Here is a 115,343-nt window from a genome sequence, read left to right as displayed (position 1 = left end):
GTCCACGGACAGATCGAGGTCGAGAACGAACTGAGTGATGTAGGGGTCGACCGAGTTCTCCGCGAGCAGCGCGTGGAACAGCATGCCCGATTGCAGCGGCGTCACCGGCCACACGTCGCTGAGCAGCGGATAGCGGCGGACCAGACGCGTCAGCTCGGTTTGACCGAGCCGCACCAGCGGGAAGTCGGACGGCGTGAATCCGCCCGCGCCGGGCTGCAATCCGTGTTCGGCGAGTCCGCCGAGCGCGCGGATCCAGTGTTCGGCGAAGGTCTTGACCGCGTCCGCGGTGAGTACGGCGGTGGCGTAGTCGAATCGGGCGACCAAGCCGTCATCGGTCGCGTCGACCGTGAGAACCAGGGCGAGGTCGTCGGCGGCCACATCGGTGTGCACGCGCGCGGGGCGCAGGTCGCGCAGACGGACGGCGAATCGGCCGCGATCCAGTGTGCGCACGCTGTCGGCGGTCTCGGTGTCGAGGTAGCGGAGCAGGCCGAAACCGGCGCCGTGGGCGGGAACCGCGCGGCGCAGTTCCTTGATCTGGGCCAGGGCCGTTCCCGCGGCGGGTCCGCCGACGAGCGCGTCGGCGACGTCGATGCCGTCCAGGCGCAGCGCGAGCGGGTAGTCGGTGGTGAACCCGCCGACGACGTTCTCCGCATCGGGCCGGCCGAGCAGGCGCTGGTCGGCGCGCAGCCGCACCACCGTGCCGATCGCCCGTGCCGCGGCGGTGTCGGCGGCCGTGTGCAGGGCCAGCGCGACGGCGGTGAGCAGCACCTCGTCGACGGTGGCGCGGTAGGCGTCGGCGACGGTGCGCACCGCGGTGGTGCCCTCGCCGGTGATGCTCAGCGAGACCCGGTTACGCAGGTGCAGATCGGCGGATTCGCCTGCCCTGGACCGGATCGCGCGATGCCAGTAGGCGCGTTCGGCCCGCGCGGCGGCGGTGGACGGGTATTCCGCGAGATGGCGTACCAGGTCGCCGAGTCCGGCATCGGGTGCGGCGGGTGCGGCGTGGCGGCCGCGGCTCCAGGCGGTGGTCAGCTGGTCGACCACCGCGCGCCACGAATTCTCGTCCAGGACGAGGGCATTGGCGACAACGACCAGGGTGGCCGAGCTACCGGCGTCGCCGGTGAGGACGAAGTGGATATTGCGACCCTCGTCCGGATCGAGCGCTGCCGAGGCCGCGGCCACGATGTCGTCGACGGGCAGCGAGGACTCACCGTCTTCGTTGTCGAGCCTGCGGAAGGCGCCGCCGATGCGTTCGTCGGGCGGCGGGATGCGCAGCACCGGGGTGTCGCCGGTGCGGTCGAGCAGCGCCCACAGCATCGGGTGCTGGTTCATCACCGCGGCCGCGGCGGCCGCGACGGCCTCGTCCGGGCAGTCCGCCGGCACTTCGAGCAGTACCGCGCGGGGTTCGACCGCGGCCTCGCCCGCTTCGGTGAGCTGGGCGGCGGTAGCGGTGAGCGGGAGCGTCGCCGACGGCGCACTCGGTGCGACGGCGACGTCGGCGCGTCCGGCGAGCGCGGCGACGGTGCGCGCGTCGAACAGGTCGCGCGGGCGCAGGACCACTCCGGCGGCCGAGGCCCGCGACACGACCTGGATGGCGGTGATGCTGTCGCCGCCGAGAGCGAAGAAGTCGTCGTCGAGACCGACCCGGTCGTGGCCGAGGACATCGGCGACGACCCGGGCGATGGTCTTCTCGGCGGCGGTACGGGGCGGGCGGTATTCGCCGCGAGCGGCGAGCGGGTCCGGCAGCGCGCGCCGATCCAGCTTGCCCACGGGGGTCAGCGGAATCTCGTCGAGGACGATGATCGCGGCGGGCACCATGTAGTCGGGCAGCACCTGCGCGGCGAGCGCGGTGAGTTCAGCGGTATCGAGCGCTCGGCCCTCGTCGGCCAGGACGTAGGACACCAGCATCGTCGAGCCGGCGCCGTTGTCGCGGCCGAGCGTGGCGACCCAGGAGACTCCGGGTGCGGCGGCCAGCACGGCGTCGATCTCGCCGAGCTCGATGCGCAATCCACGGATCTTGACCTGGAAGTCGTTGCGGCCCTGGAACTCCAGGACATCGCCACGCCGACGAACGAGATCGCCGGTGCGGTAGAGGCGGGCGCCCTCGGGGCCGAACGGGTCGGCGATGAAGCGCGCTGCCGTGAGAGCGGGGCGCTGGTGGTAGCCGCGGGCGAGTTGGATGCCGCCGAGATAGAGCTCGCCGGCGACGCCTTCGGGGACCGGACGAAGGCGTTCGTCGAGGACCAGGGCGCGGATGCCGCGGATCGGGCCGCCCATGTGAACGGGTTCGCCCGGCTGCAGCGGGTCGCTGATGGCGGTCATGACGGTGGTCTCGGTGGGACCGTACCCGTTGTGGAAGTGCCGCTGGGGCAGCGTGTTCCAGCGAGCGGCCAGGTCGGCGGGTACGTGCTCGCCACCGACGATCAGGACGCGCAGACCGGGAACGCCGTCGGGGTCGAGGGTGGCCAGCACCGAGGGGGTCAGGAAGGTGTGGGTGACGCCCTCCGTGCGGATCAGCTCGGCGAGCTCGGTGCCGCCGACAGATCCGGCCGGCGCGACCACCAGGGTGCCCGCGCCACCGATGGCGAGCAGCAGCTCCAGCACCGACGCGTCGAACGACGGGGAGGCGAAGGCCAGTGCGCGCGTAGCGGAGTCGAGGCGGTAGCGCTGTTTCTGCTCGGCGCAGAAGTTGGCGAGCCCGGCATGGGTGACAACGACGCCCTTGGGCAGTCCGGTCGAACCGGAGGTGTAGATCATGTACGCGGCGTTGCCGGTGCTCGGCGGGGTGAGCAGTTCGATCTCGCGCAAGCCCACGGTGGCACAGCCGGCGATCTCGGCGGTGAACGCCCGATCGTCGAGCGCCACCCAGCCGCCGTCGCCGGGCAGCGTGGGCAACCCGGCGAGTTCGGCGGCGAGGGTGATGCCGAAGACCGCGCCCGAGTCGGTGACCATGTGGCTGATCCGCTCGGCCGGATAGCCGGGGTCGATCGGCACGATCACCGCGCCGGTGCGCGCGATCGCCCAGACCGCGAGCACCGATTCAACCGAGCGCCGAATCGCTACGGCGACAGCGACTTCCGGTCCGGCGCCACGGGCGATCAGACCGCGGGCCAGCTGGTTGGCGGCGGCATCGAGCTCGGTGTAGGTGAATCCGCGCCCGTCGCCGCGCAGGGCGATGCCGGTCGGATCGGCGCGCACCGCCTCGTCCATCAGCTGGGCGAGGGTGCGTTCCGGCTCGGCCGCCGGGCCGGCGAAGGTGATGTTCGCGAGGAATTCGGCGGGGTCGAGCAGGTCGATATCACCGACGGCGAGATCGGGGTCGGCGGCCACGGCGGCGAGCAGACGGACGAAGCGCGCACCGAAACTCCGCACGGTCTCGGCATCGAACAGGTCTGTCGCGTAGGCGAATTCGGCGTGCATGCCGCCGTTGTCCTGCTGCTCACGCACGGTGAGCAACAGGTCGAACTTGGCCTCGGCGGTGCGGGCGTCGAGCGCGCCCACCGTGATTCCCGGCAGTTCGAAGGCGACCGGGGCGAGGTTCTCGAACGACAGCGCCACCTGGAACAGCGGGTGTCTGCCCGCCGACCGCGCGGGTTGGAGCGCATCGACCACCCGCTCGAACGGGACGTCGGCGTGGGCGAAGGCGCGCAGGTCGGTGTCGCGAGTCTGCGCGAGCAGCGCGGTGAACGGATCGCTCTCGGTGATCCGGCTGCGCAGCACCAGGGTGTTGACGAACATGCCGACCAGATCGTCGAGCTCACGGGCGCCACGGCCCGCGATCGGGGTCCCGATGGCGACGTCGCCGGTGCCGCTGAGCCGGGCGAGCAGCACCGCGAGCGCGGCCTGCACGACCATGAACACCGTGACGCCCTGCGCGCGGGCCAGTCCGGCGAGCTCGGCGTGCAGTGCGGCGTCGATCTCGAAGGTGCTGGTGGCGCCCGCGAAGGACTGCACCGCCGGGCGCGGACGGTCGGCGGGGAGCGCGATCTCCTCGGGCAGGCCGGCGAGCTCGTCGTGCCAGTAGGCCAGCTGGGCGGCGGCCGTGGAGGTGGGGTCGGCTTCGTCGCCGAGTGAGTCGCGTTGCCACACCGCGTAATCGGCGTATTGCAGGGGCAGCGGCGACCACGCGGGCGGCGCGCCTGCCGTGCGCGCGGTGTAGGCGAGGACCAGGTCGCGGGTCAGCGGCCCCATCGAGAAACCGTCGGCGCTGATGTGGTGGGCGACGAACACCAGGACGTGATCGTCGGCGCCGAGGCGCAGCAGCCGCACGCGGACCGGCGGCTCGGCGGTGACGTCGAACCCGGTGGCGACGATCCGGCGCACCTCGTCGGTGAGGTGATCGGGGGCGACCTCGACCGGGGTCAGGTCGACGCGCACCGCGTCGGGCGCGAGCACTTCCTGGACCGCCGCGTCCCCGCGCGCCGGGTAGCGGGTGCGCAGCACCTCGTGCCGGGCGAACAGATCGGCGACGGCAAGGCCGAGGGCTGCCAGGTCGAGGGCGCCGGTGAGGCGGATCGCGGCCGGGATGTTGTAGACGGTCGCGTCGGGGTCGAGCCGGTTGAGCAGCCACATCCGCTGCTGTGCCAGCGACAGCGGCACCCGCTGCGGGCGCGGTCCGGCGAGCAGCCGTGGTGCGGTGGCCTCGTCCGACCGGTGCACGCGCAGGGCGAGATCGGCCACCGTCGGCGCTTCGAACAGCAATCGGACGCCGACCGCGCGATCGAGCGCCGTCCCGATCCGGGCCGCCGCCCTGGTGGCGAGCAGCGAGTTGCCGCCGAGGGCGAAGAAGTCGTCGTCGGCGCCGACGGAGGCGACGCCGAGGATCTCGCCGTAGACCTCCGCGACCACCTGTTCGGTCGGGGTCGCCGGGGCGCGGAAGGTGGCGGCTTCGAAGACCGGCGCGGGCAACGCCTTTCGATCCAGCTTGCCGTTGACGGTGTACGGCAGTTCCCCGAGGACGACGAAAGCGTCGGGCACCAGATAGGTAGGCAGCTTGTCCCCCAGCGCGGACTTCAGCTGTGCGACATCGATATCCGTGCCGACCACATAGGCGACCAGTCGATCACCGAAATGGGCGTCGGTCCGGGCGAGCACCGCGGCCTGGGTCACCGCGGGCAGCCCGAGCAGCACAGCTTCCACCTCGCCGGGCTCCACCCGGAATCCGCGGATCTTCACCTGGAAGTCGCTGCGGCCCAGGTAGATCAGCCCACCGCCCGCACCGCGTCCCGCAGTGGCGCGACCGGCTGGGATCAGGCTGTCCGGTACCTCGGTCAGCGGGGTGCGCGCGACCAGGTCACCGGTGCGGTACATGCGAGCACCGGGCTCGAAAGGATCGGCGACGAAGCGGTCGGCGGTCTGGGCCGCTTTGCGCAGGTAACCGCGAGCCAGCTGGACGCCGCCGAGATACAGCTCGCCTCTGATGCCGGGGGCTACGGGTCGCAAGCGCTCGTCGAGGACGTAGACACGGCTGTTCCATTCGGGCGCGCCGATCGGCACGGTCAGCACGTCGGCGGGGCCGACACGGTGGTCGGTGATCGACACGGCGGCCTCGGTGGGGCCGTACAGGTTGTCGATCCTGGTGTCGGGCAGCGTCTTCAGCAGACGCTGGGCCAGCGCGGCGGGCAGGGACTCGCCGATCGCGAGGATGCGGGTCAACGACACGACCCGGCTCGGCCCGTCGTTCTCGTCGTGCGCGGACGACTCCCAGTACCCGGACAGCGCGTCGAGCAGCGACGGCACCGCCGTCAGGGTGGTGACGCCCGCGTCGGTGATCAGGGCGTCCAGGTAGGCGGGGTCGCGGTGCCCGTCGGGGGCGGCGATCACCAAGCGGCCACCGCAGACGGCGGCGGACCAGAATTCCCAGACGGACAGGTCGAACGTGGCGGGAGTCTTCAGCAGGAACACATCGGCGGCGTCCGTGCCGAATTCACCGCGTAGCCACTGCAACTGGTTGATCACCGCCGCGTGTGGCACCGCCACGCCCTTGGGGCGGCCGGTGGAGCCGGAGGTGAAGATGACGTAGGCGGTGTTGTCCGGCCGCAGCGGCGCGCGGCGGTCGGCGTCGGTGACCGGGCTGGGATCGGCGGAGGCGATCACCGGGTGGTCTACCCGCACCACCGGCGCGGCGTCGGTACGGAAACCGTTGGTGAGCACGCAGATCGGCGCGGCGGTGTGCAGGATGTAGTCGGTGCGGTCGGCGGGCTGATCGGGGTCGATCGGCACGTAGGCGCCGCCCGACCTGGTGACCGCGTACATGGCGACGACGAGATCGATCGACCGTGGCAGCGCGAGCGCGACCAGCGACTCCGGGCCGACCCCGATCGAGATCAGATGCCGCGCGAGCCTGTTCACCCGTGATTCGAACTCGGCGTAGGTGAGTTCGAGTCGACCCTCGGGCAGATCGGCCACGAGTGCGACAGCTTCGGGCCTGGCGACCGACGGCAGATCGGCGAGCGTGCCGCCGGGCACAGCGAGATCGGCGGCACCACTGACGATTTCGGTCGCGCGTTCCTCGGCGGTACGCAGATCGACATCACCGACCACCACGGCGGGCTCGCGCACCACCGCGTCGAGCAGCAACATCAGCCGGTCGGCGAAGGCCGCCACCGTCGCGGCGTCGAAGAGATCGGTGGCGTAGGTGAAGAAACCCTCGATGCCGGCGGGCGCCCCGTTCGCGTCGTAACCGTCGCCGACGATCAGATGCAGATCGAATTGCGACACAGCGAGTTCCGCCGACACCGGCGCGATCCGCAGGCCGGGCAGTTCCAATGCGGCACGGTCGATGTTCTGGAAGGACAGACCGACCTGGAACAGCGGATGACGTGCGGTGGAACGCGGCGGATCGAGCACCTCGACCAGTCGCTCGAACGGAACATCAGCCGCGGCGAAGGCGGCCAGATCGCTCGTGCGCTGGGCGGCGAGCAGCTCGGTGAACGTGGCGCCACCGTCGTAGCGGGTGCGCAGAACGACCGTGTTGACGAACATGCCGATCAGCTCGTCGAGTTCGCGCTCTCCGCGTCCGGCGACGGGAGTGCCCACCGCCACGTCCGCGGCACCGGACAGCCGGGCCAGCAGGACGGCGAAAGCGGTGTGCAACACCATGAACACCGTGGCGCCGCTGTCGCGCGCCAGCGCCGCGAGGGCGGCGTGCGTCTCGGCGTCGATGCGCACCGGCACCCGTCCACCCGCGAGGGAGGCGACGGCGGGACGCGGGTAGTCGGCGGGCAGTTCGAGCAGATCCGGCAGGTCGGCGAGTTCGGAGCGCCAGAACGAGAGCTGCCGGGCAGCCGCCGAATCCGTCTCGTCCTCGGCACCCAGCCGATCCAGCTGCCACAGCGCGTAGTCGGCGTACTGCACCGGCAGCGCTGCCCACTCCGGGGCATGCCCGGCGGCCCGTGCGAGGTAGGCGGTGGTCACATCGCGCACCAGCGGCGCCATCGAGGAGGCGTCGGCGGCGATGTGGTGCACCACCACAGCCAGCACGTACTCCGTGGGCGCGTCGGGTTCGCTCCCCGTGATGTCGAGCAGCCGGACCCGCAACGGAACCTCGGTGGTCACATCGAACGCGGTCGACGCGAGCGCGGTCACCTCGGCGATCAGCGCGCTCGCGGAGTCAGGGGATCCGGCCGCACCTGCCGTCGGCTGCCCGGCGCCGATCCGGTGCACAGTGACGTCGAGGTCGACCTGGTCAGCGGGGAGAACCAGCTGAATCGGGCCGTCGGCGGTGTCGGGGTAGACCGTGCGCAGGACCTCGTGGCGGGCAAGTACGTCGCGCAGCGCGGTGGTGAGCGCCGCGACGTCGAGGGCGCCGGTCAGCCGTAGTGCGAAGGGCAGGTTGTAGGCGGCGGCCCCGTCGTCGACGCCCTGGTCGAAGCGGTTGAGGAACCACATCCGGCGCTGGGCGGGCGACAGCGGCAGCTCGGCGGGGCGGGGCAGGGTGCCGAGGCCACTGGTCGGCTCCGCCGCCGCGCCGGGGTCGAGCACCGCCGCGAGCCCGGCGACGGTCGGGGTTTCGAAGAGGGTGCGCACCGCGATGCGGCCACCGGTGGCGGCGCCGAGGCGGGCGACCAGCCGGGTGGCGATCAGCGAGTTGCCACCGAGTGCGAAGAAGTCGTCGTCGGCGCCGATGTCGGCGCGGCCGAGCACTTCCCCGAACAGATCGGCGACGAGCCGCTCCTGCGTGGTGCTCGGCGCGCGGAACGCCCGCGCGGTGAAGCTCGGCGCGGGCAGCGCCTTGCGGTCGAGCTTGCCGCTGGGGTTGAGCGGCAGTTCGTCGAGCACGGTGATCGACGCCGGAACCATGTAGACCGGCAAGGTCTTCGAGACAGCGGCTTGGAGCCGGTCGGGCTCGGCGGCGTGGCCGGGCGCGGGCACCACGTAGGCGACCAACTGGTCACCGAGCTCGGTCGCCGCGACCAATGCCACCGCCTGGCTGACGGAGTCGTGCGCCAGCAGCGCGGTCTCGATCTCGCCGAGTTCGATCCGCTGTCCGCGGAATTTCACCTGGAAGTCGATGCGCCCCCGGTAGTCCAGCCGGTGCGGGGCATTCGCCGTGGGCCGACGCCACACCACCAGGTCACCGGTGCGGTACATGCGAGCGCCCGAAGATGCCGAGGCGAAGGGGTCTGCGACGAATCGATCCGCGGTGAGACCGGGTCGCGCGACATAACCGCGGGCGAGCTGATCGCCCGCGAGATAGAGCTCGCCCGCGATACCGGGTGGCACCGGTCGCAACCGATCGTCGAGGACGTACACGCGAGAGTTCCACTGCGGCAAACCGATCGGCACCGAGCGCTCACCCGGGCGGGCCGGCCAGTACGTCACCGAAACAGCGGCTTCGGTCGGCCCGTACAGATTGTGCAACCTGGCCGAGCTGACCGCGGCCATGGCGTCGACGGTCTCCGCGGGCAGCGCCTCACCGATGACGAAGATCTCGCGCAGCGACTCCAGGTCGGCATTGCCTTCGGACGCGGAGTCCGTACCGACAGCTGCCGCCTGGGTGGCGAACATCGTGAGCATCGACGGGACGAAGTCGGTGACGGTGACCTTGTGCTTGCCGATCAGGTCGATCAGATAGGCGGGGTCGCGGTGGCCGTCCGGGGTGGCCAGCACCAGTTTCGCGCCGACCCGCAGCGGCATGAAGTAGCCCCACAGCGACACGTCGAAGGTGGTCGCGGTCTTCTGCAGGTACACATCGCCCAGTGCGAGTGGGTATTTCGCCAGCATCCAGACGAGCTGGTTGTGGATGGCGGCGTGCGAGATCGCGACACCCTTGGGCTTGCCCGTGGAACCCGAGGTGAAGATGACGTAGGCCGGGTGGTCGGGGTGCAGCGGTGCGCGCAACTCCGGTGGAAGGACGGGATCACCCGGTACGCCGGCGACATCGAGCTCGTCGAGCAACAGCAGCGAGGTGCCGGGCGGGACTTCGACGGCGTCGGCACGGGTGCTCAGCACGCAGGCCGGGCGGGCGGTGTCGAGGATGTAGGCGATGCGATCGGCCGGATGGCCGGGATCCAGCGGCACGTAGGCGCCACCCGCGGTGAGCACCGCGTACATCCCGATCACCAGGTCGGGCGATCGCCGGATGGCCAGGCCGACCAGGCTTTCGGGACCGACGCCCTGGTCGATCAGCAGCCGGGCGAGGGCATTCACGCGCTCGTCGAACTGCCGGTAGGTCAGCTCGGTGTCCTCGTAGACCAGCGCGGTGGCGTCCGGATGCGTCTGCACCGCACGGCGATACGCGTCGAGCATCGGCTCCGGCGGCACCGGATGCCGGGTTTCGTTCCAGCTCACCAGGCTCTGCTCCCGCTCGACCTCGGTGAGCAGGTCGATCTCGGCGATCGCGAGATCGGCGTCGGTGGCGACCGCGTCGAGCAGGCGGGTGAACCGGGCCGCCAGGATTTCGATGGTGGCCGCATCGAACAGATCGGTGGCGTAGTTGAACGACGCGGCCATCGGCTCGGTCGGATCCGCACCCGGCACGATCGTGAGCTGTAGGTCGAAACGCGCTACCGCACCGCCGAATTCGACGGGAGTGGCGTCGAGGCCGGGCAGGCGCAGGTTCGGCAGGTCCAGATTCTGGAAGAACAGGGCAACCTGGAACAGCGGGTGATGGGCTTGCGAGCGAACTGGATCGAGCAGTTCTACCAGGCGCTCGAACGGCAGGTCGGCATGGGCGAAAGCGGCGAGGTCGGCGCGCTTGGTCGCGCGCAGCAGCTCCGCGAAGCTCGCGCGCGGGTCGAGGTGCGTGCGCAGGACGAGCGTGTTGACGAACATGCCGATCAGGTCGTCGAGTTCCCTGGCGCCGCGACCGGCCACCGGGGTACCGATGGCGATGTCGTCGGTGTGCGCGAGCCGGCCCAGCAGCACCGCGAAGGCCGCGTGAACGACCATGAATTCGGAGGCACCGCTGCGCTGGGCGAGCGCGGCGAGTGCCGTGTGCACCGACGCCGGGATCTGGAACCCGAATTCGGCGCCGCGACCGGTGAAGACGGGCGGGCGTGGGCGATCGGTCGGCAGGTCGAGTCGGTCGGGCAGTCCCGCCAGCGCCGTGCGCCAGTGCGAGATCTGGGCGGCGGCAACCGAATCCGGGTCGTCCTCGGCGCCGAGGAGCTCGCGGTGCCACAGTGTGTAATCGACGTACTGCACCGGCAGCGGCTGCCATCGGGGTCGCGATCGGTTGCGGCGGGCGAGGTAGGCGCCGAGCAGGTCACGCAGCAGCGGTGCGACCGAGGCGCCGTCGGCGGTGATGTGGTGCAAGGCCACGGCGAGCACGTGATCGTGCGGCCCGAGTTCGGCCAGCGCCACCCGGAACGGCACACCGGCGGCAACATCGAATCCGGTGGCGGCGAATTCGCCCAGCCACAGCGGCAATTCGTCCTCGGTGAGCGAGTCGACCAGCACATCGGGTACGGCTTCTGCCATCGGCAACACCACCTGGTGGCCCACGCCGTCCACCACCGCACCGTCGGCACCTCCCTCGTACCCCTCGGCGGTGTGGACCGGGTACAGGGTGCGCAGGGATTCGTGCCGGGCGACCAGGTCCGACAGCGCCGCGTGCAGGGCGCGCGCGTCGAACGGTCCCGACAGGCGCAGCGCGAACGGGATCGTCTCGGCGGTCGAACCCGGATCGAACTGGTTGAGGAACCACATCCGCTGTTGCGCGGGCGAGAGCGGGATCAGCTCGGGGCGTTCGCGCGGTGCCAGGGGCGCGTGGCCGCCCGCACCCTTCAGCGGTTCGAGCAGCGCGGCGAGACCGGCGACAGTAGGACTGTCGAAGACGTGACCGGCGGGCACCCGAGCCGAGAGCTCCGCGCCGAGGCGCGCGGCTGCTCGCGTGGCGAGCAGCGAATTGCCGCCGAGGGCGAAGAAGTCGTCATCGGCGCCCACCGGGTTCTCGGGTGCGAGCAATTCGGTGAAGACATTCGCCACCAGCTCTTCCATCGCACCCGACGGCGCCCGGAACTCCTCGGCACGCAGGGTGGGCGCGGGCAGGGCGGTGCGATCGAGTTTGCCGACCGGAGTCAGGGGAATGGTGTCGAGCACGGTCAGCGCGGTCGGCACCATGTGCGCGGGCAGCCCGGCCTTGGCGTGCTCGAACAGCTGCTCGGTCTCGATGCGCGCGCCGGGCGCGGCGTGGACGTACGCGGCGAGAATCGTGGTGCCGTTGTCGAGTTCATGACCCACGGTCACCGCGAAGTCGACGGTGTCGTGCGCGGTGAGCACAGTGTCGATCTCACCCAGTTCGATCCGGAACCCACGCACCTTCACCTGGAAGTCGTTGCGTCCCACGAACTCGATCGCACCGTCCACCCGGCGGCGCACCAGGTCGCCGGTGCGGTACATCCGATCCTCGGCCCCGGCGAAGGGATCGGCGACGAAGCGCGACGCCGTGAGACCCGGCTGACGGTGATAGCCACGCGCCAACCCGTGACCGGCGATGTAGAGCTCGCCGATCATCCCGTCGGGCACCCGGACCAGGCGCTCGTCGAGCACGTACTCGGTCACCCCACGCAGCGGCGCCCCGAAGTTCATCGTGTCGCCGACCACCAGCGGCGCGCTGATATTGGTCACGATGGTGGTCTCGGTCGGCCCGTAACAGTCGTGGAACCGGCGGGTATCGGTGGCCCAGCGCCGGATCAGGTCCGGCGGACACGCCTCGCCACCGGTGGTGACCACGGCCAGCGCGTCGAGCCCGGCGGGGTCCAGCGATGCCAGCGCGGCGGTGGTGATGAACATGTGCGTGACGGCTTCGCGACGCAGCACGTCGGCCAGCTCGGCGCCGCCGAGAATGCCCGCGGGCACGAGCACCATGGCGGCTCCGGCGCCCACCGCCATCAGCAGTTCGAGCACGGCCGCGTCGAACGAGGGCGACGCGAAGTGCAGCGTGCGCGAGGTCGGCTCGATCGCGTAGTGCGCGCGCTGTTCGGCGCAGTACCCGGCCAGCCCGGCGTGCGTCACCACCACGCCCTTGGGCAGACCCGTGGAACCGGAGGTATACACGATGTAGGCGGGGTGCTGGAGCCGCAGCGGACGGACCCGGTCAGCGAAGGTCACCGGATCACCCGGCTGGTCGTCGGTAGCGCGCCGGACGGCCTGGTCATCGAGGCACAACCACTCGAGCGCACCGGGCAGCCGGTCCATCGCCGCGCCGACCGCGACCCCGAGCACCGCACCGGAATCGCCCAGCATGTGACTCACCCGAGCAGGTGGATAGTTCGGGTCGACGGGCAGGAACGCCGCGCCCGTCTTGGTCACCGCCCACATCGCCAGCACCGATTCCGGTGAACGCGGAATGCCGACGGCCACCACGTCCTCGGGGCCGACACCCCGGGCGATCAGCAGCCGGGCCAGCCGGTTGGACCGTTCGTCGAGCTCGGCGTAGGTCCAGCGCACCGGCGCGGACACGCCGTCGTCCCACGACAGCGCGAGCCCACCGGGGTTGGATTCCACCGCCACGGACAGCAGTTGCGGCAGCGACTTCCCGCGCTGCCGGGCGCGGGCGCCGGACGCCCGGTTCGCCCGGGTCACGACAGTTCCGTCCGATCGACGGAGTCGACTTGCCGTTGCCCGGTCATGCACACCTCGTACCGATACAGACGCGCACTGCCACTCATCCGCACCGCGCGCGGACCAGCCAGTGTTCGTTCCACCTATCCATCCATCCCGACCACCGCGCGCCGCTCGTGCGGCTGCCCGGTGTTGCCGATCATCTCACTGAGCGCGACAATCCTCGCACCTGTCCCGTCGCCGGGTTCGGCAACGGCCACCGCGGACTCGGTGAACACATGGCTCACCTCGTCCGCACCCCCCTGGTCTGCCCCCATCACCAGCGTCGCGCCCGCGATCGCGGCCGCGACGATCTCGAGCACGCCCGCCACCGAATCAGGTCGGCCCGCCGCTCGCGTGCGTGATTCGAAGTTGAGCCCGGTGCGCTCGGCCACCTGCTCGGCCGCGGTCGCCAGCTCGTCGTAGCTCAGCGTGCGACCGCCGCCGACGAAGGCCACGTCGTCGCCGCGCAGGGCGCGGGTGCGGTGCGCGTAGCCGATCGGGCGAGGTGATTCCGCGGCCAGTTCGGCGCGCAGCGCGGGGTCGGCCAGGTCGTACCAGTCCAGCCCGTCGGGGGCGTCGAGGATGTCGATGGTCAGGCCGAGTTTCACCTCGAGGTTGCTGCCCGGCGGGCGGGCGTCCATCGTCATCAGCGGCACCACCGCCGCACCTGCCTTGAGCACCGCCCAGGTCGCGATCGCCGCGTCCACCCCGCGGTCGAGCCGCACCGCGACTCCCGTACCAGGACCGGCGCCGCGGGCGATCAGCGAACGCGCCAATTGGGATGAGCGGGCATCGAATTCGGCGTAGGCGATCGCCGCTTCGCCCAGCTCGAGCGCAGGCGCGTCCGGGTCTTCCTCCACGGCCGAGGCCAGTTCCTGCGCCAGCGCGGCACCGTTGGCCGACGGCACGGGAGCATAGGCCGCGGCCGTCAGTTCGCGTTCGCGTTCGCCGGCGTCACGCAGGTCGATATCGCCGACACGCACTGTGGGATCGGCGGCGACCGCGGTGACGATCTCGGTGAGCCCGCGCGCGAAGGCGGCGACGGTGCGTTCGTCGAAAAGGTCAGTGGCGTAGGTGAAGACGACGCCGATCTCATCGGGTTCGCCGGTCGCCGACAGGCGCGGTTCGATGTTGACCTGCAGGTCGAACTTGGCGGGCCGGGCCGCGAGGTCCATCGCCTCGATGGTGAGGCCGGGCAGGCGCAGCACGGGGGTCTCGTTGTTGTGGAAGGAGAGCACCACCTGGAACAGCGGGTTGTGCGACACGGTGCCGGTCGGGGCCACCTCCTCGACCACGCGCTCGAACGGCAGGTCGGCGTTGGCGAAGGCGGCGAGGCCGACTTCGCGTGCGGTGCTGACCAATTCGTCGAAGCCGCGGCTCGGGTCGACCTCGGTGCGCAGGGTGAGGGTGTTGACGAACATACCGACCAGGTCGTCGAGCTCGGGTTCACCCCGGCCGGCGATCGGGGTGCCGATCGCGATATCGGTGCTGCCGGAGATCCGGGCGAGCAGCACGGCCAGTGCCGCGTGCACGACCATGAACAGCGACGCGTTGTGCCTGCGGGCGATCTCGGCGAGGCGGACATGAACGTCGGCGGTCAGGGTGGTGCTCACATCGGCGCCGCGCAGCGAGGCGTGCGAGGGGCGCGGATGGTCGTGCGGCAGCTCGACCGTGCCCGCCTGCCCCGACAGTGTGCGCCGCCAGAACTCCAGCTGCCGCGCGGCGGTGGAATTCTCGTCGGATTCCGAGCCGAGCACCTCGCGCTGCCACAGCGCGTAGTCGGCGTACTGCACGGGCAGTGGCGACCAGGCGGGTGAGCGTCCCTCGACACGGGCCCGATAGGCGATCACGAGGTCACGGGCCAGCGGCGCCAGCGAGGCACCGTCGGCGATGATGTGCTGCACCACCACGGCGAGCACGTACTCTTCCTCCGCGAGCGGGTCGTCGGCGGGCGAGGTGAACAGCCCGGCGCGCAGGGGAACTCGCTCGGCGACATCGAAACCGCTCGCGAGCAAACGCATCACCCGGTCACGGGGATCGTCGCATTCCTCCAGCGCGAGGCCAGTCGGCAGAACCGCGCTGACGGGCAGGATCTCCTGATACGGAACAGCGTCGGCGTCATCGGCCGGGAACCGGGTGCGCAACGCCTCGTGCCGTTCGAGCACATCGGCGACGGCGTAGCGCAGCGCGGAGGTGTCGAGCGCCCCGCGCAACCGCAGGACCAGCGGGATGTTGTACGCCGGAGAGTCGGGGTCGATGCGGTTGAGCAACCACATCCGCTGCTGCGCGGGCGAGAGCGGAACGACGCCACGGTCCTGCGCCGGAATCAGCGGTGGTCGTGGCGCGGCCACCGAACCGGGACGCACGCGGGCCGCGAGCGAGCCGACGGTCGGCGCCTCGAACAGGTCACGGACCACCAGGTCGGTGCTCAGTGCCTGGTCGATGCGGGCGATGGCCCTGGTGGCCAGCAGCGAGTTGCCACCGCGGTCGAAGAAGTTGTCGTCCAGGCCGATCTCGGGCACGCCGAGCAGGGTCGCGAATACCTCGGCGACGCTGAGCTCGATGGGCGTGGTCGGCGCGCGGAAGGTAGTGGCGGCGGTGAACTCCGGCGCGGGCAGTGCCGCCCGGTCGAGTTTGCCGTTGGTGGTCATCGGCAGTTCCGCGACCACCACGACAGCGTCGGGCACCATGTATCCGGTGAGGAAGTCGGCTACGGCGGCCCGCACTTCCACCGGGTCGAGACCCGCGACCACGCGGGGATCGGCGGGCTCGGCGTAGTCGTCGGACCCCGCGCCGGTGTCGCCACGTCCGAAGCGCGCGCCCACCGGCGGCTTCGGAAGTACGGTCGTGGGCGCGTCGTTCGGATCGAGGACATCTGTCGCCGGGACGACGTAGGCGATCAGCCGGTCTCCGGCGTGCTCGTCGGCGCGCACGATGACCGCGGACTGCCCGACACCGGGCACCCGCAGCAGGGCTGCCTCGATCTCGCCCGGTTCGATACGGAAACCACGCAACTGCACCTGCTGGTCGCCGCGGCCGCCGTATTCGAGGGTGGGGGTGCCACGGAACCCGATCCAGCGGCCGAGGTCACCGGAGCGGTAGCGCCGGGCGCCCGGTTCACCGAACGGGTCGGCGACGAAGCGGGTGGCGGTGAGACCCGGCTTGCCGAGGTAGCCGCGCGAGAGCTGGTGGCCCGCGATGTAGAGCTCGCCCGCCACACCGAACGGCACCGGGCGCAGACGGTCGTCGAGGACGACCACCGACAGTCCGGGCAGCGCACGGCCGATGAGGCTGCCGGGCAGGTCGACGGCGGATCCGCCGATGTGGTCGGCGTCGGCCGGCGCCCGGTCGGCAACGATGTCCGCGGTCCGCGCGGTCAGGACCTGGTGCGAGACATGGACGGTGGTCTCGGTGATGCCGTACATGTTGACGAGTTCCGGTGCGCCCGGCCCGTTTCCGTAGCGGTCGTACCAGCGGCTGAGCTTGCGGGGGTCCAACGCCTCACCACCGAAGACCACGTACCGCAGCGGCAGCGCGATGGCGCCCGCGGCCTGCGCGGCCCGGTCGGCTTCGTCGAGCTGGGCGAAGGCGGTGGGCGTCTGGCTCAGCACCGTCACGTGTTCACGGGCCAGCAGTTCGCGGAATTCGATCGGCGACCGGGAGGTCAGGTGGTCGACGACGACCACCGACGAGCCGCCTGCCAGCGCGCACCACAGTTCCCACACGGAGAAGTCGAAGGCGAAGGAGTGGAACACCGTCCACACGTCGTCCTCGTCGAAGGCGAACAGCAGCTGGGTGTTGGCGAACAGCTCGAGCACATTGCGGTGGGTGACACCGACGCCCTTGGGCAGGCCGGTGGAACCCGAGGTGTAGATGACGTACGCGAGATGATCCGGGCGCAGCGGGGCACGGCGTTCATCGGGATGCAGGGGAGCGTCGCTGTAGACGGGCGGCTCGTCGAGCAACACGACGGGCAGATCCGCGAGCGCCGTCAGCAGTTCGCGCTCGGCCGAGGTGGTCAGCAGGACAGCGGGTTTCGCGTCGCCGACGATGTAGGACAGCCGCTGCGCGGGGTATCCGGAGTCGATCGGCAGGTAACCCGCACCCGACAGCAGCACCGCGAGCAGCGCGACCGGCAGCTCCTCGGTGCGCGGAACGGCCACGGCCACCAGGGTTTCCGGGCCCGCGCCCTGCACGATGAGCGCGCGCGCCAGCGCCGATGCCCTACCGAGGAGGCCGTCGAAGGTGAGGGACCGCTCCCCCGCCCTGATCGCGATCGCCTCGGGACGCTGTTGCGCCTGGGCGGTGATCAGGTCGGTGAGAGTGACCTCGGGAACCGTGATGCCGGGCGAATAGCCTTCGCGCAGGACGAGTTCACGCTCACCTGGGGCGAGCACGTCGATATCGCCGACCGGCTTGGCCGGGTCGGCCACCACCGCGGCGAGCACCCGCGTCCAGCGGTCGGCGAAGTCGGCGACCGTGGCGCGGTCGAAGAGGTCGGTGGCATAGACGAAGGTGGCCGCCATGCCCTGCGGCGCGCCGTCGACGCCGATGTGTTCGGCGAGCTCCACCTGCAGATCGAACTTCGCCAGTGGCACCGTGAAGTCGGCGGCGGAAACGGCGAGGCCGGGCAGCGCGAGGTCGGTGCGGGCCAGGTTCTGGAAGGTCAGCATCACCTGGAACAGCGGGTGCCGCGCGGTCGAACGCACCGGCTCCAGCAGTTCGACGAGCCGCTCGAACGGCACGTCGGCATGCCCGAAGGCGGCCAGATCGCGTGCTCTGACCTCGGCGAGCAGCCCGCCGAAGTCCGTCGCCGGATTCACCTCGGTGCGCAGGACCAGGGTGTTGACGAACATGCCGATCAGCTCGTCGAGCGCCTGCTCGCCACGACCGGCCACCGGGGTGCCGATCGCGATGTCGCGGGTGCCGGAGAGCCGGGCCAGCAGCATGGCCAGCGCGGTGTGCACCACCATGAACAGCGTGGCGTTGTGCTCGCGGGCCAGCGCGGACAGACCGGCGTGCACCGAGGCGGGGACCTGGACGCTCAGCGACCCGCCCGCCCGGCTCGACACGGCGGGACGCGGCCGGTCGGTGGGCAGTTCGAGCTGTTCGGGCAAGCCGGACAGTGTCTTTCGCCAGAAGGCCAGTTGCGCGGCGAGCAGCGAATCCGGGTCGTGCTCGGCGCCGAGCAGTTCGCGCTGCCACAGCGTGTAGTCGACGTACTGCACCGGCAGCGGCGGCCATTGCGGCGCGCCGCCACCGCGCCGTTCGGCGTAGGCGGTGAGCAGATCCCTGGTCAGCGGCGCGAACGAGAAGCCGTCGGCGGCGATGTGGTGCACCACGCAGACGACGACGTGCTCGTTGTCCGAGATCGCGAGCACCCGCACCCGCACCGGCGGCCCGGCGGTGACGTCGAAGCCGGTCAGCGCGGCAGCGCCGATCGCCTCGGTCAGGTCTTCCTCCGCCACCTCGACGATCTCGAACTCGGGCACCGCGGCAGGGTCGCCCGCCGCCAGCACCAGCTGGTGACCTTCGCCGTCGAGGACCGCGCCGTGGCCCTCGGCGCCGATACCGTCGGACACCGGGTAGACCGTGCGCAGAACTTCGTGGCGCGCGATCAGGTCGGCGATGGCGGCGCGCAGGGCGGGCAGGTCGAGGCGGCCGGAAAGGCGGACCGCGACCGGGATGTTGTCCACGGCCGACGCGGGGTCGAAGCGGTTGAGGAACCACATCCGCTGCTGGGCGTAGGACAGCGGGACCCGCTCGGGGCGCGGACGCGGCGTGAGCGGGAGCGCGTGTGCCGTAACACGGTGCTGCTCGGCTCGATTGGCGAGGGCGGCGACGGTCGGGGCCTCGAACACCGCCTGCACCGGCACCCGCACGTCCAGCGCGGCGCCGATGCGGGCCACCGCCTGCGCGGCGAGCAGCGAGTCGCCACCCAGTTCGAAGAAGTCGTCGTCGGCGCCGACCCGGCCCGCGCCGTCTCGCAGCAACAGCGCGGCGAACACGTCGGCCACCACCTGTTCGGCCGGGGTGGCGGGCGCGCGGAAGCCGCGCGCGGTGAACACCGGCGTCGGCAGCGCGGCGCGGTCGAGCTTGCCGACCGAGGTCAGCGGCAGCTCGTCGAGGACCATGATGACCGACGGAATCATGTACGCGGGCAACGATTCCGCGAGGAATTCCGCCAGCGCCCCGGTGTCGACGGTGCAGCCCACGCGCGGCAGCACGTAGGCGACCAGCGCGGTCGCGCCCGAGGGCATCGTCTTACCCAGCGTCACGGCGTAGTCGAGGTCGGGGTGCGCGGTGAGCGCGTTGTCGATCTCGCCGAGTTCGATCCGGAAGCCGCGCACCTTCACCTGGAAGTCGGTGCGGCCCAAATATTCCAGCGTGCCGTCGTGTTCGAACCGGCGCACCAGATCACCGGTGCGGTACAGCCTGCCCGGCCCGAACGGCGAGGCGACGAAGCGTTCCGCGGTGAGCCCCGGCCTGCCCAGATACCCCTGCGCGAGCGCGGGGCCGGAGAGGTACAGCTCGCCGACGACTCCGGCGGGCACCGGCCGCAGCCGCGCGTCGAGCACGTACAAGCCCATGCCGGGCACCGCGTGGCCGATGGTGATCGGCGCGTGCGCCCGCAGTGGCGAGGTGCTGGTGGCGAGGATGGTCGCCTCGGTGGGGCCGTACCCGTTGTAGAACGCGCGCCCACCGGTTGCCCAGCGGCCGACCAGTTCCGGGCCGAACCGGTCGCCCGCGACGATCACGGTCGACAGGTCAGGCAGCCCGGCCGGGTCGACGGACTCGAGCGCGCCGGGGGTGATCAGCAGGTGGGTGATGCGTTCGCGGCGCAGCAGATCCGACAGTTCGAAACCGCCGAACACCCGCGGCGGCGAAACCACCAGGGTCGCACCGGTGCTGAAGGCGAGCAGCAACTCGAGTACCGACACGTCGAAGTTCGGCGAGCAAACATGCAGCACCCGCGAATCGGGTTGTACGCCGAAGTGTTCGCGCTCGGCGGCGACCAGGGTGGCGAGCCCCGTGTGCGTCACCACGACGCCCTTCGGCTTACCGGTGGAGCCGGAGGTGTAGATGACGTAGGCCGGGTGGCCTTCGTCGATCGGGCGGACCCGGTCGGCGTAACTCACCGCGTGGCCCGGCCGCACGGCGATGCGCTCGGCGACCACCGGGTCGTCGAGTTCGATCCAGTACGCGGTGGTGCCGAGGCAGGCGCGATGGGCCGCGGTGGTCAGGCCGATGGTCGCGCCGGAGTCGGCGACGATGTGGGCGATCCGATCGGCCGGGTAGGCCGGGTCGACCGGCACGTACGCGGCACCGGTCTTGGCGATGGCCCACACCGCGAGCACGGACTCGATCGAGCGGGCGATCGCGATGGCGACGACATCGCCCGCGCCCATCCCCCGGTCGATGAGTTCGCGCGCCAGGCGCGAGGATCGCTCGTCCAGCTCACGATATGTGAGGTGCTGTTCCGCGCCGGGCATCCCGGTGGGGTTGTAACGCAGCGCGATCGAATCGGCCGCGGATTCAACGGCGGCCGTGAGTAGCTGACCGAACAACGGTGCGCCGGTAGCACGTCGGCGACCGGCACGGCCCGTGCGGCGGGGGGTTTCCACAGACCAATACACCTCTCGCGTCCGGCGGCCGAGTCGGACACAGCATAGCCACACCTACATAGCCGCTGCCGACCGTCGCCGAGGTGTGCGCCACGACACACCAACTCTATCGCAACGGAATCGTAATGCCCATGTAGTCCGTTACGGACGTGTATCGCCGGATCCGTCCGCACCCGCGACGACCTGCGCAATTGCCGGTCCGGACGTGGCTACCGCCACAGCGGAGAGCATCTCCTGGTGGGTGGCCTCGACCGGGTGGTCAGCAATGATCCCGCTGACGTACGGGCGCCATCGCGAGGCCCCGTCCCCCAGCTTTTGGGGGGTCCGCAGGGCGGTGAAATAGGTCAGATCCCCGTCGAATCGTGCGGGTTCGAGCTCGGTGAGAAGCGCCACCGAGCGCAGTGCGCCGCGGTACATGCCCACGAACTGCGCGCGCGAGATCGGCGTGTCCGCAGCGAGTGTTGTGTGCAGTGATTCCAGTGCCTCGTCGCCGAGTTCGGTGAGTTGGCTGGGCAGTTGCCGCTCGGGTATGCCGAGTTCGGTGAGCACGTGCCGCAATTCGGTGGCGAAGTCGGCGAGTGCGGCGCCGGGGAGGCTGTCGAGCATCGTCAACGACGCCACCGTCTCGCCCTCGGCTTGCAGGCGGGTCGCCACGGCCTGCGCCAGGACGCCGCCGAGGGACCAGCCGAGCAGCTGATAGGGGCCATGGGGCTGGACGCCGCGGATTTCGGCCAGGTAGCGGTCGACCAGCTCCTCGGCTGAGGCGGGCCGGAATTCCGGATCGCTCAGTGCCGGCGACTGGATGCCGACCACGGGCTGATCCTCGGGCAGGTGCGGCACCAGGCTCGCGTAGGCCCAGGCCAGACCCGAGACGGGGTGCACACAGATCAGCGGCGGGCGGGTGCCGCGGCGGGCGATCGGCAGCACGACCGCGAGTGCTGCTTCGAGGTCGGCCGCGTCCGCGGGGCCGTCGCTGATTCTGGTAGCGAGGCCGGCGACGGTCGGGTCGGCGAAGAACGCGGCGACGGTGAGCTCCACGCCGGTGTGTTCGCGCAGGTGGTGCACGACGCGGGTGGCCAGCAGTGAGTTGCCGCCCAGCGCGAAGAAGTCGTCGTCGAGGCCGGGGTTCCGCGCGCCGAGGACCTCGGTGAAGACGGCGGCTACGGCGATCTCGTGCTCGGTCTCGGGGGCGCGGTAGCGGCGGGGTTCGAGCACCGGCGCCGGAAGGGCGGCCCGGTCGAGCTTGCCGTTCGCGTTCAGCGGGAGGCGGTCGAGCACGACGAAAGCCGAGGGGACCATGTAGGACGGGAGTACCTGCGCCACCGCGGCTTTGGCCTGCGCGGTGGTGAGCTCCCCGCCGGGCGCGGGGACGACATAGGCAACCAGCCGGTCACCGAGTTGCGGGTCGGTCGTGGCGACGACCGCTGCCTGGGCGATCCGCGGCGCGGCGAGCAGGGCTGCTTCGATCTCGCCGAGTTCGATGCGGAATCCGCGGATCTTGACCTGGAAGTCGGTGCGACCGCGGTAGTCGAGTTCGCCGTCAGCGGTCCAGGCGACGAGATCACCGGTGCGGTACATGCGGGCGCCGAGCTCGGAGAACGGGTCGGCGACGAAGCGGTCCGCGGTGAGGTCGGGTCGGCCGAAATACCCGCGGGCGAGCTGCGCGCCCGCCAGATACAACTCTCCCGCGACACCTACCGGGACCGGACGCAGACGGGCGTCGAGGACGTAGACCCGGCTGTTTCGTTCGGGCCGGCCGATCGGGACCGTGGTGCGATCGGCGGTGGTGACGCGGTGGTCGGTGATGGAGACCGCGGCCTCGGTCGGGCCGTACAGGTTGTGCAGCGCCGCCGGGTTCGTCGCCAGGAAACGCTGGGCGGTGGCGGCGGGCAGCGCCTCGCCGATGGCGAGCACGCGCCGCAGCGACTTCGGCAGGGCACCGGCGGATTCGGTGAGCAGCGCATCGAGCATCGACGGCACCGCGTGCAGGGTGGTCACCGAGTGCGCGGCGAGCACGCGGAGCAGGTAGGCGGGGTCGCGATGGCCTTCCGGAGCGGTGATCACCAGGCGCCCACCGCAGATCGCGGCCGACCAGAATTCCCAGACCGACAGGTCGAAGGTGGCGGCGGTCTTCAACAGGACCGAATCGTCGCGGTCGAGGCCGAATGCTTCTGTCTTCCACCGCAGCTGGTTGACGATGGCGGCGTGCGAGACGGCGACGCCCTTCGGCTTGCCGGTCGAGCCGGAGGTGAAGATGACGTAGGCGGTGTTCCCGGACCGCAACACCCCGATGCGCTCGCTCGCCGCAATCGGGTCGGCTGATACCGCCGACAGGTCCAGGGTGTCGACGGCGATCACCGGCGCACCCCGTGTCGCGTCGACGCCGGCGGTGAAACCGTCACGCGTGGTGCTCAGTACGCAGGTCGGGGCAGCGGTCGCGAGCACATGCGATACCCGCTCGGCGGGCTGGCCGGGATCGACGGGAACGTAGGCGGCGCCCGCCTGCGTCACCGCGTACATGGCGACGACCAGCTCGGTCGAGCGTCGCATCGCCAAGGCGACCCGGTCCTCGACGCCGACGCCCTGCGCGATGAGGTGTCGCGCCAGCTGATTCACGCGCCCCGCGAACCCACGATAGGTGAGCGTGGCGCCGTCGGCGTCGACGAGCGCCACACCGTCCGGGTTCGCGGCCGCGGTGTCGGCGAACAGGGCGGCGAGCGTCGTGGCCGGGGTGGTGTGGCCGGTCGCGTTCCAGTCGTGCAGGATTCGCGCACGCTCGGCATCGGAGAGCAGGTCGATCTCGTCGACGGGGCGGCCCGGCGCGGCGGCGATCGCGGTGAGCACTCGCGCGAAGCGATCCGCGTAGGACTGTGCGGTCGACTCGTCGAAAAGGTCCGTGGCATAGGTGAACACGCCGCTGATCCCCTGCGCCACGCCATCACTGTCGTAGCCGTCGGCGACGATGGCGTGCAGATCGAACTGGGACACCGCGAGATCCACGTCGACACCCTCGACCGCGGTCTCGCCGAGTTCGAGGCCGGAGCGGCTGAGGTTCTGGAAGGACAGGCCGACCTGGAACAGCGGGTGGCGGGCAGTGGAGCGGGCGGGGTTGATCGCCTCGACCAGCCGCTCGAACGGCAGGTCCGCGTTCGCGAAGACCTGGAGGTCGGTATCGCGCTGGCGGGCGAGCAGTTCGGTGAACGACTCACCGGTTCGCAGCGTGGTGCGAAAGACCAGGGTGTTGACGAACATGCCGATCAGGTCGTCGAGCGCGGCCTCGCCACGACCCGCGACGGGGGTACCGACCGCCAGATCGTCGGTGCCCGCGAGCCTGGCCAGCGTCACCGCGAGGGCGGTGTGCACGACCATGAACAGCGTCGCGCCCTGATCGCGCGCCACAGCCAGCAGGGCACGATGGGTTTCGGCGTCGACCTCGATCGGGACGCGACCACCGGCGAAGGACTGCACGGCGGGACGCGGCCGGTCGGCGGGCAGGTCGAGCTGGTCGGGCAGCCCGGCCAGCGCGTCACGCCAGTAGGCGAGCTGGGCCGAGGCCAGCGACCGCGGGTCGTCCTCGCTGCCGAGCAAGGCCCGCTGCCACAAGGCGTAGTCGGCGTACTGCACGGCCAGCGGCGCCCACTCCGGCGCGTCACCCGCCGAGCGGGCCGCGTAGGCGAGCATGAGATCCCTGGTGAGCGGGGCGAGTGAGGACCCGTCACCGGCGATGTGGTGCACGACCACCGCGAGCACCGCTTCGTCGCCACCGAGTTCGAACAACGCGACCCGCAACGGCACCTGGCCGCGCACATCGAACCCCGACGAACCGAACTCGTGTATGGCGGCGGTGAGCTGCTCGGGCGCGATCGAGCGCACCTCGAGCCGCGGCGTCGCCTCGGTCCCGGTCAGGATCTGCTGGATCGGCCCGCCGTCGGTCTCGGGGTAGATCGTGCGCAAGGTTTCGTGCCGGGCGACGAGGTCGGCGACGGCGGCGCGCAGGGCTTCGACATCGATGGCCCCGTGCAGCCGCACCGCCATCGGAATGTTGTAGGCGACCGATCCCGGGTCGAACTGATTGAGGAACCACATCCGCTGCTGGGCCAGCGACAGCGGAATCCGTGCCGGCCGCTCCCCCGCGGTCAGCGCGGGACGTGCACCCGCACCGGCGGATTCGGCGAGTCGCCGGGCCAGCGTTTCCACCGTCGACGCCTCGAACAGCAGCCGGACCGGAAACGCGGTGTCCAGCGCGGCACCGAGGCGGGCGGCGACCTGGGTGGCCATCAGTGAGTTGCCGCCGAGGGCGAAGAAGTCGTCGTCGAGGCCGAGCTGCGTGTCGCCGAGGTCGAGCACCTGAACGAAGGTGCCTGCCACGATCTCCTCGACCGCCGTGGTGGGAGCACGGAATTCGGCGTGTTCGAGGATCGGTGCGGGCAGCGCCCTTCGGTCGAGCTTGCCGACCGGGGTGAGCGGGATGGTGTCGAGCTCCATCAGCACGGTCGGCACCATGTGCGCGGGCAGGCTGCGCTCGGCGAAGGCGGTGAGCGCGGCGGTGTCGACGGTCGCACCCGGAGCCGCGTGCACGTAGGACACCAGAATGGTGGCGCCGCTGTCGAGTTCGTGACCGATGGTGGCGGCGAAGTCGAGGCTCTCGTGGGCCGAGAGCACCGCGTCGATCTCACCGAGCTCGATGCGGAAACCACGGATCTTGACCTGGAAGTCGTTGCGGCCCACATAATCCAACGCGCCATCGGCGGTCCAGCGGACCAGATCACCGGTGCGGTAGAGGCGAGAACCGGCCGGGTCGAACGGATTCGCGACATAGCGCGAGGCGGTCAGGCCCGGGCGGGCGTGGTAGCCGCGGGTCAGCTGGGCGCCGGTGATGTAGAGCTCGCCGGTGACGCCGGGCGGAACGGGGCCGAGCCGGTCGTCGAGGACGTATTCGGCGACCCCGTTGATCGGGCCGCCGATGGTCATCGGGTCGCCCGGTTTCAGCGGCACACTGATGTTGGTGACGATGGTCGTCTCGGTGGGCCCGTATACGTTGTGGAATTCGCGCAGGGTGCCGTCGGCGAGCGGAATCGCCCAGCGCCGCAGCAGATCCGGTGCAACAGCCTCGCCACCCACCGCCACCACCCGGAAGTCGTCGAGCCCGTCCGGGTCGATCGAGGCCAGCGCGGCCGGAGTGATGAACGCGTGGCTCACCCGTTCCCGCCGCAGCAGCGCGGCCAGATCGTCGCCGCCGTACACACTCGGGTCGACGATCACCATCGTGGCGCCCGCGCCGATCGCCAGCAGCAGCTCCAGCAGCGAGGCATCGAAGGACGGCGACGCGAAATGCAGCGTGCGCGAGGTGGGTTCGACACCGTATTGCCGACGCTGCTCCTCGCTGAACCCCGCGAGCCCGGCCTGCGTCACCGCGACGCCCTTCGGCAGGCCGGTGGAGCCGGAGGTGTAGATGAGGTACGCGAGATCCTCGGCCCGCACCGGACGAAGCCGGTCGGCGGAGGTGATCGCCTCGCCGGAGAAGTCGTCGAAGGGATCCGCCGGGTCGCCGCCGTCGAGTGGGAGCCATTGCACCTGCGCGGGAAGTCCGGCAGCGACGGCCCCGACGGTCAGCCCGAAGACCGCGCCGGAGTCGGTGACCATGTGCGCCACCCGGTCCGGTGGGTAGTTCGGGTCGACGGGGACGAAGCCTGCTCCGGTCTTGGTGACGGCCCACACGGCGAGGACCGATTCGATCGAGCGCGGGATTCCGATGGCGACCAGGTCGCCCGCGCCGATGCCACGACCGATCAGGAAGCGGGCGATGCGGTTCGAACGCTCGTCGAGTTCGGCGTAGGTGAGGCTGCCGAGGGTGCGGGCGGCGTCGGCGAGGACGACCGCGAGACCGTCGGGGTTGGTCTCGACCGCGGTGGCCAGCAGCTGTGCCAACGCGGTGACCCGCGGGCGACGCGTACGAACCGGTCGGGTTCTTGCCGGTCGTGTCATAGCTGTTCCACCTCACCCATCACCGAAACTTGTTGTCCCGCGGCGGAGCCCCGCGCCGCGAGCGCCGCTCACGCCACCGGGGCGCGCAGATCTCCGAGTACCAGCACTGCCTCGGCCGCTCCCGGATTGCCGGGTGCGGCATCGTCGGCGATCAGCGCCCGCAGATCACCGAGCTCGGCGGTATCGAGCGCCTCGATCCCCACCCGGTCACCGAACAAGTGGGTCACCCACTCCTCGGCCAGTGACGCCGACAATCCGTTGGCTACCCCGGTGTCCGCGACGCCGGGCACCAGCACCATCGATGCGCCCGCAACGCCCGCGGCCACCGGCTCGACCAGAGCAGTGAAGCTGTCGGCCGAGCCGTAGCCGAAGGTGCGGGCTTCGAAGGTCAGGTCGGTGCCGGCGCGCACCTGCGCACCCGCCGTGGCGAGTTCGTCGTAACTGCGGGTGCCGTCGGCGCCGACGAAGGCCGGGTCACCGCCGCGCAGGGCTCGGGTCCGGTCGGCGTAGGTGACCGGACGCGCCGACTGAGTGGACAGTTCGGTCTTGATCGCCGGGTCGTCGAGCGAGATCCAGTCGACACCGCGAGGTTCGCCGACGGTGATACCCAGTTTCGCGGCGGGTTCGGCAGGCGACTCGGTGCCGGTCACCGGGACCACGGCCGCGCCTGCCTTGAGGATCGCCCAGACCGCGACGGCCCAGTCGACGCCACGCGGAAGATCAACGGCCACACCGTCTCCTGGCCCGAAGCCGCGCCCGATCAGCAGGCGGGCCAGGCGGGCGGAGCGGGCGTCGAGCTGCTCGAAGGTCAGCGCGTCGTCACCCCAGACGAGCGCGGGGCCGTCGGGGTCGTCCTCGGCGGCGGCGGTGAAAGCCTGCGCCAGAGTGGTGCCGCCCGACGGGGTGCTCGGCGCGGGCGCCTTGGCCGCGCCGGCGAGCAGCCGGGTGCGTTCGGACTCGTCGAGGATGTCGATGTCGCCGATACGGATCTGCGGGTCGGCGGCGACGGCGGTCAGGATGCGGGCGAAGCGGGCGCCGATGCTGCGCACGGTGGCCTCGTCGAACAGGTCGGTGGCGTAGTTGAACAGCGTGACCAGCTCGTCGGGGTCACCGGCGGCGGTGAAGCGCGGTTCGACGTCCACCTGCAGGTCGAACTTGGCGGCGATCGCGGTGTCCAGCGCGTTCACGGTGAGGCCGGGCAGTTCGAGCGCGGCCGCCTCGTTGTTGCTGAAGGTGAGCGCCACCTGGAACAGCGGGCTCTGCGCACTGCCCCGGCCCGGTGCGACGACCTCGGCGACCCGCTCGAACGGCAGGTCGGCATTGGCGAACGCGCCGAGGTCGGTCTCCCGCGCCACGTCCACGGCCTCGTCGAAGGAACCGGCCGGATCGAGAACGGTGCGCAGGGTCAAGGTGTTGACGAACATGCCGACCAGCTCGTCGAGCGCCCGCTCACCGCGCCCGGCGACAGCGGTGCCGATGGCGATGTCGGAGGTGCCCGACAAGCGGCCGAGCAGCACGGCCAGCGCCGCGTGCACGACCATGAACAGCGACGACTTGTGCTCGCGTGCCAAGTGATTGAGGGCGGCGTGCACCTCGGCCGGCAACCGCAGCTCGGACGTGGCGCCGCGCAGGGTCGGTACCGAGGGCCGCGGGCGGTCCTGCGGCAGCTCCAGCAGCGGTGGCACGTCGGCCAGCTGGGTGCGCCAGTAGTCGAGCTGGGCGGCGGCCAGGGATTCCGGCTGCTCGTCGTCGCCGACGACCGCCCGCTGCCACAGCGCGAAGTCCGCGTACTGCACTTCCAGCGGCGTCCACGCCGGGCTCTGGTGCGCGGCACGCGCCACGTAAGCGGTCATCAGATCGCGAGCGAGCGGGGCCAAGGACGCACCGTCGGCCGAAATATGGTGCACCACGACAACAAGCAGCCACTCGGCCGAAGTCCCGTCGGTGAGCAACCGCGCACGCAGCGGAACCTCACGCGTCACATCGAACCCAGCACCGGCCAATTCGCCTGCACGAGTGAGGATATCGGTGGTCGTCTCGACCTGGAGCCCCTCGGGCAGCACATCGGCCACGGAGAGGATCTCCTGGAAGGGACTGCCGTCGAACACCGGGAAGAAGGTGCGCAGCGACTCGTGTCTGCCGAGCACGTCGGTGACAGCGGCGCCGAGCGCGGCGATGTCGAGCTCGCCGGTGAGGCGGATCGCGAAGGGGATGTTGTAGGAGCCCGAGGCGGGGTCGACCTGGTTGACCACCCACATGCGCTGCTGAGCCAGCGACAGCGGAATGCGCTGCGGCCGTTCGGCGGCGACCAGCGGCGGGCGGGCGGCGGCACCGCTCGCACCACCGACGCGCGCGGCCAGAGCCGACACGGTGGGCGTCTCGAACAGGTCGCGAATGGCCAGGTGGGCGCCGAGCGCCTCGTTGATGCGGGCGATCGCCCGGGTGGCGAGCAGCGAGTTGCCGCCGAGCGCGAAGTAGTCGTCGTCGGCGCCGACGCGGGCCATGCCGAGCAGTTCCGCGAAGACCCCGGCGACGATCTCCTCGGCGGGACTGGTGGGAGCGCGGAATTCGCCGGCGGTGAACGCGGGGGCGGGCAGCGCCTTGCGGTCGAGCTTGCCGCTCGGATTCAGCGGGAAGCCGTCCAGCACCGTGACGACGGTCGGAACCATGTAGGTGGGCAGCGAGTCCGCCACGGCCGTACGCAGCGCCGCGGGGTCGGGCTCCTCGCCGGGCCGCGCCACCACATACGCCACCAGGTGCTGGCCGGACGCGGTGTCGAGTACCAGGGCCACGGCCTGGCTGATCGCCTCCTGTGCGAGCAGGGCGGTCTCGATCTCACCGAGCTCGATGCGCTGACCGCGGAACTTCACCTGGAAGTCGGTGCGGCCCAGGTATTCCAGCGCGGGCTCGGCCGAGGATCCACCCCAGCGGACGAGGTCGCCGGAGCGATACATCCGCGCGCCGGGCTCGAAGGGGTTGGCCACGAACCGATCCGCGGTCAGACCGGGACGGGCGACATAGCCGCGCGCGAGCTGATCACCGGCGAGGTACAGCTCGCCGACCACTCCGGCGGGCACCGCGCGCAGGCGTGAATCCAGCACGTAGACGCGGGTGTTCCACTCCGGCACGCCCATCGGCACCGAACCGCGATCGGCATCGCTCGCGGGCCATCGCGTCACGGTGACAGCAGCCTCGGTGGGCCCGTACAGGTTGTGCACTGCCGCCGAGGACACGCGGGCCACGTCGGCCACGGTCTCGGTGGGCAGCGCCTCACCGGCGGCGAACACCGCCCGCAGACTGGGAATGGCACCGGCGGTGGTGTGCGCGGCGAAGACCGACAGCATCGACGGCACGAAGTCGGTGAGCGTCACGCCCTGCGCCGCGATCGTTTCGGCGAGATACAGCGGGTCGCGATGTCCGTCGTGGGTCGACACGACCAGCTTCGCGCCGGTCCGCAGCGGCAGGAAGTAGCCCCACAGCGACACGTCGAATGTGGCGGGCGTCTTCTGCAGATACACATCCGACGGGCCGATCCCGTACTCGGCGCCCATGTAGACCATCTGGTTGACGATCGCCGCGTGCGACACCGCCACACCCTTGGGGCGCCCGGTGGAACCGGAGGTGAAGATGACATAGGCCGGGTTCTCGGGCCGGACCGGCCGAGCCAGCTCGACAGGGGCAGCCGAGAACTCCTCGAGCGCAACGGAATCCACCAGGATCACCGGCACACCCGCGGGCACCTCGATCGCATCCGCGGTGGTGCTCAGCACCGCGGCGGGCGCGGCGGTGTCGAGAATGTGGGCGATGCGATCGGCCGGATGGTCCGGGTCGATCGGCACATACGCACCGCCGGCGGTCACGATCGCGTACATCCCGACCACCAGATCGAGCGAGCGCCGAACGGCGAGGCCGACCAGGGATTCGGGACCGACACCGTGGGTCACCAGCAACCGGGCGAGGCGGTTGACCCGCTCGTCGAACTCCCGATAGGTCAGCTCGGCGCCCTCGTACGCGACAGCGACAGCGTCGGGGTGCGCGGCCACCGCACGTCGATAGCCGTCGAGCAACAATTCCGGCGCGAGGTCATGGCCAGTGTCGTTCCACTGCACCAGGATCCGGTCCAGCTCGGCGGGCTCCATGAGCTCGATCGCACCGAGCGGCTCGGCGGGCGCGGCGACGATCGCGGCCAGCAATCGCTGGAACCGATCGGCGAACCCGGCGACGGTCTCGGCGTCGAACAGATCGGTGGCGTAGGTGAGCCCGACCGCGATGCCGTGCGGCGCACCGTGGCGATCGGTGTCCTCCACCATCTCGAACTGCAGGTCGAACTTGGCGAACGGAATGGTCATCTCGACGCCCGCGACGGTCAGACCGGGCAGCTCCAGTGCCGTGCGCGCCATGTTCTGGAAGGCGAGCATCACCTGGAACAGCGGGTGCCGCGCGGTCGAACGGGCCGGGTCGAGCAGCTCGACCAATCGCTCGAACGGCACATCGGCGTGACCGAAGGCCGCGACGTCGACCGCGCGGGTCGAGGCGAGCAGTTCTTCGAAGCTGTCCGCCGGGTCGACCTCGGTACGCAGCACCAGGGTATTGACGAACATGCCGATCAGGTCGTCGAGGGCGGCGTCACCACGACCCGCGACGGGGGTGCCGATGGCGATGTCGCTGCTGCCCGACAGCCGGGCCAGCAGTGCCGACAGCGCGGCGTGCACCACCATGAACAACGTCGAATTGTTGGCGCGCGCGATCTGATCCAGCCCGGCATGGACCTCGGCCGGGATGCGGAAGTCCAGGCTCGCACCCCGGTAGGAGGCGGTGGCGGGCCGCGGCCGGTCGGTGGGCAGCTCGAGCTGGTCGGGCACACCGGCGAGCTGGGTGCGCCAGAAGTCGATCTGCTGGGTCAGGATCGACTCCGGGTCGTCCTCGGTCCCGAGCACGGCCCGCTGCCAGAGCGTGAAATCGGCGTACTGGACGGCCAATTCGGGCCAGCCCGGCGCGTTACCCGCGCTGCGCTGAACGTAGGCGGTCATCAGGTCGCGGGTGAGCGGGCCCATCGACACACCGTCACCGGCGATGTGGTGCATCACGCAGACCAGTACGTGCTCGGTCGCGCTCAGTCGCAGCAACCGCAGGCGCAGCGGCGGAGCCACGGTGACATCGAAGCCCGCGCTGACGGTCTCGGTGACCAGGGCCGCGATCGCGTCCTCGCCTGCCTCGCCGGCCGCCAGAGCGGGCACGGCGCGCGGGTCCGACAGCGGCAGCACCAGCTGCGTGCCGACCCCGTCGACCGGCGGATACATCGTGCGCAGCACCTCGTGGCGGGCCACCAGGTCGGTGACCGCGACACGCAACGCGTCGACATCGAGCGCGCCCGACAGGCGCACCGCGATCGGCATGTTGTTCACAGCGCTGGCCGGATCGAACTGGTTGAGGAACCACATCCGCTGCTGGGCGAACGACAGCGGGATCGAGTCGGGGCGCTGCTGCGCGACCAGCTCCTGGCCGGAACCGGTGCCGATATGACGTTCGACGCGTTCGGCCAGCCCCGAGACCGTGCTGACCTCGAACAGCACCTGCACCGGAATCCTGGTGTCGAGCGCGGCGCCGATGCGCGTGGCGGCCTGCGCGGCCAGCAGCGAGTTGCCGCCGAGCTCGAAGAAGTCGTCGTCGGCACCGACCCGGATCTCGTCCGGCGCACCGGCGGTGAGCAGCTCGGCGAAGATGTCGGCCACCACCTGCTGCACCGGAGTCACCGGCGCGCGGAATTCACGCACCGCGAAAACGGGCTCTGGCAACGCCTTTCGGTCCAGCTTGCCCACCGGCGTCAGCGGGATCCGGTCCAGCACCATGATCGCGGCCGGAATCATGTAGCCGGGCAACGATTTCGCGAGGAACGCGTCGAGCGCGGCCACCTCGACCGTGGCGCCGGAGCGGGGCATCACATACGAAACCAGAGCTGTCACACCGGAAGGCAGCGTCTTGCCGAGCGTGGCCGCGAAGTCGATGTCGGGGTGCGCGGTGAGTGCGTTGTCGATCTCACCGAGCTCGATCCGGAAACCGCGGATCTTCACCTGGAAGTCCGAGCGCCCCATGTATTCGATGACGCCGTCACCGGATTCGCTGCGCCGCACCAGGTCTCCGGTGCGGTACAGGCGCGCGTTCGCGTCACCGGATTCGGCGCCGAACGGGCTGGCGACGAAACGTTCCGCGGTCAGCGCGGGGCGGTTCAGGTAACCCTGCGCCAGCGCGGGACCCGACAGATACAGCTCGCCGATCACACCCGCGGGCACCGGCCGCAGCCGCGAATCCAGCACGAAGGCACCGACACCGGCGATCGCGGCACCGATCGTCACCGGCGCGGCCGGATCCATCGGCGCGGTACTGGTGGCCAGGATGGTGGCCTCGGTGGGGCCGTAACCGTTGTAGAACTCACGCTCGCCCACGGCCCAGCGGCCGACCAGTTCCGGACCGAACTTGTCACCGGCGACGACCACTACGCGCAGGTCGTCCAGGTCCGCCGAATCCACCGATTCCAGCGCGCCCGGAGTGATGAGCATGTGCGAAACCTGTTCGCGACGCAGCAGTTCCGCGAGCTCGAAACCACCGAACACACCGGGCGGCGCGATCACCAGGGTGGCGCCCGCGGAGAAGGTGAGCAGCAGTTCGAGCACCGACACGTCGAAGTTCGGCGAACACACGTGCAGCACGCGCGAGTCGGCGGCGACGCGGTAGTGCGCGCGCTCGGCGGCGACCAGACCGGCCAGACCGGTGTGGGTCACCACGACGCCCTTGGGCTTACCGGTGGAGCCCGAGGTGTAGATCACGTAGGCCGGGTGCCGCTCGTCGAGGGTGCGGATCCGGTCGGTGTAGGAGATCGGGTGCGCGGGCTGGGCCGCGATCGTGGTGGCCGTCTCGGCGTCGTCGAGCTCGAGCCAGGTCAGCGCCGTACCGAGCACGTCGCGGTGCGCGGCGGTGGTGAGTCCGAGCACCGCGCCGGAGTCGGACACGATGTGCGCGATGCGGTCGGCCGGGTAGTTGGGGTCCACCGGGACGTAGGCGGCGCCGGTCTTGGCGATCGCCCACACCGCGAGCACGGAGTCGATCGACCGGGCGATGCCGATGGCGACGACGTCGCCGGGGCCGATGCCACGAGCGATGAGCGTGCGAGCCAGCTGCGAGGACCGCTGATCGAACTCGGAGTAGGTGAGCTGACGCTGGTCGGCCGGGTCACCGGACGGGTTGAACCGGACCGCGACCCGATCGGCGGCCGATTCGACCGCTCCCGTCAGCAACTGCCCGAATGTCGGACTGCTCGACCGGCGACGGCGATTACCGCGGGCAGAACGACGGGCAGTTTCCATTCGAGTTCATTCACCTCTCATCGCGTCTGCACGTGCGGCTGCCCCGCACCGTGCAGATCGAGTCATCATATAGACCGGTCACACAATGTCCGAGTCAGCGTGCCCCCGGTGCTCGGGGCCCAGAGGACTATCGGCCCGGCCCTGGAACGTGTTGCCCCCACGAACGGCAAAGTGACGGGGCTCATAAGAACCACCGTCACTCGCTAACGCTGTCAAAGCACACCGCGTACACCGACCCTTAGGGAGGGGCGCGCCAGCGCTCCAGAAACTCAGTGCGCGGAAGGGCCCCATTCCAGCGGCACGCCCTTGGAAGCGAGATACGGAATCGGGTCCATCTTGGCGCCGCCCTGATCCCAGATCTCGAGGTGCAGGTGCGGGCCGGTGGACTGGCCACGGTTGCCGACGGTCGCGATGACCTGGCCCGCGTTGACCCGCTGGCCTTCGCTGACCAGCATTTCGTTGACGTGGCCGTAGACGCCGGTGGTGCCGTCGTCGTGCAGCACCCGCACCCACAGGCCGAAGCCCGACGCCGGGCCCGCCTCGATGACGGTGCCGTTGGACACGGACTTGATCGGAGCGCCGATCGAGTCGGCGAAGTCGAGGCCGTAGTGCATGGCACCCCAGCGCGAGCCGAAGCCGGAGCTGATCGGGCCCGCGACCGGTCGGGTGGCCTGCGGCGGCGCGACCTGGTGCTGGATGCCCTGGAGGATGTCCTCGACCTGCGACAGCGGGCCGGAGATCTCGGGGGGCAGGTTGCCGATTCCGAAGGGCGCGGCCACGGGGGCGGCGATCGGCGCGGCGACCGCGGTCACCGGCGCGGGGGTCTCGACGTGCGCGGCGACTTCCTGCGCGGCGACGAGGTCGACATCCTGGCGGGCCGACTCGGGAACGACCGATTCCTCGACGCTGTCGTCGTGGGTCGGCAGCAGCGGCGCGGCGAAGGCGAGGGCAGGGGCGATCTGAGCGGTGACGCCGACCAACGCGCCCGCGGCGACCGCGGCGCTGGCGGCGACCCGGACACGATCGGAACGCGACGCCTCAGCGCGGTGCCTGCTCCTGCTCGGGCTCCGGCCATCCGCGTGCGCAAGCAGGGCCTGCACGGAGATGGATTCGGGACCCACACGGTGCTGCGACAAGATCTCGTCCTAGCGTCCGACAACAAGGAAACGAAACCGGTCTGCGACCGGCCCGGAGACCACCTGGGTGTTCTCCGATGCCGAACTATGTGTAACGGTTCGGCATACGTTGTGACGCGAACTCTACTCGGCCGTGACCATTCCGCAACCTTCTGTCATGAATTCGCAGGTAGATGACGTGCCGCACAGTAACGATCACAGTGTCCGATCCACCACACGCGCTGTCACCGGGCCTGAACACGGTCCCGACCGACCAGACTCGACACATGGTGATCGAGACCTTGACCGTCCCCATCGTCGCCGCGCCCATGGCGGGCGGCCCGTCCACACCCGAGTTGGTGGTCGCCGTCGCGGCCGCGGGCGGGTTCGGCCAGCTCGCCGCCGGATACCTCGGCACCGAGGCGGTGGCAGCGCAGATCGAGGCGACGAGAGCCGCCACCACGGCGCCGTTCGGGGTGAACCTGTTCGCGCCCGGCGTGGTGGCCGATCCAGCCGGCTACGCCACCTACCTCGCCGAACTCGGCGCCGAGTTCCCGATCGGCACCCCTGAGCACGACACCGACGGATGGGACGACAAGCTCGATCTGCTGGTGGCCGATCCGGTCGCCGTGGTCTCGACGACCTTCGGCTGCCCCAGCGCGGTGGAGGTGGACCGGCTGCACGCGGTCGGCTCGGAGGTGTGGGTCACGGTCACCTCCCCCGCCGAGGCACTGATCGCCGTCGAGGCGGGGGCCGACGTATTGATCGCCCAGGGCGCCGAGGCCGGCGGGCACCGCGCGAGCTTCCTCGACGATCCCGCCGACGACCCGATCGACCCACCCGGTCTGCTGACCCTGATTCAGCTGCTCACCGCCGTCACCTCCCGCCCGCTCGTCGCGGCGGGCGGGATCGCCACCGGCGCCGGCGTGGCCGGGGTGCTGGCGGCCGGTGCGGCGGCGGCGCAGATCGGCACCGCGCTGCTGCGCTGCCCGGAAGCCGGCACCAACGCCGTGCATCGTGGTGCGATCGGGACGCCGGAACCGACGATGCTCACGCGCGCGTTCACCGGACGTCGCGCTCGCGGGATCCGCAACCGTTTCCTCGTCGACCACACCGCCGACGCGCCGGCCGCCTACCCCGAAATCCATTACGCCACCGCCCCCTTGCGGGCCGCCGCGCGGGCGGGCGGCAACACCGACGAAGTGAATCTGTGGGCGGGGCAAGCGCACTCGCTGAGCACCGGGCAACCGGCAAGCGAACTGGTCACCGACCTCGCCACCGACGCGAAAAGCGCACTCCGGAAAGCACTTTCGGAACGAATCCAGGGTTATTGACAACGGATTTCGTTTAGACTCGGACCTGGCATCGCGTCCCGCCGACCACCCCCAAGCAGGAGGAGAGCCATGTCCCTCGATGTTCCCGCCGCATTACTCGAACGCGCAGAACAAGGCAATATCGACGACGCCGAATTCGTCGAATGTGTCCGTACCTCACTGCCTTACGCGTGGGAGGTGGTGAGCCGGGTGGCCGAAGACCTGCGCACCGGCACCGACGAATACGCCGACAACCGGATCCCGCCGCCGGACGAGGTGGCGCGCGGGCAGCTGCTGCGCGCCCTGGCCTCCGACGCCATCCGCGGCGGCCTGGAACGGCATTTCGGTGTGAAGCTGGCCTTCCAGAACTGCCATCGGGTCGCGGCGTTCCCGCTGTCGGCCGTCGGCGGGGAGACCTACACCACCTACATCAGCCCGCGTGCTCAGCTCTTGAACCAGAGCCCCGAGCTGCGCAACTGCTGATCGACGAAAAAGGCGGGCGTGGAAGCGATTCCACGCCCGCCTTGTCGTTCGTCTACACCGTGACGACGTCCAGCTCGCCCTCGGCGTACTGGGCGCGCAGGCGCTTCTTGTCGAACTTACCGACGCTGGTCTTCGGCACCTCGGCGATGAAGGTCCAGCGCTCGGGCAGCTGCCACTTGGCGAACTTGTCGGCCAGGTAGTCGCGCAGCTCGCCCGCCTCGGCGGCAGCGCCCTCGGCCAGCACGATGGCGACCAGCGGGCGCTCGTCCCACTTCTCGTCGGGCACACCGATGACCGCGGCCTCGGCGACGGCCGCGTGGCCCATCACCGCGTTCTCCAGATCCACCGAGGAGATCCACTCACCGCCGGACTTGATGACGTCCTTGGAGCGGTCCACCAGGGTGAGGTAGCCGTTGGCGCTGATCTTGCCGACGTCACCGGTACGCAGCCAGCCGTCGTCGAACTTGTCCGGGTCGATCTCCGCGCCGGTGGGCGAGTAGTAGGAGCCGGTGATCCACGCGCCGCGGACCTCGAGCTCGCCGAGCGACTCACCGTCGTTCGGGACGACCTTGCCGTCGTCGCCGACCAGCCGGGCCTCGACGTTGGCCGGGAAGCGACCCTGCGTGTAGCGGTACTCCCAGGCATCGTCATCGCTGACGCCCGCGGGCGCGTGCGCGACGCTGCCCAGCGGGGAGGTCTCGGTCATGCCCCACGCGTGCAGGATGCGCACGCCGTGCTTCTCCTCGAACGCGCGCATCATCGCGGGCGGTACCGCGGAGCCACCGACGACCGCGGTACGCAGGTGCGAGATGTCCTGCGGCGCGGCGGCCAGCGCGGCCAGCACGCCGCCCCAGATGGTGGGCACCGCGGCGGCGAAGGTCGGCTTCTCGGCCGCCATCATCTCCAGCAGCGGGCCGGGCTGCAGGAAGCGGTCCGGCATCAGGACGTTGGCGCCCGACATCAGTGCCGCGTACGGCAGGCCCCAGGCGTTGGCGTGGAACAGCGGCACGATCGCCAGCACGTAGTCCGAGCCCTGGAAACCCATGCCGTTGGGCGAGTTCACCTGCATCGCGTGCAGCCAGTTGGAGCGGTGCGAGTAGACGACGCCCTTCGGGTCGCCGGTGGTGCCGGAGGTGTAACACATCGCCGCGGCGGACCGTTCGTCGACGACCGGGAAGTCGAAGTCGGTGGACTGGGCATCGAGCAGCTCGCGGTAGGAGTGCACGGTGACGCCCTCGGGCGCGGTGAGCGCGGACGGATCGCCGTTGACGACGATCACGTGCTGCACGGTCTTCAGGCTCGGTAGGTACTGCGCGAACAGCGGCACCAGCGTGCCGTCGACGAGCACGACCTTGTCCTCGGCGTGGTTGGCGACGAAGACCAACTGCTCGGGGAACAGCCGGATGTTGAGCGCGTGCAGCACCGAGCCCATCGCGGGCACCGCGATGTAAGCGACCATGTGCTCGTTGTTGTTCCACATGAAGGTGCCGACGCGGTCACCCTCTTCGATGCCGAGACCCCGCAGCGCGTTGGCCAGCCGGGCCGAATCGGCGCCGAGCTCACGGTAGGTCATGGTGCGAACACCGTCACCGGTCCATGTGGACACAGTCGAATCGCCCTGGAAAGTTGCGGCATAGTTGAGCAGTTTGGCCAGCGAGAGCTGGTCGTCCTGCATGGTGCTCAGCATCGGTGCTCCTTCAAGTCCCTGCCGTGGCATGAGCCACGTCACAACGGATGCTACCGAAAGGTTTGGGGCTCGCAATCGTTTCCTCCGACAACATTCCTGCAGGTCGGCTCGTCGTCACATACCGGGCGGCCGCGCGTGCGGCGGCTGACCATCGGGACCCCTATGGTGCGACGGCACTCCAGGACCGGCATGTTCGGCGTTGTGTACCGCGTCGACGACCAGGCTGCGGACGTGGTCGTTGTCGAGGCTGTAGTAGATGGTGGTCCCCTCGCGACGGGTGCGCACGAGCCTGGCCATCCGCAGTTTCGCCAGATGCTGGGACACCGAGGGGCCCGGCTTGCCGACCCGGCTCGCCAATTCGTTCACCGAGAGTTCTTGATCGGCCAGCGCCCAGAGGACCTGAACCCTCGTCGGGTCGGCCAGCATTCGGAACACCTCGACCACCAACCCCACCTGATCCTCAGCCAGGGGCGAACGAGCATCTGCATTCATGCGCAGATAATAGAGCCACGCGGGTTCGCCTCGCCAGGGTCGACGAAGTGAACGACGGATACTGTGACGAGCATGGCTGTTGACCGGATGCTGCCCACCGACGAGGCGCGCGACCTGATCGAACTGACCCGCGATATCGCCGACAAGGTGCTGGAGCCGAGGGTCGCCGAGAGCGAGAGGACCGGGGTCTTCCCCGACGGCGTCTTCCCCGCGCTCGGCGCGGCCGGGTTGCTCAGCCTGCCGTACCCGGAGGAATTCGGCGGCGGCGCACAGCCCTACGAGGTGTACCTCCAGGTCCTCGAGGAGATCGCGAGCCGCTGGGCTGCCGTCGCCGTCGCGGTGAGCGTGCACGGCCTGTCGTGCCATCCGCTGTTCACCTACGGCACCGACGAGCAGAAACAGCAGTGGCTCGAGGGCATGCTGTCGGGCGAAACCATCGGCGCCTACAGCCTTTCCGAGGCACACGCCGGTTCCGACGCGGCCGCTCTGCGGTGCCGGGCCACCCCCGTCGACGGCGGCTACAACATCAACGGCACCAAGGCCTGGATCACCAACGGCGGCCGCGCCGACTTCTACACCCTGTTCGCCCGCACCGGCGAGGGTTCGCGCGGCATCTCCTGCTTCCTCGTCCCCGCGGGCACCGAGGGCCTGAGCTTCGGCAAGCCCGAGGAGAAGATGGGCCTGCGCGGCATCCCCACCACCACCGCCGCCTACGACGACGCGTTCCTGCCCGCCGAACGCCGCATCGGCGAAGAGGGGCAAGGACTTTCGATCGCGTTCAGCGCACTCGACGCGGGCCGCCTCGGCATCGCCGCCGTCGCCACCGGCGTCGCCCAGCGCGCGCTCGACGAGGCTGTCGCCTACGCCAAGGAACGAGAAGCCTTCGGCCGCAAGATCATCGACCACCAGGGCCTCGGGTTCGTCCTGGCCGACATGGCCGCCGCCGTCGACACAGCCCGCGCCACCTACCTCGACGCCGCCCGCCGCCGCGACGCGGGTCTGCCGTATTCGCGCCAGGCTTCGGTCGCCAAACTGGTCGCCACCGACGCGGCCATGAAGGTGACCACCGACGCGGTCCAGGTCTTCGGTGGCTACGGCTACACCCAGGACTTCCCCGTCGAGCGCTACATGCGCGAAGCGAAGGTCATGCAGATCTTCGAGGGAACCAACCAGATCCAGCGCCTGGTCATCGCCCGCCACCTCGCCGGTAGCTAATAGGCAACGCGCTGATCAACAGCGGTCAGCGCGTTCGGGCAACCGATCAGTAAACTGGACGGCATCTCGACACCTCGACGAAATGAGGCGCGCGATGCTGTGGTGGCTGATCGTGATCGTGATCGTGTGCGTCGGTGCTCTGCTGTACCTGCGTGCCGAACAGAACAAGCGCAACGCGCGCGAGCTCGAGGAGGCACAGGCCGACGCGCGGGTAACCATCGAGCGGCTCGGCGGACAGGTCTACCAGCTGACTCCGCGCAACGAAGCCGCACGGCAGGCTCTGGCCGACGCGTCCGAACGCTACAACGCCGCAGGCGGTCAGATCGACCGCGCCGGCTCCCCCGCCCAGGCCCGGCTGGCCAAGCAGTCCGCGCTGGAGGGCCTCTATTACATTCGCGCCGCCCGCACCGCGATGGACATGGACCCCGGTCCTGCGATCCCGGCCATCGATGGCCAGGACATCGCCGGTCAGGTCGACGAGCAGCGCACCATCGCCCACAACGGCCGCTCGATCACCGCCTCCCCCGCCCCCTCCGCGGGCACACCGAACTACTTTCCCGGCGGCCGCGTGGCAGGTCGCCCCGTCCCCGCCGGTTGGTATTCCGAGCCGTGGTGGAAGCCCGCGCTCATCGCCGGAGCCTGGGGCGCGGGCTCGGCGCTGTTGTTCACCACGCTGTTCGCCGGAATGGGCGGGGTCGGCTACGGCGCGCAAGCCTTCGAGGACGGCACCGGCGAAGCGGCCGTCGATCCCGGCAACGACCAGGGCGGATTCGACCCCGGCGACACCGGCGGCGACTTCGGCGGCAGCGGGGGTTATGACACCGGCGGAGGTTTCGACAGCGGTGGCGGCGGCGATTTCGGCGCCTTCTGACCCCGCCCAACGGGCCTCTGCCACCGAACCCGACCCCACGCTATACTCAGCTCGGCCAGCCCAGCCTGGCCACGCCTTCGTAGCTCAGGGGATAGAGCAACCCTCTCCTAAAGGGTAGGTCGCAGGTTCGAATCCTGCCGAGGGCACCACAGCGGCTGAGTACCGGAATCAGCTGCCCCCGCTTCGAGCGAGCGCTGTCGCAATTCCCCTACTTCCGAGCCGGCTGATTGCGCGATATGCCGAGCTGATCGGCGAAGTTCGAGTAGTCGACTACTCTACGCCGCGACTACGCCGGACCCTATTGTTGATTCGGTACTGGACGCCTTCTCGGGTCATTCCACACTGGTGCTGCGCCACCCCAGCGTGGCCGAGCATTGTGTGGCGCAATCCGGATCGAGTGTTTGGGCATGAACGACGATTTCTGGGACGACCTTCTCGCGCATATCCGGCAGCGGGTTCTGGTGCCGGTTGTGGGGCCCGACGTGACCAGGGTCGATATCGGCGACGCCGATCAGTCATTCACCACACTCATCGGCCAACGCCTGGCCGAACGCTGGAACCTCTCCGTGCCGCCCGGACAAACCACCATGGATGCGGCGGTGGCGGCGTTCGTGCGCGAGCGCGGCCAAGACGAGATAGAGCGGTTGTATCGCGTCATCAACGACATCATCGTGGAGGTCGATCCAGAGCCCGGTGACGCACTCCGTGACCTCGCCGCGATCGATGACCTGCGTTTGTTCGTGAGCACGACGCCCGACCGAGTGCTCGCGAAGGCGGTGAACGCCGTCCGTTTCCAGGGAAGGCAAGGGGCACGAGAGATTTCGTTCTCTCCCAATCAATCCACCAGCGAACAGTCGCGAAATGCCCAACCGGCCACGGCCACCGATACCGTCATTCTGAATTTGTACGGCCAAGCAGCCTCCACGCCTCAATATGCGATCCATGAGGAGGACCGGCTGGAGTGGCTGCACGCATTACTCAGCGAAAAGGCGAGCCTTCCAGACTGGGTCAGTTATCAACTGAAGGAACATCCCCTGCTCTTCATCGGCTGCGAGATCCCCGACTGGCTCGGACGGTTCCTCCTGCGGATGTCCAGCAATACCCGGCTTTCGCTGGAACGCATTCCATTTTTTATCGCCGGCTGCTCGACGTCACAAGAACCATCCCTCTCGAGCTTTTTCGCGACGTACTGCCGCAAGACGCTGGTCCAGCAACTCGACATCGACCCGGCGACCTTTGTCGCGGAATTACGCGCGCGCTGGGTGCAGCAGACCGCTCCGAGGCGCCATGACGCGGTGGGCGGCGCCGTTCGTCCGCTGCCGGACGCTCCGACGATCTTCATCAGCTACATGCGCGAGGACGCCGACGCGGCCAGGCGGGTCTGCGACGCCATCACGAGTCTCGGCGGTGACGTGTGGCTCGACGAGCGGCGGCTCAGCCCGGGAGATGCGTGGGAACACGAGATTCTGAGCAGTATCCGCCGAACCGTCCGTTTGTTCGTCCCGATCATCTCCGCGAACACCGAGCACGCGGAGGAAGGTTACGTTTTCAAAGAATGGTACGAGGCGGCAGATCGCGCACGTTCCATCCCGAGCCGCCGTTTCATCGTGCCCGTGGTTATCGACGACAACGACGATCGCAGCCCGAGCCGTTACCGGCAGATGCCGGACAGCTTCGGGCGCTTGCACTTCGGCAGGGCGCCCGGCGGTGAGCCGGATCCGGGGCTCATCGCGATGCTGAAGGACGAGATCCGTGCGATGCGGCGGACAGCGGCATGACTACCATCACGCGAGCCGGGCAACTCGACAGCGAGAACCCGTGGCCGGGCCTGGAATCCTTCGAGGAGAACGGGCAGGCGTTCTTCTTCGGGCGCGACCGTGAAGCGGAGTCCTTACTGAACCACGTACGCGATGCTCCGGTCACGATCTTGTACGGGCGGTCCGGCCTCGGGAAGACCTCGCTGCTGCGAGCCGGCCTCTTTCCCGCACTGCGCGACGAACACTTCCTGCCGATCTACATACGCTTGGATCTCACGCAGAATGCGACGGCACTGTCTCGCCAGCTACACCGATCGGTGCGCGACTCGATCCGGGCCGAGGCGCCCGACGCGATGTTGCCCGCCGACGACGAATCGCTGTGGGAGTACCTGCATCGCAAGGACTTCGAACTCTGGAGCGCACAGAACTACCCGCTCACACCGGTGATCGTTCTCGACCAGTTCGAGGAACTGTTCACCCTCGGTGAGCGCGTTCCAGATCTCGTCCGGGAATTCATGCACGACCTCGGCGACCTTGCCGAGAACCGGATTTCCGACGACGTGGCCGCGCGGATCGACAGCGACGAGGCCGAGGCAGGCCGGTTCCGGCTCCGGTCGCAGAATTTCAAGTTGCTGATCACGTTGCGGGAGGACTTTCTGCCCAACCTCGAGGAATGGTGCCCGCTCATTCCCGCACTGGGACGCTCACGGATGCGGCTGCTTCCCTTTCGTGCCGACGCGGCGTTCGACGCGGTCTACAAGCCGGCCGGGCACCTGATCGACGATGCGCTCGCGCACCGGGTGGTGAGCATCATCGCCGGCGAAGACCTCCACCTCGGCCGGGATGCCTCATGGGTCGACGTCGATGACAATCTGACGGCCTCGGACGTGGAGCCCGCGCTGCTCAGCCTGTTCTGCCGCGAGCTCAACGAAGAGCGGAAACGGCGTGGGCGGGCGCGCTTCGACGAGCAGCTGGTCGAGGATGCCAAGCGCGACATCCTGTCGAACTACTACGCGTCGTGCGTGCGTGATCTGTCCCCGCGAGTCGCGGCGTTCATCGAGTCGGAACTGATCACCGAGAAGGGTTTTCGCGACAGCTACGCCCGTGAGGACGCGGTGCCGTCACGGCTGACCGACGACGATCTCGCCCGGCTGATCGGCTCGCGCCTGGTGCGGCTCGAGGAATACCACGGGGCGCAACGGATCGAACTGACCCACGATGTGCTCACGGGCGTCGTACGCGACCACCGCGACCGGCGGCGCGCGGAGGAAATGCGCGCGGCGCAGGCGGCCCATGCGGAAAAGGAGAAGCAAGCCCTGCTCGATGCTGCCGCCCGGCGTGAGGCCGAACTCGACGATGAGCGGCGGGCGGGACGGCGACTCAGGCGGCTGTCGACTGTCCTGGCAATGGTGTGCGTCGTATCGGTCGTGCTCGCGGTCTTGGCCGCGATCAATTGGCGATCGGCCGACGTCGCCCGCGAGGATGCCGCGGCCCGAAGCAGAGAGGTTTTCGCCGGGCGCCTGACCTCGCAGGCGCAGGCGATGCTGGCCGGTGACCGGCCCGGTGGCAAATTGGAAGCGCTCGATAAATTGCTCGCAGCGCAAGATATCTCGACGAACCCGGACCTCGGCGCGCTGGGGACGACGTTGCGGAACGAGGCGCGCTTGCACAAGGTCATCGACCTGGCCGCGCAAGATGGTGTGCTCAGTGCCGACGGCCGGCGGATTGCCACGGACACATCGTCCGGAATCAAGCTGGTGGACACGGAGACGGCGAAGCCGCTCGGAGAGCCGCTCGATATCGACGGCACGCTCGTGGCGACAAGCCTGGACGGGCGGTATCTCGCGCTGAGTCACGGGGACGACATCATTCGAGTATGGGACTCGGCCACGGGCGAGCCGATCGGGCCGCCGGTGACGGGCGGCAAGAACTCACTGCGAGTCGCTGCCGTCAGCCCGGACGGTAACCGGGTCGCCGCGAGCTACGGCGATCACACAGGTCTGTGGGACGCCCGGACCGGGCGCAGGATAGGGCCATCGCTGGGTGGGCGCGCCACACAGGTGCTGGCGCTGGCGTTCAGCCCCGATGGGAATCGCCTGGCTTCAGCAGGTACCGAGAAGACGGTAAAGCTCTGGGATGCGCGCAGCGGCGCGGCACTCGGCGAAACGGTAGCTGCCGGCGACCCGCGCATCAGCCGCAGCGAAGCGATACGGAGTCTGAGCTTCAGTCCCGATGGACACTTCATCGCCGCCGGCGGTAACACCATCGGCCTCGGTACATTGCTGGGCGCGGGCACACCGTTGCGGATCTGGAACGCCGATACCGGCGCCGCAGTCGGGAACCCGGTCACGGGCAATTTCGGCATCGTCCAATCGGTGGCATTCAGTCCGGACGGGGGTCGGATCGTCACAGGCGGCAGCGACAAGGCCGTACGACTGTGGGACTCGAAAACCGGTCAGCCGGTGGGCAATCCGCTCGGACTCAATGCGGCCGTCCGGTACGTCGCCTTCACCCCTGACGGCGACCGGATCGTCGCGGTGGCCGACGATACCGGCCAAGTATTTCACGCCGATCCCGCTGCGGCGTTGACCACCAAGGTAGGCGGTAGCACGGCGATCGGGCCGGTGTCGGTGGATACCAGGCACGGCGTGGACAGCCGCACGGATCGTCCGCGAATTCTTGTCCTTCGTGATGATGTACTGCGACGGCTGGACGTCGACACCGGTGAACAGATCGGGAACGTGATCGATTCCGAGGCACTCCGAGGAGGAACCCAGATCTCGTTCAGCCCGGATGAACGCTGGCTCGCGGTTGTAGGCCGGGACAACGACATCCGAGTCCTGGACGTAGCGAATGGGCGGCAGCGTGGCGCGCCGATGAAAGGGCACAACGACACGTTGAACACAGTGGAGTTCAGCCCGGACGGGAAGACACTCGCAACTGGAAGCAGTGACAATACGGTTCGACTCTGGGACTGGGCCGAGGGGCGGCAGATCGGCGAACCATTGACAGGTCACAAAAACCTCGTCCACAAAATCGCATTCAGCCAGGACGGCCGTCGCCTGTATTCCCTCAGCAGCGATTCCGTCCGTATCTGGGATACCGCCACAAGGCAACCGGTCGGTAAAGCAATGGAGAGCGACTTCTTCACGGGCATGACGCTCAGTCATGACGGCCGGCGCATCGCGGTCGCAGACGACGAGACGATCCGCCAATGGGACGCAGAAAGCGGTGACGCCGTCGGCGAGCCCTTCAAAGGCCACGACGATCCCATCGATTCCGTCGGTTACAGCCCCGACGGCAAGTATCTCGTCTCCGCCTCGACAGACCACACGCTGCGGTTCTGGGACGCCTACACCGGAGGTCAGATCGGACAACCGATCGTCACCGCCCCGGTCGGCCAAACCCCGCTTCTTGAATTCAGCAAGGACGGTCGTCGCGTTTTCATTGTTGCCCAGGGGGTCTCCTTGGACGGCAAGCCTCCATTCGTGGGCGGCGGGATCTGGCAGCTTCCGGCGCCCGCCGCGTGGCGAGACGCGCTCTGCGACAAACTCACCTCGAATCCCAGCGACGAGCAATGGAAGAACTGGGTTTCGGACGACCTACCGACCGCCGAGCTGTGCTGGGGCAAACCCCAGGCATGATCCTGATTCCACGCTGCGCCCAAACCAATGGGGGCACCCTCGTTCCGCTGCTGGTGAACGAAGGCTACTGCGTCTCCGCGCCGACCTACGGCGCGCTGGACCTGCCATGGCCGGTTTCGGCGCTCGGCGAGATGACCGGGGTGACGAATATCGTTCTGCAAGAAGGCTGTTCGCAAGCCGTCACCGATCACCTCGGCATCGTCGCCGATCCCCGCACAGCCGCCTACTTGCTCGACGCCCTCGAACACTCTCGCCCGGTGCCCTGCACGGCCGGATAATCGGACCGAAGGCGGCCGGTCTATTTCTCGCAGAGGGCGTGGTCCACCAGATCGCCGACCGTCCGCAGTTGCGCGAATCCTTTGCTCTGCGTGACATCCTCACCGACAGCGAGAGCGGCCGACAATGAGACGACGGCGCTTCGGCCGCCGTCATCGGTCACTCCGGCGTTGGTGAGGAATCCCGTCTGACCGCCGTTGTGCATCCAATAGGTGCCGCCGCAGGACAGCGGCACCGCGAACAGGCCGAGTCCGTAGCTCGCGCCGGGCCAGACCAGTCCGGTGACGCCGTCGACCGGCACCGTGGTACGCATCTGGGCCAGCTCTTCGGGTCGCAACAGTTGTCCGCCGAGCAGGCTTCGGTAGAAGGTGCCGATATCGGCGGTGGTGGAGAGGTAGCCGGCGGAGGCGTCGGCGTCCACCAGTTCGGTGACGTCGATCAGCGGACCGTCGGCCTCGAATTGCTGATACCCGTTCGCGTGCGGGTCGGGCAGCGTCGGCGCGTCGCCGGGCCAGCGAGTGTCACGCAGTCCGAGTGGTTCGAGGATCCGTGCGGAGATCTCGTCGTACCAGGGCCGGTTTGCCACCCGCTCGATGATCAGGCCGAGCAGGACATAGCCGACATTGGAGTACGACCACCCCGCGCCCGGCGCGAAGTCTGGTGCGTGCCGCATGGCGGCCGCCACCGTGTCGCGCGGATCGCGCACTTGATAGCGGAGCCGGTAATAGTCCTCGGCAGTGGCCATTTCGGGCGGGTTTTCGTGAATACCGCTGGTGTGCTGAAGTAGTTGCCGGACGGTGATTCCCGCACCGTCATTTCCGTTACCGCGCACCATATCCGGCAGCCGGCGCTGAACGGTGTCCTCCAACGAGAGCCGACCTTCGCCGACCAGCATGAGGACCACCGTGGCGACCATCGTCTTGGTCAAGCTCCCGATCCGAAAATACCCATCGGGCGAAACCTCATTCAGGGCAACAGCATCCGAGTGACCCGCTACCGCGGTCCGATCGGTCCCGACGCCCACGACCCTGGCCTGTACTCCCGTGGTTCCCAGTGCCGCGATCGCGTCGACGTCCCGTCGCAGAGTGTCCGCGCGGGGTTCGGCGTCGCACCCGCAGACCGTCGAGGCCAGCGCGAGCACCGCGGCCAGGATCGTGTATCGCATCGTTCCCCTTTCGAACACTGGGAACCTATCGACGCCGAACACCCCTCGACATCCCACTGCGGTACGGCGACTCACTCACCCCGCGGTACCGACTCGGCGTTCGCGCGCCGGACGAGTCATGGCGCGAGCGCGTCCGCGAGATTGGCGATCAGTTCGGCGCGGGTCTGGCTCTCGTGCGCGACCCACGCGGGTTGACCGGGGCCACTTCGCCAGGATTCGCGGAGCGGGCTGTTGTCGACGGTGTCGAAGCCGAACTGGTCGTACAGTCTCGTCACGAGGTCGACCGCTTCGGAAAAGTCGCTCGACGCCGACAGCGCCAGCCGCCCCGGGGTGCCCGCCGGTTTACCCGCGGTGGTGATCCGGGGAGCTTGGATGTGTGTGAAGGCCTTGACCACCTTCGACGTCGGCAGTTGCTCCTGGCGCAGCTCGTGAACGGTCTTCTCGCCCGAGTCGATCACCGGGATATTGCCGTCACGCCAGACCATGTAGTTGTTCGTGTCGAGGACGATTTTTCCCGCGAGCTGATCGACCGGCATGTTGTTGACCACCGCGAGCGGGACGGCCACCACCACGAATTCGCCCGCGGCGGCGGCTCCGGCAGCGGTGGCGGCGCGCGCCGAGGGGCCGAGCCGGCCGATGAGGTCCGCGAGCGTCTCGGGTCCCCGCGAGTTCGCGATGACGACGTCGTAGCCGTTCGCGATCGCCGCGCGGGCGATCTGGCTCCCGACCTCGCCCGCGCCGATGATGCCGATTGTCGTCACCGCGCGACCGAATTCTCGATCATCTGCAGGGCCGCGATCTTGGCCAGGCGCAGCTCCTCCGCGCCGATACCCGATTTGTGCAGGAACTCGATTCCCTGCATGACGGCGATCAGCGCGCGGGCAGTCTGCTCCGCGTCGATGTCGGCGTCGATCTCGCCGTGTTCCTTGGCCTGGGTGATTTGGCGGGCGAACAGCGCGAGGGTCCTGGCGTAGACCTGGCAGGTGAGAGCCCGGACGCCCTCGTCCTGCGCGCTCAGGGCCGCGGCGCTGTTGGCCATCAGGCAGCCTTGCGGCGGTAGATCCAGGCGGCCGCCGTCCTCGAACGTGACAGCCGACGTGAGCCCGTGCCACGGGCTCGGGTCGGCGGTGACGGCGGCCTCGAGCCCCGCGGACTGGAGCGCGCAGTAGTCGTCCAGGATCCGCAGAAAAAGGTCGTGCTTGTTGCCGAACGCCCCGTACAGGCTCTGTGTCCCCAGCCCGGTCACGTCGGTGAGGTCCTGGACCGACGTCGCCGCGTAGCCGTCGCTCCAGAACTTGGCTCGTGCGGCGGTGAGCACCGCCTGCTCGTCGAACTTCCTCGGCCTGGCCATGTTCCGAACCTAGCAGTTATTGAGTGATCCCTCAAATTTGACAAGTGGCGCCCCCACTGCAATTTTTGAGTGATCACTCCATAAACAGACCGAAGGATGCCGCACATGACCACAGGACTGCTCGAAGGCAAGACCGCGCTGGTAACGGGAGGATCCAGGGGCGTCGGCGCCGGCATCGTCGCCCGATTGGCCGCTGACGGCGCGAAAGTGGCCTTCACGTACGCGAATTCGGACAAGAGCGCGGCCTCCGTGGCCGACGCGGCCGCCGCCGCGGGGGGCACCGCGCACGCGATCCATGCCGACAGCCTGCGCGAACAGGACGTGGAGCGCGCCGTCGCGCACACCGTCGACCGGTTCGGTGGACTGGACATCCTGGTCAACAACGCCGGCGTCGGCAGCTTCACCACGATCACCGACCTGACCATGGACGAGATCGACACGATGCTGACGGTGAACGTCCGGTCCGCCATCGTCGCCATCCGGGCCTCGCTGACACACCTGGGCGACGGCGGGCGGATCATCAACATCGGCAGCATCAACGCCGACCGCATGCCGTTCCCCGGCGGGTCGATCTACGCCATGACCAAGGGCGCGCTGGCCAGCCTGACCCGCGGCCTCGCGCGCGAGCTGGCCCCGCGCGGAATCACCATCAACAACATCCAGCCGGGCCCGGTCGACACCGACGCCAATCCGGCCGACGGGCCCGCCGCGTCGACCATGCTGTCGGTGATGGCCACGGACCGGTTCGGCACCGCCGCGGAGGTCGGCGCTTTCGTGTCCTATCTCGCCGGACCCGATTCCGCGTACATCACCGGCTCCAGCCTGAACATCGACGGCGGATTCGGAGCATGACCCCGAGGCAGAACCTCGGCAGCGACGCCCGCCAGGACACCGCCACCCACACGGGTACCGTCATCGGCCCACCGCGGCCGGCCTGATCGTGCGAACGTTGAACCACGCGTAGAAAGGAAACCCATGAATGTTCGGACTCGTCGATTCGCCTTCGCTGTGATGCTCGGCGCCGTGCCCGCCGTGCTCACCGCACCGAATGCGACCGCGGCCGTGACCGGAGTGAGTGTGGAGCAGCCTGCCGAGGGCCTGCGCACCGGCTGCGCTTACACGGTCACAGTCGGTGTCGACGCACCGGTCTCCGAGGCCGGGGAGGTGACCATCGGCATCAGCGGTGGTTCGGTGCCCGGGAACGGCAAGCAGCTCGGGGTCGCCGTCTACCATCCCGAGAACGGCACCGCGACCTTCGACTGGACACCCGAGTACACCGGTCGTCAAAATCTTGTCGCCCAGCAGTTCAAGCCGGGGCAATACACCTCTACGGACTACATCACGGTCGAGGTCGTAGGCCGCGGCCTGAACACCGGGAGCTCCTGCCTGCCGCTCCCGTAGAACCACAGGCCGGCCGACTTCCCCGAAATCCGGCAACCCGCGCGATTAGGATCGCGACGGTGGGATTGGTGTTCGAGACCCGACTATCGGACTCGCCATGGGTGGAGTCGGTCTGGACCTGCCGCAGTGAGCAGGTCGCGGAGATGACATCCGTGGCGACCGAGACCTGGGGATTGGTGTTCTGGGAGCAGCGGGGTGTGCCGTTCGCGGCGGTCACCGGGCCGGAAGTCGCCACCAGCACCGCACCCGTTCCCGAGGGGGCCGACTTCGTCGGCATCCAGTTCGCGGTCGGCACCTCGCTGCGCGCGGTGACCGCGACAACCCTGGTCGACAGTGGGATCGTCCTGCCCGATGTGACCGCACGGGGGTTCTGGCTGGACGGCGACCGATGGGAAACACCACGCGTCGACGACGCGGAAGCGCTGGTCGAGCGGCTGGTCGGCCAGGGCGCCGTGGTACGCGATGCCCTGGTCGCCGACACCCTGCGTGGGCTGACGCCCGCGATCACCGAGCGCACGCTCGAGCGTCGCTTCCGGGCGGCGACGGGCCTCACCCAGGGCGCGGTCCGTCAGATCGAGCGGGCCCGCACCGCGGCCGTGCTGCTGAGCGCGGGCGAGGCGCCGGGCGATGTCATCGACAAGCTCGGCTATTACGACGAGCCCCACCTCGCCCGCGCGCTGCGCCGCTTCGTCGGCCGGACGGCGGGGCAGCTGCGCGAGGGTGCCAGTGGTGCGATCGCGCTCGACCTCACTCAGCGCACCACGTCGTAGACCATCTTGGCGACGCCGTTGGAGTAGGTCGCCGAGTCGCGCAGGCGCAGCTGCTGTTTGGGCCGGTCGGCCCGGCCGAACAGGCTCTTGCCCGCGCCGAGCAGCACCGGGAACACGAGCAGATTGTATCGATCGATCAGCTCGGCGTCCGAAAGCCGCTGTGCCAGTTCGGCGCTGCCGTGGATGTAGATCGGGCCGCCGTCGGTCTGCTTCAGCTTCTCGATGTCCTCGGTCGAGCGCAGGATGGTGATCTCGCCCCAGCCCTCGATCAGCGCGTCGTCGGTAAGCGAGGAGGAGACAACATATTTGGGCAGCTCCTTGTAGGCAGCGTGATCCTCGGAATCGCGCCAGATCGGGGCGAACGCCTCGTAGCTGCGGCGGCCGAACATCAGCGCGGTGGTGTCGGCGAGTTCCTCACCCTTGAGCGAATACGCCTCCGGCACGAACTCGGTCTCCATCACCCACCCGCCACTGCGATGCCCCTCGACCTTCCCACCGGGCGAGTCCACCACGCCGTCGAGCGACATGAATCCCGTGTAAACCAGTTCGCGTGCCATCACAATCCTCCTGAATACGAGCGTCGGAAACTGCCTGCGGCCAGCCTAGGGAACGCTCCCCCACACTGTCTTGGACGAAACCGACACGAGCGTCCGAAGGGCCTAACCGGCGCGAGGCCGACGAAGTCGCCAGTTTCCTGTGCCGTTCTGCTTGGCTGGATGGATGCGGGATTCATGGGGTCGTGCGCAGCAGCCCGGTCAGGTTGTTCTTCTCAATGGGGTATCGAGTTCGGGCAAGTCGAGCATCGCGCGGCAGTTGCTGGCCGACCTCGAACGGCCCTTCTTTCACATGGGCGTCGACATGATCGGCGCGATGCGGTCGGAATCGCGGACCCACGAGCTGGATCCAGCCGAACTCGCCGATGTCCTGCGACGGACCCGAGCGGGGTTCCATCGCGCCGTCGCCGCGATGGCCTCGGCGGGCAACGACATCGTCATGGACCACGTCCTGAGCGAGCCGTGGCGGCTGCGCGATTGTCTGACGGTCATGCACGGCATCGACGTCGTCTTCGTCGGCGTGCACTGTTCACTCGACGAACTGCAACGCCGGAGGCGCCTAGCCCTCGACCTGCGCGCGCTGTGGGTGAACAGCGTCGCGGCGGGAGGCGCCCGATCAGCGTTGGCGCCAGCTCAGGGGGCCGGGGAGGTCGACGCTGTTCTTGCGAGTGCGGGAGTTCCAGGACCAGGGGCCGATCTTGATGCCCCAGGACGACAGGCCCGATTGGGTGAAATTGAACTTCAGCGGTCCGAAGGATTTGCGCTGACGGAACTTGATGGGCATGAGCAGCCTCCCTGATCGCCATCAGGATAGCCGATCCGGTTACGCCCCAGCGGTTTCCGCAGGTCGCTAGGACGAACCGGAACGTCGGCGACGACGAGCGATGGCGAACATGGTGAGGGCGGCGGCGATCGCGACGGTGATGGCGAGGATCAGCAGGATCAGGGGGGCGGTGGGGTCGGTTCGGCCCGCGCCGCTGCGGCGGATCAGCAGGGCGGCGATCAGGGGGCCGACCATCGTCAGCGCCACGGCCGTCGACAGCAATCCGCCGGTGATCCATTCGACGGGTCCGAGCCTGGCGCTGGATAACGAACACACAGGCCGGGAATGTACTGACATGACCTCCCCTTTCGTTGGTATCTGAAAGGTACCGCGCCGGAGGTAATAAACCGCGACCACGCGACCGGGCCGTCGCCGCCATGTCGACAGCAAACGAAGAGCGACTGCCGAGTCGGGCTATTCGGCCGCGCGTCGCTCGGATCGGGTGCGTGCCCGGTCCTGGGCCTCGCGCAACAACTCGCGGACCGTCGTGTCGGTGGCAGTCGACGGATTCACCACCGCGAGCCAGTTCGCGGCCGCGTAGAGGGGGTGGGCGACAACGGTGTCCTCGATGCTCGCGTCGGTCGGGGCGGCCGCGGCGGCGAAGGTCGTCTTGCTCACGGCGATATTGACGCGAAAGCTGCCGGGGCGGTTCAGGTCGGACGTCTCGTCGCCGGGGTAGTCCTTGGTCACGATGGTGGCGAAGGGCTGACCGGCGGGCACGACGCCGTCGGGGGCGTAGTAGAAGAAGGTGTCGCCCCAGCTGATCTCGGGAGCCTCACTCCCCTCGGTCGGCCGCAGCACCAGCACTCCACCGAGGCCGGTCACGTAGTCGGTTACTTCCTCGATCGTCATGCTTCGAGCGTCTCATCCGCATGCGAGCTGTTCCAACCCCGGTGTGAACTGTCCGGTCAGCGAGCGCCGACCAGTTCCCGCCTACCCAACGCGGCAACCGCCTGGCTCGCCGCCGAATCCGGGTGCACGGTGTACACCACCAGCAGCTGATCCAGATCGCCCGGCAAAGCCAATGTCTCGTAACCGAATTCGATCCGGCCGACCACCGGATGCTGGATCAGCCGGTCGCCGTGCGTATTGCCCGCCGAGGTGTGGATCGACCAGATGCGATGGAACACCGGGTTGCCGGCGGTGAGTTCGTCGATGAGTGAGGTCAGCCTGCGATCGCGCGGGCAGCGGTCCACCTGGCGACGGAGATAGGCGGCGGTCTCCGCGGCAACGGGTTCCCAGTCGGGATAGAACACGCCCGCCGCGGGGTTCAGCACCGTGAAGCGGGCCAGGTTACGTTCGGAGTCGGTGACCGCGTCGAAGCCGAAGACCTTGTCGCCCATGTCGTTCCAGGCCAGCACTTCCATGTGGCGCCCGAGCACGAACGCGGGCGTCGTGATCGAGTGGAGCAGCAGCCGGGTGCCGGGGCGAACGGTCGGGGCGTAGTTGTAGTCGGGGTCGGCGGGACGGACCAGCGTGTAGAAGTGGTCGCGCTCGGCGGCGTCGAGACGCAGGGCGCGGGCAACGGAGTCGAGCACCGAATCGGGGTAATCCTCATCGCGCCCCCGCTCCAACCGGGTGTAGTAATCCACACTCATGCCGGCCAGCTGCGCCACTTCCTCGCGACGCAATCCGACCATCCTGCGGCGACCGTATTCGCTCAGTCCGACGGCGGCGGGTTGGATGCGGGCGCGCCGGGTGCGAAGGAACTCGCCGAGAGCGGGTGACGACATGGCAGCCAGCGTAGAAGGTAGCGGCGGGTACGCGTGCATCGCATCATGCGAAGGGAATTGTTCGGTTGGTTAACGAGGTGCGTCGGGGCGGCGAAATACCGAGTACAACAAGTCGAGGGAGGACGTCCATGTTGATCCGATCCGCACTCACCGTTCTGTCCGGGGCCGCGCTGGCCGCCGGTTTCCTGGCCGCGGGACCGGCCGCCGCGCAGTCGGGACTCGGTGATTACACGCCGGTCGACCCCGTCGACTACCAGGTTCCCGAACCCGAATACGCGGGCAGCGTCTTCTTCACCACCCCTGATGGACGGCACTGCGCCATCTACTGGAACAACGGCCCGGCCGGGTGTGACGCGGTCCCGATCGACGCGCCCGCGGGCACCGACCAGCTCCGGGTCGGGATCCTCGAAGCGGCGCACTTCGTCGACGCCGACAGCCCGATCTTCACCCACCCGGCCGCGAAGGTGCTCCCCGAAGGTCACCGGATCACGCGGGAGAACACCACCTGCGGCATCGGCTATCAGGGGACGGTGAGCTGCGAGGTCGGCGAGCACGGCTTCACCCTGTCGGCCACCTACAGCGTGCTGCGCTGACGCGCCTTCAGCAGCTCGATCACCGCGGTGATGCTCTGCGCGCCGTGCCCCGCGGTGACCGCCCGGTCCAGTAGCTCGTGCATCGGGGCGTGCCAGGACAGGTCGACGCCCGTTTCGGCGCCGAGCCGCACATCGTCGGCGACGGCGGTGTGGAACAACTCGACCGAGGAGCCGAGGCGGGTGTAGTCCCTGTCGTCGATCTCGCCCGCCAGCACCGGGAGCAGCGACTCGATCATCTGCAACCACTTCACCGAATAGGGCACCATCGTCGACGCGGGCAGTCCGCGCGAGGCCAATACCGCCGCACCTTCGAGGAAGCCGAGCAGCGCGGGGAGCAAGATCGCGCCGACGGCGGATTCGTAGAGCGCGGCCAGATCCGGTTCGGCACCGAGGCATTCGAGATCGCCACCCAGTACCCGCAGGGTAGCGGCGTGCGTGTCGAACACCTCGCGATCGCCACCGAAATACAGCAGCGTCCGCGGATCACCCACGGCCGCGGGCACATTCTTGATCGCACCGCCGAGAAAGCGCGCACCTGAGCAGTGCGCGAAGTGCGCGAATTCCCTTGCCTGGTCGGGTGTTCCACTGTTCAGGGTGATGAGGTCGCGGCCCGCCAGCGCGTCGACGCCGAGCAGGCTCTCGCGGGTAGCGGCGAAGGTGGTGAGGCAGGAGATGATCACCGGGCTCGCGGCGACGGCATCGGCGATGTCGGCGTGCGCGGTCGCGCCCGCGTCCACCAGGGCCGTCGTTCGTTCGTGGCTGCGGTTCCACACCTGGGTGCGGTAGCCCGCGGCGAGGAAGGCGGCGGCCAGCGCGCTGCCCATCGACCCGGTGCCGAGCACCGTCACCGATTTCTCGATCATGTCCACTCCTGTCCACGAGGTCGATCGGACGACCTGCCTGGACCGAGTATCGATTCGGGTCCGCAGGCGGACAAGTACGCACTTGCGCCATCCGTTGCGCACCGGCAGGTAAGCAACCAGGTCACGGGCTACCAGGCATGACGGCGCTGTGCCAGGTGTCACCGGCCCGGATTTATGAACGTTGCCAATGTGGAGACGAGGATGCCTGTCACTCGCGCGGCACAGTCGTAGAGTCTGAGTATGTCGGAGCCCGAGATGACCGAATTGGTGCAGCGCAGTGTCGAGGAAGCGCTGCTCGGTGGGCCGCGTCGATATACGCGCACGCAGGTGGCCGAGCAGTCGGGGGTGCCCGAGTCGGAGTCGCGGCGGCTGTGGACAGCGCTGGGCTTTCCGGCCAATGAGGACGACGAGGTCGACTTCACGCAGACCGATATCACCGCGGTCACCAACTTTCGGAGTATGAAAGTTGTTTCCTCGTCCGATATTCGGCAACAGGCCGCGGCCGCGCGGACGATCGGCCAGGGCATGGCGCGGCTGGCGGAGTGGCAGGCCGACCTGGTGCTGGCCGAGATCAAGGCGCGCGTCGCCGCGGCCGATCCCGCGATTCCGCTGGCGGAACGGATCGGTGCCGCAACGGAATCCACCATGGCGAGCATCGACCAGTTGCAGTCGTATGTGTGGCGCAGGCACCTGGCGGCCGCGGTCGCCAGGTCGAGCGAGGCGCAGGGCGAAGGTTCGATGCGGACGCTGGCGGTGGGATTCGCCGACATGGTCGGTTTCACCCGGCTCACCAGGCACCTGCACCCCGACGAACTGTCCACGCTCCTCGAAGCTTTCGAGTCGACCACCACCTCGGCGATCACCGACAACGGCGGCTGGGTGATCAAGAACGTCGGCGACGAGGTGATGTTCGCCGCCGAGACCGCGGCCGCGGCCGCCCGCATCGCGCTGGCCATCCAGGAGTCGACCATGCTCGTCGGCGGCACGCCGGAACTGCGCGTGGCGTTCGCCTACGGCGAGGTGCTGCAACGCTTCGGCGACCTCTACGGCTCGGTGGTCAATATCGCCGCCCGCCTGACCGGCGTCGCCCGGCCGGGCAACATCCTCATCGACGACGCCGCGGCCTCGGCCCTCGACGACAACCCCGAATTCGCCATCCGCCACCTGCGCAGCGTCCGCGTTCGCGGTTTCAACCGCCTACGCCCCCACCGCCTGCGGCAGGCATGATCGCGACGTGCACAGCTTCGAAGTGCACAGCTCCGGCGCGGTGGCCCGCTGACCAGCCGTCGAGCGGCGTCGGCACACCGTTGCCTAGGGTGTTGTAGTGGACTTGGATTGGCGCAGCGTGCGCGAGGAGTACACCGTGTTCGCCGATGACGCGGTCCTCGCGTTGAACAAACCGTCGGGGATCTCGGTGACCGGGGAGCGACACGACACCGATCTGGTGGAGTTGGCGCAGGCGGCGGGGACGCAGCTGTATCCGGTGCACCGCATCGACAAGGTGACCTCGGGACTGGTGCTGCTGGCTACCGACCTGGCCGCGCACGGACCGTTGACCAGGCAGTTCAACAATCAAACCGCACGTAAGGCGTATCTGGCGATCGTGTCGGGCGCCGACCTGCCCGATGGCGGTGAGCTCGACCTGCCGTTGAGTGTGGGACGCAAGAATCGGGTGCGGATCGCGGCGCCACGCGAGGCGATCAAGCGCGAGGGTGACCGGTGGTTCGTCGACGAGGCGGATCTGCTGCCCGCGAAGAACTATCCGTCGCGCACCTTGTTCAGCACGGTCGCCCGCCACGGCGAGCACGCACTGCTCGCCCTGCGGCCGGTGACCGGGCGTCGCCATCAGATCCGCGTGCAGCTGGCCTGGATCGGCCACCCGATCCTGGGCGACCCGCTGTTCGACCGCAGCGCCGCGCTGCCCCGCACCCACCTGCACTCCTGGCGACTCGGCCTCGACGCCGACTGGCTCACCCCGCCGCTCCTCGATCTGGAGGCCACCCCCGGACCTGATTTCTGGGAGCCGTTCACGTCCGACCCGGACGAGAGCGCACGACTTCTCCACACCGCCGCACAACTGATTTCCGGCTGACTGTCACCCTCATACCCGGCTCGGCAACCACTCGGGTGCGCGGCCGAGAACGCGCAGGATGCGGTCCAGAGTCGCGGTCGTGTCCGTGACCTCGAGCGCCGGGCCGAACGCGGCGTCGGGCCGATGGCGAGCCGTGCCGGTGGGGACCGCTTCGGCGATACGCAGGGCGGTCGGGGCCAGGTCGGGGTCCAGGTCGATCGCTCGGCCTACCGACCGGGCGACATCCCAGGCATGGACGACGCTGTCGATGAGATGGAAGCCGAGGGCGGTCGCGACCGGGAACTCGCCCGGTGGGATTTCGGGCAGAAACAGGGTGCGGGCCTGGCAGGCGGCGAAGGCCGCGACGACGTCGTGGGCGGACCGGACATAGTCGCCGAGCGGATCGGTTGCGGGGCGCACCGCCCAGACCGCCGGGTCGTTCGCACCGCGAGCGGCTGCGGCGAAACCACGATTCTGGGTGCCCATGTGGTCCAGCAGAGCGCGCAGATCCCAACCTGCACATGGTGTTTCGTTCGACAGTGCGGCATCGGACACCGCCTCGACCGCGTCGATGCTCAGCCGCACCGCGCGCTCGTGCCGGACCAGGAGAAGTCGATCTTCCTCGGAGATAGTACGCATATGCTGACCGTACGCTCATGCTTACGATACGCCAAGGGTTATCGACCGAACCGTCCGGCGGTAGATTTCGACCATGCCGAAAGCGACCCGGCCGGATCTCGCGGCCATGCTCGTCCCGCTCGGCCGTGCGCTGACGGAGGCGGAGCGGCCCGTCCTCGACCGGCACGGGCTCACCATGTGGGCCTACGTGGTACTGCTCGGGCTCGACGAAGGGCCCGTCCACACCCAGGCCGCGCTCGCCAAGACGATCCGGGCGGACAAGACCCGGATCATCCCGGTCCTCGACGACCTCCAGCAGCGCGGCCTGATCCTGCGCGAGCCCGATCCGGCCGACCGGCGCGTCAACCTGGTCCGGCTCACCGCCGACGGCGCGAAGCTGCGCGACCGCGCCCAGCACGACATCCAGGAACAGGAGAAGCGACTACTGGCCGACCTACCCGCCGCCGATCGCCATACCTTCCTGCGCGTACTACAGCTGCTCGCCGACCGCACCCGAACCGCGGAATCACCCGGGTGAGCGGCGACACAGACCACCTCGTGGGTTTCAGTCCGTGGCACGGCTCATGAAGACGAATAAGCGCAGGTCATCTAGCCTGGAGAGGTGCCGATGAGTCATACCGGCGCACTCTGACGCAACGGAGCGATCCCAGAGAAGAAAGCGACTGCCGATGATCCTGGCGGCTCAGCTCAGCGATACCCACTTCGACCTCAGCGCGCGTAACACCGAACGGGTGGAGGCGGTGATGGGCTACCTGGCGGACCTGCCACGCAGGCCCGACGTCATCCTGGTGACCGGCGACATCACCGATTCCGGCACGCCGGAGCAGTACGCGCAAGCGCGCCTTGCCCTGCAAGCGGACATCCCCGTGTACCTGCTGCCCGGTAACCACGACGACCGCGCGAACTTCCGCACCGCACTGCTGGGCGAGCCGGCCTCGACCACTCCCGTCAACAGCGTCCACCGCGTCGGGGCGCTCACCGTCGTCATGCTCGACTCGAGCATCCCCGGTGAACCCGCGGGCCTGCTGGGCGAGGACACCTTCGACTGGCTGCGCGCGACGCTCGCCGAGGCGCCGGACGGACCGATCCTGGTGGCCCTGCACCATCCGCCCAAGCACGTGTTCAGTCCCGTGGTCGATGTCATCGCGCTCGCCGATCCCGGCCGGCTGGCCGCCGTGGTGGCGGGCGATCCACGCATCGTCGGCATTCTCACCGGCCACGCCCACGCCCCCATCGCGACGATCTTCGCGGGCAAACCCATGATCACCGGTCCCAGTACGGCTTCCGTCCTCGGCGGCGAATGGGAAGTGACGCCACCCCACCGCGTCATGGACTACGCACCCGACCCGGCCATCGCGCTGCATGTCATCGACGAGAACTTCGGCCTGACAACTCATTTCCGCACAGTCGCGATGGGCGGCTGGCTGTCCGAACCCCCACCCGCCTGACCGCCCGGCCGATCCGCGGCCGCCCGCAGCAACTCCATCGTCCGGGTGACGACCGGGTTGTACGACTCGGAGTCCTTGATGTGCGCGCAGATCGTGCGGCGCGGCGTCGGGTTGGTCAGCTCCAGCGCGCGCGAACCGGGTGGCAGGTCCGTCGCGCCGAGGCGGGGGACGACGGTAATGCCGACTCCGCGCGCCACGAATCGCAGGGCCGACGGATAGTCGGTGGTCTCCACCACGAACCGGGGAGTGAAACCCGCTGCGGCGCAAGCGTTCAGCATTGCCTGCCGGCAGGGGCCGTGGCTGGTGTCGTTGTCGATCCAGCGGTATCGCTCGAGTTCGGCGACGTCGACGGTGGTGCGTGTCGCGAGTTCGTGGTCGGCGGGGACGACGGCTACGTAGGGCTCGGTCATCAGGTCGCGGTGGGTGTAGCCGGAGATCTGGGCCGGTTTGCCCAAGCGCACCGTGAGGGCGATGTCGGGACGGTTGCCCGACACCGCGGCCAGTTCGTCGACGATGCGCAGGCGAACCCTGGTGTCGGGGAATTCGTGGGTGAGGGTGGCGACCACGTCGGGCATCCAGTTGGTGCCCGCCGAGCTGAACGAGTTGATCGTGATCCGGGTGGCCTTGCCCGCGCGCAGGTCCGACACCGTCGACCCGAGCGCGGTCAGCTCGTCGAGCACCTTGGCGGCCTCCCCGGCGATCACCCGGCCCGCCGGGGTCGGCACCACGCCGCGACCGACCCGTTCCAGCAGCTGCAAGCCGGTCTCGCGCTGGAGTGCGGTCAGGTGCTGGGAGATCGCCGACGGTGAGTAGCCGAGGGTCGAGGCCGCCGCGGCCACCGAGCCGGTGGCGACCACGGATCGGAAGATCATCAAGCGGTGCGTGTCGATCATGCGAGCTCCTCGATTCAGTTCTACTGAATATTAGATGGCGAATACCCGCTTGTGCTTACCTCTTCACGGGTCCACCGTAGAGGCATGAAGTCACGCCTGCCCGCTCTCGCCCTGGTCGCCGTGATGCTCGCCTGGGCATCGTCGTTCGTGATCATCCGCGGCATCGCGCCCTACGTCTCGCCCGCGGCGATGGCATCCGGGCGGCTGCTCGTCGGCGCCGTCGTGCTGGTGCTGGTGCTGGCGTTTCGCGGCGGCCGGATGCCGCGCGGCACGGCGCTGTGGCTCACGATGGCCTACGGTGCACTCTGGTTCGGGCTCTACACCGTGCTGGTGAACGCCGCCGAACAGCATCTCGACGCGGGCACCACCGCCCTGCTGGTGAACATCGCACCCATCGTGGTCGCCGTGCTGGCCGGGTTGTTCCTGAACGAGGGCTTCCCGCCGCTGCTGGTCGCCGGCATCACGGTCAGCTTCACCGGCGCCGCGACCATCGCGTTCACCGGACCAGGACAGCGCGACCGCATCGGCGTGCTGCTCGCAGTGGCGGCCGCCCTGCTCTACGGCATCAGCGTGGTGGCGCAAAAGCTGGTGCTGCGGTCCACCGACCCGCTGACCGCGACCGCCCTCGGCGCGGTCGCCGGAGCCGCTGTCCTCCTGCCGTGGGCACCGAAAATGGCACACGAGCTGGCCGAAGCCCCGCTCTCCGCCACCATCGGCGTCGTATACCTGGGCGTGGTCTCGACCGCACTCGCCTTCCTGCTCTGGGCCTATGCCCTGGCCCACACCCCCGCGGGAGTCACCGCGTCCTCGAGCTACGCCGTCCCAGCCCTCGCCATCGTCATGTCCTGGATCTTCCTCGCCGAGGTCCCCACCGCCACCGCACTCCTCGGCGGCACCCTGTGCCTGACCGGCGTCGCGATCGCGCGCTTGCGGCCGAGCATGTTCCATCGACGCCCACAGTCCGCCCCCGTGCACCAGGACGGCGCCGCCCCGGCGCTCCGGTAGCCGACACGCCCGCAGGCAACCCCACACAACCTCCACATCAGCCCCACACCCACACACCCGGCCCCCTGGCAGACTGGACACGTGAGAGACAAGCCCGCGGGTCTGCCCAGCGGTCCCCTGCGCCCGATCGAACTGGCGAGCGGCGCGGTGATGGCCGGACTCACCGTCGGCCTCATCACCGTGGGCTCACTGGTTCCCATGGCGGCCGCGTTGCAGCTCGTCGCAGCAGTGCCGTTGGGCCTGCTAGCCCAGCGGTATCGGCTACGAGCACTGATCACGGCGACTGTCGCGGCCACGCTGGTCACCTTCGTGGCCGCCGGTGTGATGCCCGCACTCGGCGTCATGGGCGCGGCCACCCTGGCGGGAATCATCGGGACGGTGAAGCGCCGAGGCGGCGGATTCCCCACGGTGTTCGCGCTCGGAATCGTCGCCGGCGTGGGCTGGGGCCTGTTCTCCGTCGGCAGTCTGCTGGTCTTCTCACGAACACGCGACCTGTTCTTCGACGCGATCCGCAATACCGCGAAGGGCATCGAGAATCTGGCGGGCCGGTTGCCCGCGCTGGAGCCGCTCGGCCGGATGGCCGCCGACGCCGTCGACGTGGTGCTGCGCTGGTGGTGGATCTACGTCGGCGGTACGGTGGCGCTCGGCGTGCTGGTCAGCACGGTGATCTCCTGGTTCGTGCTCGGGGCGGTACTCGATCGCCTCGCGTGGTTGCCGGGCAGCGATCGACTCGACGCGCCGCTCGACGATCGGCCGGTCGGTCCGCTGCCGGTATCCCTGCACGGAGTCGGCTATCGCTACGAGGGCACGAATATCGACGCGCTGGCCGGCATCGACCTCACCATTCGCCCGGGCGAGTTCGTCGCCGTCGTCGGCCACAACGGCTCCGGCAAGTCGACCCTGACCCGGGTTCTGGCAGGCAGGCCGCCGACAACGGGTGCGGTGGACCGTCCCGGTTCCGCGGGCTTGGGCGCGCTCGGCGGGACGGCGCTGGTCCTGCAGCGACCCGAGAGCCAAACTCTCGGCGTCTCGGTCGCCGACGATGTGGTGTGGGGCCTGTCGGCGGAATCCGCCGCCGCGGTCGACGTCGACGCGCTCCTCGCCGAGGTCGGCCTCGCCGACATGGGCGCCCGTGAGACCGCCACCCTCTCCGGCGGCCAGCAACAGCGCCTCGCCGTGGCAGCCGCGCTCGCCCGCCGCCCGGCGCTGCTCATCGCCGACGAAGCCACCTCGATGATCGACCCCGACGGCCGTCGCGAGCTCGTCGCCCTCCTGGCCGAACTCCCGCGCCGGCACGGCACCGCCGTGGTCCTGGTGACCCACCACGAAGCCGACGCGACCGCCGCCGACCGGGTGATCCACCTCGCCGACGGCCGGATGGTCGACCACCTCGCGAGCTGGCCCCACCCGGCCCGCGACCAGCGCCGCAGGGCGATGGGCGCCCCCGTCCTCGAACTCGCCGACGTGCGCCACACCTACAACCGCGGCACACCGTGGGAAGCACCGGCCCTGCACGGTGTCGACCTGTCGGTCCGCAAGGGCGAGGCGCTGCTGATCGTCGGTGGCAACGGATCGGGCAAATCGACGCTCGCCTGGATCATCGCCGGACTGATCGCGCCGAGCTCGGGACGCTGCGAACTGCGCGGCACCGCGGTCGACAAGCAGGTCGGCGGGGTGGCGCTGGCCTTCCAGCATTCCCGCTTGCAACTACAGAAGCAGACAGTCGGCGCGGAGATCGCCGACTGGGGTGGGCGGGCGACCGGGTCCGGCGCGGTCGGGCAAGCGCTGGACGCGGTGGGGCTCGACCGCCGCCTCGCCGCCCGTTCGGTGGAGGAACTCAGTGGCGGACAGGCCAAGCGGGTGGTCCTCGCCGCGATGGTGGCGAGCAGGCCGCAGGTTGTCGTCCTCGACGAACCGCTGGCGGGCCTGGATCCACAGGGCCGCGCCGAGATCGTGGAACTGCTCGCCCGGCTGCGGGATTCGGGGCTGACGTTGATCATCATCTCTCACGATGTCGCGGAGATGGCGATGGTCTGCGACCGCACGGTGCACCTGGACGACGGTGTGGTGGTCTCGGCCGACGGCCACGCGATCCCGAGAACCGAACGCGCACTCGACAAGCCGGCCTTCGTCGCCGGCCTGCCCCTCGGCCGTCGCGGTGACGAGGGCGCGACGGCACACACCAGCGCACCGAAAGGCACCACCCCATGAGCACAGTGCTGCTGCGTGAAGTCCCGGTCGACAGTGTCGTGCACCGCCTGTGGGCAGGCACGAAGATGATCGCCGCGTTCCTGATCAGCCTGCTGCTGATGTTCCTGCCGTCCTGGCCGGTGCTCGGCGTGATCACCGCCTTCCTGGTGTTGATCTGGGTACTCGCGCGGCTGCCACTCGGTGCGATCCCCCGGCTGCCGTGGTGGTTCTGGGGACTCGTCGTGCTCGGCGGCCTGATCAACGCGCCGATCGGAATGAAGGCGGTGCTCGGCTACACGCAGATCTTCGTCTTCGGAATGGTCCTGGTGGCCGCCTCGTTCCTGATCGCCTTCACCACGCCGATGGGCGAGATCGCCCCCGCCCTCGCGAAACTCGGTGCGCCGCTGCGTAAGTTGCGTCTGCCGGTCGACGAATGGGCCGTGGTCGTGGCGCTCACCCTGCGCGGATTGCCGCTGCTGTTCGACGAGATCCGGGTGCTGCGCGCCGCACGCCGACTGCGCCCCAAGGACAATCTGATGCACCGCGCCGCCGACAACCCGCTCATCGACATCCTCACCGCGTGCATGGCGGTGTCGTCGCGGCGCGCGGGCGAACTCGGCGAGGCGATCACCGCCCGTGGCGGCACCGGCATGCTCACAGCCCATCCGAGCGCTCCGCACCGCCGCGACGCCATCGCACTCGGCGTGGTCGTGGTGGTCTGCGCGGGCGCCGTGGCGCTGAGCAACATTATCGGCTGAGCGCAATACCCCGAATTCACTGCCCCGAAACCCTGGTGCAAGCTATGGTTCGTCACAGAAATCGAGCTAGGCAGCTTCACGCGCCGGTCACGAAACTTTCTCGGGGGAAGTCATCACCACGGCGCCTGTTCGAGCAACTCACACCTGATGAAATCCAGATGGGAAATGTTCACATGATCATCCGCAAAATCGCCGCGGCCGCTGTCCCGGTGCTCGCCGTCGCGCTGATGGGAACCGGAGTCGCCGGGGCCGACCCGGTGACGCCGAATGTCGATTACCGCACCGAGGTCGTCGGCAACACCCTCATCACCACCCTCACCCACGGCACCTTCGCCGTCACCGGCGGTGCGGTCGAGATCCGCGACGAAGCAGGCGCCACCCTGATGTCGATGCCACTCTCGGTCCGCGACGGCAAGTTGGAGTACCCGCTGCCGCACGCGGTTCGCGACGACGGCCACGTACTCGAGCTGACCGCGGTCAAGGACGTCGCCGCGGCCAAGCCCAACCTCACGCCGGTCGCCTCACCCGCCGAAAACTATGCGGCACAGGCGAACTTCGCTTCCACCTTCGGCCTGGCCACCGCCGTCGGCAGCTTCGTCGGCATGGGCCTCGGCGCGGTGATCGGCCTGATCGTCGGCGGTGTCCTCATTCCCGGTGTCGGTGCGATCCCGGGCTTCGTCACCGGCGCCAGCGTCGGCGGCATCATCGGCACGATCATTGTCGGTGGACCCGCGCTGGTCATCGCGGGCATGGACCTGATCAACACCCTCCAGGCGCCGGCAGGTACCACACAGTGGGCCCAGCAGACCAAATAGTCTGCGCCACAGTTCGATTCCTCCCTCGCACCGGCGCCTACACTGGCGTCGGTGCGACAAGGAAACGGACTCGACATTCCCGATAGCCTCGGCGATCTGTGCGCGCCCGACCGGATGGCGCTGATCGTCTACGACATGCAGGTCGGGGTTCTCGGCCAGCTGCCCGACGGCCAGGAGATCACCGAACGCGTCGTGCGAGTGGTCGACGCCGCCCGGCGCGGCGGCTATCCGGTGATCTTCCTCCGGCACTTCTTCCCGCCACGGCGACTGACCGGTGTGTACGGGATGCGGCTGCTGATGAGCTGGCAGAACGCCGAATCCGTCGACGACGTGGCCTTCATTCTGCAACGCGATACGCCCTCGTTCGAGCTGGTGCCCGAACTGGTGCCACGCGAAGACGAGTTGGTCTTCGACAAGATGTCGATGTCGGCCTTCGAGGGCACACCCCTCGCCACCCTGCTGCGTGATCTGCGGATCGGCTCCTACGCCATCGCCGGTGTGGCACTCGAAATCGGGATCGCGCCCACCGTGACCCACTCCACCGACCTGGGTTTCGTGCCCGTGGTGATCGGTGACGCCTGCGGCGGCCGCGACAAGGAAGCGATGGCGCGCGCCTACGACGACTTCGCGTTCCAGGGCAATGCGCTGGTCACCGATGTCGAGACGATCTCCGCCCTGATGACCGGAAACTGACAACCCGGCAATCTCTCAGCACTGGATTTTCGGCCGCCTCGGATCCGAGGGACGAGACGGAACGCCGAAGGCGCAGTCTCGTCCCTCGGATTCGAGGCCCACAGGGCCGAAAATCCCGCGGCGCCAGCCGCCGAAAACTCAGTCTCGGATGGCGTTCTTGGCGGCGTCCTGGGCGGAGTCGACCTGGCCGCTGAACTTGCCGCCGGTCTTCTCGTCGACCACGTCACCCGCCTTGTCGATGACGCCGTCGACCTTGTCCGCATGCTGGGCAGCCAGGTCCATCGCCTTGCCCGCCAGGTTCTTGAAATCCACCGCGCACTCCTCGTTGATTCGACACCGGGTACAACGCGATTACCGTAGCAACATCGCAGCTTTCACGGTGGGCATCATCGTGGCGAGCTCGTCACACCGTCCCATACGGGATGCCAGAGCCGTCCGGTGTCGGTCCACGCCTGGAACCGGACGGTGCCGGTGAGCTTCGGGGTAACCCATTGCGCGTCGTGGCGTTCGTCGGCGGTCATCTCGTTGGTGAACGGGGACGTCTCGCGCCGCAATCCGTCGAGCTCGGCCGCGATCCGACGCGACTGTTCGTCTCCGAATCCGGTACCCACCCGCCCGACGTAGATGAGGCCGTCTTCGTGCGGCATGCCGAGCAGCAGCGACTTGAACGGTCGTTTGTCGCTGCGCCGCCACCCGCCGACCACCACTTCGCGCGAGCGCCAGTTGCGCTGCTTGAGCCAGGTCTGGCTGCGTTTGCCCGGCTGATACACCGATTCCAGCCGCTTGGCCACCACCCCCTCCTGCCCCTGCTCGCGACTGGCCCTCATCGCCTCGGCGCCCGAACCATCCAGCAGCGCGGTGACATTCATCGACGGCGACAATCTGCCCAGCGCCTCGAGCACCGCCCGGCGGTCGGTGTACTTCTTGCGCAGCAGCGAGGTGCCGTCGAGGTAGAGCACGTCGAAGGCGATGAACACCGCGCGGGCCGAATCCGCTTGCAGCGCCGAGATATCCGAGAGCCCGGCGTCGTCGAGGACCACCGCTTCGCCGTCCAGGACCACCTGATGCCCGGCCAGCTCTTCGCCGAGGGCGGCCAGGCGCGGATAGCGGGCGGTCACCGTGTTGCCGGCGCGGCTGCGGACGGTGACGGTGCCGTCGTGGATCTCGACGATCACCCGGAAGCCGTCCCACTTGGTTTCGAAGCCCCAGTCCACGGGGGACAGCGATTCGATTTCGCCCGCGGTGGCCAGCATGGGCGACAGTCCGCTCGGGAAACCGCTGTCCACCACGGGTTCTCGACGGGTCTGGTCGCGCATGTAGTGCATCAGCCACTGGTCGCCCTTGGTCTGGATGAGGGCGTAGCGGCCGGACACCCGCTCGCCGTCGAGTTCGACGATCACCTCGTCGGAGCGCCATTTCTCGGTGACGTAAGTGCCCGAATCCCAGATCGTCATCTCCCCCGCACCGTATTCGCCCTGGGGAATGGTGCCGTGGAAGTGCAGGTATTCGAGGGGATGATCCTCGGTGCGCACCGCCAGGCGATTGTGTTTCGGCTCGGTCGGCGGACCTTTGGGCACCGCCCAGGAGGCGAGGACGCCGTCGTGCTCGAGCCGGACGTCCCAGTGCAGGCGGCGCGCGTGATGTTCCTGGATGACGAAGCGGTTGCCGGGTCCGGGCTCGGGGGTCGCCTCGGGGACGGGCTCGGGGGTTCGCTGCGGGTCGCGCATGCTGCGGTACTTGGTGAGCGAATCGTGGCGGGCAGTCGGCCGACCGGCCTCGGAGTCGGCGGGAAGCGGCGGATCGAGTTCGGCCAGCAGGTCGCCGTCGGCCTTCCAGCGGGCGAGCACCTCGTCGAAACGTAACTGGCGCAGCGTGTCCGAGTCCTCGATCTCGGACCAGGCGCGTGGAGCGGCGGCATTGGGTTCGGCGCGACCGCGCAGCGAATAGGGGGCGATGGTGGTCTTGGCGGCGTTGTTCTGGCTCCAGTCCAGGAACACCTTGCCCTTGCGGGCCGTCTTCGCCATGGTCGCCGTCACCAGATCCGGGTGCAGCGCTTCAAGATTGGTGGCTACCTGCTTGGCGACAGTGGACGCGCCACGCGAACTCACCGGCCGATCCAGCGGCACATAGACGTGAATTCCCTTGCTACCACTGGTCACCGGGAATGCCGGCATGCCGATATCGGCGACCATGTCGCGCACGGCGAGTGCCACTCGTGCGCAGTCCGCCAGACCCGCGCCGGGGCCGGGGTCGAGATCGAACACGATCCTGGTGGCCGGGCCGCGCTCGTCCGCGTCGAAACGCCATTGCGGCACATGGATTTCCAGCGCCGCCTGCTGCGCGAGCCAGGCCATCCCGGCCTCGGAATCGATCAGCGGGTACACCACCCGGCGGCTGGAATGCTCGATCGCGGACCGCTGGATCCACGCGGGCGCGTGCTCGGGCAGGTTCTTCTCGAAGAAATCGGCATGGTCGACCCCGTTCGGCCACCGCTTCCTGGTGACCGGACGGCCGGCGAGATGGGGCAACGCCGCCTCGGTGATCGCCGAATAGTAGGCGATCACCTCGCCTTTCGTCGTGCCGGTCGCCGGGTACAGCACCTTGTCGAGGTTGCTGAGCTCAACCTCGATGTCCGGTTCTCCCGGAGCGCCCCGAAATTCCCGGCGGACCATCGACGCGATCGGACGGCGGGGACCGTCTACCGATCCCCGCGCACCGAATCAGGCCTTGGGTCCCGGATCTGTCGGAGCGGGGCCGCCGGGGGCAGTGCCGGGACCTGCCTGCGGGGGCACGACCTTCTTGGCCGCGTCCTTGCCCTTCTCGATCTTGTCGCTGTACTTGCCCTTGGTTTTGTCATCGATGAAGGTGCCGGCCTTGTCGACCGCCTCATTGATCTTGTCGGCGTTCTGTTCGACCGCTACCTTGCCCTTACCGAGCAAGCCCTTGAGCGTATCCACGAGACTCATCTGACCGTGTTCCTTTCGAGGAAGGTTCTGAGCACACATCACCACTGTCGCGGCCCGACCGCTGGCATGGACCGAAATATGTCTCACCGCTATGGCATCGTAACCGCTGTTGGCGAGCAGCAACGAGACCCAGAAGAAAGGAGTTGATCGCGGATGGCGAGGTTCGACATCCCGGACGGATGGACGATGCAAGCCTACCGATTCGCGCTCGACCCCACCTCGCAGCAACAACCGGTGCTCCGATCGCATTGCGGTGCATCCAGGTTCGCGTTCAATCACATGCTCGCCCTGATCAAAGCCGTGATGGATCAACGCACCGCGGAACGCAGCTACGAGATCTCCGAGACCGAACTGACCCCGCCGGTCGGTTGGTCGCTACCCGGACTCCGCAAGGTCTGGAACCAGCGCAAACACGAACACGCGCCGTGGTGGGCGCAGAACTCGAAGGAGGCCTACAACTCCGGACTCGATGCCCTCGCCCGGTCGCTGGAAAACTGGGCTACATCCCGGACCGGTCTGAGAGCCGGTAAACCGGCCGGGTTCCCGAGATTCAAAACCGCGGGTCGGGCTCGGCGGTGCGTTCGGTTCACGACGGGGGCGATCCGGGTCGAGCCCGATCGCCATCACATCGTCCTCCCGCGGGTCGGGCGGATCAAGACACATGAGTCGACCCGCGAACTCGCGCGCCGAGTCGAGGCGGGAACCGCTCGCATCCTCTCCGCCACACTCGCCCAGGACTCGCGTGACCGCTGGTACGTCTCATTCCAAACACTTGTCGCCGCTAAAACCCGTCCCGGGCATGTCCACCGGTCACCGCGCCCGGTGGCCGGGGTCGATGTCGGGGTCAAAGCCGACGCGCTTCTGGTGATCGCGACCCCCGACGGCTGTGAGGTAGCCCGTGTTCAGGCGCCGAAACCCTTGACTGCCGCACATGCCCGGTTGCGGGTATTGCAACGGCGGGCGGCGCGTCAGCAGGGTCCGTATGACCCGGTTGCGAAAGCCCGGCGGCGGCCGTCGAAGCGGTGGCAGACCACCACCGCTCGGATCTGCCGAACGCGCGGACAGGCTGCCGCGATCCGCCGTGACGTTTTACACAAGACCACCACCCACCTGGCCCAGCAGTACCAGGTGATCACAGTGGAAACACTGAACGCAGCCGGGATGCGGTCTGCCGGTGGCGTCCGGGAGAAAGGGCTGAACCGAGCGCTCGCTGACGCGGCGCTGGCCCAAATCCGACAACTGCTGGCGTACAAAACTCGCTGGTACGGGTCGGTGTTGGTGGAAGCTGATCGGTGGTTTCCGAGCTCGAAGACCTGTTCGGGGTGTGGTGGGCGAAAGCCAAACCTGACCCTCGCCGACCGCGTCTATCGCTGTGAGTTCTGTGGTTTGTCGATTGATCGTGACCGTAATGCCGCGATCAACCTCGCCCGACTCGGCGAGACCCGCCTGTCCAAGGTGGGTGAACAGGGTTGTGCCGACAGTGGGTCGGTGCCAGGACGTGGAGCGATCCGCAAGTCCGAGCCCGCGCGAGCGGGCGAGGCAGGAGGCTGTGAAACGTCTACCCCGTCGCAGCGTGAGCTGGGTTCGACGCGGACCGCATCACCGCAAGGTGAGGCTGCCTGATGGAGCGTCTGACATTCGCGCACCACGGCAACGGTCACTCCACATCTTCCCACCACGAATCCCGTGGTGGGAGGTCATTCGGAACCACCCTCTGGCCCGGCTTGGGCACTACGACCGGAGTACCCGCATCCGCGGCCGCCGACACCAGGCGCCGGACGGGTTCGGACCAACCGTGGAAGGCCAGGTTGAACGTTGCCCAGTGGATCGGGACCAGCAGGCCGTAACCGGCGTCGCCGAGGCACAGGTCGGCGTGGGCACGCACCGCCTCTTCGGGATTCATGTGCACATCGGTCCAGCGCTCGTCGTAGGCGCCGATGGGCAGCAGCGTGAGGTCGAAGGGGCCGAGCACCGCGCCCGCCTGGGAGAACGCCTTGGTGTAGCCGGTGTCGCCGCCGAAGTAGACCCGCTTGGTCGGGCCGGACAGCGCCCACGACGCCCACAGCGTGGTGTTGCGGACGAGCCCGCGGCCGGAGAAGTGCCTGGCCTCGGCGCAGGTGATGGTGAGGCCGCGGTCCTCGGCGTCGCGACCGAGCGAGACCGAGCCACCCCAGTCGAGCTCGATGATCCGGTATTCCGGCACGCCCCACTGCCGCAGGTGCGCGCCGATGCCGGTGGGCACGACGAACGGCGCGAGCTGGGTGCGGACGAGTTCGTCGACGGTGGCCTTGTCGAGGTGGTCGTAGTGATCGTGGGAGATGATCACGGCGTCGACCTGCGGCACCTGCGCCAGCTCGCCGGGGACCGGGTGCAGGCGGGCCGGGCCGACCACCGGGGACGGGGAGACCCGTTCGCTCCACACCGGGTCGGCCAGCACTCGGTAACCGTCGAGTTCCACCAGCGCGCTGGCGTGCCCGTACCAGGTCACCGCGAGCTCGGCGGCCTGCTCGGGAACCGCGGGGGTGACCAGCGGGACGGGATTGGCAGGGCGGCCGAGGCGTCCCTTGGTGAGCCCCGACCAGATCAGCGACGGCGCGGCACCGGCGGCGAGCATCGAGCTCGGCTCGGTGTTGTGGAAACGGCCGTCGCGATAGGAGGACTTGCCGATCGCGGTCGGCGCGATCGCCGACGGGCCCGCACCGATCGAGGTGGGCAGGCCCCACACCGCGCGGGCCATCCAGGCGAGACCGAAGGTGCTCGCCAGCGAACCTGCCAGACGTGTGATCCGCATCAGCGCCCCACGAACTTCGCCGGGCGCTTCTCCTGCCGGGCCAGGCGGCCCTCTTTCGCGTCGTCGCTGCTCCACGCGGCCGCCAGCGCGGCCTGCTGCTGCGCGCTCGCCGGATCGCCGGTGCCGTCGTCGTTGAGCATCAGTTTCATCGCTTGCAGCGACAGCGGCGCCAGCGCGGCGATGGACTTTGCCCAGTCCTTGGCGTCGGCGAGGGTGCCGAGCTTGTTGGCGAACCCGTAGGCGTACGCGTCTGCGGCGGAGACGGATTCGGCGCCGAGCAGGATCGTCCGGGCCGGGCCGCCACCGATCAGGGCCGCCAGCCGCGACACCGTCCAGCGATCGACCGAGATGCCGAGCTTGGCGGCCGGCACGGCGATATAGGCGTCGGGCTCGATCACCCGCAGGTCCGAGGCCAGCGCCAGCTGCACGCCCGCACCGAGCGCACCACCGTTGATCGCCGAGATCACGGGGACCGGCACGGATTCGATCGTGTGCAGCATGTCGAGCAGACCGCTCAGGAACGACTCGGAGTACACCCCCGACAGATCGGCGCCCGCGCTGAAGATCGGCCCGCGGCCGGTGAGCACGATGGCACGCGCACCCTGTGCCACCGCGTCGAGCATCGCGGCGCGCAGTTGCCCGACCAGGTCCTCGTTGAGCGCGTTGCGCCGTTCCTCGCGCTGCAATTCGATGGTGATCACATCACCATCGCGGGTCACGCCGAGCATGCGTCCTCCCCAGAATCTCCCAGATTTCGTGGATGTTCACACTCTGCCACAGCCCGCCGACAACGCCTGGCAAGGCGATAGCATCGACGGCTGTGGCGAGGACGGATTTCGGCATCCTGGTGATCGGCGCGGGTCAGGCAGGGCTTTCCGCCGGTTATCACCTGCGCAAGCTCGGGCTGGTGCCCGAACACGATTTCCGCATCGTCGACCACGCACCGGGCCCCGGTGGCGCCTGGCAGTTCCGGTGGCCGTCGCTGACCCTGACCACCGTGAACCGGGTGCATGACCTGCCGGGGATGTCCTTCGCCGAGACACTGCCTGCGGGATCGGAGTCGGCGCGAGCCGCCAGCGCGGTGCCGCACTACTACGAGCTCTACGAAAAGCGCTTCGACCTGCAGGTTCAACGGCAGGTGACGGTGAAAGTCGTCTGCGATCGGACCGCCGACGGGCAGAGCTGCGCGGGCCGAGGCGAGGTACTACAGGTCGAAACCGAGGGCGCGGGCACTCTTCGCACGCGAGGTCTGATCAACGGCACCGGCACCTGGGAGCACCCGTTCGTCCCCCGATATCCGGGCGCCGGCACCTTCGCGGGCCGCCAGTTGCACACCCGCGACTACCGCACGGCCGACGAGTTCGCGGGCAAACACGTCGTCATCGTCGGCGGGGGCATCTCGGCGGTGCAGTTACTCGACGAAATCTCGCTCGTGACCTCCACCACATGGGTCACCAGGTCGGAGCCGCGCTGGCGGGAAACGCCGTTCGCCGAGCAGGACGGGCGCGACGCGGTGGCACTGGTGGAGGACCGCGTCCGGGCGGGCCTGCCGCCGGGATCGGTCGTCTCGGTGACGGGACTGCCGCTCGACAACCGCTTGCGAGCCGCCCGCGAGCGGGGTGTGCTGCGACGGCTGCCGATGTTCGAGCGAATCGAGCCCACCGGTGTGCGCTGGGCCGACGGCAGTTTCCAGGCCGCCGACGTGATCCTGTGGGCCACCGGTTTCCGGAGCTCACTGGATCATCTGGCACCCTTGCGGCTGCACGGACCCGGCGGCGGGATCACCATGACCGGGCGGTTGGCGACGCAGGTGGCCGTCGACCCGCGCGTCCATCTCATCGGCTACGGGCCCTCGGCCAGCACGATCGGCGCCAACCGGGCGGGCCGGGCGGCAGCCCGCGAGCTGACCGGCTTCCTAGGGCTCAGTCCAGACCGGCACTGAACGTCGACGGATCGGCGCCGACCCGCTTGCCCGAGTCGAGGCGGCTGATCGACTCCATCGCCTCGGCGTCGAGTTCGAAGGTGAACACGTCGAAATTCTCGGCGATCCGCGACGGCGTGACCGACTTCGGAATGACGATGTTGCCCAGCTGCAGGTGCCACCGGATGATGACCTGCGCGGGGGTGCGGTCGAGCTGCTTCGCGATGTCGACGATGGTGGGGTTGCCCAGCAGCGTGCCCTGTCCCAGCGGGCTCCACGCTTCGGTGGCGATCGCGTGATTGGCGTCGTATTGCCGCAGGTCACGCTGGGACAGCGTGGGATGTAGTTCGATCTGGTTCACCGTCGGGATCTCGCCCGCGTCGGCGATCAGGGTCTCGAGATCGATCACCCGGAAGTTGGAGACGCCGATCGAGCCGATCCGGCCCTGCGACTTCAGCGCCTGGAACGCGCGGAACGTGTCGACGTAGCGGCCGGCCGAGGGCACCGGCCAGTGGATCAGATACAGGTCCAGATAGTCCAGGCCGAGGCGCCGCATGCTGGTGTCGAAGGCGCGCAGGGTGCTGTCGTAGCCCTGGTCGGCGTTCCACAGCTTGGTGGTGATGAAGAGTTCGTCGCGGGGGATCCCCGATTCACGGATGGCGCGGCCTACGCCTTCCTCGTTGCCGTAGACCGCGGCCGTGTCGATACTGCGGTAGCCGACCTTCAACGCCTCGGCCACCACCCCGGTGACGTCTTCCGCGGGCACCTGGAACACACCGAAGCCGAGCTGTGGGATCACGTTCCCGTCATTGAGCACGATGGTGGGGACAGGGCTGCTCTCGCTGCGGAAGGTCACCCTCTCGAAGGTAGAAGTGGTTGGGTGTGGCGTCAACGACGGCGCGTCGCGTGTTTCCCCGTACCGAGAAGCGGGGCGCTGGTCAGGGGATTGCCCGCGATTCAGTACACAGCTCCGGCCAGTCCGATTCGCCGGTATCGGCGCTGCCTCAGCGTGCGCAGTTCGGCGGGCTCGTAGGTGCGCAGCGCCGCCAGTTCGGCGGCGATCGCCAGGACCGTGCGACGGGCGAAGGCCACCGGTTCGTCGGCGGCATCGGGGTACTCCTCGACGATCCGGTCCACCACCCCGTCTTCGAGCAGGTCAGCCGATCTGATGCCTTGTGCGGCAGCCATTTCCGGTGCGTGCGCGATATCGCGGAAGACGATGGCGCTCGCCCCTTCCGGCGGCAGCGGGGCCAGCCAGCCGTGCCTGGCGGCGAGTACCCGGTCGGCGGGCAACAGCGCGAGCGCGCCACCGCCGGTGCCCTGGCCGAGCAGCACGGAGACGGTCGGGGTGTCGAGGGTGACGAGATCGGCCAGGCAGCGCGCTATTTCGGGGGCGAGCCCGCGTTCCTCGGCCTCCTTGGACAGGGCTGCGCCGACGGTGTCGATGACCAGCACCAGCGGCAGCCGCAGTTCTCGCGCCAGGACCATCGCGCGCCGCGCCTCGCGCAGGGCTGCCGGGCCCATGGTGTGCTCGCCCTCCTGACCGGATCGGTCGTGCCCGAACACAACACACGGTTGACCGGCGAACCGGGCCAGGGCGAGCAGGACAGTGCGATCGGACTCACCACGACCGGTCCCGCTGAGCGGAACCCGTTGTGTCGTATGGCGAAGCAGGTCCCGAATGCCCGGACGGCCGGGCCGCCGCGAACTCAGCACCGAATCCCAGGCGCCGGCAGTCGGATTCGCCGGGGTCGACGGACTACGCACCGGCGCAGCCCAACCCGGCTCGGTCGTCATCGGGACGACAGCGCCGGCGGCGACGCTCATCGCCCGGTGTGCGATCCGCCGGAACACCTCCACCGTCACCACACCGTCGATCACACCGTTGCGATAGAGGTTCTCCGCAGTCTGCACGCCGGGCGGAAACGGCCTGCCGTACAAGGCTTCGTACACGCGAGGGCCCAGAAACCCGATGAGCGCGCCGGGCGCGGCGAAGGTGATGTGTCCCAGCGACCCCCACGACGCGAACACTCCACCCATCGTCGGATCACGCAGATACACCAGATACGGATGCCCCGCCGACTTGTGCACGGCCACCGCACCCGCGATCTTCACCATCTGCACGAAAGCGACTGTCCCCTCCTGCATCCGAGTGCCGCCGGAGGTCGGCGAGGCGATCAGCGGCAGCCCGAGTTCGGTGGCGCGCTCGACGGCACACACGATCCGCTCGGCCGCTGCCACCCCGATCGATCCGGCCAGAAAGGCGAACTCGCAGGCGATCACGGCGACTCGCCGCCCGCGCAACAACCCCTCCCCCGTCAGCACCGCCTCATCGGTCCCTGCCCGATCGGCCGCCGCGATGAGGTCCTGGCGATACCGCGGTGACACGGCAGGCTCGATCGGCGCCCGGTCCCAGCTCACGAAAGAGCCCGCGTCGAGCAACTGGCCGAGTAAGTCATCCGCCGACATCCGCACGCTCCGAGCGTAGCCGGGCAGGTTCGACCACAGTCACGAGATCTCAGCGATGCATTGGGGCATCTTGACAATATGTTGTGTTTTTACAACACTTCATTAGGTGAGCCCAGTCAGAAGAGGGGAAACCCTGCCGATCTTCAATCGCATCGCGGTGTTGCGCGCGGAGCATCGGATGAGCCGGGCGGCGCTTGCCGAGGCCGTCAACGTGAATGTCCAGACGATCGGCGCGCTCGAGCGTGGCGATCACTATCCGAGCCTCGATCTGGCGATGCGCATCTGCGATGTGTTCGCGCTACCGATCGAAGTCGTGTTCTCCCGCAAGGAATTCGGGCCGCTGTCGGCCGAGCTCTACCCACGCACGAAAGGCGAGACGCCATGACCAGTACGCTCATCGACCGCTACCAGAACTATCGGGTCCGGCGCTGGCTCGTGCAGGAACAACGGACAGCGGGGATGCTGAAGAGCTGGCGGTCGCTGCACCGACGGCGGATTCTCGTGGTGATCGTGACGATCGCGCTGCTCGGGATCGCGGTCGCCGGAGTGATGCGCGCGCTCGATCTGTTCGGGGCGCCAGGAGTCGCGATCGTCTCGGCACTGGTGTTCCTGCCGAGCTGGACGATGCTGCGGATCGCTTCGGGCGGCCAGGATCACGCGCCCGACCAGATGCTCGACGAACTGGAGATCTCCGAGCGCAACAAGGCCCGCTCGGCGGGACTCGCGCTCACCCAGTCGCTGACCATGGCACCGTTGGCGTACCTGATCTTCGGCAGCGCGTTCTCACCGGAGGCCGACGCCTATCGCATCGCCTACGCGGGCGGATTGATGATGCTGGCCACGATCATGGCCGGCGGCTGTGCGCCGGCGATGATCCTCGGCTGGACCCGGCCCGATCCCGAACCGGAGTCCTGAACTGGTCCCGAACGAAGAGCGGGGCTGCGGCCTTCATCGCAGCAGCCCCGTCCATCAGCGCAGAGACTCAGCTCAGTAACCCTGCATGACCTTGCGCAGCGCGTACTCGGTCAAGGCGACCAGGGCCTGCTTGGCCGGTTCCCGGCGACGGGCGTCGATCGACATGATCGGCACGTCGGCGGGAACCGCCAGGGCCTGGCGGATGTCCTCGAGCGGGTACTTCGGCGCGTCGTCGAACTCGTTGAGCGCCACCAGGAACGGCAGCCCGCGGGCCTCGAAGTAGTCGACAGCGGCGAAGCTGTCTTCGAGCCTGCGGGTGTCGACCAGCACCACGGCGCCGATGGCGCCGCGGATCAGGTCGTCCCACATGAACCAGAACCGGTACTGGCCCGGCGTACCGAACAGGTACAGGACCAGGTCGTCGGCGAGGCTGATACGGCCGAAGTCCATCGCCACCGTGGTGGTGGACTTCTGCGGAATACCGGTCAGGTTGTCGATTCCGGTACTGGCGTTGGTGACCAACGCCTCGGTGCGCAGCGGAACGATCTCCGACACCGCGCCGACCATCGTGGTCTTACCCACACCGAAGCCGCCGGCGACCACAATCTTCGCCGAAGTCGGCTTGGCCGTGCGGGTATCGACCTGCGCCGTCGAATCAAATACGCCGGAGTCCACTGAGAACCCTTTCGATCAGCTCGCGACGTTCATCGTCGCTGGAATCGTCTTTCAAAGTTGCCGAAACCCGGACGTGGCCGGCCTCGATCAGATCGGCTACGAGTACCCGGGCCACCCCGATCGGGATGTACAGCTGGGCAGCTATCTCGGCAACGGACGGCGATTGCCTGCACAACTCCACGATGGACGTTTCGAGGTTGTTCAGTTCGTACTGCCGCTCCATGGCGACCGGATGCGATGCGACGAGTGCCTCCAGCGCCAACTCGACCGCCGGCCTGGTGCGGCCGGCAGTCAAGGAGTACGGGCGGACGAGGCTGGGCTCGGCGCTCCCCATGCGGTGATCGTCTATGTCCATCCCACCATCAGGAACCCATCGTGACGCGCGGCGTGGCCTGGACCGTCTGGCCAACGCGCTCGACCAGAAGTGCCATTTCGTAGCCGACCTGACCGATGTCACACGAGGTGTTGGTCAGGACCGCTAGGTAGGAGCCGTCGCCGACTGCCATGAGCAGCAGGTATCCGTGCTCCATCTCGACGACGGACTGGAGTACCGTACCGCCTTCGAACAGATTCGACACGCCGACGGAAAGGCTTGCCAGTCCGGCGGTCACCGCGGAGAGCTGCTCCGCGCGGTCGACCGGGAGCTGAGCGCTCGCGGCCATCAACAGTCCGTCAGCCGAGACCAGGACGGCATGGGCTACGCCAGGAACCTCGTTGGCGAAGTTCGAAACCAGCCAATCCAGCTGACGGTTCGTACCACCTAGATCGGGGTTCATCGGTCTCCTTTATCTCCGGTTAGGTTCATTGCCTTCATTGCGCGGCCATCCCGGACACCCTGCTGGTGACGACTCAGGCTGTTCCGGATCGTGGCGGGATCGCGTTGCTGCGGGGTGCGATCAGCGGTGCCGCTCACACCACCCGGCACAAGCCTTCCGCCCGGACTGCGCTGAGGCAAGCCGGCGGCGGTACGCACCTCGGACTGAGCTTCGCTGGCCGCACGTGCGGCCTGCCAACCCTCGTCACCCGGTGATTCGAAAGCGGCAGCCATCTGGTTCCGGTCGGAATTCTCGTCCGTGAGCCACGCCGACATCATCTCGGCGAAGATCGGCGTTCCGCCCATCACGGAATCACCTTCCGGTGCCGGCTGCAACCTGGTCTGGAAGAACGACGCAGCCTTGACCGGATTGGACCGGAAGCTGTGCCGACCCGGATCACGCCCTGCCGACGCAGCGTTATCCGGCCCCGCAGGGTCCCGATCCCGTTGCGGCAGAGCCACTCCTGGCCCGGCGGTCGCCTGCGGTACAACACTAGCCCCGGGATCGCGCTGCGGCAGCCCATTCGGCGCAGCCGCACGTTGGGGCAGGCCGTTGGGCGCGTCCCGCTGCGGTTGACCCGCGGCCGGAGCGCGCTGGGGCAGACCGTTGGCGGCCGAATCCTGCTGCGGCGCAGGGGTAGCGCGCTGCGGCAGACCATTGGCCGGACGGGCGGGCTGGGCACGCTGCGGAAGTCCGTTGGCCGGATCACGCTGTGGCAGACCACCGGTCTGCTCAGGCTGCGGCAGTCCAGTGGACGGATCGCGCGGCGGGAGGCCGTTGGACGGGTCGCGCTGCGGCAGACCGCCCGTCTGGTCCCGCTGCGGTAGGCCGGTCGACGGATCACGCTGCGGCAGACCACCGGTCTGCTCACGCTGCGGGAGACCACCGGTCTGATCGAGCCTCGGCAAACCACCGGACTGATCCCGATGCGGCAGCCGCGGCGCGGGATCGCGCTGCGGCAGACCGCCGGAGGCGTTGCCCCGCTGCGGGAGGCCGGTCGACGGGTCACGCTGCACGGGCTCGGAATCACGCTGCGGCGCAGCGCTTCCCTGACCACGCTGCGGCAACCCGGTCGACTGCGCCGGATCACGCTGGGCGTTCGCGGCATCGCGCTGCGGCAGACCCGTTGCCGGATCACGCTGCGGCAGGCCACCGGTCTGTTCACGCTGCGGGAGGCCGGTCGACGGATCGCGCTGCGGCAGACCCGTTGCCGGGTCACGCTGCGGCAGACCGCCGGTCTGCTCCCGCTGCGGTAGCCGCGGCAACGGATCGCGCTGCGGCAGACCGACCGAAGGATCGCGCTGCGGGGCGCCATTGGCGCCCGGCGAACGCTGCGGCAACCCACCGGGGGTGCTCCCCCGCTGCGTCTGTGCCGAATCGCGCTGAGGCGGCGCCGAGTCGCGCGGCGACTGCACGGGCGGCTGCGCGGAATCCCGCGACGGCGCGCCGTTCGCACCCGGCTGACGTTGCGGCAGCCCACCACCGGCCTGCGGCAGCCCACCGGGCTTCTGCTCACCCGGACCCTGCTGACCCGGCCCGGCGGGCGGACGCTGCGGTCCACCCGGTGCCAGGGTGCGCTTGGGCAGGCTCGCCGCGGCGAGCTTGCCGCGCTGGGGCACGTTGCCCTGCCCCGGGGTGGGCGGACGCAGCGACGGCGACGACTGCTCGTTCGCGTCCTGGGCCGCGCCCGACGCCATCGAGTTGCCCGGTTGACGTTGCGGCAAGCCACCACCGGCACCCGCAGGGGGCCCGCTGGTGCCGGGATCGACGGTGACCATCACGTTGCCACCCGGGGTGCGGGTGATCGCGCGGGTCTGCATGGTGCTGCTCGGCTGCTGCTGCGGGTTAGGCCGCTGCTGCTGCGGTGCGGGCGCGTTCTGCTGCTGCTGCAAAGTCTGCGGCGCCACCACCGGGCCACCGGCACCGGCGACGATGAGGCCGACCGGCACGTGCACGGTGACGGTGACGCCGGGATCGCGCGCGGTATCGAAGGTCGGGCGAAGGCGCACGGTGAGCCCGTGGCGCTCGGCCAGCCGGCCGACCACGAACAGACCCATGTGGCGGGCGGTGTCGGGACCGGGCTCGGCGGTCTGCCCGAGCCGGTGGTTGATCTCCGACATCTCCGCGGGCGGCATACCGATACCGCGGTCGGCGACCTCGATCAGCAGGCCCTGGTCGTGCGCCTGGGCGAAGGTGAACTTGACGTCGGTCTCCGGCGGGGAGGCCCGCAGCGCGTTGTCGAGCAGCTCGGCGAACAGGTGCGCCATATCGGAGGCGGCCGGTTCCACCAGCGAGCCGCGCGGCGTGGCGCCGAGCTTGACCCGCTCGTAGTCCTCGACCTCGGAGATCGCGGCACGCAGCACGTCGGCGATCTCGACCGGGGCCGACTTGGTACGGCGCTGCTTGGTACCCGCGAGAATCAGCAGGTTGTCACCGTTACGGCGCATGCGCGCGGCGAGGTGGTCGAGCCGGAAGAGGTTCTCGAGCAGGCGCGGGTCCTTCTCGTCGTACTCCATCGCCTCGATGAGGGTGAGCTGATGGTCGACGAGCGACTTGGACCGGCGGGCCAGCGTCTCGAACATGTCGTTGACCTGCGAACGCATCTGCGCCTGGTCGCTGGCCAGGCGCAGCGCCTGACCGTGGATATCGTCGACGGCGCGGGCGAGCTGGCCGATCTCCTCGTCGGAGCGCACCGGCATCGGCTCGAGCGGCACGTCCTCGGGCGCGGCGCCGTTACGGAGCTGGGCGACCTCGTGCGGCAGATCGGACTCGGCGACGCGCAGCGCGGCCAGGCGGAGGCGGTGCAGCGGCACGATCATCGAGCGGGCGACGAACACGGCGAGCAGCAGCGCGGCCAGGATCGTCGCGATGACGACAGCGGTATAGGTCCAGGCACCGGTGGCGGCCGCATCGGTGAGCTCGTCCATCGAGACCTCGATGGCCTTGGTGGCCTCGTTCACGACGCCTTCGTAGGCCTGCAAGCTCGAGTAGAGCGAGGTACGCAAGTCGCCGACGGGCAGCTTGCCCGCGGACACCTCGGGACTGCTGATCAGGTTCGCCCGGACATCGGCCTGAGCCTTGAGGTCGGCGATCACCCGATCGCCGTCGGGAAAGCGGTTGGACAGCACGTCGAGCAGATGGCTCTCGGTCGCGACACCGGTGAGGAAGGTCTGCGCCCCCGTGTCCTGCCCACGCAGCATCCCGGCCAGACCGGCGAGCTCGTCGACGAGCACCGAACGCGTGTTGAGCGAGTCGACCAGACGCAGCTTGGCCGTGTCCATCACCGGATCGCTCACCTGAGCGATGGTGGTCTCCACGATGCTGACGCTGTCCTGGGTCATCTGCTCGACCCCGGAGAGCACCGGCTCGGCGGACGTCGACAGCGCCTTACCCTGCGCGCGCACGTTCTTGGCCTGCTTGACCATCCGCTCGAGCGCGCCGTGCGCGGCAGGCAGATCGGTCAGCCGACCGAGCGAGGTCTCGGCCGCGGCGACCGCGGCGTCGAGATCGGCGAGGTCCTTGTCGGTGACCAGGGTGACCCCCGGACCGGCCGGCACCAACTGGCTGCCGGCCACCTTCGCCGTGCCTGCACTCAGCGCGGTGACCGTCGGAATCGTGTCTACCTGCTCGTTGATACTGGAGAGCCGGTTGGCCTCCGAGAACTCGGAGGTAATTCTCGACACGCCGAGCCCGACCGCGACCGCGAGTGGCACGGCAAGTACGGCCGTAACCTTCCAACGCAGGTCCCAGTTGCCGAGCGCCCAGCGTTTGCTGCCGGACCTAGCGGCGTCACGCATCTCCCACTCACTTTCCAAACTGGCCTCGTACCGTGCGCCTGAGGCGAACCTCCACAGGCGCGATGGTGGCTCGCCAGTGGCTGCTGGCCGAGAACTACGGCTGGCCGAGAAATTGCGTCTACGACTGCCCGAATAAGTGACATCGGATTCTAACGGATCAATAACTTCTTGGCTGACTCCCGGTAGAGGTCCGCTCCATGACCAGCCCGTTGTAGGCAAAACCAAAGGTCGCGGCACCCCCTCGGGTGTCGCGTGAAGTCTGCCACAATCATCTGGATCTATCGAGCGGGCATCGAAGCGAGGCTAGGGAGTCACGGGGTTGGACACCGAACACGAGTACCGGCCGGTCTATCAGACCAGCCTGGTCGACCCAGCCGACTTCTGGTCCGCCGCAGCTCAGGGCATCGAGTGGGATGTCGAACCGCAGCAGATCGTCGATGCCGCCGATAAGCGGTCGGCTCGGTGGTTCCCCGATGCCCGCTTGAATACCTGCGTGAACGCCCTCGACCGCCACGTCAGGGCGGGCACTGTCGACCAGGGTGGACACGCCGATCAACCCGCCCTCATATATGCCTCCGCTATGACGGACACCACCACGATTTACACCTACGCCGAATTGCTCGACGCGGTGGCCGAGTTCGCGGGAGCCATGCGCGATCTCGGTGTGGTGGCCGGTGATCGGGTGGTGATCTATCTGCCGATGATCCCCGAAGCGGTGATCGCGATGCTGGCCTGTGCCCGCATCGGCGCGGTGCACTCGGTGGTGTTCGGCGGGTTCGCCGCACCCGAGCTGGCCGCCCGCATCGACGACGCCGAGCCGGTCCTGATCATCACCGCCTCGGGCGGCCTGGAACCCAACCGCCGCATCGACTACCCGCCGATCGTGATGGCCGCGCTCGATCTCGCCGAGACCGCGTCGGTGCGCACGGTGATCGTGAAGCAGCGGCCCCAGTTCACGACGATCGAGTTCCCCGCCGCCCTGCCCGCCACCGACGTGCTGCCGTCCTCGGAGCAGACCGTCGCCGCCCGCTGGGTCGATTGGGACGACTGCGTCGACGGGGTGGCGCCCGCCGATCCCGTCTCGGTGGCCGCCACCGATCCGCTCTACATCCTCTACACCTCCGGCACCACCGGTAAGCCGAAGGGCGTGGTGCGCGACAACGGCGGGCACGCGGTGGCGCTGGCCTGGTCGATGCGCAATATCTACGATGTCGGCCCTGGTCAGGTGTTCTGGGCCGCCTCCGATGTGGGCTGGGTCGTCGGCCACTCCTACATCGTCTACGCACCCCTGCTGGTCGGCGCGACGACGGTGCTCTACGAGGGCAAACCGGTCGGCACCCCCGACGCGGGCGCGTTCTGGCGGATCGTCGACGAGCACGACGTGCGGGTGCTGTTCACCGCGCCGACCGCGTTGCGCGCGATCCGCCGCGCCGACCCCGACGCCACCGCGGCCCACCGCCACGACCTGTCCCGGCTGCGCGCGCTGTTCTGCGCGGGCGAGCGCCTGGATCCGGCCACCTTCGACTGGGCGACGAACACCCTGCTGGCCGATCACCCCGACACCCCGGTGGTCGATCACTGGTGGCAGACCGAGACCGGCTGGCCGATCTGCGCCGACCCGCTCGGCCTGCAGGAACTGCCGGTCAAGCCCGGTTCGGCGAGTGTGCCGGTGCCCGGCTACCGGCTGCGTGTGCTCGACGCGAACGGCAACGCGGTACCCGCCGGGACCGAGGGCAACATCGTCATCGGGCTGCCGCTGCCCCCCGGCTGCCTGACCGGCTTGTGGCGCGACCGGGATCGCTTCATCCGCTCGTACCTGTCGGCCTTCCCCGGCCACTACCTCACCGGCGACTCCGGCTACTTCGACGAGGACGGCTATCTCTACGTCCTCGGCCGCAGCGACGACGTGATCAACATCGCCGGGCATCGCCTGTCGGCGGGCAGCATCGAGGCCGCCATCGCCGGGCACGAGGCCGTCGCCGAATGCGCGGTGATCGGCATGCCCGACGAGCTCAAGGGCAGCCTGCCGCTGGCATATGTGGTGCTCAAGCAGGGTGTCGAGATCGACCAGCAGCAGTTGCGCGCCGAACTCGACGACCGGGTGCGTGCCCAGATCGGCGCGATCGCCACCCTGCACGACTCGATCATCGTCACCGGCCTGCCCAAGACCCGTTCCGGCAAGATCCTGCGCAAGACGATCCGCCAGCTCACCGCCGGTGAACACGTCGAAACCCCCGCCACCATCGAAGACCCCCACGTCCTCACCGCCTTGGCGGACCGCATCCTCGCCAACCCACCACTGGGCAGCATCACGCCGGCCGCCTCCCCCGACCAGGACAACGACCCGGTCTCCCCTGCCCCGTAGACCTCCGAGGTCTTCGCAGCCCCGCAGGGGCGTCTCGGCCGCCTCGATCTGGACTGACCAGAGGGTGCGACGAAGGAGTGCCCGCCGGGAGGGAAGATCGAGGCCACCAGGCCGAGACCCCGCGGCGCCCGCGCCGCCAGAAATATAAGCTCACCACGTGACTTCCTCTACCGTTCTCGTCGTCGATGACGACGAGGACGTACTCGCCTCGGTCGAACGCGGCCTGCGGCTGTCCGGGTTCCGGGTGCTGGTCGCGCGCGACGGTGGTGCCGCGCTGCGGGCCGTCGCCGAGCAGGCGCCCGACGCGGTGGTCCTCGACATGAACATGCCGGTCCTCGACGGTGCCGGGGTGGTTACGGCCTTGCGGGCGATGGGCAATGACGTGCCCATCTGCGTGCTCAGCGCCCGTGCTTCGGTGGACGACCGGATCGCCGGTCTAGAGTCGGGCGCCGACGACTACCTGGTGAAACCGTTCGAGCTGGCCGAGCTGGTGGCCAGGATCAAGGCCCTGCTGCGCCGCCGCACCGACACACCCGAGCCCGTGGCGCCCGGCGCGCTGACGGTCGGGCCGCTGCTGGTCGATGTCGCGGGGTATCGCGCACTGCTGCACGGGCGCGAAATCGAGCTCACCAAAAGAGAATTCGAATTGCTGTCGACGCTCGCCCGGAATGCCGGTGTGGTGTTGACGCGAGAACGGCTGCTGGAATTGGTGTGGGGTTACGATTTCATAGCCGATACGAATGTGGTGGACGTGTTCGTCGGATACCTGCGCAGGAAACTCGAAATAGATGACACGCCAAGAATTTTGCATACGATTCGCGGGGTGGGTTTCGTACTCCGGGAATCGAAATGATCTCCGAACGACCGCTGAAACGTCGTCGCAGACAATCGTTTTCGCTCCGGACAAGAGTCGCGGGAGCGGCTGCGGCGGGTGCTGTCATCATCGTCACGATCGCCGCTTTCGTGGGTTTTCAAGCAATCGAACGCAATAATGTCACCCAAACCGATCAACAACTGGAAATCGCTTCGCGCATCGTGCTGATCGAGCCGGTGCTGGCAACCGGGTTCGTCAACCTGACCGGATTGCAGAACACCATGGCGCTCACGGTGCGCGACGACGGCCAGGTGACCGCGTCGAGCTCGACCCAGCTGCCGGATCTGCCCCCCGGCTCGCAGACCGTCGAGCTGAACGACCAGCCCTACCGGGTGCTCACCACCACCGAGAACCAGCCCGCGGGCCGCACTGTCTCCCTGGCCATTCCGACCACCGAGGCCACCAAGGCCACCGACGACCAGCAACGCTGGGTCCTCGCGGGCGCGGCGATCGCGGTGGCGGCCGCGGCGGCGCTGGGCTGGCTGCTCGCCGGGCGTGCGGTCGGCCCGATCGTGAAGCTGACCAGGCAGGTGTCGGCCCGCAGCACGGGCGGCGAGCCGGACGAGCACGACCGCCCGGTAGACGGCTCCGGTGTCGACGAAGCGGTGAAGCTGGCCGACGCGGTGAACACCATGCTGGCCCGCGTCGACCAGGCCCAGGCCGAGACCGCCGCCGCGCTGGAAACCGCCCGCGACTTCGCCGCCGTCTCGGCCCACGAACTGCGCACCCCGCTCACCGCGATCCGCACCGACCTCGAGGTCCTGCGCACCCTCGACCTCACCGACGACCAGCGTCGCGAGATCCTCGACGACCTCGCCCGCAACGAGACCAGGGTGGAAACCACCCTGTCCGCGCTGGAACGGCTCGCCCGCGGCGATCTCACCGCCGAGACCGACCACGTCCCCACCGATGTCGCCGACCTGTGCGACCAGGCCGCCCACGACGCCATGCGCCACAACCCCGGCCTGTCGGTGCGCATCGACACCGACGCCGAGCTGGTGACCCGGGGCCTGCCCGCGGGCCTGCGGCTGGCCGTCGACAACGCGCTCACCAATTCGGTGAAGCACGGCGGCGCCACCACCGCAGTCGTGTCGGCACATCGCACCGCGCACGGCCGGATCGTCATCGCCGTCGACGACAACGGCACCGGTGTCGCGCCCGGCGAACGTGCGGCGGTCTTCGCGCGGTTCGCCCGCGGCGCCAACGCCACCAAGGGCGGTTCGGGCCTCGGCCTCGCGCTGGTGGCCCAGCAGGCCCAGCTGCACGGCGGGCTGACGTACTTCGAGGACAGTCCACTCGGCGGCGCGCGCCTCGTCATCGACCTGCCCGTGCGACCGGCCCGGTAGAAACACGAAAGCCCCGCACCCACGGTGATGTGGGTGCGGGGCCGAGCTCGCTACTACTTGTCGCTCTTGAAAGCGCCCTTCACTCTGCCCGCCGCGCGCTCGGCAGCTTCCTTCACGTTGGCCGCTGCCTTCTTCGCTTCCGCCTCGATCTTCTCGCCCTCGGCCTTGGCCTTGGCTTTGACATCGTCGGTGTCAGACATCGAACCTCCACTCTCGTGAGTTCCGCGCCTGATCGGCACGGGGTGAAGACACTCGCGAGAATACCGCACAGTTAACGCGCAGCGACTGAAGCGGAAATCAGGGGAGAACCTGCGGGATCGACTCCGGGATGACCAGGCCGATCACCGCGCCGAGCACCGCGCCGGTGATCGCGAAGGAGACGCCCGAGGTGAACGCGCACAGGAAGTAGCCGATGATGAACGCGGCCAGGCCCGGGATGCACAGGATCGCCGCGGTCAGGAAGCCGATGGTGGCGCCGGCGGCCGCACCGTTCTGGACGGGGTCGTGGTTACCGGCCTCGGGGTTGGTGGCGATGCTTTTCAGCTCGTCGGTGGTGGCGGCGGACAGCTGCGGGGCGATCTGCAGCGTGCGGCCGTCCTCGGAGACGACCGAAGCCAGCGCGATGTTGTTGCCACCGACGGTGGTCAACGTCAGCGGCAGCTCGCTGACCTTGTCTCCGGTGGCCGAGATGACGGCGACGTTGGTGGAGTCGGGCGAGAGCACGAAGCGGCCGTTGTCGACGGTCGCGGAGACGGTGCGCAGGTCCGGCGAGACGGTGGTCTTGTAGCCGACACCGTCGGCGGCGCCTTCGCCTGCCAGCCCGGCGGCGATCTCGGCCTGACGCGCGACGGTGACGTCAGCGGCCGCGGTGCCCGTGGTGACGAGCGACGCCGCGACGACCAGCGGCAGTGCGGCGAAGACCGCACGGCGACCCGCGCGAGTGATGTTGTGGCTGAACATGTTCGGTTCTCCCTCCCGATGCTTCCGAAGAATCCCCGAACCCCCCGGACGAATCGAAAAAATCTCGATGTCGATTGACTCGAGAGTTGTACCGAATCACCAGGGGTTTGCGGAATATGTTGTGACACAAGGCATAGTTTGACCAGGTAGCTATCGATCGGCGATCGCTCGCGGTACCCGAACGGCATACCGGCAGCTACCCTCGATCTGCCCTTCCTCAACGAACTCTCAGACATCTCCCACGTCCGGCACCGAACTCCGGGATACCGTCGCCGATGTGATCGACAAACGCGCTCGTCTGCTCTGCTTCGCCACCGCCCTCGTGCTGGCGGGCGGTGCTGTCGCCTGTACCGGCAAGGATGCCGCACCGACCGGGATCGCGCTCGTCAACGCCGATTCCGGGCCGACCGGCGAGCGCGTGGCCAAGGCTGTGCAGGATGCGGGCGGCTACGAATGGACCGTCGCGAAGCCCGGCGAGATCGACGCGGGCGACTACGCCGCCGTGATCACCCTGCCGGCCGACCTCACCGCGTCGATGGCCACCCTCGCCACCCCGGAACCCAAGCGCGCCAAGGTGACCGTCACCACCCACGACGGCGCCGACACGAACACGGTGAACGGCGCGGTCGACGTGGTGACGCACCGGATCGGCGCGTCCGGCGTCGACGCGGCGCTGGCCGCGGTCTCGCAGGCACGCAACCAGATGACCTCGGTCCAGTTCACCGCCCAGCTACTCAGCGCGGGCGTGAACGCCGCCGCCGACGGTGCGAGCCAGTTCAGCGGCGGTGCGGAGCAGATGCTCGGCTTCCTCGACTACGCGAAAGAGGGTGCGGGCCAACTCACTTCGGCGATCGAGCTGCTGAACCAAACCGTCGACGGCGCGGCGAAGCAGGCGAACCAGCTGGCCGATGCCCTCGGCGCCACCGGCGTCACCATCGCCGGCGTCCAATCCAGCGCGGCCGCCATGGGCTCCGGCCTCGACCAGATCCTGCCCCTGCTCGAGGCCCTCCCCTTCGCGGGCGATCCGCAGCTCGCCGACATCATCACCAAACTCGAAGCGCTGCGCGCAGTGTCGACCCAGGCAGGCACCCAGCTCGACGGGCTCAGCGAATTGACCGGCGCCGCAGTGGATCCCAATACCGATCTCGGCACCCTTCTGCGCACCGTCGTGGCCCGCCTCAACGGCGCCCGCGACCAGCTCACCCAGGGCGCCGAACTCGCCAAGGGCTTGCCCACCCTCGCCGAACAGGGCGGCGCCCAACTCCTCTCGGCCGTCGAACAGCTCACCGGCGGCGTCGGCGCCCTGCAGAACATCGTCGGCAATCTCAACACCCAAACCGGCAAGGCCCTCGAAGCCCTCCCCCCACGAGGCCAGTCCCAGCAATCCGCCCTCGCCCTCGCCCTCACCGACCCCGTCGAAGTCGTCCGGGAGTGACAGCACTGCGCCCCGGTCGATTTCGACCGGGCCGCAGGGTTTTCAGGGTCAGGGCAGGACCTGCGGGATGATGTGCGGTGCGGCCACGCCGACCACGGCGCCGATCAGCGCGCCGATCAACGCGTTCGGGAGACCTACCAGGCCGACGCACGGCAGGTAGAGGATCATCGTGGTGATCATCGGGATGCACACGACCGCGGCGACGAGCGCGCCGATGCCGGCGCCGATGGCGGCGGCGTTCTGGACCGGGTCGGGGAATTGCGCGGTGGGGGTGGTCGCGATGGTCTTCAGTTCGTCGCTCGCCTCCGCGGTGGGCCGCGGCGTCACCGTCATGCTTCGCCCGTCGGCCGCGATCTCGGTCGCCAGGGCGATCACGTTGCCGCTGACCGTGGTGAACGAGGTGGGGACCTCCCCGATCGGATCGCCGGTCGCGGACTCGACGATGACCCGGGCCCGGTCGGGTGCGAGCAGGAACCGGCCCTCCTCCACCGAGGCGGCTACGGTGCGCAGGTCCGGCGCGACCGTGGTGCGGTAGCCCTGCCCCGCACTCGACAATCCCGCCGCGTACTGCGTCTGCTGGTCGACCTCCGCAGACGCGACCCCGGCCACGCTCACCGCCACGGCGATGGGCAGTGCCACGGCCAGCGCACGGCGAACAACCTTGTGTTGGAACATGATCGAGAATCTCCCTCCCGAAACTCCCGAAGAACCCGGCCCCGGGCGAATCGAACAAGTCACTGTCATGGACAACGCATTGGAAACGAATCACACGGGAGCCGTAGGGCTCCGTCATACGCGGGGCACATTACCCCGCGGCTCGCGAGGCGCGAGCCTTACCCCTGAAACAGCAACGGCCCGTGCCTCCCTGCGGAGGCACGGGCCGAAATGCGGTGCGATCAGTTCGCGTTGAGCAGGTCGATCACGAAGACCAGGGTCTTGCCGGAGAGCGCGTGGCCCGAGCCGGCGGCACCGTAGGCGAGGTCCGGCGGGATGACCAGCTGACGACGGCCGCCGACCTTCATGCCGGGGATGCCGTCCTGCCAGCCCTGGATCAGGCCGCGCAGCGGGAAGGTGAGGGACTCGCCGCGATCCCAGGAGGAGTCGAACTGCTCACCGTTGTCGAACTCGACGCCGACGTAGTGCACCTCGACGGTGCCACCGGCCACCGCTTCTTTGCCTTCGCCCTCGATGAGGTCGGTAATGACGAGCTCGGTGGGCGCGGGGCCCTCCTGGAATTCGATCTCCGGCTTGGTCATGCGGGCTATCCCCTTCGATAGATTGCTGTACCCAACAAAGTTTCCGACAACGGCGGATCGAAACTAGCGGTTGTCGATCGCGCGGTAGTCGCGTTCACCGTAACCGGTGTAGATCTGGCGCGGGCGGCCGATCTTCAGCGGCTCGGAGTGCATCTCACGCCAGTGCGCGATCCAGCCGGGCAGACGACCCATCGCGAACAGCACGGTGAACATGCGGGTCGGGAAGCCCATGGCCCGGTAGATGACGCCGGTGTAGAAGTCGACGTTCGGGTACAGGCGACGCGACACGAAGTAGTCGTCGGTGAGGGCGGCCTCTTCGAGCTGCTTGGCGATGTCGAGCAGCTGGTCGTCGCCGCCGATCTTCGACAGGATCTTGTCGGCGGCCTGCTTGACCAGCGTGGCGCGCGGGTCGTAGTTGCGGTAGACGCGGTGCCCGAAGCCCATGAGCTTCACGCCGTCTTCCTTGTTCTTGACCTTGCGGATGAATTCCTTGACGTCGCCGCCGTTGGCCTTGATCTCGTCGAGCATCTCGAGCACGGCCTGGTTCGCGCCGCCGTGCAGCGGGCCCCACAGCGCGTTGATGCCACCGGACACCGAGGTGAACAGGTTGGCGTCGGAGGAGCCGACGAGGCGCACGGTCGAGGTGGAGCAGTTCTGCTCGTGGTCGGCGTGCAGGATCAGCAGCATGTCGAGCGCGGCGGCGACCTCGGGGTCGACCTCGTAGGGCTCGGCCGGGAAGCCGAAGGTCATCCGCAGGAAGTTCTCGACCAGCGACAGCGAGTTGTCGGGGTAGAGGAACGGCTGACCGACCGACTTCTTGTACGAGTACGCCGCGATGGTCGGCAGCTTCGCCAGCAGGCGGATGGTCGACAGCTCGACCTGCTCGGGATCGCGCGGGTCCAGCGAGTCCTGGTAGTACGCCGACAGCGCGTTCACCGCGGACGACAGCACCGGCATGGGGTGCGCGTTGCGCGGGAAGCCGTCGAAGAACCGCTTCAGGTCCTCGTGCAGCAGGGTGTGGCGGCGGATGCGATCGGTGAAGTCGTCGAGCTGGGCCTGGGTCGGCAGCTCGCCGTAGATGAGCAGGTAGCTGACCTCGATGAAGGTCGAGCGGCCGGCCAGCTGGTCGATCGGGTAGCCGCGGTAGCGCAGGATGCCCGCTTCACCGTCGATGTAGGTGATGGCCGACTTGGTCGACGCGGTGTTCATGAAACCGGGGTCATAGGTGACGTAACCGGTGCTGGCCAGCAGCTTGCCCAAGTCGAGCCCGTCGTTACCCTCCGCGGCCTTGGTGACCGAGATCGGGAACTCGCCACCGGGGTACTGGAGTACCGCCTTGGCGTCTTCGGTGACGTTGGTGATGTTCTCAGCGGGCACGGAAGGATCCCTCTCAGGCTAGAACCGTAGGCACCGGTGCGGTCGGCACAGGTGCGCTTGCGCTAACGCTAGCTGTTGTTCGGTCAGGACGAGCAATCAGGGTTGTCCTGTCCCGTTCTCACACCGGTCGCGTGCGGCGGTGAGGTCGGCGCAGGGGCGGGGACCTGCGCCGATCCCGTTTTCCACACCATCAGCGCGGCGGTGCCCGGCGATTGCCCAGCACGCGGATCCGATTCCCGAATCCGATTGCCGCACAAGTCAATTCACGGCCACGGTGGAGTGCGCGCGGGTGACCCGGTAGCGCACGAAGGCGGGGAAGGCCAGCGCGGCGAGCACCACGCCGATCACCACCAGTACGCCGCCACCGGCAGCCGCTACAGCAGTACCCATGCTCGCCGCGGCGAAACCGTGGGCAACGTCACCGATCCGCGGCCCACCTGCGACGACCACGATGAACACGCCCTGCAACCGGCCCCGCATCTCGTCGGTGGACACGTTGAGCAACATGGCCGTGCGGAACGCCGCCGAGACCATGTCGACCGCGCCGCCGAACGCCAGGAAGGCGACCGCGATCCACAGCCACACGCCCAGTCCGAACCAGTGCCCGGCCAGCCCCACCGCGAGCCCGAAGCCGACCATCGCCACACCCCAGAGCGCGATGCACACGATCACCGCCAGCCCTTGCCTGCGCACCCTCGGTATCCACCCGGAGAACACGCCGCCGATCACCGACCCCGCCGCGATGGCCGCGAACAGCAGGCCGAGCGCCACCCCACCTTCGGCCGGATCGTGGAACGTCTCGTGCGCTATCTGCGGGAACAGCGCGCGCGGCATGCCGAACACCATGGCGATGATGTCGACGACGAACGACGCGAGCAGGATGCGCTGGCCCGCGAGATAGCGGAAACCGTCGAGTACGGCGCGCAGCCCGGCGCGGCGCTGCTCGCCGGTCGGCGGGAAGGCAGGCAGTCGCCACACCGCCCACAGCGTCGCGAGCAGGGCGATCGAGTCGATCAGATACAGCATCGGCAGGCCGATCACGGGAATCAGCACACCGGCCAGCACCGGCCCCGCGATCATGCCGACGTTCTGCACGGTCATGCTCAGCGAACTGGCCGAGGCCATCTGCTCCGGCGGCAGCAACCGGGCGATCAGCGCGCTGCGAGTGGGCTGGTTGACCGCGAAGAACGCCTGCTGGGTGGCGAACAGCCCGAGGACGAGCCACACATTGTTCACCCCGAGCGCGGCCTGCACCCAGAACGCGACCGCGGTCAGGCCCGTGCCCGCCGTGGTGATGACGAGCAGGGTGCGCCGGTCCATCACATCGGCGAGCGCGCCGCCCCAGAGCCCGAACACCACCAGCGGAACCAGCCCGAACAAGCCGGCCAGCCCGACGTAGCCGGAACTGCCGGTGATCTGGAAGATCTGCTGGGGTACCGCGACCACCGAGAGCTGAGCGCCGATGACGGTGACGATATTGGTCGTCCACAGTCTGCGATAGTCGCGATTACGCAGGGGTTCGGTGTCGGCGAGCAGCTTCACTCAGCGCAGATTAGCCACTGCCGCCCGGTCATCCCATGTTTAGGCGCAGTGACATAGGCCACCGCTCGTTACGGCTGCAAACGTTCGACCGTTGTGGTGTGCCCGTCGATCCGCACCACGATGCGGTTGTGCAGCCTGCCGCGCCTGCCCTGCCAGAACTCCACCTCGTCGGGACGCAGCAGGTAGCCGCCCCAGAACGGGGGCACGGGAATATCGTCGACATCGGCGAACCGGGCCGTCGTCTCGGCCAGCACGCGATCGAGTTCGGCCCGCGTGGCCACCGGCCGTGACTGCTGCGAAGCCCACGCGCCCAGCCGCGAGTCCCGCGGCCGCGCCGCCCAGTAAGCCGCGGTCACCTCGGCGGACACTCGCTCGGTCACGCCGCGCACGTGCACCTGCCTGGCGAGCGCGGGCCAGACGAAACTCGCCGCCGCGTACGGGTCGGCGGCGAGCTGGGCGCCCTTGGCCGAGTCGTAGTTCGTATAGAAGGTGACGCCCTCGGGCGAGAGTCCCTTGCACAGGACCGTGCGCGCCACCGGTCGCGGCGCGGGGCCGGTCAGCGAGACCGTGGCCAGCACCATCGCGTTGGGTTCGGCGACTCCGGCACCTCGTGCCTGCTCGATCCAGCTGCGCAGCAACGGTTCCCAGCCACCAGCCACCCAGGTCTCGTCGAGATCGGGTTCGGTGGCAGCGACGATCAGGGGATTGCCGTAGTCGACACGCATCGCGGCGAGGTCGGGCGCGGTGGTCGTGGCGGGGTCCAGGTCACGCATAGGGGCGAGATTACTCCGCGGTATGTCCGGGTCTAGGGTTCAGAAATATCGGCATGCCCCTGCAAGGAGAGTCACCATGACTACCAGCTCGGTACCACAGGATTTCGTCAGCGGATTGGAAGGCGTGGTGGCCTTCACCACCGACATCGCCGAGCCGGACAAGGACGGTGGCGCCCTGCGATATCGCGGCGTCGACATCCAGGATCTGGTCACCGATCAGGTGACGTTCGGCGACGTGTGGGCCCTGCTGGTCGACGGTGAGTTCGGTCGCGGCCTGCCGCCCGCCGAGCCCTTCCCGCTGCCGGTGCACACCGGTGATGTGCGCGTCGACGTGCAGGCGGGCCTGGCCATGCTCGCCCCGATCTGGGGCTACGAGCCGCTGCTCGACATCGACGACGAGACCGCCCGCGAGAACCTCGCCCGCGCCTCGGTGATGGCGCTGTCGTACGTGGCGCAGTCCGCCCGCGGCATCTATCAGCCCGCCGTTCCGCAGCGCAAGATCGACGAGTGCGACACCGTCACCGAGCGGTTCATGACCCGCTGGAAGGGTGACCCGGACCCGCGCCACACCGAGGCGATCGACGCCTACTGGGTGTCGGCGGCCGAGCACGGCATGAACGCCTCCACCTTCACCGCCCGCGTCATCGCCTCCACCGGCGCCGATGTGGCGGCGTCGCTGTCCGGCGCGATCGGCGCCATGTCCGGCCCGCTGCACGGCGGCGCCCCGGCTCGCGTGCTGCCGATGATCGAGGCCGTCGAGAAGTCCGGTGACGCCCGTGCGCTGGTCAAGGGCATCCTGGACCGCAAAGAGAAGCTGATGGGCTTCGGCCACCGGGTCTACCGTGCCGAGGACCCGCGCGCCCGCGTGCTCCGCGCCACCGCCCAGCGCCTCAACGCCCCCCGCTTCGAGGTGGCCGCGGCGCTGGAGCAGGCCGCGCTGGCCGAGCTGCGCGAGCGTCGCCCGGATCGCGCCATCGAGACCAATGTCGAGTTCTGGGCCGCGGTCATCCTCGACTTCGCCGAGGTTCCGGCGCACATGATGCCCGCGATGTTCACCTGTGGCCGGACCGCCGGTTGGTGTGCCCACATCCTCGAGCAGAAGCAGCTGGGCAAGCTGGTCCGCCCCGCCGCGATCTACACCGGGCCCGGCCCGCGCACCCCGGACGAGGTTCCGGGCTGGTCCACCATCTCGCAGCACTGAGTCGTCGAACCGGGCGCCGCGATCTCGGCGCCCGGTTCATTCTCAGCTACTTGCGATGTCTAATGATTCACCTGCTAGAACGTGTTCGACGAGCACCGGCACAGGTTCGGCGATAACATCCCAGCGAACATGTTCGTGAGGGGTGGATCGTGCACAGCAATGGTTTGTCGCGGCGTCGGCTGTTCGGCGCCTGCGCTGCTCTCACCACCGCAGTTGCCACAGGGTGCGCTGTCGCACAAGGTGATTCGGCCGCGCCCGAGGCAACCGGTCGCACCGCTGGACAGCCTGTCGCGCCGGTGAGCGCGCACCCGATCGCCACCCCGGAGGCGATGCCGGCCCCCTTTCCCGCCCAGGTGGCATCCCGGCACGCGGGCGCCGTCCCGCATCAGTGGGGCGTCGACCTGCCAGGCATCACCAGCGGCTTCCCCACGAGCGGCAAGCAGTTCGCGCTCACCTTCGACGCGTGCGGCGGTCCCGGCAACAGTGACATCGACCAGGCCCTGATCGACCTGCTGATCGCCGAACAGATCCCGGCCACGCTGTTCCTCAACAAACGCTGGGTCGACGCCGACCCGGCCCGGGTACAGCGCCTGGCGGCGAATCCGCTGTTCGAACTGGCCAATCACGGTGGCGCGCACAAGCCGCTCTCGGTGTCGGGCCGGTCCGCCTACAAGGTCCCGGGCACCGCCTCCGCCGAGGAGGCCGCGTACGAGGTCTGGGACAACCATCAGCGGATCATCGAGCTCACCGGCCGCGCGCCCCGATTCTTTCGCGCGGGCACCGCGCACTACGACGAGGTGGCGGTCGCGATCGTGCACGAATTGGGCGAGACCCCACTGGGTTTCACCGTCAATGCCGACTTCGGGGCGACCGCGTCGGCGGCACAGGTGCAGCGGGCGATGAGCGCGGCCACGCCCGGCGGCATCGCGCTCGCGCATCTGCACCGTCCCCGTTCGGGGACCGCGGCCGGAATGGCCGCGGCGCTACCGGCCCTGCGCGCAGCGGGTTTCACCTTCGTCCACTTGTAGCGGACGCCCCGCGCGGCAGGCGCGCTCAGCGCGTCAACGCCGCGAAATCGATCGCGACCGACGCCCCTCGGTCGACAGTGAAGAACGCCGCCTCCAACCGCGTTCCGAGTTCGATCTGGCCGACCGCCGAGAGCGGCACCGGCTGAATCAACCGCACCCGCCACGGCAACGGCTCGTCCCAGGCCCGCATCTCCAGATCGAGCCGCAGCACCGGATCGTCGCGCCCGGTGTAATCCGCCGCGATCGGCGCCACCGCGAGCACGGTCGCCTCCGCTCGCCGCCCGTTGGCCAGAATCTTGGCCGCGGCCTTGCGCCCCGACTCCGCCACCTCGGGCACGAACAGCACCACCCGCTCCCGGTCGCCCGGGTCCACCCGGCAGCCGACCACGTCGCCGGTCTGCATCCACTCCAGGTCCTGGCTACGCACCCGCTGCCGGACCCGCGCGTCGTAGGCCAGCTCCCCCGGCACCGACACCCGCACGCTGAACCGATAACCACCCTCCCCCCGGCGCGTCCGCACCGACAGCACACTCGCCATCGCGGGCAGCCCCCTGATCAGCAGTTCCCGCCGCGCTCCCTCGGACAGCAACCCCGGCCGCCGCCCGAACGCCCACACACACCGGTCGAGCAGGGTCCGACCCGAGTCGGCCACAACGAGGCTCATGGCAGAAGGGTAATGCGAACGTCCTTCGCACAAGGGCAAATTCCTCGCACTCACCGCATCCACGCGGTCAGCCGAGGGCGGCGATCCCGGCGAGAACGAAGTCGATTCCGGCGAGGAATTGTTCGCGGTCGTCGTGCTCGCGCAGCTGCTCGGCGATCTGATGGGCGAACGGGAATTCCGCCGGGTCGTGCGGTGTCCAGCGGGCGGCGACGGCCCCGAGGAAGGCCGAGCGGTCGCCCTCGCGCACCTCGAGTCGGGCGTTCGCCGCGTTCTGCCCGGCGACGCCGAGGATGTAGTTCACCAGCGCGGACGCGGCAGAGAACAGCGACCGCTCGGGGACGCCGAGTAGCCGCAGCTGCGCGCCGATGCGCTCGTAGATCTGCACCATCGCCAGCTGCCACGGCTCCCGGACGAGCTGGGCGCCCACCCACGGATGGGCGTCGATCGCATCGAACATCCCGAGCGCGACGGCACGGATCGCGGCGAAAGGTTCCGCGCTGTCGTCCGAGCTCGCGAGGACACCGGCGATGACGCCGCCGGACGCGGCGGCGAGCAGATCGCTCTTGTTCTCGACATGCCAGTAGATCGCCCCGCTGCCGGTCTCCAGGCGCGAAGCCAGGGCACGGAACGTGAGCGCGCGCTCGCCGCCGGCGTCGAGGATCTCGATCGCGGCGTCCACGATCCGCTGCTTCGACAGCGCGTCGCCGCGTCGGGTGGTCCGTTGGGGACGTGTCGCCATGCACACCATCTTGACACTTCTGGAACATCGTTCCAAACTAGATCGGTGGAACACCGTTCCAGAAGTCGAAAGGGAATCGCCGGTGCCGAACTCGCCGCGGCGATCGCCGCGCACCTCGGCGACAGCGAAGCGGCACTCGCCGCCTACGAAGCGGCACTGTTCCCCCGCAGCGCGAGGGCGGCCTCGGACGCGCACCGCATCCTCGACCTGTGCATCGGCGACAGCGCGCCGTTCGGGCTGGTCGACTTCATGACCGGCGTGTCCTGAGGATCCTCCGGCGAACGCGAGTGGGCCGTCTCACAGCCGGTTCCCGACCCGCCCCCGTGCGCGTACGGGCTTCGGCCGACCACTAAACTCGCCCCCATGACCAGTGCGTTCCCGACCATTCCCGCCGACCTCAAGCCCGCCGACGGACGGTTCGGCTGCGGCCCGTCCAAGGTCCGCCCGGAGCAGCTGCAGTCCCTGGTGACTGTCGGCGCCTCGGTGTTCGGTACCTCGCACCGCCAGAAGCCGGTCAAGGACGTCGTCGCGCGCGTGCGCAACGGCCTGCGTGAGCTGTTCTCCCTGCCCGACGGTTACGAGGTCGTGCTCGGCAACGGTGGCACCACCGCGTTCTGGGATGCTGCCGCCTTCGGCCTGATCCGCGAGCGTTCGCTGCACCTGACCAACGGCGAGTTCTCCTCGAAGTTCGCCTCGGTAGCCAAGGGCAACCCCTTCATCGGCGACCCGATCGTCGTCAAGGCCGAGCCGGGTAGCGCGCCCGAGCCCGTGTCGGACCCCTCGGTCGACCTCATCGGCTGGGCCCACAACGAGACCTCCACCGGTGTGTCGATCCCCGTGTCGCGTCCGGTCGGTTCGGAGAACGCCCTCATCGCCATCGACGCCACCTCCGGCGCGGGCGGTCTGCCGGTGAACATCGCCGACTCCGACGTCTACTACTTCGCCCCGCAGAAGTGCTTCGCCGCCGACGGTGGCCTGTGGATCGCGATCATGAGCCCGGCCGCGCTGGCCCGCGTCGCCGAGATCAAGGAATCGGGTCGCTGGACCCCGGAGTTCCTGTCGCTGCCGATCGCGGTCGACAACTCCTCCAAGGACCAGACCTACAACACCCCGGCGCTGGCCACCCTGCTGCTGTTCGCCGACCAGATCGAGTGGATGAACGCCAACGGCGGCCTCGACTGGACCGTGAAGCGCACCCTGGATTCGTCCTCGCGGCTGTACTCGTGGGCCGAGTCGAGCTCCTTCGCCACCCCGTACGTGTCGGACCCGGCGCACCGCTCGCAGGTCGTGGGCACCATCGACTTCGACGACGCGGTCGACGCGGCCCAGGTGGCCAAGATCCTGCGCGCCAACGGCATCGTCGACACCGAGCCCTACCGCAAGCTGGGCCGTAACCAGCTGCGCGTCGGCATGTTCCCGGCGATCGACCCGGAAGATGTTTCGCAGCTGACCCGTTCGATCGACTGGGTCGTCGGTCAGCTCTGAGATAAGACCGCGATAGGGCCGGTGCCCGGCGAACCGAATGGGTTCACCGGGCACCGGCCCTTCTTGTTCGGACTGCACACATTCGCAATATTCGCCGAGTTTCGACAGATCTCGGTATCGATATTTGATGTTGATCTATCACCAAAACCCCTGCACACAAGCCGAATTCGGGTGGTGAGCCGCTCAGATTAGCCCCCTGGGCACGGCTGGTGCGCGATTTAAGTCGTGCGTGTCTGCTGCCGCGGCCAAGTAATGTGCACTACTGTCTAGGAAAGTGGGCGGTGTCGTAGCCGACGCGATAGGGAGGTAACGGTGCGTGAACTTCGAGTGATCGGGGTGACGCCCGACTCCACGCACATCGTGTGCAGCGACACCGAGTCCGGTACCAAGTTCCGGTTGCCCGCCGACGACAAGCTCCGCGCGGCGGCGCGCGGCGACCTCGCACGATTCGGCCAGATCGAGATCGAAACGGAGGCGACTATGCGTCCTCGCGATATCCAGGCCCGTATTCGCGCTGGAGCGTCCGTCGAGCAGGTCACGGCAGAGTCCGGTATGCCGGAATCCAAAGTCGAACGATTCGCCTACCCCGTATTGCTCGAGCGTGCGCGCGCCGCCGAATTGGCGCAGAAGGCGCACCCGGTGCGTCCCGACGGCCCCTCGGTGGAAACGCTGCACGAGATCGTCACGGCGGCCTTCACCGAGCGCGGCCACACCATCGAGCAGGCCGAGTGGGATGCCTGGAAAGACGAAAAGGGTTTCTGGGTCGCTCAATTGCAGTGGCGCCACGGTCACTCCGAGATCGCCGCGCACTGGCGCTACCAGCCCGACGCGCACGGCGGCTCGGTGTCCCCGCTCGACGACCCGGCCAACGACCTGATCGATCCCGACTTCGGCCGCGCGCTGCGTGGGCTGGCGACGATCCTGCCCACGCCGGTTCCGGCCGCCTCGCCGGTGCTCGAACCGCCGACCCCGGTGGAGCCGCGTCCGCGCGAGCAGATCGCCGCACCCGCCGCACGCCCGCAGAGCCGGCCGGCGCCGAACGTGGACGAGTACTACGAGCAGCGTCAGGTCGCGGCAGGCGGTGGCACGGCGGCGATTCCGGCCGCGCCCATCCCCGCGGCACCGATCCCCGCCGCGCCCAAGCCCGCCGCCCCGAAGCCCGCTGTTCCCGCCACGCCGAGCCAGCCCGCGGCGCAAGCGGAGAAGCCCGCCGAGGAGCCGGTAGCCGACAAGCCCGCACCGAAGCCCGCGCGGACCAAGCGCGGCAAGGCGCCCATGCCGTCATGGGAAGACGTTCTGCTCGGTGTCCGCAGCTCCGGCAACTGAAAGCATGCGGACGGTCCGGGACCCGGTCGCCATATCGCGCAAGTACATGGGTAACTCGTCGGGAACGAACTGACGTAGCACGTCCGCCAACCGTCAGCCGCCGACGCCGTCGAGCCACCCACCTGAGTCCGGCTTGAATACCCGGAGAGGCGGGACAGTGGCTTCTACGCTCTGGTATGTCGATACGCCTGATCCGGTGGCGGTGCTGACCGGAACCGTCGAATCCGATCCTGTCGCGGCGGCGGCGCTGGCCGGGCAGTTGTACAGCGACCACGACGTTCGGCCGCACATGGTCGGGACGCTCGCCGGGTGCGCCGCACCGGATCGGGACGAGGTCTATATCGGCTGCTATCCCGGACTGACCGTGGTGTGTACGGCCGAGGCCGCGCTGGTACATCCGACGAAGCTGCCCGATCTGCTGGTGCGCCCGCTCGCTTCCGAACACACCTATCTCGTGTCCTACGACACGACACTGCACTGGGGTGCGTTCGCGCATTGGGAGCGTGGTGAATTCCGGCGGTCGTTCAGTTCCACCCGGGTGGACATTCTCGAGAACGAAGGGCTCCCGATGGTGTGGGAGCGCACCTTCTGGGCGGGTGAGCATCCGGTGCCGGACCGTCCCGAACCGCAGTCACTGCCGTTCGATCCACCCGATTTCGCCGACGCCGCCAATGACGAATGGCTCGGTTTCCGCTACCTGACCCCGGCCGCTTCCGGCCGGCTCGCTCCCGGCGATCTGCCGGTCTGCGGTTTCACGCTGTATCCGAAAGGCCAGGCACCGGAGCACAAGCGCGTGCCGGTCGGTCGTCCCGGTGCGGCGACGCGCCGCAAGCGCGGACTCTTCGGGTGGTTGCGCGGTGCCGATCGGGTGCTGTGAGCGTCAGCTGAGCTGGTAGACGATCACGGCGATCCAGCCGAGCACCACCGCCGCGGCCGCACCGCCCAGCACCCACCGCACCACCGGTGTGAACCGCCACCGCCACGCGGTCGGCGCCACCCCGACCGCCGCCACCACGTTCACCCCGATCGCCAGCAGGGGATTGACCGCGGCCAGCGCGCATCCGAAGGCGTAGACCGCGACCCCGCCGAGCAGCGCGACCAGTACGACAACGGTGCCGCCTGCCGCCCATGGCACCGAATCCGCTTGCGCGCGATACGGTCCCTCACATTCCTTGCTCATGACGTGCGCACTCGTTCGTAGAACGCCATCGCCGCCGCGGTCGCGACGTTGAGCGAATCGGTTCCGGGTGACATCGGGATGCGCGCGCGAACATCGGTGGCGCGCATGGCTTCTTCGGTCAGACCGGGCCCTTCGGCGCCGAGAAGCAGCGCCACCTTCTCCCCCGTCATCGCCGTCGCCAGATTCGCCGCCGCGGGGTTCGGCGTCAACGCGATGATCTGGAAACCCTTGTTCCGTACGAGGTTCAGACTCGCCGGCCACTGCGGCAGTTGCGCGAAGGGCACCCGCAGGACATGCCCCATCGACACCCGTACCGCTCGCCGATAGAGCGGATCGGCGCACCGGTCGCCGAACAGCACCGCGTCCGCGCCGAGCCCGGCGGCGTTGCGGAACATCGAACCCAGGTTCTCGTGGTCGTTGACGCCCTCCAGGACCGCCACCGTGCGGGCGCCGTCGAGCACCTCGTCGACGGTGAGCTCCGCCGGACGCGGCGCCACGGCGAGTACGCCGCGATTGAGATGGAAGCCGACCACCTCGGCCATCACCTCCGCGCTCGCACGGTAGTACGGCAGATCGCGATCGGCCAGATCGCCCGCGAGGGTCTCGAAACGCTTCCCGACGCCGAGCAGGGCGCTGGGCGTGAAACGCGAGTCGAGCATCCGCTGCACGACCACTACGCCCTCGGCGATGACCAGGCCTTTCCGGCCCGGCAGGTCCGGCCTGCGGTCGGCATTGGACAGGTCACGGAAGTCGTCGACGCGCGGGTCGGTGGGGTCGTCGATATCGATCACTTCGGCCACCGGCTAATCCTGGCATGCTGGAAGCATGAAGATTGTCCAGTTGATCTTGAACGTGCTGTGGGTGGTGCTGTGCGGGTTCTGGATGGCGCTGGGGTACCTGCTCGCGGCACTGATCTGTTTCATCCTGATCGTCACCATCCCGTTCGGGATCGCCTCGCTACGCCTGGCCGGGTACGTGCTGTGGCCGTTCGGCCGCACCGTCGTCGACAAACCCGGTGCGGGCGCGGGCTCGCTGATCGGCAATGTGATCTGGTTCGTCTTCGCGGGCTGGTGGCTGGCGCTGGGCCATGTGTTCACCAGCATCGCGCTGGCGGTGACGATCATCGGCCTGCCGTTCGCCTGGGCGAATCTCAAGCTGGTGCCGCTGTCACTGTTCCCGCTCGGCCATGACGTGGTGTCGGCCGACGCGGCGCGCCAATCGAGCTGATCACTCCGATTCGGCGACGATCTGGTTCATGATGCCGACGGCTTCCCCGAGCACCGCGATCTGCTCGGGGCGCAGTCCGGCGAGCTGACCGGTCATCCATACCTCGCGCGCATTGGTCTCGTCGGCGATCAGCGCGCGACCGGCGGGCGAGAGCGAGACGATGATCTGCCTGCCGTCGGTCGGGTGCGGGCGGCGCTGGACCAGGTCGAGGTCGGCGAGCGAGGCGATGACGCGGGTCATCGACGGTGGTTGAACGCGTTCTTTGCCTGCCAGCGCGCCGGGCGTCATCGCGCCATCACGAGCCAGCGTCGCCAGAGCCGACAGCTGAGTAAGCGAGATCTGCGCATCGGAACGGCGTCCGCGCAGGTGTCTCGTGAGCCGCACGACGGCCAGTGATAGGTCACCGGCCAGGGCACGGACGTCCGATGGCGTTGTCACAGTGCAGAACTCTACGGTAAATCCGGCTGGGCTGACGGGTTTCACACGGCTACTGTTTGGGTATGGACGCCGGACCTGTCAGTCCCGAGATACCTCAACTGCCCAGAATCCTGGTCGACCCACGCCCCGTGGTGCTGGGTGGCTTCGCCCTGTGGATCATCGCGACCGTGGTCGTGTGGATGAACGCGAGCTGGGCCGATGCCCGCCCGGTGTGCCTGATGGGGCTCGTGGTGGGCGTGCTGGGGTCGTCGATCTTCCTGTTGCAGCGGCGTTCCGCGCGGCGCGGCGACAAGGGCGCCCAGGTGGGCCTCGACACCGACTAGCTCACCGCGAATTCGTCGCTGGTCCCGACAACCGGGCGAAGCGTGCCGTCGGCGCCCAGTGCGTCGGCGTAGTGCACGAATCGGTGCACACCGGGTTCGGCCGTCGCGGGGATGTCCCAGGTGAAGCGGGCGATCGAGACCGAGGCGCCCGCTGTGCGCCAGTGGAAACGGACGTCCCATTCACCTTCGTTGGCCACCCGCTCCCAGCCCGCCGCGGTCTTACGCTGCACGTGCAGGAAGGTGTCACCGCGGCGCGGATTGTGTTTCGGGTGGGCCGAGACGAACTCGACAGCCGCCTGTTCGCCGCGTCGGCAGGCTGACGGCTGGATCAGGACGTCACCGAAACCACGGCCGGGCGGGGTCGTGTCGGGCCCTGGCGCGGCGGCGAAGTTCGGTTGCAGCTCGGAGACATCGCGTGGCGCCGGCCCGCGCCCGACCGGCTGACCCGCGGCGAACGCCGCTGCCAGTCTGGTGAATTCCTGCACATACCCGCACAGCGTGTAGCGGCCGAACAGCGTCGAAGCGCCCTCGTACTGTTGCGAGTCGTACTCCTCGGGGGTGGTGACGTACTCGTGGTAGCTGTTCGAATAGCCCTGTAGCAGCACCTGTTCCAGCTCGACGCCGAGCACCGCCGCCACCGCGCGGCGCACGCGCAGCCCGGCGACGATCGTGAATTCCGCGCCCGCGGCGGCCAGATACAGGTCACCGATGCGAATCAGCTGGATCGGCACCACATTCGGGACCCACGGTACGGGCGGCATCAGCCCGAGCGGGGCGAAGATCGCCTTGGGGGCCTGGGCATCGGCGAGCCAGGCGGGGTGCGGGTGGTCGATGCCGCCGAGGAAGTCGACCATCGGATTGCGCACCCCTTCGGGGATCGGGCCGCCGGGCAGGCCCGGGCCGTCCTCGACGCTGCCCGCCGCCAGGGAGACACCCGCCGCAGCCGGGGACGTGCGTCGCGGGGCGCCGTCGGGGGTGAAGCGGCCGTCGATCGTGAGCGCGGCGAGATCGATGTAGCACAGGATCGAGGCGACCTCGGCCTGCTGTACGGCTGCCCGCGCCGCCGCCTCCTTCGCCGCGTGATGCTGGCGTTCGCCCAGAATCCTGGTGTTGTCGAACTCGTCGGTGGTCGGGCCGTTGCCGGGCGTGAGGCCGAGATTGGGCGACATGTCACCGGCATTGGTCTGTGCGAACGCGGCGAGGAAGCCGGCGCCGTCGAGGTGGCGGACCCCGTGCTCGAGGTGCTCGGCGGCGTAGCTCGCGTAGCCCTTGTTGTCGGAGCTGATCAGGCGGTTCGCGTTGGTCATCGAGGTGTTGTGGGTGGCGAACCAGGTGAGCGCGCCGACCTGACGGCCTTGTCTGGCGAACACCAACGTGGTCACCGCGGGGTCGATCGCGTCGGGGAAGACCGCGCGATCGGCGGCCGGATTGCGGTCGAAGGCCACGCGCGAGCGGTTGACGCTGGCGTCGTGGAGTTCTGCGCGCCCCAGGCTGATGGCGCCCGGCGCGAAGTCCGCGTCGGCCGCCACGATCGCCTCGACGATTCCGTCGACCTCGGCGTCGAAGACCTGCTGCTGAAATCCCAGCGTCGCCAGCGTGTAGGCGTAGTCGTGCGCGGAGCCGCCACAACTGGCGTGGGTGTGCGTGGAGGTGAGAACGACATTCCGCTCGGAATACCGGTCACCGAAACGGCGGGCGAGCGCGAGCATTACCGCGCCGTGTACCGAGGCGAACACCGCGCCGTTCTCCACCGCGACGAACGCGATCCGAAATCCGCGCGCACCGATCACGAACGCACGCGCGCGTGGGCGCAGATGAATTCCCGCTGTTGTCTGTTCGAGCTGGGAGTAGCCCATCATGCCGCATTCCGCGGCCGGGCCCGTGAGATCGGCACTGCCGAGCCCGAATTCGAATCCCTCAGGATTCGCGTGTGCGACCGGCATTCCCCTCTTCGAGATGATGGGCAGTGCCGTGGCACCCAGTGCCGAGGCAGCGAGCATGGTGCGGCGGGACAGGGACATCGGGCGACTCCTTCGCAACTTCCATTTCGGAGACAACCACATCAACTGGTCAAATGTCCAGGATTTTCTGGCGGACCGGCGAATTGACTGTTCGTGGCGTGAGCGCTTAACTCGCACAGTGTCCTCCCGATTGAGCGTCGAAGAACGACGAGCCCACCTGATCGAGGCAGCGATCGGTCTCGCCGAGAAAAAGGGCGTGGCGGGCGTGACCACGCGCGATGTCGCCCAAGCGGCAGGCGTCTCGCTAGGTGTGGTGCATTACTGTTTCGAAAACAAGGACGCGCTGATGACCGAGCTGGTCAAAGCGCTCTCGATGGAATTGCGCGATTCCGTCGATGCCGATGAAACGGTATGGGAAGACGCCGGAACAGGAAAAGAAGCACTTCAGAAATTGGTGCGCCGCGGTTTGGAACTGATGTGGCGCAACATCGAAGCCACTCCCGAACGGCAGTTGCTGACCTACGAGACCACCACCTACGCGCTGCGCGAGGGTGAATCGACGCCGGCCAAGCTGGCGATCGCCCGCGAGCAGTACGGGTTCAACGACAGCACCGTCGCCGATGTGATCAACCATTGCAGCGAGGCGACCGAGACGCGGTGGAAGACGCCGGTGGCGACGCTGAGCCGGTTCATCCTCAATGTGATCGACGGGATCGTGCTGCGGTGGCTGGTCGACGACGACAGCGAGTCCGTGCAGGTTCAGCTCGATCTGCTCGCCGAGATGGTCGCCACGCACGCGGAATAGATCAGCCGCGCGGCGCCTGCACGTGGGTCACGTCGCCCTCGCACCACCAGGGGACGTGGACAGTGCCCGAGATCGCGCCGCGCAGATGCACTTCGAGGGTTTCGTGCAGCACCAGCTCGCCGGTGACATCCTGCGGCGACCACAGCTGACGCAGCACCACGCCCACAGGCTCCGCCGCCCAGGTACTTCGGCGCCCGGTGCCGAGCACCTCGGCGCTGACCTCCTCCGAGACCAGCGGAAGGTCGAGCAGGGTGGCCAACGCCCCCGCGTGCGCGGTGTCGCCGACGACGAGGCGTTGCGGCGGAACCACCAATCCGAAGCACGGCTGGTCGAGAACCATGGCGGTACTCGCGTCGACGACGTCGCCGGACAGTGCGCGGATCCGCTCGGGGAGATCCAGTTCGCGCGGATCGAGGGCGCCGGAGGCGACCGCGGCGGCCAGACGGGCATTGGTTCGGGCGATCACCTCGGGGGCAGGGGATTTCGACGGATCGGCCAGTGCGTCGAGGAGTTCCTCGGCCAGCGCGGCGGACATGATGTCCGGGCGCACGAGAGCGGGGCGCAGCGCATCGAGGTCGGGGCCTTCGATGCCGACGGCCGCGAATACCGGCAGGAGTCCGTCGAATTCGTTGTCGTCGGGGTGGTGGAGCCGACCCAGCGGAATGCCGTCGATATGGGCGTGGCGGTGCAACCACCAGGTGGTGTAACCGTCGCGATCGGCGAGCAGGGCGCGGGTGCGCGGCTCGGACAGCAAGTGGCGCAGCGCTTCCGGCCAGCGGTCTTCGTCGACCAGGTCGAGGTCGCGGACCGCGACGAGCTCGCGGGGATCTTCGGAAAGGCTGTCCCACCAGGACTGTTCGTCGTCGAGGTCGTGGTCGGGACCGATCGGTTCCGGATCGGTGAGCACCGCGAAACCCCAGCCGACACCGATCGCGCGCAAGGCTTGCTCGCCGTACTCGGCGACGGCAGCGTCGGCGATGGTGCCGAAGGGGGCGTCGGATGCCAGCACTTCGGCGAGCGGGGCGCCGGGCAGCAGCAGTTCGTCGGCGGGGCTCAGCTCACCTGTTTCGTCGGGCAATTCGAGCAGGCCGAGCCAGTCGGGCAGCGAGCCAGGGGAGGCGAAGGGAGCCAGCTGGAGCACCGCGGCGACCGTGTCCGGGTCGGCCGGATCGTGCTCGAGCAGGTCGCGCAGGGCCGGATCGGTGAGCAGGTCATCCGAACTCGCGCTGCGGGCCCCCAGCCGACCGAGGAGCGGGTGCGTGGCATCCGGGTGCACCAGGCGCGCCCAGTGCACCGGTACGGCCACCGTGAGCTGATCGTCGAGCACTACGGTCCGTGGCCCGGTGACCAGCCGCCCGTCGGTCAGCGGCACGGCCAGCGCGCCGAATTCCTCGGCGGTTCGGGTATCGACGACGAACGGTTCCAGGGCGGCGTAGAACCGCCGCCACCAGCGTGGTTCACGTTCCAGTCCGCTCGACCGCTCGGCCACCGCGGCCGGGCCGAGCCGATGGACATCGAGGACCGCCAGCTTGTCCTGACCGGCACGGCCGGACAGCTCCGGAATCACCAGCGGTCCGGTGATCTCGGCGAGGAACGCGGCCAATTCCGGTGTGAGGTCGGGAAATACGCTCGCCCGGGTCGGCGTGCTGCACGGCGAGTCCGCTGCGACCGGTTCGTAGGTGGGCTCCTCCGGCGCGAAACGATCGCTGTGCGGTGCGGATTCGCCCGAGGCGAGATGGGATCGGTCGCCGCCGGTCGCTACGGCATCCTCGGATGCGAAGAGAGCCGCTAGATCCGGGAGGTCGTTCGAGGCCGACGTGCCGGGCCCTGATCGCGGCGCGACGCTGCGGCCGGATGTGCCGGGCTCCTCCGATGCGAAGAGGTCCCCGAGGTCGGGAGCGCTGTTCTGTGCGGCGTCATCGGTGCCGAATTGTCCGGGCAGGTGCAGATTCTCGGGCGAAGCCGGTGAGTCGGGCCCCGAGAGGTCCGACGGATCGGCTGTGGTGTGGTCGCGCGTGGCGCACACCGGGAGCCAGGAGTTGGTACGAAGCTCGGCGATGACGGCTTCGCGCAGGATCGCGTCCGCTTCGCTGCGGGCGAAGCCGGGCGTGGGGACCAGGACGAGGCGGTCCCGGGGCGGCAGCGCGCGGGCGAAATCCGCGTATCCGGAGGCCAATTCGGTGATGCGGGCGCCAGGAAGGAGGCGGCGGCGGTCGGGCTGCATCGGGATATCGGCGACCAGGATCGCGGGGAGCGAGAGTTCCTCGTCGGATCGAGTGGGGGCGCGCAGGACATCCGGGGCAGTCGCGACGGGGCGGCCGTGGCGGAGTGGGAGTAGCCAGCGGGCTCTGGGAGTGCGGTACTGCCACCACGCTCGGCGTGCGCCGGACGGGAGGGTGATCGTCAGCTGGGAGAGCGTGCCGGGGTGGTCGGCGGCGGACAGGTTCGCGTCGAGCTCGTCCGCGGCGTCCGGTCCGTCGGCTGCGGCTGTGCCGTCGGTGGCGGGAACAGCGGCCCGGGCGGCATCGGGACGAACGGCGTCGGCGGCTCGAGTGTTGGCGAGAATCTTTACCGCGCTGGTGAATTGGTCGGTATCGATTCGGATGCGCTGGAGGGCCGGTAGTTCCAGGAGGAGGTCGGGAGCCTCGGCTCGCATGGCGTCGAGGAGGGCTTCGGGGTCGATGTCGTCGCGCAGGTGTACGACGATTTCGGTGTCGGTGCCCGCGAGTGGGGTGGTCGGCACCGGCCAGGCCAGGCGCAGGACCGGGGGCGCGATCGTGGTGAGGTCGTGGGGGATGCCGATGCCGGTGTCGTGCAAGGCGTTCAGCGTGGCGACACGGGAGAAGCGCAGCGATCCGGTCGTCGATCGGACCTCGATCTCGTCACCGACGGACCGCACCGCGGTGAAGCCGACACCGAAACGACCGACCTGGGCGGCGCCCGCCTTTCCGGAGGCACGCAGTGCCGTCAGCGCGTGCACACCGGAAACACTCAGCGGCGCACCGGTATTCGCGACGTGTAGCCGACCGTCCAGTACCCGCACGATCAGCTCGCCCGCGACACCGGCCTTCGCCGCGGCGTCGGCCGCGTTCTGCGCGAGCTCGGTGAGCAGCCGATCCCGGTAGCCCGCGGCCACCAGATCCGCCTCGCTGGCACTGTCCTCGCGTAACCGCGTCGGCGAATCCCGCCACGCGGCAAGCACTCCGGCCCGCAGCTCCGCGGTACCGAACGGGTCACCCGCTCCGTTCAGCGCGACACCGACGATCCGTGCTCGCTCAGATCAGCCGACTCCGCCGCTTCGCCGGAACCCGCATCGCCCGACACCGCGGCCTCGCCTTCAGCGGAAGCCTCCGTGCCCGACACCGCGGCCTCGCCTTCGACGGAAGCCTCGGCGCCCGCCACAACCTCGGCGGCAGGTGCAGCCTCCGTGACCGCGTCGGCAGCAGTCGCTACCTCGTCTGACGCGCCCGAAGAGCTCTCGGCATCCGCAGCGGCCGGGGTCTCAGCGGTGGCTGATCCGTCGCCGACGGTGAGTTCGGCCTCGACGGCGGGTTCGGCCGAGACAGTCTCGGCGGGAACCCCGGTATCCGAGGCGATTTCGGCGGTGACGACCTCATCGGCCGACTCCGGCACAGCGCCCTCGGCGAGCGCGGAACGCTCAGCGTCCGCGGCGGCGACCGCTTCGGCCTCGGCGGTTTCCTGCCGGTCGCCTGCCCGCTCCGCCGCGGCCTCGCCGACCTCGGTCGACGAGTCCGCGGAACTCGGCTCGGTCTCGGTGTCCGAGGTCGGCGGGACAGCGGCGACCGTTTCGGCCGCGACCTCCACGACCTCGATCGCCGGGTCGGCGGATGTCTCGGCGACAACCTCCACGACCGCCGTCGTGGAGTCGGCGTCAGCAGGCTCGGTCGCGGCCTCTGTTGCCGAGTCCGCGGTAGCGGTCTGGGACGTGGCCTTGTCGATCGCGTCCTCGACAGCCGGGCGGACGATCTCGACGAAATCCACCGCGTGGTCGTCGAATGCCTCGTACAGCGGGGATCCGTTGCCGCTGGGGGCCACCACGTCGGAGTGGGCGCCGCAGCCGTATTCGATGTGGACGACGTGGCCGTCGGCACCCATCGCGTTGCCGCAGACACCGAAGGACTCGCGCAGGGCGCCGGCCAGCGGCAGGTAGAAGCCGCACATGCCGCAGGTGCCTGGGGCGGCCTTCGCCATCTCGGTGTCGGGGCCGAACTCGGCGAACCAGCGCTGGGCGGCGTCGGCGCGGCCTTCGAGGCTGAGCACCTGGACGCGACCGAGGCCGACCTCGCGGGCCACTTCGTCGATCACCGGATCGCCGGTGGCGACGTAGCCGGGAACGAGACGGGGGTCGTCGGCGGGGGCGGCGAGCAGGTCGCCGGGGCCGAGGTCGCCGGGGCGGACCCGCTGCTCCCACGGGACGAAATCGGGGGCGATCAGGGCGTCGAGGGCAGGCAGCAACGCCGACTCGCTCACCGTCGCGTGGTCGGCGCCGGGAGGCGCGGCGACCACGACGGCCCACTGCCAGCCGCGGTAGCCGGGCAGGGTCGCCTCGAACCGGTGGGTGGCCGCGGTGTCGTCCTCGGCGCTCACCCCCAGATGGACTCCTACCCCGTCGGGTTCCAACGCGACGAGCGCACGACGTGCGACCTCGGCCGCGTCGGCCAGAACGGGACGCACGCCGGACTCCGAAACAGATACTGCGCTCACGGCATACATTTTGCCGTATGAAGTGCAATCGCAGTTCGTTGGCCGTCGCAGTGCTGGTCAGTGTGCTCGGCGCGGGGGCCTGTAGCGGTCCCGAGGAGCCCGGACCGACGCGGTTGCGAGTCGAGGTGATCGGCTCGTCACCGCACGATCCGCAGGCCTTCACCCAGGGCCTGGAAGTGGTCGACGGCGTCCGCTACGAGAGCACCGGAATGTGGGGCGTGTCGTCCGCGCGGGCCGCCGACCAGCGCACGGGCGCCGAAACAGCGCGCGTCGAGCTGCCCGGTCGCGTGTTCGGCGAGGGCATCACCAGGGCGGGCGCGATCGTGTGGCAGCTGACCTGGCAGGACGGTTTCGCCATCGCCCGCGACCCGGTCACCCTGGCCGAGACCGGTCGCGCCGACTATCAGGGTGAGGGCTGGGGATTGTGCGCACAGCCACAGCGGCTGGTGATGAGCGACGGCACCGGCACGCTCACCTTCCGCGACCCGGTGACCTTCGCGCAGACCGGTTCGGTGACGCTGTCGGGCTACCGCGATCCGAAGCCGAACGAATTGGACTGCGCGGAAGACGGCACGGTCTACGCGAACAACTACCCGACGGACGAGATTCTGCGCATCGATCCCGAGACCGGCCGGATTCTCGCCGTCATCGAGGCGGGCGGACTGCTCACCCCCGCCGAACGGGCGGGCACCGATGTGCTCAACGGCATCGCTCACCTGCCCGGCACCGATCGGTTCCTGCTGACCGGCAAGTACTGGCCGCGCATGTTCGAAGTGCGTTTCGTCGGGAAATAACCCCGATGTGGCCGACATTGCCGCGGCGCGAGTGAACACGCGCCGCCCGAGTGCGACAGAATTGGACTTGTGACTACGCCCCGCGATCCATCCGGTCCTGACCGTGGTCGCCGGGACGGTACTGCCGCCGACCCACACCCCGGCTACGGGCAGTACCCGCCGCGCGCACCGCGCAAGGTCTTCCCCCGGCCCGAACGGCCGCTGCCCGCCGAGCCGCCGACGGTCCGGTCGAAAAGCCTGTTCCGGCGCCACCGCCCCGTCGACCCGGCCGCCCCGACCACGCCCGTGCCGAACGCGGCGCCCGCCGGGCGCACACCGGACGACTATCCGAAGCGCCGGCCACCCTTCGACGACCGGGGCCGACCGGCCGCACCACGCGCCGAGCATCCGCACGACCGGCCGCCGGTCGACGATCGGGGCCGACCCCCCGCGCCCCGCGACGAGCAATGGCGCGCCGACCACCCCGTGGACGACTCCGGCCCGGCGGGTACCCGTCCCTTTCCTCGCGACGAAGGCGTCGACGACCAGGTCGACCAGCGCGTCCCCCGGAAACTCACCGTCACCCGCGTAGCCGCCATGCGCAGCCGCGAACTCACCGAACGCGGCATCGCCACCTTCCAGCGCGCCGCCAAGGCCGACGGCGCCGACCAGTCCGGCCTGACCGCGCTCACCTACGCCACCATGGCGAACTTCGCGCTCGACGCCGCGATCGCGGTCGCCCTGGCCAACACCCTGTTCTTCGCCAGCGCCACCGCCGAATCCAAAACCAAGGTCGCTCTGTACCTGCTGATCACCATCGCGCCGTTCGCGCTGATCGCGCCGCTGATCGGCCCGCTGCTCGACCGGCTGCAACGCGGTCGCAGGCTCGCGCTGGCGACGACCTTCGGCCTGCGCGCGGGCTTCGCGCTGCTGTTGATCTTCAACATCGACACCTGGGGCCTGTATCCGCTGGCGCTGTGCATGATGGTCGGTTCGAAATCCTTCGCCGTGCTCAAGAGCGCGGTGACGCCACGCGTGCTCCCACCGGATATCGACCTGGTGCGCACCAATTCCCGGCTGACCGTGTTCGGCCTGGTCGGCGGAACCATCGGCGCGGGCGCCCTGGCCGCGCTCACCGCCCTCATCGCGGGTTCCACCGGCGCGTTGATCTTCGCCACCGGCATCGCCGTCGCGGGGGTGTTCCTCAGCTTGCGGATTCCGCGCTGGGTCGAGGTGACCGAGGGAGAGGTCCCCGCGACGCTGACCTACCACGGCCCCGACGCGCACACCGAGGTCATCTACCGCGGCGAGCAGTCCGCGGTGCCGCCGCGCAAACGGCGTCAGCCGCTGGGCCGCGCCGTGGTGACCGGCCTGTGGGGCAACAGTTCGATTCGCGTGCTCACCGGCTTCCTCACCTTCTACATCGCCTTCGTCGCCAAGGGTTCGGGCGGCAGTCCCAGCGAACAGGCGGCGATGCTCGGCCTGGTCGGCGCCGCGGCGGCCATCGGCAACTTCGGCGGCAACGCGACCGGCGCCCGGCTGCAATTGGGCAGGCCGTCGCCGGTGGTCCTCGGCTGCACCGGCGCGTGCGCGGTGGTCGCGCTGTTCGCCGCGTTCACCGGAAATCTGTTCGGCGCCGCCGTAGCCGCACTGGTGGCCTCCGCGGCCAGCGCGCTCGCGAAGGTCTCCCTCGATGCCGCCATCCAGGACGACCTCCCACCGGAATCGATCGCGTCCGGGTTCGGCCGCTCGGAGACCGTGCTGCAACTGAGCTGGGTCGTCGGCGGGGCGGCCGGTGTGCTGATGCCGATCGAATACTGGAAGGGTTTCGCCTTGATCAGCGTGATCCTGCTGGCCGGACTGCTCCAGACGTTCGTCAGCTATACCGGGCACTCGCTGCTGCCGGGCCTCGGCGGCAATCGCCCCCAGCACGTCGAGCAGGAAGTGCCCAGCACCCATCCGAGAGGGACAGGAGACCCCACCTGGTGAGCAAGCTCAACGCTCGAACGATCGTCGCGCTGGTCGCGGCCGGACTGTTCGCGGTCGTCGCGGTGACCGCGGTGTGGGTGGGGGTGGCGGTATCGAAGGCGCCCGCGCACACCCCGCAGCTCACCGCGTACGCGCACGGCACGACCATCACGGTCGACCCGTTCATGTACTGCACGGTGCGGATGGAGAATTGCCGGTACGGCGAGACCACGCCGCTGGAGGTCCCCGCCGGTGACCCCGTACAGCTCTCGCTGCCCGACGCGGTCGCCGAATCTCCCTGGCTCATCCAGCTGATCTACCAGCGCCCCAGCGGCGAGCAGCTGGACCGGGTGCTCAGCTTCGCCGACTACCCGGACCGCGCCAGGGCTCTCACCATCGAGTCGAAGCCGGAACCGGACCTGCGCCTGATCGGCATCGAGGTGCAGCTGCCGATTTTGGCCCGTGACATCGCCACCGGGCAGGAAAGCTACATCCCGCACGCCGCCTGGTCGATCGTCACGCCCGAGCCCGAACCTCGCGAGTCCTGAGCCAGAAACGCGACCGGCCCCGAACGACATTCGTTC

Annotated in this window: 82 protein-coding genes, 1 tRNA gene and 3 pseudogenes (1 of these 86 running past the window's edge); 42 read left to right on the top strand and 44 right to left on the bottom strand. The window is 69.0% G+C overall.

The genetic code is table 11. The features are described from left to right. From ACFULV_RS14365 to ACFULV_RS14345, 5 genes and pseudogenes are all read right to left on the bottom strand, one after another. Positions 1-13,080, bottom strand: the 5' portion of a protein-coding gene (locus ACFULV_RS14365) for an amino acid adenylation domain-containing protein (protein WP_378656560.1). The gene continues 3,912 nt to the left of window position 1, outside the view; only the first 13,080 of its 16,992 coding nucleotides appear in the window; its start codon is at positions 13,078-13,080; its stop codon lies off the left edge, out of view. 71 nt (positions 13,081-13,151) lie between these two features. Further along, a complete protein-coding gene (locus ACFULV_RS14360; protein ID WP_378656558.1) occupies positions 13,152-20,675 on the bottom strand; it encodes an amino acid adenylation domain-containing protein in 7,524 nt (2,507 codons plus the stop codon). A gap of 141 nt (positions 20,676-20,816) precedes the next feature. After that, positions 20,817-26,654 (bottom strand): annotated as a pseudogene (locus ACFULV_RS14355) (amino acid adenylation domain-containing protein); the annotation flags it as partial. 74 nt (positions 26,655-26,728) lie between these two features. Then, the gene (locus ACFULV_RS14350) at positions 26,729-34,021 is read right to left on the bottom strand and encodes an amino acid adenylation domain-containing protein (protein ID WP_378656555.1); all 7,293 of its coding nucleotides are present in this window, start codon (positions 34,019-34,021) and stop codon (positions 26,729-26,731) included. Between the two features lie 269 nt (positions 34,022-34,290). After that, positions 34,291-35,157: a M23 family metallopeptidase gene (locus ACFULV_RS14345; protein WP_378632128.1), complete on the bottom strand. Its 867-nt coding sequence runs from the start codon at positions 35,155-35,157 to the stop codon at positions 34,291-34,293. A 266-nt stretch (positions 35,158-35,423) separates the two neighbouring features. Between ACFULV_RS14345 and ACFULV_RS14340 the strand changes: the two genes are divergently transcribed. Together ACFULV_RS14340 and ACFULV_RS14335 are read left to right on the top strand one after the other, a co-directional pair. Next, positions 35,424-36,470: an NAD(P)H-dependent flavin oxidoreductase gene (locus tag ACFULV_RS14340; RefSeq protein WP_378656552.1), complete on the top strand. Its 1,047-nt coding sequence runs from the start codon at positions 35,424-35,426 to the stop codon at positions 36,468-36,470. 69 nt (positions 36,471-36,539) lie between these two features. Beyond that, positions 36,540-36,932, top strand: a complete 393-nt coding sequence (locus tag ACFULV_RS14335; RefSeq protein WP_378632123.1) for an SCO5389 family protein — start codon at positions 36,540-36,542, stop codon at positions 36,930-36,932. A 52-nt stretch (positions 36,933-36,984) separates the two neighbouring features. On the opposite strand, the gene ACFULV_RS14330 is transcribed toward ACFULV_RS14335, so the two are convergent. Together ACFULV_RS14330 and ACFULV_RS14325 are read right to left on the bottom strand one after the other, a co-directional pair. Next, positions 36,985-38,619: a long-chain fatty acid--CoA ligase gene (locus ACFULV_RS14330; protein WP_378656549.1), complete on the bottom strand. Its 1,635-nt coding sequence runs from the start codon at positions 38,617-38,619 to the stop codon at positions 36,985-36,987. Between the two features lie 114 nt (positions 38,620-38,733). Next, entirely contained in the window at positions 38,734-39,111 is a 378-nt protein-coding gene (locus ACFULV_RS14325) for an ArsR/SmtB family transcription factor (protein ID WP_378656546.1), read from the bottom strand. A gap of 72 nt (positions 39,112-39,183) precedes the next feature. Between ACFULV_RS14325 and ACFULV_RS14320 the strand changes: the two genes are divergently transcribed. The 6 genes and pseudogenes from ACFULV_RS14320 to ACFULV_RS14295 form a co-directional block, all read left to right on the top strand. Further along, complete coding sequence (locus ACFULV_RS14320) at positions 39,184-40,326, top strand: acyl-CoA dehydrogenase family protein (RefSeq protein ID WP_378656543.1); 1,143 nt, start codon at positions 39,184-39,186, stop codon at positions 40,324-40,326. A gap of 94 nt (positions 40,327-40,420) precedes the next feature. Continuing rightward, positions 40,421-41,197, top strand: coding sequence for a DUF1542 domain-containing protein (locus ACFULV_RS14315; RefSeq protein WP_378656540.1), 777 nt, complete (start codon positions 40,421-40,423; stop codon positions 41,195-41,197). A gap of 73 nt (positions 41,198-41,270) precedes the next feature. Continuing rightward, positions 41,271-41,346 (top strand) — tRNA-Arg (locus ACFULV_RS14310). Between the two features lie 258 nt (positions 41,347-41,604). Next, on the top strand, positions 41,605-42,975 hold the full coding sequence (locus ACFULV_RS14305; RefSeq protein ID WP_378656537.1) for a toll/interleukin-1 receptor domain-containing protein: 1,371 nt from the start codon (positions 41,605-41,607) through the stop codon (positions 42,973-42,975). Further along, entirely contained in the window at positions 42,972-46,598 is a 3,627-nt protein-coding gene (locus ACFULV_RS14300; RefSeq protein ID WP_378656534.1) for a hypothetical protein, read from the top strand. The genes ACFULV_RS14305 and ACFULV_RS14300 overlap by 4 nt, the downstream gene beginning before the upstream one ends. Before the next feature lie 20 nt (positions 46,599-46,618). Beyond that, positions 46,619-46,732 (top strand): annotated as a pseudogene (locus ACFULV_RS14295) (lipase); the annotation flags it as partial. Between the two features lie 164 nt (positions 46,733-46,896). Here ACFULV_RS14295 and ACFULV_RS14290 read toward each other — a convergent pair. The 3 genes from ACFULV_RS14290 to ACFULV_RS14280 all read right to left on the bottom strand — a co-directional run bounded on the left by ACFULV_RS14290 (position 46,897) and on the right by ACFULV_RS14280 (position 49,390). Next, complete coding sequence (locus tag ACFULV_RS14290) at positions 46,897-48,039, bottom strand: serine hydrolase domain-containing protein (protein WP_378656531.1); 1,143 nt, start codon at positions 48,037-48,039, stop codon at positions 46,897-46,899. A 116-nt stretch (positions 48,040-48,155) separates the two neighbouring features. Beyond that, positions 48,156-48,800, bottom strand: coding sequence for an NADPH-dependent F420 reductase (locus ACFULV_RS14285; RefSeq protein WP_378656528.1), 645 nt, complete (start codon positions 48,798-48,800; stop codon positions 48,156-48,158). Further along, entirely contained in the window at positions 48,797-49,390 is a 594-nt protein-coding gene (locus tag ACFULV_RS14280; RefSeq protein WP_378656526.1) for a TetR/AcrR family transcriptional regulator, read from the bottom strand. Before ACFULV_RS14280 ends, ACFULV_RS14285 begins: the two co-directional genes overlap by 4 nt. Positions 49,391-49,495: 105 nt before the next feature. On the opposite strand from ACFULV_RS14280, the gene ACFULV_RS14275 reads away from it, so the two are divergent. From ACFULV_RS14275 to ACFULV_RS14265, 3 genes are all read left to right on the top strand, one after another. Then, positions 49,496-50,242 carry an SDR family oxidoreductase gene (locus tag ACFULV_RS14275; RefSeq protein ID WP_378656523.1) on the top strand — a complete coding sequence of 249 codons (747 nt, stop codon included), beginning with the start codon at positions 49,496-49,498 and terminating at the stop codon, positions 50,240-50,242. 123 nt (positions 50,243-50,365) lie between these two features. Further along, entirely contained in the window at positions 50,366-50,791 is a 426-nt protein-coding gene (locus ACFULV_RS14270) for a hypothetical protein (RefSeq protein ID WP_378656520.1), read from the top strand. A 59-nt stretch (positions 50,792-50,850) separates the two neighbouring features. Then, positions 50,851-51,561 (top strand): helix-turn-helix domain-containing protein, encoded by a 711-nt coding sequence (locus ACFULV_RS14265; protein ID WP_378656517.1) that lies wholly within the window; start codon positions 50,851-50,853, stop codon positions 51,559-51,561. Here ACFULV_RS14265 and ACFULV_RS14260 read toward each other — a convergent pair. Continuing rightward, complete coding sequence (locus ACFULV_RS14260; protein WP_378656514.1) at positions 51,543-52,118, bottom strand: dihydrofolate reductase family protein; 576 nt, start codon at positions 52,116-52,118, stop codon at positions 51,543-51,545. The two genes, ACFULV_RS14265 and ACFULV_RS14260, sit on opposite strands and share 19 nt — an antisense overlap. Before the next feature lie 163 nt (positions 52,119-52,281). Here ACFULV_RS14260 and ACFULV_RS14255 point away from each other — a divergent pair. Then, positions 52,282-52,620, top strand: a pseudogene (locus ACFULV_RS14255) (AAA family ATPase); the annotation flags it as partial. A 111-nt stretch (positions 52,621-52,731) separates the two neighbouring features. Here the strand turns inward: ACFULV_RS14255 and ACFULV_RS14250 are convergent. The 4 genes from ACFULV_RS14250 to ACFULV_RS14235 all read right to left on the bottom strand — a co-directional run bounded on the left by ACFULV_RS14250 (position 52,732) and on the right by ACFULV_RS14235 (position 54,671). Next, entirely contained in the window at positions 52,732-52,899 is a 168-nt protein-coding gene (locus ACFULV_RS14250; protein ID WP_084472559.1) for a DUF4236 domain-containing protein, read from the bottom strand. Between the two features lie 66 nt (positions 52,900-52,965). After that, positions 52,966-53,214, bottom strand: coding sequence for a hypothetical protein (locus tag ACFULV_RS14245; protein ID WP_378656511.1), 249 nt, complete (start codon positions 53,212-53,214; stop codon positions 52,966-52,968). A gap of 138 nt (positions 53,215-53,352) precedes the next feature. Next, a complete protein-coding gene (locus tag ACFULV_RS14240) occupies positions 53,353-53,790 on the bottom strand; it encodes a DUF6194 family protein (RefSeq protein ID WP_378656509.1) in 438 nt (145 codons plus the stop codon). A 56-nt stretch (positions 53,791-53,846) separates the two neighbouring features. Next, positions 53,847-54,671 (bottom strand): helix-turn-helix transcriptional regulator, encoded by an 825-nt coding sequence (locus ACFULV_RS14235; protein WP_378656506.1) that lies wholly within the window; start codon positions 54,669-54,671, stop codon positions 53,847-53,849. Between the two features lie 128 nt (positions 54,672-54,799). Here ACFULV_RS14235 and ACFULV_RS14230 point away from each other — a divergent pair, with 128 nt between their 5' ends. After that, positions 54,800-55,264: a hypothetical protein gene (locus ACFULV_RS14230; protein WP_378632076.1), complete on the top strand. Its 465-nt coding sequence runs from the start codon at positions 54,800-54,802 to the stop codon at positions 55,262-55,264. On the opposite strand, the gene ACFULV_RS14225 is transcribed toward ACFULV_RS14230, so the two are convergent. Continuing rightward, entirely contained in the window at positions 55,246-56,229 is a 984-nt protein-coding gene (locus ACFULV_RS14225; protein WP_378656718.1) for an NAD(P)-dependent oxidoreductase, read from the bottom strand. The two genes, ACFULV_RS14230 and ACFULV_RS14225, sit on opposite strands and share 19 nt — an antisense overlap. Before the next feature lie 138 nt (positions 56,230-56,367). Here ACFULV_RS14225 and ACFULV_RS14220 point away from each other — a divergent pair, with 138 nt between their 5' ends. After that, on the top strand, positions 56,368-57,354 hold the full coding sequence (locus ACFULV_RS14220) for an adenylate/guanylate cyclase domain-containing protein (RefSeq protein ID WP_378656503.1): 987 nt from the start codon (positions 56,368-56,370) through the stop codon (positions 57,352-57,354). 97 nt (positions 57,355-57,451) lie between these two features. Then, complete coding sequence (locus tag ACFULV_RS14215; RefSeq protein ID WP_378632069.1) at positions 57,452-58,219, top strand: RluA family pseudouridine synthase; 768 nt, start codon at positions 57,452-57,454, stop codon at positions 58,217-58,219. 9 nt (positions 58,220-58,228) lie between these two features. Here the strand turns inward: ACFULV_RS14215 and ACFULV_RS14210 are convergent, their stop codons facing one another. Further along, positions 58,229-58,837, bottom strand: coding sequence for a TIGR03086 family metal-binding protein (locus ACFULV_RS14210; RefSeq protein ID WP_378656500.1), 609 nt, complete (start codon positions 58,835-58,837; stop codon positions 58,229-58,231). Positions 58,838-58,910: 73 nt separating this feature from the next. Here ACFULV_RS14210 and ACFULV_RS14205 point away from each other — a divergent pair, with 73 nt between their 5' ends. Together ACFULV_RS14205 and ACFULV_RS14200 are read left to right on the top strand one after the other, a co-directional pair. Further along, on the top strand, positions 58,911-59,354 hold the full coding sequence (locus tag ACFULV_RS14205; RefSeq protein ID WP_378632065.1) for a MarR family winged helix-turn-helix transcriptional regulator: 444 nt from the start codon (positions 58,911-58,913) through the stop codon (positions 59,352-59,354). 151 nt (positions 59,355-59,505) lie between these two features. After that, positions 59,506-60,285: a metallophosphoesterase gene (locus tag ACFULV_RS14200; protein WP_378632062.1), complete on the top strand. Its 780-nt coding sequence runs from the start codon at positions 59,506-59,508 to the stop codon at positions 60,283-60,285. Here ACFULV_RS14200 and ACFULV_RS14195 read toward each other — a convergent pair. Beyond that, the gene (locus tag ACFULV_RS14195) at positions 60,231-61,178 is read right to left on the bottom strand and encodes a LysR family transcriptional regulator (RefSeq protein WP_378632060.1); all 948 of its coding nucleotides are present in this window, start codon (positions 61,176-61,178) and stop codon (positions 60,231-60,233) included. The genes ACFULV_RS14200 and ACFULV_RS14195 overlap by 55 nt on opposite strands. Positions 61,179-61,262: 84 nt before the next feature. Here ACFULV_RS14195 and ACFULV_RS14190 point away from each other — a divergent pair, with 84 nt between their 5' ends. The 5 genes from ACFULV_RS14190 (at position 61,263) to ACFULV_RS14170 (ending at position 66,639) form a co-directional block, all read left to right on the top strand. After that, the gene (locus ACFULV_RS14190) at positions 61,263-62,183 is read left to right on the top strand and encodes a DMT family transporter (RefSeq protein WP_378656497.1); all 921 of its coding nucleotides are present in this window, start codon (positions 61,263-61,265) and stop codon (positions 62,181-62,183) included. An 81-nt stretch (positions 62,184-62,264) separates the two neighbouring features. Continuing rightward, on the top strand, positions 62,265-64,394 hold the full coding sequence (locus ACFULV_RS14185; protein ID WP_378656494.1) for an ATP-binding cassette domain-containing protein: 2,130 nt from the start codon (positions 62,265-62,267) through the stop codon (positions 64,392-64,394). Next, a complete protein-coding gene (locus ACFULV_RS14180; protein ID WP_378632053.1) occupies positions 64,391-65,131 on the top strand; it encodes an energy-coupling factor transporter transmembrane component T family protein in 741 nt (246 codons plus the stop codon). The genes ACFULV_RS14185 and ACFULV_RS14180 overlap by 4 nt, the downstream gene beginning before the upstream one ends. A gap of 173 nt (positions 65,132-65,304) precedes the next feature. After that, positions 65,305-65,946: an ammonium transporter gene (locus ACFULV_RS14175; protein ID WP_378656492.1), complete on the top strand. Its 642-nt coding sequence runs from the start codon at positions 65,305-65,307 to the stop codon at positions 65,944-65,946. A 51-nt stretch (positions 65,947-65,997) separates the two neighbouring features. Next, a complete protein-coding gene (locus tag ACFULV_RS14170) occupies positions 65,998-66,639 on the top strand; it encodes a cysteine hydrolase family protein (protein ID WP_378656489.1) in 642 nt (213 codons plus the stop codon). Positions 66,640-66,777: 138 nt separating this feature from the next. Here the strand turns inward: ACFULV_RS14170 and ACFULV_RS14165 are convergent, their stop codons facing one another. The 3 genes from ACFULV_RS14165 to ACFULV_RS14155 all read right to left on the bottom strand — a co-directional run bounded on the left by ACFULV_RS14165 (position 66,778) and on the right by ACFULV_RS14155 (position 69,605). After that, entirely contained in the window at positions 66,778-66,951 is a 174-nt protein-coding gene (locus tag ACFULV_RS14165) for an antitoxin (RefSeq protein ID WP_101464487.1), read from the bottom strand. Between the two features lie 74 nt (positions 66,952-67,025). After that, positions 67,026-69,311 (bottom strand): ATP-dependent DNA ligase, encoded by a 2,286-nt coding sequence (locus ACFULV_RS14160; protein WP_378656486.1) that lies wholly within the window; start codon positions 69,309-69,311, stop codon positions 67,026-67,028. 48 nt (positions 69,312-69,359) lie between these two features. Further along, on the bottom strand, positions 69,360-69,605 hold the full coding sequence (locus tag ACFULV_RS14155; protein ID WP_301904870.1) for an antitoxin: 246 nt from the start codon (positions 69,603-69,605) through the stop codon (positions 69,360-69,362). A 153-nt stretch (positions 69,606-69,758) separates the two neighbouring features. On the opposite strand from ACFULV_RS14155, the gene tnpB reads away from it, so the two are divergent. Then, complete coding sequence (gene tnpB / locus ACFULV_RS14150) at positions 69,759-71,228, top strand: IS607 family element RNA-guided endonuclease TnpB (protein WP_378656483.1); 1,470 nt, start codon at positions 69,759-69,761, stop codon at positions 71,226-71,228. Positions 71,229-71,262: 34 nt separating this feature from the next. On the opposite strand, the gene ACFULV_RS14145 is transcribed toward tnpB, so the two are convergent. Next, entirely contained in the window at positions 71,263-72,396 is a 1,134-nt protein-coding gene (locus ACFULV_RS14145) for an MBL fold metallo-hydrolase (protein WP_378656481.1), read from the bottom strand. Then, the gene (locus ACFULV_RS14140; protein WP_378656479.1) at positions 72,396-73,124 is read right to left on the bottom strand and encodes an enoyl-CoA hydratase; all 729 of its coding nucleotides are present in this window, start codon (positions 73,122-73,124) and stop codon (positions 72,396-72,398) included. The genes ACFULV_RS14145 and ACFULV_RS14140 overlap by 1 nt, the downstream gene beginning before the upstream one ends. A gap of 32 nt (positions 73,125-73,156) precedes the next feature. Here ACFULV_RS14140 and ACFULV_RS14135 point away from each other — a divergent pair, with 32 nt between their 5' ends. Next, positions 73,157-74,338, top strand: coding sequence for an NAD(P)-binding domain-containing protein (locus ACFULV_RS14135; protein ID WP_378656476.1), 1,182 nt, complete (start codon positions 73,157-73,159; stop codon positions 74,336-74,338). Here ACFULV_RS14135 and ACFULV_RS14130 read toward each other — a convergent pair. Beyond that, entirely contained in the window at positions 74,319-75,173 is an 855-nt protein-coding gene (locus tag ACFULV_RS14130) for an aldo/keto reductase (RefSeq protein WP_378632035.1), read from the bottom strand. The two genes, ACFULV_RS14135 and ACFULV_RS14130, sit on opposite strands and share 20 nt — an antisense overlap. Positions 75,174-75,274: 101 nt before the next feature. Next, positions 75,275-76,786: a carboxyl transferase domain-containing protein gene (locus tag ACFULV_RS14125; protein ID WP_378632033.1), complete on the bottom strand. Its 1,512-nt coding sequence runs from the start codon at positions 76,784-76,786 to the stop codon at positions 75,275-75,277. 106 nt (positions 76,787-76,892) lie between these two features. Here ACFULV_RS14125 and ACFULV_RS14120 point away from each other — a divergent pair, with 106 nt between their 5' ends. Together ACFULV_RS14120 and ACFULV_RS14115 are read left to right on the top strand one after the other, a co-directional pair. Then, positions 76,893-77,171, top strand: coding sequence for a helix-turn-helix transcriptional regulator (locus ACFULV_RS14120; RefSeq protein ID WP_364578900.1), 279 nt, complete (start codon positions 76,893-76,895; stop codon positions 77,169-77,171). Continuing rightward, the gene (locus ACFULV_RS14115) at positions 77,168-77,701 is read left to right on the top strand and encodes a hypothetical protein (RefSeq protein ID WP_378632030.1); all 534 of its coding nucleotides are present in this window, start codon (positions 77,168-77,170) and stop codon (positions 77,699-77,701) included. The genes ACFULV_RS14120 and ACFULV_RS14115 overlap by 4 nt, the downstream gene beginning before the upstream one ends. 72 nt (positions 77,702-77,773) lie before the next feature. Here the strand turns inward: ACFULV_RS14115 and ACFULV_RS14110 are convergent, their stop codons facing one another. Genes ACFULV_RS14110 through ACFULV_RS14095 form a run of 4 tightly spaced genes read right to left on the bottom strand, consistent with a single transcriptional unit; the run spans position 77,774 to position 82,988 of the window. Beyond that, complete coding sequence (locus tag ACFULV_RS14110) at positions 77,774-78,376, bottom strand: ATP/GTP-binding protein (RefSeq protein ID WP_174551063.1); 603 nt, start codon at positions 78,374-78,376, stop codon at positions 77,774-77,776. Beyond that, complete coding sequence (locus ACFULV_RS14105) at positions 78,357-78,731, bottom strand: DUF742 domain-containing protein (RefSeq protein WP_056818578.1); 375 nt, start codon at positions 78,729-78,731, stop codon at positions 78,357-78,359. Before ACFULV_RS14105 ends, ACFULV_RS14110 begins: the two co-directional genes overlap by 20 nt. A 7-nt stretch (positions 78,732-78,738) precedes the next feature. After that, a complete protein-coding gene (locus ACFULV_RS14100; protein WP_011207200.1) occupies positions 78,739-79,152 on the bottom strand; it encodes a roadblock/LC7 domain-containing protein in 414 nt (137 codons plus the stop codon). After that, positions 79,149-82,988 carry an ATP-binding protein gene (locus tag ACFULV_RS14095; protein WP_378656474.1) on the bottom strand — a complete coding sequence of 1,280 codons (3,840 nt, stop codon included), beginning with the start codon at positions 82,986-82,988 and terminating at the stop codon, positions 79,149-79,151. Before ACFULV_RS14095 ends, ACFULV_RS14100 begins: the two co-directional genes overlap by 4 nt. 319 nt (positions 82,989-83,307) lie before the next feature. Here ACFULV_RS14095 and ACFULV_RS14090 point away from each other — a divergent pair, with 319 nt between their 5' ends. The 3 genes from ACFULV_RS14090 to ACFULV_RS14080 all read left to right on the top strand — a co-directional run bounded on the left by ACFULV_RS14090 (position 83,308) and on the right by ACFULV_RS14080 (position 87,573). Beyond that, the gene (locus ACFULV_RS14090; protein ID WP_378656471.1) at positions 83,308-85,353 is read left to right on the top strand and encodes an AMP-binding protein; all 2,046 of its coding nucleotides are present in this window, start codon (positions 83,308-83,310) and stop codon (positions 85,351-85,353) included. Between the two features lie 157 nt (positions 85,354-85,510). After that, positions 85,511-86,206, top strand: a complete 696-nt coding sequence (locus tag ACFULV_RS14085) for a response regulator transcription factor (protein ID WP_101464499.1) — start codon at positions 85,511-85,513, stop codon at positions 86,204-86,206. Positions 86,207-86,316: 110 nt separating this feature from the next. Beyond that, positions 86,317-87,573: a sensor histidine kinase gene (locus ACFULV_RS14080; RefSeq protein ID WP_378656469.1), complete on the top strand. Its 1,257-nt coding sequence runs from the start codon at positions 86,317-86,319 to the stop codon at positions 87,571-87,573. A 53-nt stretch (positions 87,574-87,626) separates the two neighbouring features. Here the strand turns inward: ACFULV_RS14080 and ACFULV_RS14075 are convergent, their stop codons facing one another. Next, the gene (locus ACFULV_RS14075; RefSeq protein ID WP_378632020.1) at positions 87,627-87,773 is read right to left on the bottom strand and encodes a hypothetical protein; all 147 of its coding nucleotides are present in this window, start codon (positions 87,771-87,773) and stop codon (positions 87,627-87,629) included. Positions 87,774-87,870: 97 nt separating this feature from the next. Beyond that, positions 87,871-88,533 carry a hypothetical protein gene (locus ACFULV_RS14070; RefSeq protein WP_378632017.1) on the bottom strand — a complete coding sequence of 221 codons (663 nt, stop codon included), beginning with the start codon at positions 88,531-88,533 and terminating at the stop codon, positions 87,871-87,873. A 277-nt stretch (positions 88,534-88,810) separates the two neighbouring features. Here ACFULV_RS14070 and ACFULV_RS14065 point away from each other — a divergent pair, with 277 nt between their 5' ends. After that, positions 88,811-89,968 carry a YhgE/Pip domain-containing protein gene (locus tag ACFULV_RS14065; protein WP_378656466.1) on the top strand — a complete coding sequence of 386 codons (1,158 nt, stop codon included), beginning with the start codon at positions 88,811-88,813 and terminating at the stop codon, positions 89,966-89,968. 48 nt (positions 89,969-90,016) lie between these two features. Here the strand turns inward: ACFULV_RS14065 and ACFULV_RS14060 are convergent, their stop codons facing one another. The 5 genes from ACFULV_RS14060 to pdxH form a co-directional block, all read right to left on the bottom strand. Next, entirely contained in the window at positions 90,017-90,643 is a 627-nt protein-coding gene (locus ACFULV_RS14060) for a hypothetical protein (RefSeq protein ID WP_378656463.1), read from the bottom strand. Positions 90,644-90,864: 221 nt separating this feature from the next. Then, the gene (locus tag ACFULV_RS14055) at positions 90,865-91,224 is read right to left on the bottom strand and encodes an FKBP-type peptidyl-prolyl cis-trans isomerase (RefSeq protein ID WP_378632011.1); all 360 of its coding nucleotides are present in this window, start codon (positions 91,222-91,224) and stop codon (positions 90,865-90,867) included. Positions 91,225-91,287: 63 nt separating this feature from the next. Continuing rightward, entirely contained in the window at positions 91,288-92,601 is a 1,314-nt protein-coding gene (locus ACFULV_RS14050; protein ID WP_101464504.1) for a citrate synthase, read from the bottom strand. A gap of 258 nt (positions 92,602-92,859) precedes the next feature. Beyond that, the gene (locus ACFULV_RS14045) at positions 92,860-94,143 is read right to left on the bottom strand and encodes an MFS transporter (protein ID WP_378656460.1); all 1,284 of its coding nucleotides are present in this window, start codon (positions 94,141-94,143) and stop codon (positions 92,860-92,862) included. Between the two features lie 68 nt (positions 94,144-94,211). Continuing rightward, positions 94,212-94,916: a pyridoxamine 5'-phosphate oxidase gene (gene pdxH / locus ACFULV_RS14040; protein ID WP_378656458.1), complete on the bottom strand. Its 705-nt coding sequence runs from the start codon at positions 94,914-94,916 to the stop codon at positions 94,212-94,214. 76 nt (positions 94,917-94,992) lie between these two features. Here pdxH and ACFULV_RS14035 point away from each other — a divergent pair, with 76 nt between their 5' ends. Both ACFULV_RS14035 and ACFULV_RS14030 read left to right on the top strand, forming a co-directional pair. Beyond that, positions 94,993-96,117: a citrate synthase 2 gene (locus ACFULV_RS14035; RefSeq protein WP_378656456.1), complete on the top strand. Its 1,125-nt coding sequence runs from the start codon at positions 94,993-94,995 to the stop codon at positions 96,115-96,117. Between the two features lie 296 nt (positions 96,118-96,413). Beyond that, positions 96,414-97,145 (top strand): polysaccharide deacetylase family protein, encoded by a 732-nt coding sequence (locus ACFULV_RS14030; RefSeq protein WP_378656453.1) that lies wholly within the window; start codon positions 96,414-96,416, stop codon positions 97,143-97,145. Positions 97,146-97,170: 25 nt separating this feature from the next. On the opposite strand, the gene ACFULV_RS14025 is transcribed toward ACFULV_RS14030, so the two are convergent. Together ACFULV_RS14025 and ACFULV_RS14020 are read right to left on the bottom strand one after the other, a co-directional pair. Beyond that, positions 97,171-97,809, bottom strand: a complete 639-nt coding sequence (locus ACFULV_RS14025; RefSeq protein ID WP_378656451.1) for a hypothetical protein — start codon at positions 97,807-97,809, stop codon at positions 97,171-97,173. A gap of 67 nt (positions 97,810-97,876) precedes the next feature. After that, entirely contained in the window at positions 97,877-98,548 is a 672-nt protein-coding gene (locus tag ACFULV_RS14020) for a TetR/AcrR family transcriptional regulator (protein WP_378656448.1), read from the bottom strand. Between the two features lie 45 nt (positions 98,549-98,593). On the opposite strand from ACFULV_RS14020, the gene ACFULV_RS14015 reads away from it, so the two are divergent. The 4 genes from ACFULV_RS14015 (at position 98,594) to ACFULV_RS14000 (ending at position 102,236) form a co-directional block, all read left to right on the top strand. Next, positions 98,594-98,815, top strand: a complete 222-nt coding sequence (locus tag ACFULV_RS14015) for a hypothetical protein (RefSeq protein ID WP_378656446.1) — start codon at positions 98,594-98,596, stop codon at positions 98,813-98,815. 96 nt (positions 98,816-98,911) lie between these two features. After that, positions 98,912-100,033, top strand: coding sequence for a phosphoserine transaminase (gene serC / locus ACFULV_RS14010; protein WP_378656444.1), 1,122 nt, complete (start codon positions 98,912-98,914; stop codon positions 100,031-100,033). A 312-nt stretch (positions 100,034-100,345) separates the two neighbouring features. Then, on the top strand, positions 100,346-101,359 hold the full coding sequence (gene sepH / locus ACFULV_RS14005) for a septation protein SepH (RefSeq protein ID WP_378656442.1): 1,014 nt from the start codon (positions 100,346-100,348) through the stop codon (positions 101,357-101,359). A 157-nt stretch (positions 101,360-101,516) separates the two neighbouring features. Beyond that, positions 101,517-102,236 (top strand): DUF6928 family protein, encoded by a 720-nt coding sequence (locus ACFULV_RS14000; RefSeq protein ID WP_378656440.1) that lies wholly within the window; start codon positions 101,517-101,519, stop codon positions 102,234-102,236. Between the two features lie 3 nt (positions 102,237-102,239). Here ACFULV_RS14000 and ACFULV_RS13995 read toward each other — a convergent pair whose 3' ends face one another. Together ACFULV_RS13995 and ACFULV_RS13990 are read right to left on the bottom strand one after the other, a co-directional pair. Next, positions 102,240-102,539, bottom strand: a complete 300-nt coding sequence (locus tag ACFULV_RS13995) for a DUF2537 domain-containing protein (protein ID WP_378656437.1) — start codon at positions 102,537-102,539, stop codon at positions 102,240-102,242. After that, entirely contained in the window at positions 102,536-103,339 is an 804-nt protein-coding gene (locus ACFULV_RS13990) for a TrmH family RNA methyltransferase (RefSeq protein ID WP_378656434.1), read from the bottom strand. The genes ACFULV_RS13995 and ACFULV_RS13990 overlap by 4 nt, the downstream gene beginning before the upstream one ends. A 25-nt stretch (positions 103,340-103,364) precedes the next feature. Here ACFULV_RS13990 and ACFULV_RS13985 point away from each other — a divergent pair, with 25 nt between their 5' ends. Next, a complete protein-coding gene (locus ACFULV_RS13985; RefSeq protein ID WP_378631982.1) occupies positions 103,365-103,766 on the top strand; it encodes a YccF domain-containing protein in 402 nt (133 codons plus the stop codon). Here the strand turns inward: ACFULV_RS13985 and ACFULV_RS13980 are convergent, their stop codons facing one another. Further along, positions 103,767-104,204 (bottom strand): MarR family transcriptional regulator, encoded by a 438-nt coding sequence (locus ACFULV_RS13980; protein ID WP_266297061.1) that lies wholly within the window; start codon positions 104,202-104,204, stop codon positions 103,767-103,769. A 62-nt stretch (positions 104,205-104,266) separates the two neighbouring features. Between ACFULV_RS13980 and ACFULV_RS13975 the strand changes: the two genes are divergently transcribed. After that, entirely contained in the window at positions 104,267-104,527 is a 261-nt protein-coding gene (locus ACFULV_RS13975) for a DUF2530 domain-containing protein (RefSeq protein WP_378656431.1), read from the top strand. On the opposite strand, the gene ACFULV_RS13970 is transcribed toward ACFULV_RS13975, so the two are convergent. Then, positions 104,524-106,548 carry a neutral/alkaline non-lysosomal ceramidase N-terminal domain-containing protein gene (locus ACFULV_RS13970; protein ID WP_378656428.1) on the bottom strand — a complete coding sequence of 675 codons (2,025 nt, stop codon included), beginning with the start codon at positions 106,546-106,548 and terminating at the stop codon, positions 104,524-104,526. The two genes, ACFULV_RS13975 and ACFULV_RS13970, sit on opposite strands and share 4 nt — an antisense overlap. On the opposite strand from ACFULV_RS13970, the gene ACFULV_RS13965 reads away from it, so the two are divergent. Beyond that, positions 106,526-107,293: a TetR/AcrR family transcriptional regulator gene (locus ACFULV_RS13965; RefSeq protein ID WP_378656425.1), complete on the top strand. Its 768-nt coding sequence runs from the start codon at positions 106,526-106,528 to the stop codon at positions 107,291-107,293. The genes ACFULV_RS13970 and ACFULV_RS13965 overlap by 23 nt on opposite strands. Position 107,294: 1 nt before the next feature. Here the strand turns inward: ACFULV_RS13965 and ACFULV_RS13960 are convergent, their stop codons facing one another. Together ACFULV_RS13960 and ACFULV_RS13955 are read right to left on the bottom strand one after the other, a co-directional pair. Then, entirely contained in the window at positions 107,295-110,495 is a 3,201-nt protein-coding gene (locus ACFULV_RS13960) for a sacsin N-terminal ATP-binding-like domain-containing protein (protein WP_378656422.1), read from the bottom strand. A gap of 44 nt (positions 110,496-110,539) precedes the next feature. Continuing rightward, the gene (locus ACFULV_RS13955; RefSeq protein WP_378656420.1) at positions 110,540-112,018 is read right to left on the bottom strand and encodes a DUF3027 domain-containing protein; all 1,479 of its coding nucleotides are present in this window, start codon (positions 112,016-112,018) and stop codon (positions 110,540-110,542) included. Between the two features lie 17 nt (positions 112,019-112,035). Here ACFULV_RS13955 and ACFULV_RS13950 point away from each other — a divergent pair, with 17 nt between their 5' ends. From ACFULV_RS13950 to ACFULV_RS13940, 3 genes are all read left to right on the top strand, one after another. After that, on the top strand, positions 112,036-112,812 hold the full coding sequence (locus ACFULV_RS13950; protein WP_378656417.1) for a glutaminyl-peptide cyclotransferase: 777 nt from the start codon (positions 112,036-112,038) through the stop codon (positions 112,810-112,812). A gap of 69 nt (positions 112,813-112,881) precedes the next feature. Continuing rightward, positions 112,882-114,780 carry an MFS transporter gene (locus ACFULV_RS13945; RefSeq protein ID WP_378656414.1) on the top strand — a complete coding sequence of 633 codons (1,899 nt, stop codon included), beginning with the start codon at positions 112,882-112,884 and terminating at the stop codon, positions 114,778-114,780. After that, the gene (locus ACFULV_RS13940) at positions 114,777-115,307 is read left to right on the top strand and encodes a DUF2771 domain-containing protein (protein ID WP_378656411.1); all 531 of its coding nucleotides are present in this window, start codon (positions 114,777-114,779) and stop codon (positions 115,305-115,307) included. Before ACFULV_RS13945 ends, ACFULV_RS13940 begins: the two co-directional genes overlap by 4 nt. The last annotated feature ends 36 nt before the right edge of the window (positions 115,308-115,343 follow it).

This window comes from Nocardia sp. NPDC057272, from assembly GCF_042668615.1.
GTDB lineage: Bacteria > Actinomycetota > Actinomycetes > Mycobacteriales > Mycobacteriaceae > Nocardia.
The sequence above is the reverse complement of the archived record's forward strand: the minus strand, read 5'-3'. Positions and strand labels throughout refer to the sequence as shown.

Bases quoted from the DNA above. Each gene is read 5' to 3' on its own strand.
- ACFULV_RS14350 (WP_378656555.1), bottom strand. From the start codon at position 34,021: ATGGAAACTGCCCGTCGTTCTGCCCGCGGTAATCGCCGTCGCCGGTCG.
- ACFULV_RS14340 (WP_378656552.1), top strand. From the start codon at position 35,424: ATGGTGATCGAGACCTTGACCGTCCCCATCGTCGCCGCGCCCATGGCG.
- ACFULV_RS14335 (WP_378632123.1), top strand. From the start codon at position 36,540: ATGTCCCTCGATGTTCCCGCCGCATTACTCGAACGCGCAGAACAAGGC.
- ACFULV_RS14330 (WP_378656549.1), bottom strand. From the start codon at position 38,619: ATGCTGAGCACCATGCAGGACGACCAGCTCTCGCTGGCCAAACTGCTC.
- ACFULV_RS14325 (WP_378656546.1), bottom strand. From the start codon at position 39,111: ATGAATGCAGATGCTCGTTCGCCCCTGGCTGAGGATCAGGTGGGGTTG.
- ACFULV_RS14320 (WP_378656543.1), top strand. From the start codon at position 39,184: ATGGCTGTTGACCGGATGCTGCCCACCGACGAGGCGCGCGACCTGATC.
- ACFULV_RS14315 (WP_378656540.1), top strand. From the start codon at position 40,421: ATGCTGTGGTGGCTGATCGTGATCGTGATCGTGTGCGTCGGTGCTCTG.
- ACFULV_RS14305 (WP_378656537.1), top strand. From the start codon at position 41,605: ATGAACGACGATTTCTGGGACGACCTTCTCGCGCATATCCGGCAGCGG.
- ACFULV_RS14300 (WP_378656534.1), top strand. From the start codon at position 42,972: ATGACTACCATCACGCGAGCCGGGCAACTCGACAGCGAGAACCCGTGG.
- ACFULV_RS14290 (WP_378656531.1), bottom strand. From the start codon at position 48,039: ATGCGATACACGATCCTGGCCGCGGTGCTCGCGCTGGCCTCGACGGTC.
- ACFULV_RS14280 (WP_378656526.1), bottom strand. From the start codon at position 49,390: ATGGCCAGGCCGAGGAAGTTCGACGAGCAGGCGGTGCTCACCGCCGCA.
- ACFULV_RS14275 (WP_378656523.1), top strand. From the start codon at position 49,496: ATGACCACAGGACTGCTCGAAGGCAAGACCGCGCTGGTAACGGGAGGA.
- ACFULV_RS14270 (WP_378656520.1), top strand. From the start codon at position 50,366: ATGAATGTTCGGACTCGTCGATTCGCCTTCGCTGTGATGCTCGGCGCC.
- ACFULV_RS14260 (WP_378656514.1), bottom strand. From the start codon at position 52,118: ATGGCACGCGAACTGGTTTACACGGGATTCATGTCGCTCGACGGCGTG.
- ACFULV_RS14250 (WP_084472559.1), bottom strand. From the start codon at position 52,899: ATGCCCATCAAGTTCCGTCAGCGCAAATCCTTCGGACCGCTGAAGTTC.
- ACFULV_RS14240 (WP_378656509.1), bottom strand. From the start codon at position 53,790: ATGACGATCGAGGAAGTAACCGACTACGTGACCGGCCTCGGTGGAGTG.
- ACFULV_RS14235 (WP_378656506.1), bottom strand. From the start codon at position 54,671: ATGTCGTCACCCGCTCTCGGCGAGTTCCTTCGCACCCGGCGCGCCCGC.
- ACFULV_RS14230 (WP_378632076.1), top strand. From the start codon at position 54,800: ATGTTGATCCGATCCGCACTCACCGTTCTGTCCGGGGCCGCGCTGGCC.
- ACFULV_RS14220 (WP_378656503.1), top strand. From the start codon at position 56,368: ATGTCGGAGCCCGAGATGACCGAATTGGTGCAGCGCAGTGTCGAGGAA.
- ACFULV_RS14210 (WP_378656500.1), bottom strand. From the start codon at position 58,837: ATGCGTACTATCTCCGAGGAAGATCGACTTCTCCTGGTCCGGCACGAG.
- ACFULV_RS14205 (WP_378632065.1), top strand. From the start codon at position 58,911: ATGCCGAAAGCGACCCGGCCGGATCTCGCGGCCATGCTCGTCCCGCTC.
- ACFULV_RS14200 (WP_378632062.1), top strand. From the start codon at position 59,506: ATGATCCTGGCGGCTCAGCTCAGCGATACCCACTTCGACCTCAGCGCG.
- ACFULV_RS14195 (WP_378632060.1), bottom strand. From the start codon at position 61,178: ATGATCGACACGCACCGCTTGATGATCTTCCGATCCGTGGTCGCCACC.
- ACFULV_RS14190 (WP_378656497.1), top strand. From the start codon at position 61,263: ATGAAGTCACGCCTGCCCGCTCTCGCCCTGGTCGCCGTGATGCTCGCC.
- ACFULV_RS14180 (WP_378632053.1), top strand. From the start codon at position 64,391: ATGAGCACAGTGCTGCTGCGTGAAGTCCCGGTCGACAGTGTCGTGCAC.
- ACFULV_RS14175 (WP_378656492.1), top strand. From the start codon at position 65,305: ATGATCATCCGCAAAATCGCCGCGGCCGCTGTCCCGGTGCTCGCCGTC.
- ACFULV_RS14160 (WP_378656486.1), bottom strand. From the start codon at position 69,311: ATGGTCCGCCGGGAATTTCGGGGCGCTCCGGGAGAACCGGACATCGAG.
- ACFULV_RS14155 (WP_301904870.1), bottom strand. From the start codon at position 69,605: ATGAGTCTCGTGGATACGCTCAAGGGCTTGCTCGGTAAGGGCAAGGTA.
- tnpB (WP_378656483.1), top strand. From the start codon at position 69,759: ATGGCGAGGTTCGACATCCCGGACGGATGGACGATGCAAGCCTACCGA.
- ACFULV_RS14145 (WP_378656481.1), bottom strand. From the start codon at position 72,396: ATGCGGATCACACGTCTGGCAGGTTCGCTGGCGAGCACCTTCGGTCTC.
- ACFULV_RS14140 (WP_378656479.1), bottom strand. From the start codon at position 73,124: ATGCTCGGCGTGACCCGCGATGGTGATGTGATCACCATCGAATTGCAG.
- ACFULV_RS14135 (WP_378656476.1), top strand. From the start codon at position 73,157: ATGTTCACACTCTGCCACAGCCCGCCGACAACGCCTGGCAAGGCGATA.
- ACFULV_RS14125 (WP_378632033.1), bottom strand. From the start codon at position 76,786: ATGTCGGCGGATGACTTACTCGGCCAGTTGCTCGACGCGGGCTCTTTC.
- ACFULV_RS14115 (WP_378632030.1), top strand. From the start codon at position 77,168: ATGACCAGTACGCTCATCGACCGCTACCAGAACTATCGGGTCCGGCGC.
- ACFULV_RS14105 (WP_056818578.1), bottom strand. From the start codon at position 78,731: ATGGACATAGACGATCACCGCATGGGGAGCGCCGAGCCCAGCCTCGTC.
- ACFULV_RS14100 (WP_011207200.1), bottom strand. From the start codon at position 79,152: ATGAACCCCGATCTAGGTGGTACGAACCGTCAGCTGGATTGGCTGGTT.
- ACFULV_RS14095 (WP_378656474.1), bottom strand. From the start codon at position 82,988: ATGCGTGACGCCGCTAGGTCCGGCAGCAAACGCTGGGCGCTCGGCAAC.
- ACFULV_RS14075 (WP_378632020.1), bottom strand. From the start codon at position 87,773: ATGTCTGACACCGACGATGTCAAAGCCAAGGCCAAGGCCGAGGGCGAG.
- ACFULV_RS14070 (WP_378632017.1), bottom strand. From the start codon at position 88,533: ATGTTCAGCCACAACATCACTCGCGCGGGTCGCCGTGCGGTCTTCGCC.
- ACFULV_RS14060 (WP_378656463.1), bottom strand. From the start codon at position 90,643: ATGTTCCAACACAAGGTTGTTCGCCGTGCGCTGGCCGTGGCACTGCCC.
- ACFULV_RS14055 (WP_378632011.1), bottom strand. From the start codon at position 91,224: ATGACCAAGCCGGAGATCGAATTCCAGGAGGGCCCCGCGCCCACCGAG.
- pdxH (WP_378656458.1), bottom strand. From the start codon at position 94,916: ATGCGTGACCTGGACCCCGCCACGACCACCGCGCCCGACCTCGCCGCG.
- ACFULV_RS14035 (WP_378656456.1), top strand. From the start codon at position 94,993: ATGACTACCAGCTCGGTACCACAGGATTTCGTCAGCGGATTGGAAGGC.
- ACFULV_RS14025 (WP_378656451.1), bottom strand. From the start codon at position 97,809: ATGAGCCTCGTTGTGGCCGACTCGGGTCGGACCCTGCTCGACCGGTGT.
- ACFULV_RS14020 (WP_378656448.1), bottom strand. From the start codon at position 98,548: ATGGCGACACGTCCCCAACGGACCACCCGACGCGGCGACGCGCTGTCG.
- serC (WP_378656444.1), top strand. From the start codon at position 98,912: ATGACCAGTGCGTTCCCGACCATTCCCGCCGACCTCAAGCCCGCCGAC.
- ACFULV_RS13995 (WP_378656437.1), bottom strand. From the start codon at position 102,539: ATGAGCAAGGAATGTGAGGGACCGTATCGCGCGCAAGCGGATTCGGTG.
- ACFULV_RS13985 (WP_378631982.1), top strand. From the start codon at position 103,365: ATGAAGATTGTCCAGTTGATCTTGAACGTGCTGTGGGTGGTGCTGTGC.
- ACFULV_RS13975 (WP_378656431.1), top strand. From the start codon at position 104,267: ATGGACGCCGGACCTGTCAGTCCCGAGATACCTCAACTGCCCAGAATC.
- ACFULV_RS13965 (WP_378656425.1), top strand. From the start codon at position 106,526: ATGGTGCGGCGGGACAGGGACATCGGGCGACTCCTTCGCAACTTCCAT.
- ACFULV_RS13970 (WP_378656428.1), bottom strand. From the start codon at position 106,548: ATGTCCCTGTCCCGCCGCACCATGCTCGCTGCCTCGGCACTGGGTGCC.
- ACFULV_RS13950 (WP_378656417.1), top strand. From the start codon at position 112,036: ATGAAGTGCAATCGCAGTTCGTTGGCCGTCGCAGTGCTGGTCAGTGTG.